Source organism: Vitreimonas flagellata (assembly GCF_004634425.1).
In the GTDB taxonomy this organism is placed as follows: domain Bacteria; phylum Pseudomonadota; class Alphaproteobacteria; order Caulobacterales; family Aquidulcibacteraceae; genus Vitreimonas; species Vitreimonas flagellata.
In genome coordinates this window covers 108,298-220,413 of record NZ_SBJL01000003.1, presented here as the reverse complement: position 1 = coordinate 220,413, position 112,116 = coordinate 108,298, and the positions used below count along the sequence as shown (strand labels likewise).

Annotated in this window: 110 protein-coding genes, 1 tRNA gene and 1 pseudogene (2 of these 112 cut by a window edge); 38 read left to right on the top strand and 74 right to left on the bottom strand. The window is 62.4% G+C overall.

Translation table 11 applies throughout. The features are described 5' to 3' along the window. Positions 1-1,001, bottom strand: the 5' portion of a protein-coding gene (locus EPJ54_RS13890) for a mechanosensitive ion channel family protein (RefSeq protein ID WP_135212340.1). Its footprint begins 13 nt before the window's first position; only the first 1,001 of its 1,014 coding nucleotides appear in the window; its start codon is at positions 999-1,001; its stop codon lies off the left edge, out of view. A 113-nt stretch (positions 1,002-1,114) separates the two neighbouring features. On the opposite strand from EPJ54_RS13890, the gene EPJ54_RS13885 reads away from it, so the two are divergent. Then, on the top strand, positions 1,115-2,005 hold the full coding sequence (locus tag EPJ54_RS13885; protein WP_135212339.1) for a LysR family transcriptional regulator: 891 nt from the start codon (positions 1,115-1,117) through the stop codon (positions 2,003-2,005). A gap of 111 nt (positions 2,006-2,116) precedes the next feature. On the opposite strand, the gene ypfJ is transcribed toward EPJ54_RS13885, so the two are convergent. Both ypfJ and EPJ54_RS13875 read right to left on the bottom strand, forming a co-directional pair. Beyond that, positions 2,117-3,028, bottom strand: a complete 912-nt coding sequence (gene ypfJ, locus EPJ54_RS13880) for a KPN_02809 family neutral zinc metallopeptidase (protein WP_135212338.1) — start codon at positions 3,026-3,028, stop codon at positions 2,117-2,119. 55 nt (positions 3,029-3,083) lie between these two features. Then, positions 3,084-4,154, bottom strand: coding sequence for a PA0069 family radical SAM protein (locus EPJ54_RS13875; RefSeq protein WP_135212337.1), 1,071 nt, complete (start codon positions 4,152-4,154; stop codon positions 3,084-3,086). A gap of 112 nt (positions 4,155-4,266) precedes the next feature. Here EPJ54_RS13875 and EPJ54_RS13870 point away from each other — a divergent pair, with 112 nt between their 5' ends. The 3 genes from EPJ54_RS13870 (at position 4,267) to EPJ54_RS13860 (ending at position 6,042) form a co-directional block, all read left to right on the top strand. Further along, a complete protein-coding gene (locus tag EPJ54_RS13870) occupies positions 4,267-5,226 on the top strand; it encodes an IS1595 family transposase (protein WP_135212336.1) in 960 nt (319 codons plus the stop codon). Between the two features lie 364 nt (positions 5,227-5,590). Beyond that, the gene (locus EPJ54_RS13865) at positions 5,591-5,833 is read left to right on the top strand and encodes a hypothetical protein (protein WP_135212335.1); all 243 of its coding nucleotides are present in this window, start codon (positions 5,591-5,593) and stop codon (positions 5,831-5,833) included. Between the two features lie 23 nt (positions 5,834-5,856). Beyond that, positions 5,857-6,042, top strand: coding sequence for a hypothetical protein (locus EPJ54_RS13860; RefSeq protein WP_135212334.1), 186 nt, complete (start codon positions 5,857-5,859; stop codon positions 6,040-6,042). Positions 6,043-6,208: 166 nt separating this feature from the next. On the opposite strand, the gene EPJ54_RS13855 is transcribed toward EPJ54_RS13860, so the two are convergent. From EPJ54_RS13855 to EPJ54_RS13830, 6 genes are all read right to left on the bottom strand, one after another. Continuing rightward, positions 6,209-6,811, bottom strand: a complete 603-nt coding sequence (locus EPJ54_RS13855) for a hypothetical protein (RefSeq protein ID WP_135212333.1) — start codon at positions 6,809-6,811, stop codon at positions 6,209-6,211. Positions 6,812-6,947: 136 nt separating this feature from the next. Next, positions 6,948-7,154 (bottom strand): hypothetical protein, encoded by a 207-nt coding sequence (locus tag EPJ54_RS13850; RefSeq protein ID WP_135212332.1) that lies wholly within the window; start codon positions 7,152-7,154, stop codon positions 6,948-6,950. A 955-nt stretch (positions 7,155-8,109) separates the two neighbouring features. Beyond that, positions 8,110-8,442 (bottom strand): SMR family transporter, encoded by a 333-nt coding sequence (locus EPJ54_RS13845; protein ID WP_135212331.1) that lies wholly within the window; start codon positions 8,440-8,442, stop codon positions 8,110-8,112. Continuing rightward, positions 8,439-9,188: an SDR family oxidoreductase gene (locus tag EPJ54_RS13840; RefSeq protein ID WP_135212330.1), complete on the bottom strand. Its 750-nt coding sequence runs from the start codon at positions 9,186-9,188 to the stop codon at positions 8,439-8,441. The genes EPJ54_RS13845 and EPJ54_RS13840 overlap by 4 nt, the downstream gene beginning before the upstream one ends. Beyond that, a complete protein-coding gene (locus EPJ54_RS13835; protein WP_167755730.1) occupies positions 9,185-9,550 on the bottom strand; it encodes a dihydroneopterin aldolase in 366 nt (121 codons plus the stop codon). Before EPJ54_RS13835 ends, EPJ54_RS13840 begins: the two co-directional genes overlap by 4 nt. Before the next feature lie 13 nt (positions 9,551-9,563). Then, on the bottom strand, positions 9,564-10,400 hold the full coding sequence (locus EPJ54_RS13830) for a DMT family transporter (protein ID WP_135212328.1): 837 nt from the start codon (positions 10,398-10,400) through the stop codon (positions 9,564-9,566). A gap of 85 nt (positions 10,401-10,485) precedes the next feature. Between EPJ54_RS13830 and EPJ54_RS13825 the strand changes: the two genes are divergently transcribed. Continuing rightward, the gene (locus EPJ54_RS13825) at positions 10,486-11,703 is read left to right on the top strand and encodes a saccharopine dehydrogenase family protein (protein ID WP_135212327.1); all 1,218 of its coding nucleotides are present in this window, start codon (positions 10,486-10,488) and stop codon (positions 11,701-11,703) included. Positions 11,704-11,820: 117 nt separating this feature from the next. Here the strand turns inward: EPJ54_RS13825 and EPJ54_RS13820 are convergent, their stop codons facing one another. Continuing rightward, a complete protein-coding gene (locus EPJ54_RS13820; protein WP_135212326.1) occupies positions 11,821-13,026 on the bottom strand; it encodes a pyridoxal phosphate-dependent aminotransferase in 1,206 nt (401 codons plus the stop codon). A 132-nt stretch (positions 13,027-13,158) separates the two neighbouring features. Between EPJ54_RS13820 and EPJ54_RS13815 the strand changes: the two genes are divergently transcribed. Together EPJ54_RS13815 and EPJ54_RS13810 are read left to right on the top strand one after the other, a co-directional pair. Continuing rightward, complete coding sequence (locus EPJ54_RS13815; protein WP_135212325.1) at positions 13,159-13,563, top strand: TFIIB-type zinc ribbon-containing protein; 405 nt, start codon at positions 13,159-13,161, stop codon at positions 13,561-13,563. Between the two features lie 115 nt (positions 13,564-13,678). Beyond that, the gene (locus EPJ54_RS13810) at positions 13,679-15,844 is read left to right on the top strand and encodes a TonB-dependent receptor plug domain-containing protein (protein ID WP_135212324.1); all 2,166 of its coding nucleotides are present in this window, start codon (positions 13,679-13,681) and stop codon (positions 15,842-15,844) included. Between the two features lie 75 nt (positions 15,845-15,919). Here the strand turns inward: EPJ54_RS13810 and rpoC are convergent, their stop codons facing one another. The 5 genes from rpoC to map form a co-directional block, all read right to left on the bottom strand. Beyond that, positions 15,920-20,098, bottom strand: coding sequence for a DNA-directed RNA polymerase subunit beta' (rpoC, locus tag EPJ54_RS13805; RefSeq protein WP_135212323.1), 4,179 nt, complete (start codon positions 20,096-20,098; stop codon positions 15,920-15,922). A gap of 105 nt (positions 20,099-20,203) precedes the next feature. After that, entirely contained in the window at positions 20,204-24,301 is a 4,098-nt protein-coding gene (gene rpoB, locus EPJ54_RS13800; protein WP_135212322.1) for a DNA-directed RNA polymerase subunit beta, read from the bottom strand. 234 nt (positions 24,302-24,535) lie between these two features. Continuing rightward, positions 24,536-24,910 (bottom strand): 50S ribosomal protein L7/L12, encoded by a 375-nt coding sequence (rplL, locus tag EPJ54_RS13795; protein ID WP_135212321.1) that lies wholly within the window; start codon positions 24,908-24,910, stop codon positions 24,536-24,538. A 57-nt stretch (positions 24,911-24,967) separates the two neighbouring features. After that, on the bottom strand, positions 24,968-25,483 hold the full coding sequence (gene rplJ, locus EPJ54_RS13790) for a 50S ribosomal protein L10 (RefSeq protein WP_135212320.1): 516 nt from the start codon (positions 25,481-25,483) through the stop codon (positions 24,968-24,970). Positions 25,484-25,909: 426 nt separating this feature from the next. Next, positions 25,910-26,656 carry a type I methionyl aminopeptidase gene (gene map / locus EPJ54_RS13785; protein WP_135212319.1) on the bottom strand — a complete coding sequence of 249 codons (747 nt, stop codon included), beginning with the start codon at positions 26,654-26,656 and terminating at the stop codon, positions 25,910-25,912. A gap of 45 nt (positions 26,657-26,701) precedes the next feature. Between map and EPJ54_RS13780 the strand changes: the two genes are divergently transcribed. The 3 genes from EPJ54_RS13780 (at position 26,702) to EPJ54_RS13770 (ending at position 29,139) form a co-directional block, all read left to right on the top strand. After that, positions 26,702-27,250 (top strand): glutathione peroxidase, encoded by a 549-nt coding sequence (locus EPJ54_RS13780; protein WP_135212318.1) that lies wholly within the window; start codon positions 26,702-26,704, stop codon positions 27,248-27,250. Between the two features lie 111 nt (positions 27,251-27,361). Continuing rightward, complete coding sequence (locus tag EPJ54_RS13775; RefSeq protein ID WP_135212317.1) at positions 27,362-28,606, top strand: toll/interleukin-1 receptor domain-containing protein; 1,245 nt, start codon at positions 27,362-27,364, stop codon at positions 28,604-28,606. A 107-nt stretch (positions 28,607-28,713) separates the two neighbouring features. Continuing rightward, complete coding sequence (locus EPJ54_RS13770) at positions 28,714-29,139, top strand: YciI family protein (RefSeq protein ID WP_135212316.1); 426 nt, start codon at positions 28,714-28,716, stop codon at positions 29,137-29,139. Between the two features lie 38 nt (positions 29,140-29,177). On the opposite strand, the gene EPJ54_RS13765 is transcribed toward EPJ54_RS13770, so the two are convergent. The 6 genes from EPJ54_RS13765 to EPJ54_RS13740 form a co-directional block, all read right to left on the bottom strand. Beyond that, entirely contained in the window at positions 29,178-29,399 is a 222-nt protein-coding gene (locus EPJ54_RS13765) for a hypothetical protein (protein ID WP_135212315.1), read from the bottom strand. A gap of 126 nt (positions 29,400-29,525) precedes the next feature. After that, positions 29,526-30,233, bottom strand: a complete 708-nt coding sequence (gene rplA, locus EPJ54_RS13760; RefSeq protein WP_135212314.1) for a 50S ribosomal protein L1 — start codon at positions 30,231-30,233, stop codon at positions 29,526-29,528. Between the two features lie 4 nt (positions 30,234-30,237). Beyond that, positions 30,238-30,684 (bottom strand): 50S ribosomal protein L11, encoded by a 447-nt coding sequence (gene rplK / locus EPJ54_RS13755; protein ID WP_135212313.1) that lies wholly within the window; start codon positions 30,682-30,684, stop codon positions 30,238-30,240. 132 nt (positions 30,685-30,816) lie between these two features. After that, entirely contained in the window at positions 30,817-31,008 is a 192-nt protein-coding gene (locus EPJ54_RS13750; protein WP_135212312.1) for a hypothetical protein, read from the bottom strand. Positions 31,009-31,016: 8 nt separating this feature from the next. Next, the gene (locus EPJ54_RS13745) at positions 31,017-32,675 is read right to left on the bottom strand and encodes a phosphatidylglycerol lysyltransferase domain-containing protein (protein WP_135212311.1); all 1,659 of its coding nucleotides are present in this window, start codon (positions 32,673-32,675) and stop codon (positions 31,017-31,019) included. 23 nt (positions 32,676-32,698) lie between these two features. Next, positions 32,699-34,912, bottom strand: a complete 2,214-nt coding sequence (locus EPJ54_RS13740; RefSeq protein ID WP_167755729.1) for a TonB-dependent receptor — start codon at positions 34,910-34,912, stop codon at positions 32,699-32,701. A 129-nt stretch (positions 34,913-35,041) separates the two neighbouring features. Here EPJ54_RS13740 and EPJ54_RS13735 point away from each other — a divergent pair, with 129 nt between their 5' ends. Continuing rightward, positions 35,042-35,395, top strand: a complete 354-nt coding sequence (locus EPJ54_RS13735; RefSeq protein WP_135212309.1) for an energy transducer TonB — start codon at positions 35,042-35,044, stop codon at positions 35,393-35,395. On the opposite strand, the gene nusG is transcribed toward EPJ54_RS13735, so the two are convergent. The 3 genes from nusG to EPJ54_RS13720 form a co-directional block, all read right to left on the bottom strand. Further along, entirely contained in the window at positions 35,392-35,979 is a 588-nt protein-coding gene (nusG, locus tag EPJ54_RS13730) for a transcription termination/antitermination protein NusG (RefSeq protein ID WP_167755728.1), read from the bottom strand. The two genes, EPJ54_RS13735 and nusG, sit on opposite strands and share 4 nt — an antisense overlap. After that, positions 35,979-36,212 carry a preprotein translocase subunit SecE gene (gene secE / locus EPJ54_RS13725; protein WP_239590934.1) on the bottom strand — a complete coding sequence of 78 codons (234 nt, stop codon included), beginning with the start codon at positions 36,210-36,212 and terminating at the stop codon, positions 35,979-35,981. Before secE ends, nusG begins: the two co-directional genes overlap by 1 nt. A 71-nt stretch (positions 36,213-36,283) precedes the next feature. After that, positions 36,284-36,359, bottom strand: a tRNA-Trp gene (locus EPJ54_RS13720). Positions 36,360-36,708: 349 nt separating this feature from the next. Here EPJ54_RS13720 and EPJ54_RS13715 point away from each other — a divergent pair. Further along, positions 36,709-38,787 (top strand): ATP-binding protein, encoded by a 2,079-nt coding sequence (locus EPJ54_RS13715; RefSeq protein ID WP_167755727.1) that lies wholly within the window; start codon positions 36,709-36,711, stop codon positions 38,785-38,787. A 103-nt stretch (positions 38,788-38,890) separates the two neighbouring features. Continuing rightward, positions 38,891-40,174, top strand: coding sequence for an NADH:flavin oxidoreductase/NADH oxidase family protein (locus EPJ54_RS13710; protein WP_135212306.1), 1,284 nt, complete (start codon positions 38,891-38,893; stop codon positions 40,172-40,174). An 18-nt stretch (positions 40,175-40,192) separates the two neighbouring features. On the opposite strand, the gene EPJ54_RS19880 is transcribed toward EPJ54_RS13710, so the two are convergent. Continuing rightward, positions 40,193-40,582, bottom strand: a complete 390-nt coding sequence (locus tag EPJ54_RS19880; RefSeq protein ID WP_167755726.1) for a VOC family protein — start codon at positions 40,580-40,582, stop codon at positions 40,193-40,195. A 383-nt stretch (positions 40,583-40,965) separates the two neighbouring features. On the opposite strand from EPJ54_RS19880, the gene EPJ54_RS13700 reads away from it, so the two are divergent. The 7 genes from EPJ54_RS13700 to EPJ54_RS13670 all read left to right on the top strand — a co-directional run bounded on the left by EPJ54_RS13700 (position 40,966) and on the right by EPJ54_RS13670 (position 45,718). Then, the gene (locus EPJ54_RS13700) at positions 40,966-41,706 is read left to right on the top strand and encodes a hypothetical protein (protein WP_135212304.1); all 741 of its coding nucleotides are present in this window, start codon (positions 40,966-40,968) and stop codon (positions 41,704-41,706) included. Between the two features lie 292 nt (positions 41,707-41,998). Then, entirely contained in the window at positions 41,999-42,760 is a 762-nt protein-coding gene (locus EPJ54_RS13695) for a porin (protein WP_135212303.1), read from the top strand. 272 nt (positions 42,761-43,032) lie between these two features. Continuing rightward, positions 43,033-43,773 (top strand): porin, encoded by a 741-nt coding sequence (locus EPJ54_RS13690; protein ID WP_135212302.1) that lies wholly within the window; start codon positions 43,033-43,035, stop codon positions 43,771-43,773. 136 nt (positions 43,774-43,909) lie between these two features. Beyond that, positions 43,910-44,251, top strand: coding sequence for an ArsR/SmtB family transcription factor (locus EPJ54_RS13685; protein WP_135212301.1), 342 nt, complete (start codon positions 43,910-43,912; stop codon positions 44,249-44,251). Next, on the top strand, positions 44,248-44,712 hold the full coding sequence (locus tag EPJ54_RS13680) for an SRPBCC family protein (protein WP_135212300.1): 465 nt from the start codon (positions 44,248-44,250) through the stop codon (positions 44,710-44,712). The genes EPJ54_RS13685 and EPJ54_RS13680 overlap by 4 nt, the downstream gene beginning before the upstream one ends. Before the next feature lie 2 nt (positions 44,713-44,714). Then, positions 44,715-45,083, top strand: coding sequence for a YciI family protein (locus EPJ54_RS13675; protein WP_135212299.1), 369 nt, complete (start codon positions 44,715-44,717; stop codon positions 45,081-45,083). Next, positions 45,080-45,718, top strand: coding sequence for a glutathione S-transferase family protein (locus tag EPJ54_RS13670; RefSeq protein ID WP_135212298.1), 639 nt, complete (start codon positions 45,080-45,082; stop codon positions 45,716-45,718). The genes EPJ54_RS13675 and EPJ54_RS13670 overlap by 4 nt, the downstream gene beginning before the upstream one ends. Positions 45,719-45,755: 37 nt before the next feature. On the opposite strand, the gene EPJ54_RS13665 is transcribed toward EPJ54_RS13670, so the two are convergent. From EPJ54_RS13665 to EPJ54_RS13635, 7 genes are all read right to left on the bottom strand, one after another. After that, a complete protein-coding gene (locus tag EPJ54_RS13665) occupies positions 45,756-47,990 on the bottom strand; it encodes a DVUA0089 family protein (RefSeq protein ID WP_135212297.1) in 2,235 nt (744 codons plus the stop codon). A 136-nt stretch (positions 47,991-48,126) separates the two neighbouring features. Next, positions 48,127-50,208 (bottom strand): elongation factor G, encoded by a 2,082-nt coding sequence (gene fusA / locus EPJ54_RS13660; RefSeq protein ID WP_135212296.1) that lies wholly within the window; start codon positions 50,206-50,208, stop codon positions 48,127-48,129. An 80-nt stretch (positions 50,209-50,288) separates the two neighbouring features. Next, complete coding sequence (rpsG, locus tag EPJ54_RS13655; RefSeq protein ID WP_135212295.1) at positions 50,289-50,759, bottom strand: 30S ribosomal protein S7; 471 nt, start codon at positions 50,757-50,759, stop codon at positions 50,289-50,291. 12 nt (positions 50,760-50,771) lie between these two features. After that, positions 50,772-51,143: a 30S ribosomal protein S12 gene (rpsL, locus tag EPJ54_RS13650; RefSeq protein ID WP_135212294.1), complete on the bottom strand. Its 372-nt coding sequence runs from the start codon at positions 51,141-51,143 to the stop codon at positions 50,772-50,774. Positions 51,144-51,407: 264 nt separating this feature from the next. Continuing rightward, positions 51,408-52,205: a hypothetical protein gene (locus EPJ54_RS13645; RefSeq protein WP_135212293.1), complete on the bottom strand. Its 798-nt coding sequence runs from the start codon at positions 52,203-52,205 to the stop codon at positions 51,408-51,410. Positions 52,206-52,298: 93 nt separating this feature from the next. Next, the gene (locus EPJ54_RS13640; RefSeq protein WP_239590933.1) at positions 52,299-55,313 is read right to left on the bottom strand and encodes a TonB-dependent receptor domain-containing protein; all 3,015 of its coding nucleotides are present in this window, start codon (positions 55,311-55,313) and stop codon (positions 52,299-52,301) included. Positions 55,314-55,493: 180 nt separating this feature from the next. Next, positions 55,494-57,488, bottom strand: coding sequence for an alpha/beta hydrolase family protein (locus tag EPJ54_RS13635; RefSeq protein ID WP_135212292.1), 1,995 nt, complete (start codon positions 57,486-57,488; stop codon positions 55,494-55,496). Between the two features lie 98 nt (positions 57,489-57,586). Between EPJ54_RS13635 and EPJ54_RS13630 the strand changes: the two genes are divergently transcribed. Beyond that, positions 57,587-58,975 (top strand): 2OG-Fe(II) oxygenase family protein, encoded by a 1,389-nt coding sequence (locus EPJ54_RS13630; RefSeq protein WP_135212291.1) that lies wholly within the window; start codon positions 57,587-57,589, stop codon positions 58,973-58,975. A 240-nt stretch (positions 58,976-59,215) separates the two neighbouring features. Here EPJ54_RS13630 and EPJ54_RS13625 read toward each other — a convergent pair whose 3' ends face one another. Continuing rightward, positions 59,216-62,218 carry a TonB-dependent receptor domain-containing protein gene (locus tag EPJ54_RS13625; RefSeq protein WP_135212290.1) on the bottom strand — a complete coding sequence of 1,001 codons (3,003 nt, stop codon included), beginning with the start codon at positions 62,216-62,218 and terminating at the stop codon, positions 59,216-59,218. 356 nt (positions 62,219-62,574) lie between these two features. Here EPJ54_RS13625 and EPJ54_RS13620 point away from each other — a divergent pair, with 356 nt between their 5' ends. Next, on the top strand, positions 62,575-63,105 hold the full coding sequence (locus EPJ54_RS13620; RefSeq protein ID WP_135212289.1) for a hypothetical protein: 531 nt from the start codon (positions 62,575-62,577) through the stop codon (positions 63,103-63,105). Here the strand turns inward: EPJ54_RS13620 and EPJ54_RS13615 are convergent. Genes EPJ54_RS13615 through EPJ54_RS13605 form a run of 3 tightly spaced genes read right to left on the bottom strand, consistent with a single transcriptional unit; the run spans position 63,102 to position 65,796 of the window. Then, positions 63,102-64,001 (bottom strand): DUF6999 family protein, encoded by a 900-nt coding sequence (locus EPJ54_RS13615; RefSeq protein WP_135212691.1) that lies wholly within the window; start codon positions 63,999-64,001, stop codon positions 63,102-63,104. The genes EPJ54_RS13620 and EPJ54_RS13615 overlap by 4 nt on opposite strands. Further along, positions 64,001-64,666, bottom strand: coding sequence for an iron-containing redox enzyme family protein (locus EPJ54_RS13610; protein ID WP_239590931.1), 666 nt, complete (start codon positions 64,664-64,666; stop codon positions 64,001-64,003). The genes EPJ54_RS13615 and EPJ54_RS13610 overlap by 1 nt, the downstream gene beginning before the upstream one ends. Beyond that, entirely contained in the window at positions 64,666-65,796 is a 1,131-nt protein-coding gene (locus EPJ54_RS13605) for a 3-oxoacyl-[acyl-carrier-protein] synthase III C-terminal domain-containing protein (protein WP_135212287.1), read from the bottom strand. The genes EPJ54_RS13610 and EPJ54_RS13605 overlap by 1 nt, the downstream gene beginning before the upstream one ends. A gap of 84 nt (positions 65,797-65,880) precedes the next feature. Between EPJ54_RS13605 and uvrB the strand changes: the two genes are divergently transcribed. Beyond that, positions 65,881-68,205, top strand: coding sequence for an excinuclease ABC subunit UvrB (gene uvrB / locus EPJ54_RS13600; protein WP_135212286.1), 2,325 nt, complete (start codon positions 65,881-65,883; stop codon positions 68,203-68,205). Between the two features lie 88 nt (positions 68,206-68,293). Here the strand turns inward: uvrB and EPJ54_RS13595 are convergent. From EPJ54_RS13595 to EPJ54_RS13570, 5 genes and pseudogenes are all read right to left on the bottom strand, one after another. Next, positions 68,294-68,596: pseudogene (locus tag EPJ54_RS13595) on the bottom strand (endonuclease domain-containing protein). 176 nt (positions 68,597-68,772) lie between these two features. Then, complete coding sequence (locus tag EPJ54_RS13585; protein WP_135212283.1) at positions 68,773-69,378, bottom strand: OmpW/AlkL family protein; 606 nt, start codon at positions 69,376-69,378, stop codon at positions 68,773-68,775. Positions 69,379-69,502: 124 nt separating this feature from the next. Further along, a complete protein-coding gene (locus EPJ54_RS13580; RefSeq protein WP_239590930.1) occupies positions 69,503-69,958 on the bottom strand; it encodes an SRPBCC family protein in 456 nt (151 codons plus the stop codon). Positions 69,959-70,018: 60 nt separating this feature from the next. Then, positions 70,019-71,260, bottom strand: a complete 1,242-nt coding sequence (locus EPJ54_RS13575) for an RNA polymerase sigma factor (protein WP_135212281.1) — start codon at positions 71,258-71,260, stop codon at positions 70,019-70,021. Continuing rightward, entirely contained in the window at positions 71,261-71,620 is a 360-nt protein-coding gene (locus EPJ54_RS13570) for a YciI family protein (protein ID WP_135212280.1), read from the bottom strand. It lies immediately after the preceding gene. Between the two features lie 201 nt (positions 71,621-71,821). Between EPJ54_RS13570 and EPJ54_RS13565 the strand changes: the two genes are divergently transcribed. Next, entirely contained in the window at positions 71,822-73,279 is a 1,458-nt protein-coding gene (locus EPJ54_RS13565; RefSeq protein ID WP_135212279.1) for a tetratricopeptide repeat protein, read from the top strand. A 9-nt stretch (positions 73,280-73,288) separates the two neighbouring features. Further along, on the top strand, positions 73,289-74,047 hold the full coding sequence (locus tag EPJ54_RS13560; protein WP_135212278.1) for a pseudouridine synthase: 759 nt from the start codon (positions 73,289-73,291) through the stop codon (positions 74,045-74,047). 158 nt (positions 74,048-74,205) lie between these two features. Here EPJ54_RS13560 and EPJ54_RS13555 read toward each other — a convergent pair whose 3' ends face one another. Continuing rightward, complete coding sequence (locus EPJ54_RS13555; RefSeq protein ID WP_135212277.1) at positions 74,206-75,057, bottom strand: lipoprotein N-acyltransferase Lnb domain-containing protein; 852 nt, start codon at positions 75,055-75,057, stop codon at positions 74,206-74,208. Between the two features lie 149 nt (positions 75,058-75,206). Between EPJ54_RS13555 and EPJ54_RS13550 the strand changes: the two genes are divergently transcribed. Beyond that, positions 75,207-75,866 (top strand): peroxiredoxin, encoded by a 660-nt coding sequence (locus tag EPJ54_RS13550; RefSeq protein WP_135212276.1) that lies wholly within the window; start codon positions 75,207-75,209, stop codon positions 75,864-75,866. A gap of 34 nt (positions 75,867-75,900) precedes the next feature. On the opposite strand, the gene EPJ54_RS13545 is transcribed toward EPJ54_RS13550, so the two are convergent. Next, positions 75,901-76,173 carry a GNAT family N-acetyltransferase gene (locus EPJ54_RS13545; RefSeq protein ID WP_135212275.1) on the bottom strand — a complete coding sequence of 91 codons (273 nt, stop codon included), beginning with the start codon at positions 76,171-76,173 and terminating at the stop codon, positions 75,901-75,903. A gap of 2 nt (positions 76,174-76,175) precedes the next feature. Further along, positions 76,176-76,559: a VOC family protein gene (locus tag EPJ54_RS13540; protein ID WP_135212274.1), complete on the bottom strand. Its 384-nt coding sequence runs from the start codon at positions 76,557-76,559 to the stop codon at positions 76,176-76,178. Positions 76,560-76,586: 27 nt separating this feature from the next. On the opposite strand from EPJ54_RS13540, the gene EPJ54_RS13535 reads away from it, so the two are divergent. The 3 genes from EPJ54_RS13535 (at position 76,587) to EPJ54_RS20440 (ending at position 79,218) form a co-directional block, all read left to right on the top strand. Beyond that, positions 76,587-77,414, top strand: coding sequence for a 23S rRNA (adenine(2030)-N(6))-methyltransferase RlmJ (locus tag EPJ54_RS13535; protein ID WP_135212273.1), 828 nt, complete (start codon positions 76,587-76,589; stop codon positions 77,412-77,414). 281 nt (positions 77,415-77,695) lie between these two features. Further along, the gene (locus tag EPJ54_RS13530) at positions 77,696-78,313 is read left to right on the top strand and encodes a VUT family protein (RefSeq protein WP_239590929.1); all 618 of its coding nucleotides are present in this window, start codon (positions 77,696-77,698) and stop codon (positions 78,311-78,313) included. 212 nt (positions 78,314-78,525) lie between these two features. Then, the gene (locus EPJ54_RS20440) at positions 78,526-79,218 is read left to right on the top strand and encodes a cold-shock protein (protein WP_167755725.1); all 693 of its coding nucleotides are present in this window, start codon (positions 78,526-78,528) and stop codon (positions 79,216-79,218) included. A gap of 102 nt (positions 79,219-79,320) precedes the next feature. On the opposite strand, the gene EPJ54_RS13515 is transcribed toward EPJ54_RS20440, so the two are convergent. The 4 genes from EPJ54_RS13515 to EPJ54_RS13500 all read right to left on the bottom strand — a co-directional run bounded on the left by EPJ54_RS13515 (position 79,321) and on the right by EPJ54_RS13500 (position 81,665). Beyond that, positions 79,321-80,355, bottom strand: coding sequence for an SRPBCC family protein (locus EPJ54_RS13515; protein ID WP_135212272.1), 1,035 nt, complete (start codon positions 80,353-80,355; stop codon positions 79,321-79,323). A gap of 229 nt (positions 80,356-80,584) precedes the next feature. Further along, entirely contained in the window at positions 80,585-80,932 is a 348-nt protein-coding gene (locus EPJ54_RS13510) for a chorismate mutase (RefSeq protein WP_135212271.1), read from the bottom strand. 56 nt (positions 80,933-80,988) lie between these two features. Next, entirely contained in the window at positions 80,989-81,276 is a 288-nt protein-coding gene (locus EPJ54_RS13505) for a hypothetical protein (protein WP_135212270.1), read from the bottom strand. Positions 81,277-81,314: 38 nt separating this feature from the next. Beyond that, positions 81,315-81,665, bottom strand: coding sequence for a hypothetical protein (locus EPJ54_RS13500; protein ID WP_167755724.1), 351 nt, complete (start codon positions 81,663-81,665; stop codon positions 81,315-81,317). A 228-nt stretch (positions 81,666-81,893) separates the two neighbouring features. Here EPJ54_RS13500 and uvrC point away from each other — a divergent pair, with 228 nt between their 5' ends. After that, on the top strand, positions 81,894-84,014 hold the full coding sequence (uvrC, locus tag EPJ54_RS13495) for an excinuclease ABC subunit UvrC (protein WP_135212268.1): 2,121 nt from the start codon (positions 81,894-81,896) through the stop codon (positions 84,012-84,014). Between the two features lie 108 nt (positions 84,015-84,122). After that, positions 84,123-84,716 (top strand): CDP-diacylglycerol--glycerol-3-phosphate 3-phosphatidyltransferase, encoded by a 594-nt coding sequence (pgsA, locus tag EPJ54_RS13490; RefSeq protein WP_135212267.1) that lies wholly within the window; start codon positions 84,123-84,125, stop codon positions 84,714-84,716. Here the strand turns inward: pgsA and EPJ54_RS20240 are convergent. Further along, positions 84,713-84,847, bottom strand: a complete 135-nt coding sequence (locus EPJ54_RS20240) for a hypothetical protein (RefSeq protein WP_275574757.1) — start codon at positions 84,845-84,847, stop codon at positions 84,713-84,715. The two genes, pgsA and EPJ54_RS20240, sit on opposite strands and share 4 nt — an antisense overlap. A gap of 75 nt (positions 84,848-84,922) precedes the next feature. On the opposite strand from EPJ54_RS20240, the gene EPJ54_RS13485 reads away from it, so the two are divergent. The 3 genes from EPJ54_RS13485 to EPJ54_RS13475 are packed head-to-tail and all read left to right on the top strand — an operon-like array spanning position 84,923 to position 86,217. Beyond that, a complete protein-coding gene (locus tag EPJ54_RS13485) occupies positions 84,923-85,249 on the top strand; it encodes an ArsR/SmtB family transcription factor (RefSeq protein WP_135212266.1) in 327 nt (108 codons plus the stop codon). 9 nt (positions 85,250-85,258) lie between these two features. Continuing rightward, entirely contained in the window at positions 85,259-85,783 is a 525-nt protein-coding gene (locus tag EPJ54_RS13480; protein ID WP_135212265.1) for an SRPBCC family protein, read from the top strand. Then, the gene (locus EPJ54_RS13475) at positions 85,780-86,217 is read left to right on the top strand and encodes an SRPBCC family protein (protein ID WP_135212264.1); all 438 of its coding nucleotides are present in this window, start codon (positions 85,780-85,782) and stop codon (positions 86,215-86,217) included. Before EPJ54_RS13480 ends, EPJ54_RS13475 begins: the two co-directional genes overlap by 4 nt. On the opposite strand, the gene EPJ54_RS13470 is transcribed toward EPJ54_RS13475, so the two are convergent. The 13 genes from EPJ54_RS13470 to EPJ54_RS13410 form a co-directional block, all read right to left on the bottom strand. Further along, positions 86,214-86,588 carry a VOC family protein gene (locus tag EPJ54_RS13470; RefSeq protein ID WP_135212263.1) on the bottom strand — a complete coding sequence of 125 codons (375 nt, stop codon included), beginning with the start codon at positions 86,586-86,588 and terminating at the stop codon, positions 86,214-86,216. The genes EPJ54_RS13475 and EPJ54_RS13470 overlap by 4 nt on opposite strands. Before the next feature lie 82 nt (positions 86,589-86,670). After that, positions 86,671-88,593: an ATP-dependent zinc metalloprotease FtsH gene (ftsH, locus tag EPJ54_RS13465; protein ID WP_135212262.1), complete on the bottom strand. Its 1,923-nt coding sequence runs from the start codon at positions 88,591-88,593 to the stop codon at positions 86,671-86,673. Positions 88,594-88,745: 152 nt separating this feature from the next. Then, complete coding sequence (gene tilS / locus EPJ54_RS13460; protein ID WP_135212261.1) at positions 88,746-89,978, bottom strand: tRNA lysidine(34) synthetase TilS; 1,233 nt, start codon at positions 89,976-89,978, stop codon at positions 88,746-88,748. Between the two features lie 15 nt (positions 89,979-89,993). Continuing rightward, the gene (locus EPJ54_RS13455; RefSeq protein WP_135212260.1) at positions 89,994-90,860 is read right to left on the bottom strand and encodes a tetratricopeptide repeat protein; all 867 of its coding nucleotides are present in this window, start codon (positions 90,858-90,860) and stop codon (positions 89,994-89,996) included. Between the two features lie 43 nt (positions 90,861-90,903). Further along, positions 90,904-91,401 carry a peptidoglycan-associated lipoprotein Pal gene (pal, locus tag EPJ54_RS13450; RefSeq protein ID WP_135212259.1) on the bottom strand — a complete coding sequence of 166 codons (498 nt, stop codon included), beginning with the start codon at positions 91,399-91,401 and terminating at the stop codon, positions 90,904-90,906. Between the two features lie 106 nt (positions 91,402-91,507). After that, positions 91,508-92,821, bottom strand: coding sequence for a Tol-Pal system beta propeller repeat protein TolB (gene tolB / locus EPJ54_RS13445; protein ID WP_135212258.1), 1,314 nt, complete (start codon positions 92,819-92,821; stop codon positions 91,508-91,510). An 11-nt stretch (positions 92,822-92,832) separates the two neighbouring features. After that, positions 92,833-93,564 (bottom strand): cell envelope integrity TolA family protein, encoded by a 732-nt coding sequence (locus EPJ54_RS13440; RefSeq protein ID WP_135212257.1) that lies wholly within the window; start codon positions 93,562-93,564, stop codon positions 92,833-92,835. A 4-nt stretch (positions 93,565-93,568) separates the two neighbouring features. Continuing rightward, a complete protein-coding gene (locus EPJ54_RS13435) occupies positions 93,569-94,039 on the bottom strand; it encodes an ExbD/TolR family protein (protein WP_135212256.1) in 471 nt (156 codons plus the stop codon). Next, positions 94,039-94,728 (bottom strand): protein TolQ, encoded by a 690-nt coding sequence (gene tolQ / locus EPJ54_RS13430; RefSeq protein ID WP_135212255.1) that lies wholly within the window; start codon positions 94,726-94,728, stop codon positions 94,039-94,041. The genes EPJ54_RS13435 and tolQ overlap by 1 nt, the downstream gene beginning before the upstream one ends. A gap of 94 nt (positions 94,729-94,822) precedes the next feature. Continuing rightward, positions 94,823-95,269 (bottom strand): YbgC/FadM family acyl-CoA thioesterase, encoded by a 447-nt coding sequence (locus tag EPJ54_RS13425; protein ID WP_135212254.1) that lies wholly within the window; start codon positions 95,267-95,269, stop codon positions 94,823-94,825. Positions 95,270-95,315: 46 nt separating this feature from the next. Beyond that, positions 95,316-96,542, bottom strand: coding sequence for a dipeptidase (locus tag EPJ54_RS13420; protein WP_135212253.1), 1,227 nt, complete (start codon positions 96,540-96,542; stop codon positions 95,316-95,318). A 64-nt stretch (positions 96,543-96,606) separates the two neighbouring features. Continuing rightward, positions 96,607-97,125: a CARDB domain-containing protein gene (locus EPJ54_RS13415; RefSeq protein ID WP_167755723.1), complete on the bottom strand. Its 519-nt coding sequence runs from the start codon at positions 97,123-97,125 to the stop codon at positions 96,607-96,609. A gap of 263 nt (positions 97,126-97,388) precedes the next feature. Then, entirely contained in the window at positions 97,389-98,438 is a 1,050-nt protein-coding gene (locus EPJ54_RS13410) for an HpcH/HpaI aldolase/citrate lyase family protein (protein ID WP_135212251.1), read from the bottom strand. 165 nt (positions 98,439-98,603) lie between these two features. On the opposite strand from EPJ54_RS13410, the gene EPJ54_RS13405 reads away from it, so the two are divergent. After that, complete coding sequence (locus EPJ54_RS13405; RefSeq protein ID WP_135212250.1) at positions 98,604-99,581, top strand: acetyl-CoA carboxylase carboxyltransferase subunit alpha; 978 nt, start codon at positions 98,604-98,606, stop codon at positions 99,579-99,581. Between the two features lie 34 nt (positions 99,582-99,615). Here EPJ54_RS13405 and EPJ54_RS13400 read toward each other — a convergent pair whose 3' ends face one another. Then, complete coding sequence (locus EPJ54_RS13400) at positions 99,616-100,143, bottom strand: potassium channel family protein (protein ID WP_135212249.1); 528 nt, start codon at positions 100,141-100,143, stop codon at positions 99,616-99,618. A 73-nt stretch (positions 100,144-100,216) separates the two neighbouring features. Here EPJ54_RS13400 and EPJ54_RS13395 point away from each other — a divergent pair, with 73 nt between their 5' ends. Together EPJ54_RS13395 and EPJ54_RS13390 are read left to right on the top strand one after the other, a co-directional pair. Next, on the top strand, positions 100,217-100,789 hold the full coding sequence (locus tag EPJ54_RS13395) for a DUF1134 domain-containing protein (protein WP_135212248.1): 573 nt from the start codon (positions 100,217-100,219) through the stop codon (positions 100,787-100,789). Positions 100,790-100,868: 79 nt separating this feature from the next. Continuing rightward, on the top strand, positions 100,869-102,884 hold the full coding sequence (locus tag EPJ54_RS13390) for a beta-propeller domain-containing protein (RefSeq protein WP_135212247.1): 2,016 nt from the start codon (positions 100,869-100,871) through the stop codon (positions 102,882-102,884). Here EPJ54_RS13390 and EPJ54_RS13385 read toward each other — a convergent pair. The 7 genes from EPJ54_RS13385 to rpmI all read right to left on the bottom strand — a co-directional run bounded on the left by EPJ54_RS13385 (position 102,878) and on the right by rpmI (position 108,901). Then, positions 102,878-103,708 (bottom strand): ion transporter, encoded by an 831-nt coding sequence (locus tag EPJ54_RS13385; protein WP_135212246.1) that lies wholly within the window; start codon positions 103,706-103,708, stop codon positions 102,878-102,880. The genes EPJ54_RS13390 and EPJ54_RS13385 overlap by 7 nt on opposite strands. A 55-nt stretch (positions 103,709-103,763) precedes the next feature. Continuing rightward, positions 103,764-104,087, bottom strand: coding sequence for a quaternary ammonium compound efflux SMR transporter SugE (gene sugE, locus EPJ54_RS13380; protein ID WP_135212245.1), 324 nt, complete (start codon positions 104,085-104,087; stop codon positions 103,764-103,766). Between the two features lie 106 nt (positions 104,088-104,193). Then, positions 104,194-106,587 (bottom strand): phenylalanine--tRNA ligase subunit beta, encoded by a 2,394-nt coding sequence (gene pheT, locus EPJ54_RS13375; RefSeq protein WP_135212244.1) that lies wholly within the window; start codon positions 106,585-106,587, stop codon positions 104,194-104,196. Then, positions 106,584-107,066, bottom strand: a complete 483-nt coding sequence (locus EPJ54_RS13370) for a DUF4760 domain-containing protein (RefSeq protein WP_135212243.1) — start codon at positions 107,064-107,066, stop codon at positions 106,584-106,586. Before EPJ54_RS13370 ends, pheT begins: the two co-directional genes overlap by 4 nt. Beyond that, positions 107,066-108,151 carry a phenylalanine--tRNA ligase subunit alpha gene (gene pheS / locus EPJ54_RS13365; protein WP_135212242.1) on the bottom strand — a complete coding sequence of 362 codons (1,086 nt, stop codon included), beginning with the start codon at positions 108,149-108,151 and terminating at the stop codon, positions 107,066-107,068. The genes EPJ54_RS13370 and pheS overlap by 1 nt, the downstream gene beginning before the upstream one ends. A 156-nt stretch (positions 108,152-108,307) precedes the next feature. After that, the gene (rplT, locus tag EPJ54_RS13360; protein WP_135212241.1) at positions 108,308-108,664 is read right to left on the bottom strand and encodes a 50S ribosomal protein L20; all 357 of its coding nucleotides are present in this window, start codon (positions 108,662-108,664) and stop codon (positions 108,308-108,310) included. Positions 108,665-108,697: 33 nt separating this feature from the next. Next, positions 108,698-108,901, bottom strand: coding sequence for a 50S ribosomal protein L35 (gene rpmI / locus EPJ54_RS13355; protein WP_135212240.1), 204 nt, complete (start codon positions 108,899-108,901; stop codon positions 108,698-108,700). Positions 108,902-109,110: 209 nt separating this feature from the next. Between rpmI and EPJ54_RS13350 the strand changes: the two genes are divergently transcribed. Further along, the gene (locus EPJ54_RS13350; RefSeq protein WP_135212239.1) at positions 109,111-109,533 is read left to right on the top strand and encodes a hypothetical protein; all 423 of its coding nucleotides are present in this window, start codon (positions 109,111-109,113) and stop codon (positions 109,531-109,533) included. Here EPJ54_RS13350 and EPJ54_RS13345 read toward each other — a convergent pair. The 4 genes from EPJ54_RS13345 to EPJ54_RS13330 all read right to left on the bottom strand — a co-directional run. After that, a complete protein-coding gene (locus tag EPJ54_RS13345; protein WP_135212238.1) occupies positions 109,530-109,961 on the bottom strand; it encodes a hypothetical protein in 432 nt (143 codons plus the stop codon). The two genes, EPJ54_RS13350 and EPJ54_RS13345, sit on opposite strands and share 4 nt — an antisense overlap. Positions 109,962-109,984: 23 nt before the next feature. Beyond that, positions 109,985-110,680, bottom strand: coding sequence for an HAD family acid phosphatase (locus EPJ54_RS13340; RefSeq protein ID WP_239590928.1), 696 nt, complete (start codon positions 110,678-110,680; stop codon positions 109,985-109,987). A gap of 123 nt (positions 110,681-110,803) precedes the next feature. Further along, positions 110,804-111,382, bottom strand: coding sequence for a translation initiation factor IF-3 (gene infC / locus EPJ54_RS13335; protein ID WP_135212237.1), 579 nt, complete (start codon positions 111,380-111,382; stop codon positions 110,804-110,806). Positions 111,383-111,446: 64 nt separating this feature from the next. Next, a protein-coding gene (locus tag EPJ54_RS13330; RefSeq protein WP_135212236.1) for a glycosyltransferase family 9 protein crosses the window boundary here: on the bottom strand, positions 111,447-112,116 show its 3' portion. 344 nt of this gene lie beyond the right edge of the window; the window shows 670 of its 1,014 coding nt (coding positions 345-1,014); its start codon lies beyond the right edge, outside the window; it ends in the stop codon at positions 111,447-111,449.

Sequence of the window (112,116 nt, the reverse complement as noted above, 5' to 3'; positions counted from 1 at the left end):
CGCTCTTCCGCGATTTCCGGCTCTGGCTCGGGCTCCGGCCGGAGCGCGTCTTCGGCCGCGTCATTCACACTCGGCGCAGGCGTGGCGGGTACAGGATGCGGCTTAGATTGCAAGTTCAGCGCCGCCAGCGCGTCGTCGCCCTCTTCGCCAAAGAACGTGCGCAGGCGAATGTCGCGCTGCGGATACGGGATCTCGACGCCTGCGGCGCGCAGCGCATCATCGATCGCCCAAGTGTACGCCGCGTTCATCGCTTTCGGCCGCTTCACCGCTTCCAGCGTCGGCCAGACGATCAGTTCGAATTTCAACGCGCTATCGCCGTAACCAACAAGCCATACTTGCGTGCGGCGCTCATCCGTATCGGGCAAGGTGAACGGCACGTCGCGCGCAGCCGCGATCACGCATTCGCGCACTTTTTCTTTATCGGCGCCGATCGCGACTTGGAACGGCACATGGATGCGGCGCGTCTCGCCGCGCCGCGTCCAATTGATCATCGTGTTTTCGATCAGCTTGGAATTCGGGATCAGCAAATAGACGTTGTCGTTGTTGCGCACACGCGTGGCGCGCGGGCCGATCTCTTGCACCACGCCGCGCGTGCCGTCGTGCATCTCAACATAATCGCCAATCTGGATCGCGCGATCGAACACGAGCGTGAGGCCCGAGACGAATTCCTTGATGATGCCCTGAAGCCCCAGTCCGATGCCGACACCCAAGCCGCCCGCGAACACAGCGACCGAGGAAAGATCGATGCCAAGCGAAGAAAGCCCCGCCACCAAGCCGAACACGACCAAGCCGTAGGTCAGCACCTTCTCGGCGATGTAGAGCGCAGCCGCGCCCTGCCCGAGCCGCTGGCGGCCGCGGATGCGCTTCAGCGCCGTGCCGATGATCCAGGAAGCGGCCATGAACAGCACGACCAGCATCAGCGCGCCGAACACGCCGCCCACGGTCACCACCGAGGAGCCCAGCCGGAAAAGCTGAATGTGGGAAATGTCCTGGATCAGCATCCAACAATCCTCACGCGTGCGCCCCCTTCTATCGACCGCGCCGGTGAGCTATGCAATATTGCAAAGAAAGAGGCCGCCGAACGGGCGCCATAGGGCGGGGAAATACGGCCTTGATGGACTGGGATAAGCTCAAAACCTTCCACTTCGCGGCCGAAACCGGCTCGCTGACGGCCGCGGCCGAGAAATTGGGCGTCAGCCAATCCTCGGTCAGCCGCCAGATCGCGGCACTCGAAAACGAGATGGGCGTCCCCCTGTTCCAGCGCCACGCGCGCGGCCTCCTACTGACCGGCCCCGGCATGGCATTGCGCGAGTTCACTCGCGAAATGGCGGGTGCGGCCGTGATCGCGGAAAGCACGCTGAAGGACGCGCGCGAGAAGGTGATCGGCGATCTGAAAATCACCGCGCCCGTCGCGTTCGGCTCGACCTGGCTTGCGCCGCGCCTCGTGCATTTCGCCGACAAATACCCCGAGACGCGCGTGCAATGCCTGCTCGACGATCGCGAGTTCGATCTGTTGAAGCTCGAAGCCGAATGCGCGATCCGTCTGTGGGCGGCGACGCACGCTGATCTGATCCAGCGCAAACTCTTCGAAGTGCGCGTCAGCCTTTATGCGTCGAACGAATATCTGAAGCGTCACGGCACGCCGAAAGATGTCGTGGAACTCGATAACCACCGCATCATCGCCTACCAGGCCAACATCCCGACGCCGATGCGCGAATTGGATTGGGCGCAGCGCGCCGGCCGCGAAGACGCAAAGCCACGCCCGCCGCTCTTAGAGATCAACAACGTCTATGGCATGTTGCGCGCCGTCGAGAGCGGCTTCGGCATCGCCTCCGTGCCGGATTACATGGCGCGCGAAAATCCGAACCTCGTGAAAGTTCTGCCCGATCTGCCGGGCCCGAGTTTCGAAGTTTATTTCATCTATCCAAGCGATCTAAAGCGCTCCAAGCGCATCGCCGCCTTTCGCCAATTCCTGATCGATCAGTCTGAGGACTGGGAGCCTTAAGCGCTACCCATTCCCGGATGGGCGAAGCGAAATCCGGGACCCATAAACACAAGCGCCTGAGCGTATGGGCCCCGGACTGCGCACAAGTGCGCATCCGGGGATTGGTGTGAGTTAGAGCTGCCCGTAATTGCCCACCGCGAACGTATCGCACTGGCGCGCGTCGCCGCTATCGAAGCCGCGGCGGAACCAGCGCATGCGCTGCGCCGATGAGCCGTGCGTGAATTGGCGCTCATCCGAATGGCCGAGCGCGTCGTCACCGATCGCGTGCGCGGCGTTCAACGCTTCGCGCAAATCCGCGTCATCGATCGCAAGCGAGGCTTGCGCCGTATGCCCCCAAACACCAGCGAAGCAATCGGCCTGCAGCTCAACGCGCACCGAGGTTTGGTTCTGGTTTTCGCCCTGCACTTGGCGTTGCGTCGCGCCGATCACATTCTGCACGTGGTGCCCAACTTCGTGCGCGATCACATAGGCTTGCGCGAAATCGCCCGGCGCGCGCAGGCGATCCTGCATCACCTGATAGAAGGTCGGGTCGATGTAGAGGAAGCTGTCAGCCGGGCAATAGAACGGACCGACGTCGGAGGTCGCATTGCCGCACGCCGTCGCCACCGCGCCCGAAAACACAACCAGCGTCGGATCACGATATTGCCCAGGGTTCACGCCGTAATTCGGCAAACGCCCCTGCTGGAATTGCGCGCGCCAGACATCTTCTGTGGAACCCAAAATTGCGCGCGAGAAATCGCAAGCCTCTGCGTGCGCCTCGCACGTCGAGCCCTCGCCCGCCACGCTCTGCGTTTGCCCTGGCACGCCGCCAAGCAATGCGCCGAAAATCATCTGCTTGATCGCGGGGGGCGCGAAGAAATACACGCCGGCGAGCACGACGCCCGCGATCAGACTGCCGCGAATGCCGATGCGGCGCAGGATCGAGAACAACGCCGCCGCCGGCAAACCGCCGCCGCCACCGCCGCCGGAACCGCGACCACGATCCTGGAAATTGTCCGAACGGCGCTGATTGTCGGTGCGCATGGATTGTGGTCCTCCTACCTCGCCTGACGGTCTTAGCCGCAGACGCCCGGCAACGCTACTGAACCGCGAAAAGGTCCCCCTGGTCGCCATAATCCGGCGGGCGGCGGAATTGCGTGCAATCGAGCGCCAAGCGCGGCTTATCGAGGCCCAAGCGTCGGCAGGCCTTGGCGAAACGATCGGCGATCAGCTGCGCGTACGGCCCCTCGCCCTTCTGGCGCTTGCTCCATTCGGGATCGTAATCGCGCCCGCCGCGCATCTGGCGCACGATCGTCATCACGCGCGTCTGCCGGTCAGGAAAATGCTGCGCCAGCCATTCGCGGAAGAGATCCTTGATCTCCAGCGGCAGCCGCAACACGACATAACCTGCCGCACTCGCGCCCGCCTTCGCGCATTCTTCGAGAATGGCTTCGATCTCGCGATCATTGATCGCCGGCACGACAGGCGCGACCATCACCGTCGTCGGCACGCCCGCATCCGTGAGCGCGCGGATCGCTTCGATGCGCCGATGCGGTGCGGCCGCGCGCGGCTCCATCACGCGCGAAATGCGCCGATCCAAGCTCGTCACCGAGATCGCGGCTTTCGCCAGGCCCCGTTCCGCCAAGCGCGCGAGAATATCGATGTCGCGGATCACGAGCTGCGATTTGGTGATCAGCGCGACGGGATGGCGCCAGCGCTCCATCACCTCCAGCAGCGCGCGCGTGACGCCATAGCCGCGCTCGATCGGCTGATAAATGTCGGTGACGCCGCCCAGCATGATCGTGCGCGGGCGATAGCTGGGCTTCGCGAATTCGCGCTCCAGCAATTCCGCCGCGTTGGCTTTCACAAACAGCTTGGTCTCGAAATCGAGCCCCGGCGACAGGCCGACATAGGCGTGGTTCGGCCGCGCGTAGCAATAGATGCAGCCATGCTCGCAGCCGCGATACGGGTTGATCGATTGGTCGAAGGAAATGTCGGGGCTTTGATTGGTCGAGATGATGGTCTTGGCCAGTTCGCGCGTGACGATCGTTTCCAGCTTCTGGATCGGCTCATTGGCCCAGCCGTCATCGAACTCTTCGCGGGCAAAGCGCTCGTATCGGCCGCTCGCATTCGTGCGCGCGCCGCGTCCATGCAATGGGTCGCGAGTCATGATCTAGGACTATAGTCACACAACAGAACATAACAAGAACTTTTTGCACAATGAAGAAGGGCGCGGCGATATTATACTTGACGTACCCAGCTTTACCGGCTATCTCTAGGGCATGGGTAGCGTTCTAGATGCCAAGCACTTCCGCGACGAAGCAGCGGCCTACAAGTGGGTTGAAGCCCGCGTGTGGCCGAACGGTCGTGTCTGCCCGCACTGCGGCTCTGTCGATGACAGCGGTCCGCTCAAGGGCAAGAGCACCCGCCTAGGCGTCTATAAGTGCTACGCGAAGGAATGCCGTAAGCCCTTCACCGTGAAGGTCGGCACGATCTTCGAGAGCAGCCACATCAAGCTGCACATTTGGCTTCAAGCCATGTTCCTGCTGGCGTCTTCCAAGAAAGGCATCAGCTCCAACCAGCTCGCGCGCACGCTCGGCGTGACGCTCAAGAGCGCTTGGTTTCTTTCCCATCGCATTCGTGAAGCGATGAAGGATACCAAGGGCGGAATGTTCGGTTCTGGCTTTGGCGGCGTAGAGGCTGACGAAACGCTGCAAGGTGTCGATCCTCGCAAAGAACCGCGCGAAGACGGCACTCTTAGCGTTCAAAACTACAATCGCGTTTTGACGCTGATCGATCGCGACACTGGCGCCGCGCGCTCTTTCGTCATGACTGAGTTCACGACCGATGAAGTGCAGCGCATTCTCAACGAGAACGTCGCGAAAGAAGCCTATTTGCTGACCGATGAGGCGCCGCAATACAAGGCGCCCGGCCAACATCAAACCTTCCACGGCTCCACGACGCACAGCAAAGGCGAGTACGTCTCTAAGGACGCGCCGTGGGTCCACACGAACACCGTGGAAGGCTACTACAGCGTTTTCAAACGCGGCATGAAGGGCGTGTACCAGCACTGCGGTCGCGACCACTTGCATCGCTACACGGCTGAATTTGATTTCCGGTACTCGAACCGTGCCAAGCTAGGCGTGGATGACGTGGCCCGCTTCACCAAGATCGTAGAAGGCGTGACGGGGAAGCGGCTCACGTACCGAACAACTGGTCGGCAAAGCGAAGCGACCGCCTAGGCCAAAGCGGCGCAGGCGCTCCCGCTGGAAGCCCAAGCGAAAGCGCCATCCCAGCAAGACATTTCGCTTGCGAATTTTCCACGAGACTCAGCGGTCATCGCGCGAACCTATTAATACGGCGATAACCATACCCGCGCATATAGTCGCGCATCCACAAAAGCTGTGGTGCCGGACCGGCCCTTGGTTTGGGCAGTCCGGCTGGAGACAGTCCCGGCGCAAGAGTTAGGTTGTACGTCGCCGGAGCCGTACAACCGAAAACCACAGGTCTCACCCTGCCAAAATGGACGGCGCGAGCCGAACATCTCTTGTGGTTCATTTCGTATTACATTGTAATTCGTAATTGAGTGGTTAACGATAGCCAGCCGTGGCTGGACGCAAACCAAAAGACAAAAGCGGGAAGCCGCGACAGGGGCACACGATACGCCTGTCCGAGCGTGACGAGTTTTTCATCGCCGCTCTGATCGAACAGTACTACGGCGACAACCACACTGAGATATTGCGAGCCGGGCTCAAGCTGCTGGTGGCTAAAGCGCAAAGGGATGGGAAACTCCCGGAGCCGCACAAGCGACGGCCCGAGCAAATACCCCCTGCCGCTGACGACGACTGACTCAAATCGCGCTAAGCTGGGCCATGGCTCAAAAGCACAAGACCTTGATCTCAGATGACGGCACCGGCCGCTTAAGCCTCATTCTCGTTCTTGAAAACGGAAGTGACGTTTATCTCGCCCTGGCCGCCGGCACCTCTAAGGAGGATGCGAGCGGCATAGCGAAAGCGATTTCCGGCAAGGTAGTGGGCGCCGAAATCAAAGCGAGATGATTTGATGCCCAAGAAGAAAGACCCACCCGAAGATCCAAAGTCCCAACACGAACGCTTCAAAGAAGCGGCGCGCGAGATTGGCGCCGACGAAAGCGGAAAAGCGTTTGAGCGGGTTTTTGAGAAAGCCGTAAGGCCTGCGGACGCGAAGAAGCCTCGATGATAATCGTCACGCCTTCCAGGGCGACGACGGTTCGGCTTTAAATTTGGCGTCCAACGGGGCGATCAAGTCCCACAGCTTCTCTGAATTTGCGATGTAGTCATCGTCGGTAGCCAAACCGACCCAATAAGGCGGCACTCCGCGTCGCTCCGCAACATCGATTATAGAAGTGGATTTCGCTTTGATTTCAGCGGCGTCTCGCCTGCGATTTTCCAGAGGATAGATCACCTCTAGAGCCATGATCTCAGCAATGCGCTCGGATTGAGTTTCCCCCGAAACCTGATCGATCGTAAAGCCGCGAAAGCCGACCAAGTCATGTATCGTCTTCAAGCCATCGGGCGAAAACTCCGAAGGGTCGTCGAGGAGTGCGTGGCAAAGCTCCTTCACCACCGTGAAGCGCTTCCAAAGCGGCGACAGGCTGGCGCGAACTCGAACGATGATGTGATCCGCGTAGCGCTCGTAGTTTCCGCGCAGACGCTCCGCATCGAAATCGACCTCCTGCTTCACAACCTTAAGGCCGGTGACCAGTTCGATGATCCGCTGAAGATTCTCTATCGAAACGCGATTTAGCGCGTCGTCGCCCTCGGTGTGCGTCCAATAAAGGTGCTCCACGCGCCGAGCCATCGAGAAGCAACGCACGTATTTGACTACAAAGTCGGTCATGCAAAATCAGAAAATGATAAGGGCCTCGGAGGTGTCTCCGAGGCCCTTATACCTGATTTGTAACATTGTCACAGGTTAGTGAGACTTAGGACTTCCAGGCGAGATCGCCAAAATCCAACGGCTTCACTTTGCCGGCTTCAACAGCCGCATAGAGGCTATTCACTTCCGCGCATACTTCTTCTGCCGTCGTTTCAGATAGGCTCTGGAAGAAGAACTTCACGTCCAGCAAGCCGTCTTCATCACGCTTACGCGCGAAAATGGCGGCGAGTTTTTGGCACTCAGTATCGGTCATTTCACTCGCCTCCTTTCTTTGGGGCGCTAGAATCAAAATCCAATATCAACGCTGATCGCTGGCAAAAGTTGCCTAGTTCCCCGCGCCGACAAGTCATCATACCACTTAGATTCGCACCAATCTACAACTAAAGCTTGACAAATTGATGATTCATGGGTGGCAAACAGACATGGTTAGAAACCTCTGAATCACAAGAGGAGCAACCATGCTCCGGTTCAACAGGGTGATGGGGTACCCCGTCAAGCTGGGGTACCCCAGAAATCTGGCTCGGGTACCTTCGTGGATGCAATAATGTGTAATCGGGGCAGTATCGCCCGGTTGGGGCGAGCCCCCGCCAACTCAAGCGATCGCGGACAAAATTCCTACCCCTCTAGGACTATTTTCCAAAACGGCAACCTGACACCGCAGGCCGATTTGTCGGGCTTGGCCCTCTCCGTTTCCGATGTGTCTCTGAGAGCGGCCATGGGGTTAGCTCAAGTCAGGGTACGTCAAGTATAATATCGCCAAGGGCGCCGGTTCGACCGACGCCCTTCAAATATCCAGCATTCTCATAATCTCGCCTTTGATCTTGCGCCCTTCAGGGCCTGGGATTTGGGGCGGAGAGCTTAGACGGCCGTGATTTGCGCAGCTTGCCAAACCGTGGCGTAGGCGGCCGGCGCGAACACTGCGAGGGCGGCGACGAGGGCGTAAAACTTGGTCATTTCTAGCTCCAACTCTGTGAACCGGAGCACCGCGCTCCGATGAGTTGAAGGTAGTAGAGCCTTAGCCATAACGATGTGACCGCGGGCACAGGGCGATCGCGTCGATAGCTGGCGGATTAAGGCAGCAAGCCATGCCTTGGTACGATCATGCGATACTAGGTTGTGTTGCTGTTTCTGGCAGTGGCTATCTGGGAGCGCCTTGGCGAATTGAGCGCTTACTCAAAGGGCGCGCTGGGCCGTCTTGAACGCTCCCGCTAATGCGCGGCCGTTTTCGAGAACAAATTCATCACCACAACGCCGGCGACGATGAGCGCCATGCCGATCATTGCGGCGGCGTCGAGCTTTTGGCCTTGCAGCAGCCACGCAGCGAGCGCGATCAGCACCACGCCGACGCCTGACCAAATCGCGTACGCCACGCCGGTCGGGATCGTCTTCAAGGTCAACGAGAGCAAATAGAACGCGATCCCGTAGCCGATCACGACGATGACAGACGGCCAGAATTTCGTGAACGCGTCCGACGCCTTCAGCGCCGTCGTGCCAATCACTTCCGCGATGATCGCGCCGGCCAGATAGAGATACGCGTTCACATAAAGCCCATGTCGCGCTCATACGTGCGAAAGCGCCGCCCGCTATCGACGTAGATGGTCTGCCCCGTCACCGCGTCGTTCTCGATCAAGAAGCGCGCGGCGTGGGCGATGTTCTCCGGCGTCGGCCCGCTCTGCAGCGGCGTGTCGTCGTGCAAACGCTGGTAATCCGCTTTCGCCTGCCCCGGCGCCGGCAACACATAGCCCGGCGCGATCGCATTCACGCGCACATTCGGCGCAAGCGCGCGCGCCAACAGCTCCGTCGCGCCCGCGAGCGCGTATTTCGAGAGCGTGTAGGAGAAATGATCCGGGTATGGGCTCGCCAATTTGAAATCGAGGAAGTTCACGACCACGCCGCGTTGGCCATCCGGCAGCGCTTCCGCGAACTCACGCGCCAACAGCGAGGGCGTGAACGTGTTGAGCGCAATATGGCGCTGCAACAATTCCTCACTCAAAGTGTCGATCGTATCGTGCTCGAACATCGCCGCCGTGTTCACGAGCGCGGTCAGCGGCCCTCCGGCCGTTTCCACCGCGCGCGAGATCAGCGCATGGCGCTCGGCCGCATCATCGAGATCAGCGCCGACGATGGCCGCCGCGCCGCCACTCTGGCGCGCCTCGGCCGCGACGGCCTCGGCCTCCCCGGCCGAGTGGCGATAATGGATCACCACGCCCCAGCCATGCGCCGCCAGCTCCAGCGCCACCGCGCGGCCAAGCCTTTGGCCCGCGCCCGTTACGAGGGCCCAGTTCATGCTTGCTCTCGCCTAATCGTCACCGACACCAGGCCGTCGCCCGACAGCACAGACGGCTTCTTCACCGTCACCTCAACCCAGCGCGCGCGCTCCGAGAGCGAGAGGCAATGCCCGGCGACGCGATCGGCCAAGGTCTCGATCAGATGCGCCGGCTCGCCCAGGTCGTCGCGAATGAAATAGATGATGCGGTCGTAATCGACGGTCGCACCGATGCGATCTTCGTTCGGATAATCCGGCGGGTCGGCCAAAGCCATGACGACGGAAATGCGCACCTCTTGCGGGGCCGCGCGCTCGGGATCGGGGACGCCGACGCGAACCAGCGCCTTGGCGTCGTCGATGCGGATGATGTGTAGGTCTGCCACGGCGGCAATCTAGTCAGCCGAAGGCGATCAGGCCAGCGCCCGCGGCCACGATTATCGCGCCGGCCCAGCGCCGCAGGCCCAAGCGCTCGCGCAGGATGAAAAACGCGATCAAAGCGCCGAACACGACGGAGGTTTCGCGCAGCGCCGTCACCTGCGCGATGGGCGCGAAGGTCTGCGCCCAGAGCACGAGGCCGTAGCCCAGGAACGAGATGATTCCGATGGCGATGCCGCGCCAGGGCGCCACGGCCGCGTCGCGCAACATCTGCCGCACGCCGCGCTTCCAGAACGCGAACGCGATCATCGGCACGCCCATAACGCCGGATGTCCACGCCACATAGACCAAAGCATCGCCGCCGACGCGCGCGCCAAGCGCGTCGACCAGTGAATACGCCGAAATGCAAAGCCCGATCAGCAACGCCCAGAGCGTCGCTTTCAGCGGCGCGTTTGGGCTCACGCCCACCGCGAGCACGCCAAGCGAAACCAGCGCGATGCCGACCATCTTCAGCGGCGCTGGCGCTTCGTGCGCCGTGATCGCCGCGCCCACCGCCACCAGTAACGGCGCCGAGCCCCGCGAGAGCGTGTAGATGTGGCTCAAATCGCCCATGTCGTAGCCGCGAAACAGCGCCACCCAATAGATTAGATGGATCAGCACTGACGCAATCAGATAAGGCCAAGCCTCGGCCTTCGGCGCACCCCAGACAAGCGCAACCACGCCCCACATGATGATGCCGCCGATCGCGATCAGAAACGCATCCGCAACGCGATCGCCACGTCCGCCTTTCAGGGCGGCGTTCCAGCTTGCATGAATGAGGGCCGAGCTAAACGCTGCGGCAATGGCGAGCGGCGGCATCTTAGAGGCACACTAGACCACGCCTCGCACACGGGTGCACGCACGCTTGTCGCATGCTAGTCATGCGCAAAAGGGAGGGCGCACGATGAGCGCACAGGAATTCGACGTCGTCGTTTACGGCGCGACAGGCTTCACCGGGCGCTTAGTCGCCGAGCATTTGCTGAAGACTTACGGTGCGGAAGGCCAAGTGCGCTGGGCGATGGCCGGGCGCGACCCTGCCAAGCTCCGCGCCGTCGCCGCCGAGATCGGCGCGCCGGCCAGCGTGCCGCTGATCGAAGCCAACGCGCGCGATGCCGCGTCGCTCGAAGCTTTGGCGAAACGTGCGCGCACCATCATCACCACGGTCGGCCCCTATCAGCTTTATGGCGAACCGCTGCTCGCGGCCTGCGCCAAGGTTGGCACGGATTACGTCGATCTCTGCGGCGAGCCGAACTGGATGCAGGCGATGATCGCCAAATACGACGCGACCGCCAAGCAAAGCGGCGCGCGCATCGTGTTCTCCTGCGGCTTCGACTCGATCCCGTTCGATTGCGGCGTTTGGTTCTTGCAGCAGCAAGCGCGCGCACGCTTCGACGCGCCAGTGCAAAGCGTGCGCGGTCGCGTGCGTAAAATGAAGGGCACGTTCTCCGGCGGCACACTGGCGTCGATGCTGGCGACCTTGGACGCGAGCAAGCGCGATCCAAGCATTGGCGCTGCGATGCTCGATCCATTCGCGCTCTCGCCGGCGCGCGGGGTCGATCAGCCGAAGGGCGATGCCGTGATCGAAGATGCCGACATCGGCTCGTGGGCCGCGCCCTTCGTGATGGCGGCGATCAACACCAAAAACGTGCACCGCACCAACGCGCTCGCCGGCTATCCGTACGGCCGCGATTTCACCTACGACGAAATGATGATGACCGGCGGCGGCGCTGACGGTGAGAAACGCGCGCGTGGCATGCTCAAGCAATCGCGCACGCAAAACGCGCTATTGAACTTCGCACCGACACGCGCGCTGCTGCGCCAGTTCGCGCTGCCGAAGCCCGGCCAAGGGCCCAACAAGGAACAGCGCGAAACCGGCATGTTCGACGTGCTCTATGTCGGCAATCTGAGCGACGGCCGCTCGCTGCGCGTTGGCGTCAGCGGCGACAAGGATCCGGGCTACGGCTCGACGTCAAAGATGATCTCCGAAGCTGCACTCTGCCTGAACGACACGCCGCGCAGCACCACGCCCGGCGGAATCTGGACGCCCGCCGCCGCCATGGGTGACGCGTTGATCGCGCGACTGCAGGAGCGCGCGGGGTTGAGGTTCAAGTTGGAGAACTAGTTATCGACTCTCCTCCCCGCGTGCGGGGAGGAGTTGGAGGTGGGGAGAGCGCCGCTCTGTCCGGAAGGTCTGAGCTGTCCCCACCCCTGCCCCTCCCCGCGATGCGGGGAGGGATGATTAGCTCAAGCTCGCGCAGAACCTTTGAATCCGCGCGCACGCGTCTTCCAGCTCCGTGTTCGACGTCGCGTACGAAATCCGGAAGTTCGGCGCCAAGCCGAATGCCGTGCCGTGCACGACGGCGACGGCTTCCGCTTCCAACAGCTCCATCGCAAACGTCACGTCGCTGTCGATCACTTTGCCGCCTGGCGTCTTCTTGCCGATCAGGTCCGCGCATGAGGGATAGACGTAGAACGCGCCTTCCGGCGTCGGGCACTTCAAGCCCTGCGCCTGGTTCAGCATCGATACGACGAGATCACGCCGCTCTTGGAAGAGCGCCTTGTTCTTCGGAATGAAGTCCTGCGTACCGTTGAGCGCTTCCACAGCGGCCCATTGCGAGATCGAGGATGGGTTCGACGTCGTTTGCGTCATCACCGACGCCATGCCCTTGATCAGCCATTCGGGGCCCGCAGCGTAGCCGATGCGCCAGCCCGTCATCGAATAAGCCTTCGACACGCCGTTCATCGTCAGCGTGCGGTCATACAAACGCGGCTCGACTTGCGCGATCGTCGTGAATTCGAAATCGCCATAGACGAGGTGCTCGTACATATCGTCGGTGAGGATGAGCACGTTCGGGAAGTCGATCAGCACGGCTGCGATCGCCGCGAGCTCGGCGCGCGTGTAGGCCGCGCCCGAGGGGTTCGACGGCGAATTGAGCAGCACCCATTTCGTGTGCGGCGTCAGCGCCTTGGCCAAATCCTTCGGATCGACCTTGAAGCCGTTCTCCATCCGCGTTTCGACGAACACTGGCGTGCCGCCGCATATCAGCGCCATGTCAGGATAGCTCACCCAATATGGCGCCGGTATCACCACCTCATCGCCGGGATTGAGCGTGGCCAGGAAGGCGTTGAAAATGACCGGCTTACCGCCCGGCGACACGTTCACTTGGCTGCGCTTGTATTCCAAGCCGTTCTCACGCTTGAATTTGGCGCAGATCGCGTCCTTAAGCTCCGGGATGCCGTCGACGTCGGTGTACTTGGTCTTGCCATCTTGGATGGCGCGGATCGCCGCTTCCTTGATGTTTTGCGGCGTATCGAAATCGGGCTCGCCGGCGGAGAGGGCGATGCAATTCCGGCCAGCCGCTTTCAGCTCGCGCGCCTTGGCGCTCATTGCGATAGTGGCGGACGGCTTTACGCGCTTCAGCGCATCGGAAACTGAATGTGACATCACCCTGCCCGTTAGATTCGGAACCGGCGGCACCCTAGGGCAATCGCCCCTGCGACGCAGCGTCCCCGCGCCTTCCCTGGCCGCGCCGGATCGCCGCTCCTATATCGCGTTTCATAAGAAAGGGAGAACCGAATGCCGCTGTTGATGTGCCCGAATTGCAACGCCTCGATGAACGAGGTGAAGCGCGACGACGTGGCTTTCGATATGTGCCCGACCTGCCGAGGCGTGTGGCTCGACCGGGGCGAACTGGAAAAGATCATCGCCGGCGCTCGCGACGATCGCGCCGCGTTCGAACAAGACCGCCAGCAATTCTACCAAGACCCGGACGCGTACCGCCGCTCCCACCCGCAACCGCCGCCGCAACCGCAACCTCAACAGGCCCCGCGCCAGCAACAAGGCTATGGCTACGGCGAACGCGGCGAGTATGGCGAGCGCGGTGAGTATGGTGAGCGGGGCGAGTACGGCGAACGCGGCCATTACGACCAACACGGCCGCCGCAAACGCCGCGGCTTCGATCTGTTCGATATTTTCGACTGATCGACATTTCGGCCGGACCAGCTGCAATCGCCTGCCCCAGGTTCGGCGCCAGTGGATGATCCATTGAGGTTTCCGCGTCAGTCTCCGCTGACGCTGGAACGCGGGGGAATCATCTGTGAAGCGCACTTTCGTGGCGGCGGCGTCCGCCGCCTTGGTATCGGCCGCAAGCGTCGCGCATGCGCAACAATCGCCGCCTTCGCCGACCGCGCCAGCTGCTGAAGCGCCGGCCGAAGAAGAAGACTTTGGCGACGATATCGTCGTTGTCGCCGAGCCAGGCGACCAGGTTCGTATCGATCGGCGCACCTACACGCTGCGCGACGATCCCGCCGCGCAGAGCACCAACATGTTCGACGTGCTCGGCCGCGTGCCCTCGGTGAGCGTGGCGCCCTCAGGCGCGGTGACCCTGCTGGGCGCTGACAACGTCACTATCCAGATCAACGGCCAGCCGGTGCCGGGCACAAACTTGGAGCAGGTGCTGCGCGGCATCACCGGCGCTGAAGTCCAGCGTATCGAAGTGATCACCAATCCAGGCGCCCAGCATTCGGCCGCGGCCTCCGGCGGCATCATCAACATCATCACGCGCCAGCGCCTGGATGGCGGGCTCACCGGCAATGTGCAAGCCGGCTACGATACGATGGGCAGCTACCATCTGGGCGTATCGCCAAATTGGTCGCGCGGGCCGTGGTCGCTGAGCGGCGGTTTCGGCGGTTGGGGCGGCGCGCAATCGCAGGACTTCACCCGCGAGCGGCGGATCTTGAGCTCGGGCGACACCACACTTGAAGAAGGCGATCAGGACATTGAGTTCGGCGGCTTCTATGTCGGCCGCGCGACTGTCGGCTATCGCCCTACGGAGAAACAGCGCTTCACGTTGGCGCTCGATCTCGTGCGCGGCGGCAACGACATTACGCGCGACACGGAAACGACCGAGAGCGGCGCACCCGCGTCGGCGCAGACCAATCTCAACATGGTCGAGTTCTACAATCAGGGTCTGACCTTCGAATTCCAGCAAGACGGCGCGCTGCCGCGCGAATTGCTGAAAGCGAACATCAATGTCGGCAGCAATGGCGTCCAGTTCGAGCAAGAATTCGCCTATACGCCGCTGGTTGGCACAGCGCGTGAATCGCGCTCGCTCAACGAGCAAGATACCGACAGCGCCAATGCGCGGCTCGAATACGAGCGCCCCTTCGGCGAGGAGCGCTTCCTCAGCGCAGGTCTCAATTTCGATATTTCCGAAACCGACATCGAAACCGCGCGCACGACCTTGGTGGGCCCCGCTATCCCAGCGGACTTCTCAGCGCTGCTCGAAGGCCGCCAACAAACGCTTGCGGGCTACGGCACGTTTCAATTCGAGGCGGCGGGCTGGACATGGCAACCCGGCGTGCGCTTGGAGAATTATCGTCGCGAGGTCATGTCCGGCGGGCTTGAAAGCGACGATGCGGACCTGCGCACATTCCCCAGCATCCATGTGCGCCGCGGCCTGAGCGAGAATGTCAATCTCGATCTCAGCTACACCAGCCGCATCCAGCGACCAGGCTTCCAACAGCTCGATCCGGCTCTGCGCTTCGTCGACGTCAACCGCGCCACACGGGGCAACCCGGACCTGGAGCCGTCGCTCACCGACGCCTACGAGGCCAACCTCACCTATCAGAACAATGGGCGTAGCCTCAGCCTCACCTTCTATGATCGCATCAGCGACGACATCTTCTCGCCTTTCACCGAAACGCTGCTCGACGGCACCATTCTGACCACCACAGTCAACGCAGGCACGAGCGAGCAACGCGGCCTGCAAGCGATCGTGCGCGGCCCGATCAGCGAACACTGGCGCTATTCGGCGAATGTGAACCTCATGGAGCGCGAGTTCGATTTCTTAAGCGGCGGCGTTACCGAGCGGCGCAACGAATTCGAATATGATGGCGCCGTTTCGCTCGATTATCGCGACCCCGACCAGAACGCGATCGACGCTGATCAAGTGCAGTTCGAGCTGCGCTTCCAGGGCCCACGCCACACGCTGCAGAGCGATCTCGATGAGTTCGTCGTCGCCAACGTCACCTGGCGGCGCAAGCTCGCGGATCGCATCTACGGCACGCTGTCGGCGCAGGATCTCTTCGGCACGCAAACCAATTTCAACGAGATCACCACCGACACGTATTTCGAACGTACCGAAATCGACAGTGCGGGCACGCGCGTGCGCTTCGCCATCACCTATCAATTCGGCGACGGCCCACAGCGTCCGCCGCCGGATCAGCAACAACCCGGCGGCCCGCCGATCGGAACGCCATAGGTCACAAGCGAAACGGCCCCGGATCGCTCCGGGGCCGTTCTTCTTATCTTTGGGCGTTTCCTCTGCTGAAGCGGCTTATTCAGCTGCTTCAGTTTGACGACCCAAGCGCGCGTCTTCCGCGGCTTCGATCGCGAGTTGCGCATCGCGTTCGGCTGCGAGCTTTTGATAGCGGCGCAGCTGACCACCCGTACCAGCCGGGATGAGACGGCCGACGATGACGTTTTCCTTCAAGCCTTCGAGCGTGTCCGACTTGCCGTAAGCCGCAGCTTCGGTGAGCACGCGCGTGGTTTCTTGGAACGACGCCGCCGAGATGAAGGAACGCGTTTGCAAGCTGGCCTTGGTGATGCCGAGCAGCATGGGCTGGGCCGTCGCCGGCTTCAGACCAAGTTCCAGGACGCGCTTGTTCTCGTCTTCGAGATCGAGTGCTTCCACCGCTTCCCCTTTCAGGAATTCGGTGTCGCCGGCGTCCATCACTTCGACCTTCTGCAGCATCTGGCGAACGATCACCTCGATATGCTTGTCGTTAATCGGCACGCCCTGCAGGCGGTACACTTTCTGAATTTCCTCAACGAGGTAATTCGCCAGCGCTTCGACACCGAGAATGGAGAGGATGTCCTGCGGCGCGGGATTGCCGTCGAGCAGGTAATCGCCCTTCTTCACGAAGTCGCCTTCTTGCACCGGAATGTGCTTGCCCTTCGGGATCATGTACTCGATCGGCTCGAGGCTTTCGTCTTCCGGGACCACGCGCAGACGGCGCTTGTTCTTGTAGTCCTTGCCGAACTCAACACGTCCGTCGCCTTCGGCGATGATCGCGTGATCCTTCGGACGACGGGCTTCGAACAATTCCGCGACGCGCGGCAGACCGCCGGTGATGTCGCGGGTCTTGGCGCCGCCTGTCGGCATACGCGCGAGGTCTTGGCCAGGCGTGACGTCGTCGCCGTCGGCGATCGAAAGAATTGCGCCGACCGGCAGCGTGTAACGCGCGTCCGTGCCGTTCGCGAGCTTCGCGGGCTTACCTTTGGCGTCGTAGATGGCGATGCTCGGGCGCAGGTCCGAGCCCTTCGCCGTCGCGCGCCAATCGATGATCACCTTCGACGAAATGCCGGTGGCTTCGTCGAACTCTTCGCGCACCGACACGCCTTCGACGATATCTTCGAACTTCGCCTTACCAGCGACTTCCGTAAGGATCGGCGTGGCGTAGGGGTCCCATTCCGAGATGCGATCACCGCGCTTGATCTTCGAGTTCTCGTCAACGCGCAGACGCGCGCCGAACGAGAGCTTGAAGCTCTGACGCTCCTTGCCTTCTTCGTCGACGACGATGGCTTGCATGTTGCGGCTCATGACGATGAGTTCGCCATTGGCGTTCTTCACCGTGTTGCGGTTCACGAAGCGGATCGAACCGTCGTGCGCCGATTCCATCACCGATTGCTCGGCCACCTGGGCCGCGCCGCCGATGTGGAACGTACGCATCGTGAGCTGCGTGCCAGGCTCGCCGATCGATTGCGCCGCGATGACGCCGACCGCTTCGCCGATGTTCACTTGCGTGTTACGCGCGAGGTCGCGGCCATAGCAAGCGCCGCAGACGCCCGTACGGGTTTCGCAGGTGAGCACAGAGCGCACCTTCACCGCTTGCACGCCGGCCTTCTCGATCAGCACGACGAGGTCTTCGTCGAGGAAGGCGCCAGCCGGCGCCACGATCTTGCCGGTGCCCGGCTCGACCACGTCCACCGCAGCCGTGCGGCCGAGGATACGCGTGCCGAGCGAGACGACGATGTCGGCGCCGTCGATGACCGGGGTCATCTGGATGCCATCCTGCGTGCCGCAATCTTCTTCGGTGATAATGCAATCTTGCGCCACGTCGACGAGACGACGCGTCAGGTAGCCCGAGTTCGCGGTCTTCAACGCGGTGTCCGCGAGGCCCTTACGGGCGCCGTGGGTCGAGTTGAAGTATTCGAGAACCGAGAGGCCTTCCTTGAAGTTTGAGATGATCGGCGTCTCGATGATTTCTCCCGACGGCTTGGCCATCAGGCCGCGCATGCCGGCGAGCTGCTTCATCTGGTTCTTCGAACCACGTGCGCCCGAGTGCGCCATCATGAAGACGGAGTTCAATTCGCCCAGACGGCCATCCTTGAGTTTGGCCGGCTTGGACGCTTCGTCCATCATCGCGTCAGCGACTTTGTCGGTGCACTTCGACCAGGCGTCGACAACCTTGTTGTACTTCTCGCCCTTGGTGATCAGGCCATCGGCGTATTGCTTCTCGTATTCCGACACGCGCTTGCGCGTGTCTTCGACGAGACTTTCCTTCGCCTTCGGCACCACCATGTCGGCCATGCCGAACGAAATGCCGGCCTTCGCCGCTTCCTTGAAGCCGAGTTGCATGATGCGGTCGGCGAAGATCACCGTCGCCTTCTGACCGCAGAAACGGTAAACCTGATCGATCAGGTTGCCGACTTCCTTCTTGGTCATCGTCTGGTCGAGCAGCTTGTGGCTGATCTTCGGGTGACGCGGCAGCACTTCGGCGAGCTTCATGCGGCCCGGCGTCGTGTCGATCGTCATGCGGACCGGCTTGCCATCGGCGTCCACCGTCTCAAAGCGCGCTTTGATCTTGGTGTGCAGCGTGACGACACCCGCTTCGAGCGCGGCTTCGATTTCGGCGATGTTAGCGAACAGCTTGCCTTCGCCCGGCTCGCCTTCCTTCATCAGCGACAAGTAGTAGAGGCCAAGCACGATATCCTGCGACGGCACGATGATCGCCTTGCCGTTCGCCGGCGAGAGGATGTTGTTCGTCGACATCATCAGCACGCGCGCTTCGAGCTGCGCTTCGAGCGACAGCGGAACGTGCACGGCCATTTGGTCGCCGTCGAAGTCAGCGTTGAACGCGGCGCAAACCAGCGGGTGCAGCTGGATCGCCTTGCCTTCGATGAGCTTCGGCTCGAACGCTTGGATGCCCAAGCGGTGGAGCGTCGGCGCGCGGTTGAGCAGGATCGGGTGCTCGCGAATGACTTCTTCGAGCACGTCCCAAACTTCCGGGCGTTCCTTTTCCACCATCCGGCGTGATTGCTTCACGGTGCCGGAGAGGCCCTTCACATCCAAGCGCGCGTAGATGAACGGCTTGAACAATTCGAGCGCCATCTTCTTCGGCAGGCCGCACTGGTGCAGCTTCAGATCCGGACCGACGACGATCACCGAACGGCCAGAATAATCGACGCGCTTGCCAAGCAAGTTCTGACGGAAGCGGCCTTGCTTGCCCTTCAGCATGTCGGCGAGCGACTTCAGCGGACGCTTGTTGGCGCCCGTGATCACGCGGCCGCGGCGGCCGTTGTCGAACAAAGCGTCGACAGCTTCCTGCAGCATCCGCTTTTCGTTGCGGATGATGATGTCCGGCGCGCGGAGCTCCATCAGACGCTTCAAGCGGTTGTTGCGGTTGATGACGCGGCGATAGAGATCGTTCAGATCCGACGTCGCAAAGCGACCGCCATCGAGCGGCACGAGCGGACGCAGTTCCGGCGGGATCACCGGCACGATCGTCAGGATCATCCATTCCGGTTTATTGCCCGAACGGAGGAACGCTTCTACCAACTTCAGGCGCTTGGCCAGCTTCTTCGGCTTCAGTTCCGACGTGGACTCAGCGATTTCCTTGCGGAGTTGCTCAGCTTCTTTTTCGAGGTTGAGCTGGATCAGCAATTCACGGATCGCTTCAGCGCCGATCGAGGCGGTGAAGCTGTCTTCGCCGAACTCGTCCTGCGCACGGAGATACTCTTCTTCCGTCAGAAGCTGCTTGGCCTCGAGCGAGGTCAGGCCCGGCTCGAGCACGATGTACTGTTCAAAGTACAGCACCTTCTCGATGTCCTTCAACGCCATGTCGAGCATCAGCGAGATGCGGCTCGGAAGCGACTTCAGGAACCAGATGTGCGCAACGGGCGCCGCCAGTTCGATGTGGCCCATGCGCTCGCGGCGCACGCGCTGAAGCGTAACTTGGACACCGCACTTTTCGCAGATGATGTCCTTGTACTTCATGCGCTTGTACTTGCCGCACAAGCACTCGTAATCCTTGATCGGGCCAAAGATACGCGCGCAGAACAGGCCGTCGCGTTCCGGCTTGAACGTACGGTAGTTGATCGTCTCGGGCTTCTTGATCTCGCCGAAGCTCCACGACTTGATCTGTTCGGGGCTCGCGATCGAAATCTTGATCTGATCGAAAACAGGCGCCGGCGGCTGATTGCCGAACGTGTTGTTGATCAGGTCTTGGTTCATTGCATTCATCGTTTTGACCTTCCGTCGCGCCGGTGTGCGGCCGGCGCCCCGTGGGTTCGTTCTCGAATTATCCGGCGCGCCTCACCCGAGACGCGCCGGCCATTCCTATTCGGCAGCCTTCACGCGCGTGCCGTCGACCAGTTCGACGTTGAGGCCGAGCGAGCGCATTTCCTTCACGAGCACGTTGAACGACTCGGGGATGCCCGCATCGAACGTGTCGTGACCGCGTGTGATGGCCTCATAGACCTTCGTACGGCCGGCAACGTCGTCCGACTTCACCGTCAGCATTTCCTGGAGCGTGTACGCCGCGCCGTAAGCTTCGAGCGCCCACACTTCCATTTCGCCGAAGCGCTGACCGCCGAACTGCGCCTTGCCGCCCAGCGGTTGCTGCGTGACGAGCGAGTACGGGCCGATGGAGCGCGCGTGGATCTTATCGTCCACCAAGTGGTGCAGCTTCAGCATGTAGATGTAGCCGACCGTGACTTGCCGCTTGAACGGCTCGCCCGTCAGACCATCGTACAATTGAACCTGGCCCGTCTCGGCATAGCCGGCCATGCGCAGGTGCTCACGGATATCGCTATCCTTGGCGCCGTCGAACACCGGCGTCGCGATCGGCACACCCTTGGAGATGTTGCGCGCGAGTTCAGTGATGTCGCTGGTTTCCTTCGGCAGCTCGACGCCGTCACCGTAAACGTCCTTCAACTTCTTCTCGAGCGGCTTACGATCGCCGTCGCGCTCATAGAGCTCAAGCGCTTCACGAACCTGCTTGCCGAGGCCCGCGCACGCCCAACCCAAGTGCGTTTCCAGAATCTGACCGACGTTCATGCGCGATGGCACGCCCAGCGGGTTCAACACGATGTCGACATGGGTGCCGTCTTCAAGGAACGGCATGTCTTCCACCGGCGTGATCTTGGAGATGACGCCCTTGTTGCCGTGACGGCCGGCCATCTTGTCGCCCGGTTGCAGCTTGCGCTTCACCGCGACGAACACTTTGACGACCTTCATCACGCCCGGCGGCAATTCATCGCCGCGCTGCAGCTTATCGACTTTGTCGTGGAAGCGCGCTTCGAGGCGCTTCTTGGCGTCGTCATACTGCTTCTTCAGCGCTTCGATTTCGGTCATCGCGTTTTCGTCGTCGATGCCGAACTGCCACCATTGGCCTTTACTGAACGGCTCGAGCGAGTCTTCGCTGATCGCGTCGCCCTTCTTGAAGCCCTTCGGGCCCGTCGTCGCCGACTTGCCGATCAGGATTTCGCGCAGGCGACCGAAGATGTTGCGCTCGAGGATCGAGAGTTCGTCGTCACGGTCCTTAGCCAGGCGTTCAATCTCTTCGCGCTCGATTTGCAGCGCGCGTTGATCCTTGTCGACGCCGTGACGGTTGAACACGCGGACTTCGACGACCGTGCCGTTGACGCCCGGCGGCAGACGCAGGGACGTGTCGCGCACGTCGCTGGCCTTTTCACCGAAGATGGCGCGCAGCAGCTTTTCTTCCGGCGTCATCGGGCTTTCGCCCTTCGGCGTCACCTTGCCGACCAGAATGTCGCCCGGCTCCAATTCGGCGCCGATCGCCACGATGCCGGCTTCGTCGAGGTTGCGGAGGGCTTCCTCTCCGACGTTCGGGATGTCGCGGGTGATTTCTTCCGGACCAAGCTTCGTGTCGCGGGCGGCGACTTCGAATTCTTCGATATGGATTGAGGTGAACACGTCGTCTTTGACGATGCGCTCGGAGATCAGGATCGAGTCTTCAAAGTTATAGCCGTTCCACGGCATGAACGCGACGAGCACGTTGCGGCCAAGCGCGAGTTCGCCCAGCTCCGTCGACGGACCATCAGCGATGATGTCGTCGGCAGTCACGAGATCGCCGACCTTCACGATTGGGCGCTGCGTGATGCAGGTGTTCTGGTTCGAGCGTTGGAACTTGAGCAGACGATAGATATCGACGCCGGGCTTGGCCGGGTCCTTCTCTTCTGTGGCGCGCACAACGATACGCTGTGAATCGACTTGCTCGACGATGCCGGTGCGGCGCGCGGTGATGGCCGCACCCGAGTCACGCGCCACCGTGCCTTCCATGCCGGTGCCCACGATCGGGGCGTCGGCGCGGAGCAACGGCACGGCTTGGCGTTGCATGTTCGAGCCCATGAGCGCGCGGTTGGCGTCGTCGTTCTCAAGGAACGGGATGAGCGCCGCGGCGACCGAAACAACCTGCTTCGGCGACACGTCCATAAGGTCGATTTCTTCGCGCACGATCTGTTGTGCTTCGCCGTTCTCGCGCGCTTGTACGAGGTCTTCGGCGAGATTGCCCTTCGCATCGAGCTCTGAATTGGCCTGCGCGATCTTGTGCTTGGCCTCTTCCATCGCCGACAGATAGACGATCTCTTGGCTCGGCTTGCCGTTGTGAACCTTGCGGTACGGGCTTTCGATGAAGCCGTACTTGTTCACGCGGGCGTGCGTCGCCAGCGAGTTGATCAGACCGATGTTCGGGCCTTCCGGCGTTTCGATCGGGCAGATGCGGCCGTAGTGCGTCAAGTGCACGTCGCGGACTTCGAAGCCCGCGCGCTCACGCGTCAGACCACCCGGGCCCAGCGCCGAGAGACGACGCTTGTGCGTGATCTCGGAGAGCGGGTTGGTTTGGTCCATGAATTGCGAGAGCTGCGACGAACCGAAGAACTCGCGCACGGCGGCGGCCGCCGGCTTCGCGTTGATCAGATCGTGCGGCATCACGGTTTCGATGTCGACAGACGACATACGTTCCTTGATCGCGCGCTCCATGCGCAAGAGGCCGATGCGATACTGATTTTCCATCAGTTCGCCGACCGAACGCACACGGCGGTTGCCGAGGTTGTCGATGTCGTCGACTTCGCCGCGGCCGTCGCGCAGGTCGGTCAGCGTCTTCAGCACTTCGAGGATGTCTTCCAGGCGCAGGATGCGGATCGAGTCATCCGTGTCCAAGCCCAGGCGCATGTTCATCTTCACGCGGCCCACGGCCGAGAGGTCGTAGCGCTCTTGATCCGAGAACAGGCCGTTGAAAAGCACTTCAGCGGTGTCGATCGTCGGCGGTTCGCCCGGACGCATGACACGATAGATGTCGAACAGCGCTTGTTCGCGGTTCTCGTTCTTGTCGAGCTTCAGCGTGTTGCGGATGTACGGGCCAACGGTCGCCGGATCGATATCCAGGATCGGCAGCTCGTCGATGCCCGCTTCGATCAACGTGGCGAGCACGGTCTCAGACAGCGCGTCGCCGGCTTCGACGTAGATCTCACCCGTTTCCGGATTGACGATGTCTTCGGCGATGTAGCGATCGAACAGATCTTCCGACGGGACTTGGATGTCCACGACGCCGTCTTCGACCAGCTTGTTGGCGATGCGCGCCGAGATCTTCTTGCCGGCTTCGGCCACGACCTTGCCGGTCTTCGCATCGACGAGATCATAGGTCGGCTTCACGCCGCGCCAGCGCTCGGCGCGATACTTCGTCGTCCAGCCCGCGCGCGTGCGCTTATAGACGGACGATTGGTAGAACGTGCTGAGGATTTGCTCGCTCGACATGCCGAGCGCGTAGAGCAGCGTCGTCGCCGGCAGCTTACGCTTCCGGTCGATGCGGACGTACATGATGTCCTTGGCGTCGAACTCGAAATCGAGCCACGAGCCGCGGTACGGGATCACGCGGGCGGCAAACAGCAACTTGCCCGAGGCGTGCGTCTTGCCCTTGTCGTGATCGAAGAACACGCCCGGCGAACGGTGCATCTGAGACACGATCACGCGCTCGGTGCCGTTCACGACGAACGTACCTTTGTCGGTCATGAGCGGGATGTCGCCCAGATAGACGTCTTGTTCTTTGATGTCCTTCACGGACTTCGCGCCGGTCTCTTCGTCCGTTTCGAAGACGATGAGGCGCAGCTTCACCTTCAGCGGCGCGGCGAACGTCATGTCGCGCTGCTGGCATTCTTCGACGTCGAACTTCGGCTCTTCGAATTCGTACGAGACGTATTCGAGCACGGCCCGATCCGAGAAATCGCGGATCGGGAACACCGACTTGAAAACAGCCTGCAGACCTTCATCGATACGTTCGTAGGAACGCTCGTCCTTCTGCAGGAATTGATCGTAGGAGCTCTTTTGCACCTCGATCAGGTTCGGCATCTTCCCGGCTTCCGGGATCTTGCCAAACGACTTGCGAATTTTTTTCTTACCGGTGTACGACAGAGCCATCTGCTCTCCCCATGTGCCCCGCGCTCGGAAGCGGACCCCGGCCAATAGGCCCGCCAAGCGCGGCGCATGAGCCGCCTTCCGCCCTGGTCCCAAGGGAAAATCCCAAGAGCCCGACCCGTTTTCGGAGAACCGCGGGCGGGCGGCTCGTCCGGCGCGTCCAGCAGAGCCGGACACGCAAAGGCGGAAGCCGAAGCCGTTTTGGACGGCTCCTGCTTCCGCTTCAGTGTTTGCGAGTTACTTCAAATCGACCTTCGCGCCGGCCTTTTCAAGTTGGGCCTTGAACTTTTCGGCATCAGCCTTGTTCACGCCTTCCTTCACCGGCTTCGGTGCGCCTTCGACGAGGTCCTTGGCTTCCTTCAGGCCGAGACCCGTGATCGCGCGGACTTCCTTGATGACTTCGATCTTCTTGTCGCCGGCGCTGGTGAGCTGGACCGTGAATTCGGTCTTCTCTTCAGCAGCGGCGGCCGGAGCGCCACCGCCGGCTGCGGCGACAGCGACCGGAGCAGCGGCCGAAACCCCCCACTTCTCTTCGAGAAGCTTGGAGAGTTCAGCGGCTTCGAGAACGGTGAGCGCGGAGAGATCTTCGACGATTTTGTTGAGGTCTGCCATGATTTAGTTCCTGACGTTTTCTGTCTGATTTCAATTCGATAAGCGGAATAGACGGTGTTATGCGGCGTCTTTGGTCGCGTACGCGTTGAGCACGCGCGCCAGCTGGCCGCCGGGCGCTGCGAGCACGCCAGCGATCTTCGTCGCAGGCGCCTGTACGAGGCCAATGATCTTCCCACGCAGCTCGTCGAGAGAAGGCAGCGTGGCCAGAGCCTGCACGCCTGCTTTGTCGAGCAATTGGTCGCCGAAAAGGCCGCCGAGAACGACGAACTTTTCCTTTTCCTTCGCGTACGCGACAGCGACCTTGGCGGCCGTGATCGGGTCAGCGGAGTATGCGATTGCCGTGGGGCCGGTGAACAGCTCCGCCGCCGACGCCTTGGGCGTGTCGGCGATGGCGAGTTTCACCAGGCGGTTTTTCACCACTTTGAGCGCGGCGCCTTCGGAACGAAGGCGCGTGCGCAGCACCGTCAATTCCGCAACAGTCAGACCCGTGTAATGGCCAACGACCACCACACCGGCCCCGGCGAACACGCCTTTCAGCGACTCCACCGTTTCGGCCTTCTGAGCACGATCCATTGCGGTCTCCTCAGTTAGGGCCACCGGCCAATCCGGCGCCCCTAGAAGCGCACGTGGACCAGCCGGCCGGCGGAAAAACCTCCGAGCGGCGCGCGGTCCACGCGCAGCCTGTCCCAGAGGCCGGGCCAACAGAGCGGGCTTGACAGCTCACCCTGAAAAACGTCAGCTCTGTCTATTGCGGGCTCCAGAAAGCCTAAGCTTTCAACGATTTAAGCCACGCACACAGCGCCCTATTGGGCACACCATGTTCGTGGCGCCTGCAGTCTCGGACAGGTACCGGCGAGTTAATTCCCGCCGGATCGGGGCATATGCACGCTTTATTCAGAGCTCGCAAGTGCGCAGGCACAGTTTTCTGCGCTTGGCAAGAAGCTCGCTCATTACGCGACCTAAAGGACACGCTTAGCGCGAGCGGCCTCGGCTACCTGATCAAGCCGCTGTCAGCACCACCGCCCCGCGCTTGGTGGCGACGAGCGTGTGTTCGAACTGCACGGTCGGCCGGCCGGTGTCGGCGCGGAGCGTCCATTCGTCGTCACCGTCGATCGCCCATTCGGAGCCGAGCGAGAGGAAGGGTTCGATGGTGAAAACCATGCCTTCGTGGATACGACGGCGCTCACTTGGATCGTCCCACGTCGCAATCGAGGTTGGCTCTTCATGCAGGCCGCGGCCGACGCCGTGGCTCGCGAGATTACGGATGAGCGTGTAGCCGTTCTTGTCGGCGAAGTGCTGCACGGCGCGGCCGATGTCGCCGAGCTTGGCGCCGGCGCGCACGCTGTTCACGCCGGCCCACATCGCGCGCTTGCCGTCGCGCGTCAGGCGCTCGATGCGCGGCGTCACGGGCGGCATGATAAAGCTTGAGCCGGTGTCGGCGAAATAGCCGTTCAACTCGGCCGACACGTCAATGTTGACGAGATCGCCCGCCTTCAACACACGCTCGCCCGGAATACCATGCGCGATGTCGGGGAACACGGAGATGCAGGTCGCGCCGGGAAAATTGTAGGTGAGCGCCGGCGCGGGCTGCGCGCCCTCCGCTTCCAGCAGCTTAGCGCCGATCTCATCCAGCTCACGCGTGGTCATGCCTGGCTCGAGCGCCTTGCCCATGCTCTGAAGCGTACGCGCGACGATGCCGCCGATCTTTTTCAGCGCTTCAAGGTCGTTGTCGTTATCGATCGTCATAGCTAGCTAGATAGCGCATCTAGCCCAGAAATTCGAGGAGCCTCCATGAGCACGATCCAAGACATCCCATTGAAGCGCATCGACGGCAGCGCCGACACGCTCGCCGCCCACAAGGGCAAAGTGCTGCTCGTGGTGAATGTCGCCTCCAAGTGCGGGCTGACGCCGCAATATGAAGGCTTGGAAAAGCTGTTTGAAGCCAAGCGCGCGCAAGGCCTCGAAGTGCTGGGCTTCCCGGCCAACAATTTCCGCGAACAAGAACCAGGCACGGACGCCGAGATCGCCGATTTCTGCTCGACCACCTACAATGTGCAATTCCCGATCTATTCGAAGATTTCCGTCGTCGGCGCCGATCAGCATCCGCTTTACGCAGCACTCACGAAAGCGCAGCCGGCCGCGATCGGCGAAGGCCCGCACCGCGCACGTCTCGAAGGCTTCAAGATCGCGACCAACCCGGCGCCGGACGTGCTCTGGAATTTCGAAAAGTTCGTGATCGGCCGTAACGGCGACGTCGTCGCCCGCTTCGCGCCGGACGTGACGGCGGATGATCCGCGCCTGGTCAGCGTGCTTGAAGCTGAGTTGGCGAAAAGCGCTTAAGCTTTTGTAGGCAGACGCACACTAAGCGCTCCGGTGAAAGTCGGAGCGCTTTTTTGTTGGCGGCTAGACAAGTGGCGGTAACTGGCTTCTTCTCCCTGCAGGGGGAGACGCATGGAAGGATATTTCGCCAGCATCGCGGGCCTAATCGCGATCGCCGGCGCCGCATTTTCGTACGGCTTTTGGCGCGTCTTCGCGCTTGGCTTCTTGGGCGCGGTGCTGATCGCGTTCGGCGCGCATCACGTTGATCAGTTCGGATATCCTGACGCCTCCTTCCCCTGGCTCGCTCTGATCACAGGCGCCGCTCTGATCGCTGCGGGCGCCTTTCTTCGCAAGCGCACCATCGGGTCGGTTGCGTTCGCGCTCGGTGCGTTCGCGATTTTCTGGGGCGCGACGATCGACGGAGATTTCGTCCGACAAGAATGGAGTTCGCTGCCCGCAATCATTCCGCTCGTTGTGGCGGCGTTTCTCGCGCGCGCACGCGCGGCGCCGCTGCTGGCGCTCTTGGGGTTGTTTTGGATTTCCGTGTTCGGAAGCTCGGCCACCTCAGCGTTCTACGAGCATCTCCCGTCGCTTTACTGGCAATTGGACGGCGTTTTCGATCTCGCCTTGCTCGGCGTTTGGGCCGCGTTGTTGCTCGCGCTCGTTCTCTTCGCGCCGCGCATGGCCGTATTTCGACTGCTCATCTACGGCTTCATCGCGCTGGGCGTCACAGGCGTCGCCTTCGAGCTGGGATATGTGCTTGAGGAGCGCCTTGGCTTCACGCCTGCGCTCCTCCAGTGGCTCAATGGTCCTGAGATCGTCGCAGCGCTCTGGATCGCGCTTTCGCTCATGCTCGCGCGGCACAAATTGTTTGAAGCCGCGGTGACGTCGGATGCCGGTGCGCCGGACATCTTCATCTCCTACAAGCGCGAAGAACGGCCACGCGTAGAGGCGATCGCCGAAGCGCTGCGTGCGCTCAAATTCAAAGTCTGGTTCGACGCGCGCCTCACCTCCGGTAAAGCCTTCGACGATGAGATCAACCAGCAAGTGCGCGCGGCGAAGGCGGTGCTGGTGTGCTGGTCGCCCGGCGCGATCGCGTCTGAATGGGTGCGCGCGGAAGCGACCATCGGCCGCCAGCGCGGCGTCCTGTGCGCGTGTGTACTGGAGCCCTGCGAACTCACGCCGCCATTCAATCTCGTGCACGCGGAAAATTTGAGTTCGGGACCGCTGACTGCGGCGAATCCAGCCTGGATCAAGCTCGTCGAACAATTGGGCGCGCTCGTCGGCCGTCCCGGCCTAGGCGAATTCGTCAGCGCCGACGCCGCCGGCGCCAAAGCCTGGCGCGCCGCCCACCCGAACGATCCGCTCGCGCGCTAGCGAAGAGCCGAGAAAAAACTTTGCGCGCCGATTGTAGAGCGCCCAGGCATCCGTTCGTCGTTCCGACAAGCCGGCCGGTGGGCAGGCCCTGGATGAGGAGACAGGCGATGCGCGTGATGGTGTTTTCGAAAGCGAATGAGGCGCAGCCGATGGAGCCGACGCCGGAGATGGTGGAAGCGTTCGCGGCGATGGATGGTTTCATCGAGGCGCTCGTGCAGGCCGGCGTGTTCGTGGCCGCGGCCGGTTTGAAGCCGACGGCGCAGTCCAAGCGCGTGTTGTTCGACGGGCGCGGCGGCGCAGCTGCGATCGACGGGCCGTTCACCGAGACCAAGGAGGTCGTGGTTGGCTTCTCGATCTGGGAGGTCAAGGACATGGACGAAGCTTTGGCTTGGGCCAAACGCATCCCCGCCGCGATGGCCGGGGAAGTGGAGATACGGCCGTTTATGGAGGCGGCGGATTTGGAAGGATTTGTGTCGCCGGAAGAGATGAAGGCGCCGCGCGATGGCGAGCGCGGGAAGCTTGGGGTGGCTTGAAAGAGCGTCTATTCGCCGATTGCAGACGTGGCGTTCAATCAGTGTGCGTCTAGGAAGCGCTCACCCGCATCCGTCCAGCGTCCGTGCCGCGTGTCGTCGGAAACCAGACCGTACTCGGCCAATAGCGTCATCGCCTGTTCGCCCGCGCTCATACACACATGATCCAAGCCGCCGTCTTCGACGCTCAAGTATTGTTTGACCATCCAGGCCAATGCGCCGAGGAGCTGCTCCTCTCGCTCGCTAGCGGGCGTTATGGGCATGAGTGCTGCTCCCAACAAATCGCGACGATGACACGTTGGCTTCCGCTCGCGGCCAAGAGCGGAAACCCAAAAACAAAAACGCCCCGGCTTTCACCGGGGCGTTTCCGTTTCAGCTTTCGCTCGAACTTAGTTCGCGGCCGCAGCCACAGCGGCGGCCGGGTCGACGCGGACGCCGGGACCCATTGTCGTCGAGAGCGCAACCTTCTTCACGAACGTGCCCTTCGCGCCGGTCGGCTTGGCCTTCGCAACAGCATCCACGAACGCTTTCACGTTCTGCAGGATTTGCTCTTCCGAGAAGCTCGCCTTGCCGACGCCGGCGTGGACGATGCCCGCCTTCTCGACGCGGAATTCCACCGCGCCGCCCTTAGCGTCAGCAACGGCCTTCTTCACGTCCATGGTGACGGTGCCGACCTTCGGGTTCGGCATCAGGCCGCGCGGGCCTAGCACCTTACCGAGACGGCCAACGAGGGCCATCATGTCCGGCGTGGCGATCAAGCGATCGAAATCGATCTTGCCGCCATTGACGGTCTCGAACAGGTCGTCCGCACCGACGATGTCGGCGCCGGCGGCCTTGGCCTCTTCAGCCTTCGGACCCTTGGCGAACACAGCAACGCGCGCAGTGCGGCCCGTGCCGTTCGGCAACGAGCAAACGCCGCGGACTTGCTGGTCCGGGTATTTCGGATCGACGCCGAGGTTCATCGAAATTTCGACGGTCTCGTCGAACTTCGCGCTCGCGCGTTCTTTGATGAGCTTCACGGCTTCGGAAAGCGTGTGCAGCTTGCGGCTATCGATATTGGCGTGGCTCTTGGCCATGCGCTTTGTGGTCTTGGCCATCTGCTTACTCCACCACCTGCACGCCCATTGAGCGCGCAGTGCCTGCGATCATCTTCGCGGCTTGATCGAGATCGGCGGCGTTCAGATCTTTCTGCTTTGCCTTGGCGATATCTTTGCACTGGGCCATCGTGATCTTGCCGACCACGTCGACGCCCGGCTTCTTCGAACCCGAACCCGGCTTCTTGCCCGGCTTCAGACCAGCGGCCTTCTTGATCAGGAACGACGCCGGCGGCGTCTTGATCTCAAAGGTGAAGCTCTTGTCTTGGTAGTACGTGATGACGACCGGGCACGGATCGCCCTTGTTCATGTCCTGCGTACGGGCGTTAAAGCCCTTGCAGAATTCCATGATGTTCAGACCGCGCTGACCGAGCGCGGGGCCGATCGGGGGCGAAGGGTTCGCTGCCCCGGCCGGCACTTGGAGCTTAATCTGCCCCAGTACCTTCTTAGCCATGATTTGCCTCGCTTTTCGCGGGACGATCCTTTCGAACCGGCCCGCCTGAGGGATGCGTGGTCCGGGCGGCTAAACCCCTCCCACGCGGGAAGCGCGCGGCTATAGCGGAACGATCGGGAATTGTCGAGGCGGCTAGCCGGACCCGAACAGCGCGCGCGTCAGGTTAATCACGGCCGCCATGACGGTAATCCAGACCTCGGCCAGCAGCCGCCCCATGCCCAGGGCAAACAGCACCAGCAGCAGGAGCAGGCCGCCCACGCAGGCCGCGGCGACCACGAACAGCGTTTGGCGCTGGCGTTCAGGCCGTTCTGGCGCGCTGGGCATGACCTCCCCTAGGTTGGCGGCGATGGCGGGCGCCCACCATTGGTCAGCAACGCCACCTCCGCCAGCACAATCGGCAACGTCCACGACCCAGGCGCAGCGATATAGCGCGGCTCCCAACGCGGGCCGAACTTGTCCTTGAACATGCGCAGGCCTTGGAAGCCGTAAAACTGCTCGCCGTATTGATGCACGAGCCGGCCAATGCGGGCGAACAGCGAGGCGTATTGATCGGTCGCCAAGCCGGCGAGCGGCGCCATACCAAGATCGAACGTGCGAAGCCCCCGTGCTTGGCTCCAGAGCAATATCTCGGTGAAGAGAAAATCCATGAGCCCGTGGGCGCCGCGTTCGGGATCGAAGCGCATCAGATCAAGCGCGCCGCGCTGGCCGTCCGCCGTCAGCCAGAGATTGGCGAAGGCGATGATCTCGCCGTGCTGACGCGCGATCGCGATAGGATTGCGCCGCAGATAGTCCGGATCGAACGCGCCGAGCGAAAACGCCTTCTCCTTGCCGCCATGCGCTGCGAGCCACGCGTCGGAGACTTTGCGCAACTCGTCCCACAAGGCAGGTGCGTGCGGAGGTTCGAACACTTCGAACACCGCGCCTTCGCGTTCGACAAAACGGCGGCGCGCCGATCGGAGCTTCTGCTTGGCCGTACCCACCATGGTGAACGTCGTCAGATCGACAACGGCGTTTTCGCCCACTTTCTCGACACGAAAGCCTGCATCCAGAAGGTCAGGCAACAATTGCGGCGGCGCGGAATAGACGACAGGTCGCAGCGAGAGCCGCTCCGCTTGCGTGCGCAAAGCGCCAAGCGCTCCACGCCAGCTCGCCCGCTTGCCGACGGGCGGGCCCATCGCGATCAAGCTCGTGCCACCGCGCGCGACCATCATGAAAGCGCCGTCGACGAAAACGAAACTCTTGTCCCCGCTGAAAGCGAGTTGGGCATCAGGAAGCGCGTCTTCCGCCTTGGCGATGAGCGCTTCGGCGCGTGCGAAATCCTCTCCGGCCGGCGGCGGCGGCGCTTGACGCGGGCGCTCCAACAGAAAGTGCCAAGCCACCAATCCGAGCGCCGCGATCGCGCTCAGCGCCAATGCGCGGCCAGGGCGGCCAAGATGCTCATCCGTTAGCAGCGACCACCACGGCGCGTCGGCAAATTCGGGCCGCCCGCCTGCCCACAATAGAGCGCCCACCAACGCCACGCCAAACGCCGCCGCGATCGCCAGCGCCACACGCGAGTCCGGCGTGAGTTCGCCCAAACGCGAGTGCCGGAAGAATGCCTTGCGCGTTAACGCCAAGGCGAGCGCAGCACTGCCAGCGCAACTCGCCGCCACCACATGCCCATGCCGAAACGCTGCGTAGAGACAGATCGCCGTGAGCAGCGCCAGCGTAAACGCCCACGCGGTGTCCACGCGCTTACGCAAGCCCGTCGCCAAACCCATCAGGGCGAGACCCGCGAGGCTCGCGCTTATTTCGGGGAGTTCGCTGACGAAGCGCTCGACGCCATCGATGCCACGAATGCGCGGCAACGCCGGCGTCGCCACCGCAACGATCGTGAACAGGCCTGCGAGGAACGCGATCGCCGCAAACACGTGCGGCGCAATTTCGAAGATGCGCGCGCGCCACGCCTCCCAGCGCGCATTAGTCTCATTCGTCGCGGACGAGTCAGCCATGCGCCTCTTTTAACGCGGCCGCCTCAATAGCGCACGCGCAGCTCAAACCCCAGGACGCGGCCTTTGTTGAGCGGCGAAAAGGTCGGCGGCGGCGAACCACCGCCGATGATGGTGTCGTTGCCCCAGGTGGCTTCGTCCAACAAATTCTCACCATAAGCCGCCAGCGACCAGCGGCCATCGGCCGGGCCATAGGCAATGCTCGCCTCGACCATATCGGCCTCGGCCAAGCGGCCAACATTGTTGTCGCTGTAGAACGCCGCGTCGCGGTGATTGTACGCCAGCCGCGCGCTCACCTCGCCGCCCGCGAGCGGCGTCACATAATCGACGCTCACGCCATAGGACCACGGCGCCACGCGCGGAATTTCCAGGGCGAGATCACGCTCATCGATGATGAGGTCGCCGGTGAAATCGGTGAACAGGCGATCATATTCGCCGTGTGTGTAACCGGCGTACGCAGCGAGCGTGAGCCCGTCCGTCAGCGCATAGCGCGCCTCTAGCTCTGCGCCCTCGATCACAGCATCACCCGCATTCAGCGTAGTTTGCTGCACGACCGAAATGCCCGGCACGTTGGTTTCGCGCTGCATATTGTCGATCGTGTTGTGGAAGAGTGCGAGGTTCACGCGGCCACGGCCTTCCGCAAAATCCTGCTTCCAGCCAAGCTCAATCGCCTCCACTTCTTCCGCGTCATAGGTGCGTGGCGGTTGCGCGACCGTCGCCGTGCCCAGCGACGCCACACGGAAGTTCACACCGCCCGAACGGAACGCGCGCGACCACGACGCATAAATGTTCGTCGTGTCATTCGGCCGCCATTGCAGCGCCACGCGCGGCGAGGCGTCATTCCATGAGAGTGAGTACGGCGCATCCGAGAAATTGAGCGTGCGATCATCGATGCTGCCGCCAACAACGCCTTCGCCCGGCACAACCAGCGGCCCATCGAGATTGTCCGTCGCGGCGCGCACGCGCGAGATGCGTGCATCTTTTTCTTCGTGCGTGTAGCGCAACCCGGTGCTTAGCGTCAGCGTATCGCTCAAACGCCAATCAACATTCGCAAAAGCCGCAGCCGTCGAAAACTCGCCTTGCCCACCGCCAACCCGGCAGAGTGCGGCGTCGAAAGGTCCACAACCTGAGCCCGGCACGGCGGCGGGCGAAAGGTTGCGCTCATCGATATAGAGTACGTCCTGCTCGAAATAATAGAGCCCAGCCGTTACGTCCGCGATTCCAAACGTGCCGGCGTAGCGCAGCTCTTCACTCCATTGCTCCTGCGTGTTCAGCACGCGCGTATGGAACGTGAAGTTCGGCGTAGAATCGATATCAGCGCTCCACGGCACTTCGACCGAGCGCCAACCAACAATGTTCGTCACCACGCCATCGCCGAACGCGACATTCCAATTGGTCTCAAGCGTCGCTTGCTCCCAATCGGTCGCCGCATAGCCGCTATTGTTGATCGCGAAATCGAACGAGCCACGATCGAACAAAGCATGGTTCTGACCCGCCGGGCCGTCGCCATCGACAAAGCCCTGCTCCGCGCGCAGCAAAAATTCCAGATCGCGCGTCGGCGTGAAGCGCAGCGTGCCGCGATAGATGCTGGTTTCATTCTCTCCGAATTGGGACCCGTCGAAATCGTTCTCGAACCAGCCTTCATCGTTCGCATGATAAAGCGCCAAACGGCCCGAGAGCACGCCTTCAGCCAGCGGCCCGGAGATCACGCCTTCGGTGATGACGTTAAGCCCCGTTTCCACCGCAACGCGGCCGCGCATTTCAAACACGTCCGTGGGCGCGGCTGAGCGCACGAGCACCGCACCGCCCGTCACGTTGCGACCATAGAGCGTGCCTTGCGGGCCGCGCAGCACTTCGATCGCTTGCAGATCGAAACCCTCTGTGATCGAGCCCGCGTTCACGCCTTGATACACGCCATCGACAAACACGCCGACAGCTGGATCAGTTGCGAGAATGGAGGAATTCACGCCAACGCCGCGGACGGTGAAATTGGCAATGCCGCGCGCCGTCGCAATATCTTCGAGCTGCACGTTCGGCATCGCATAGCTCAAGCTCTGCAAATCTTCGACGTGACGGCGCGCGATGTCGTCAGCGCCAAACACGTTGAGCGCGAGCGGCAAATCTTGCGCGAGCGTATCGCCGCGTTTGTCGGCCATCACGACGATCTCGTCGCTCTCTTGCGCGAACGCCGGCGAAACGCTCGCTACAAACGCGCACGCCACCAAAACGTTGAGCCGCATGCTTTGCTCCCGCCACATCAATTGCACGCGCGCCTCCTGACCTGCAGCGCCGCACAGCGCAAAACATTTCCCGTCAGCGCCGAATTGAGCCGCTTTCTCGACGCGAGACTTGCGCTAAAAGGTGCACAAATGGTGCGATTTGCTTTTCTTGCTGTGATGGCGGCTCTATCGCTGACTCCTCCGTCAGCGAATGCGCAAAGCTTGGCGTCGTGGGCCGAGCAGCAGCCCACACTGGCGCAGGTGTATGCAACGTATCCGACGCGCGCGCTCAGCGAAGGCGTTGAAGGGCACGTGCATTTGCTCTGCACCGTGCGCGACGATCGCACGCTCGATTGCGCCATTCACAACGAAACGCCGCTTGAGTACGGCTTCGGCGCCGCCGCGTTGCGCCTGTCGGCGCTCTACATTGCAAGCGCGGACGATCCGCGCGTCGCCGTCGGCAATCGCGTGACGCTTCCGATCGCTTACAGAATGGCTGACTAGCGCAGCTTCTCGACCTGGCCGTATTCCAGATCGACCGGCGTTTCGCGACCGAAGATCATAACGGCGACCTTCAAGCGGCCCCGCTCTTCATCGACCTCCGAGACCAAGCCTTCGAAGCTTTGGAACGGACCATCCGACACGCGCACGCGCTCGCCGGTTTCGAAATTCACCACTGGACGCGGCTTGGCCACGCCCTGCTCGGCGACGCGGCCGAGAATGCGCTCGACTTCCTTGTCGCTCACAGGCTGCGGCTTGTTTTGCGTGCCGAGGAAGCCCGTGACTTTCGGCGTGTTTTTCACGAGGTGATAGGCCTCGTCGGTCATTTCCATCTTCACGAGCACATAGCCCGGGAAGTGGCGATGCTGGCGCACTTTCTTAGACCCGCGCACGACTTCGGTGACTTCCTCGGTCGGCACCTGGATGTCTTCGAATTGCGCCTCAAGGCCTTGTCGGCCAGCTTGATCTCGGATCGCTTCAGCGACCTTACCTTCGAAATTCGAGTAGGCGTGAACGATGTACCAGCGGGCGCGGCCTGAAGAGGCGCGCGGTGCAGCTTGGGTTTCTTGAACTTCAACCATGGACATCAACCGAGATTCAAAAACCACGCAATGAGATTGCGGAGGATCAAGTCGACAAGAAAGAAAAACACCGCCGCCACCGACGTCATGATCAGCACCATGATGACGGACACCGTAACTTCCTGGCGCGTGGCCCAGGTGACCTTGCGTGCTTCCGCGCGCACTTCGCCAAAGAACTTGAACGGACCGCCGCCTTTGCGCCGCGGTTCACCATCTTGATCGGCCGTTTCCATCGACATGCGTTTTCTTCGTGTTCCTGTTGTCGTCGGCATTCACATCGTACCGGCTCGCCCCGACGACAAGCAGGCAATGGCAGGAGTTGAGGGACTCGAACCCACGACCCTCGGTTTTGGAGACCGATGCTCTACCAGCTGAGCTAAACTCCTACACGCCTGTTTCTACAGGGTTTTTCCGCAAAATGCCGACGTGAACCAGGGTTTACGCAGGGACAAAAGTGCGCGCCGAGATTTCCGAATAGCCGCATTTTGTGGAAGGCGACCTTCTAGTCCGGGCCAAACGCCGATGCAAGGCCAGCGTGGGCGCCTCAACCACAGCACCCGCGCAGCGCCGATGACGCCTCCAATACCACAAAGCGGCCCAGTATCCGCGTCCGCTCGGCCAGATGACCTAGCCCCATTGGCATTCGCTGCCTTTGCCTGCGCTTTCCGTTGGCGCACGAGGTCCGAGTCTGATCTTGGTGGGAACTACGCCTCCTCTCCGGAGATCATCAGAGCCGTGCCAACGACAGCGAGCGCAGAACCGCGCCACCTTACGGCGCTGGAGCAGAGCGCGCGGCTGAACGCGCGCATCGGCTGGATACGCCTTCCTATCGTCTTTGCCTTTGGCGGCATGATCGTCGGCCTCGCTGACAGCGGGCTGGGCCTCGGCTGGCTGGCGCTGATGCTGCTGATCGAGCGCGGCACGACCTGGATCAGATCGCGCATCGCCGCCGGCGACCAGCGTCTGCGCAAGCCCTATTTCATCGCGATCGGCGCGATCTCGGCCATGTGGGTCGCCGGCTCACTTCTGCTCTGGAACGCGGACACCGAAGTCGCGCGCATGGCGGCGGTTGTTTGCTTGCTGGTTACAGCGCTCGCTGGCATCGTCGGCGGGCAGAAGGATGCTCGCGTCTCCGCTTTGTTGTTGGGGCCGCCGCTCAGCGCATTCTTTCTGCTGCTATCTCTGCACCTCAGCGCACACGCGCCGCCCCTCGCCGCTTTTCTCGGCATGGTCGCCACCATGGGCGCCTGTATCTCCGTGGTGACCTGCGCGATCGCGCTGCGCGCATCAGACCGAAACCTGATGCACAAGAACGAAGAACTAGAGCGCGTCACGCGCGCACTCGCGGAAAGCAATGCGTTCCTGGAGGAAACCACCGCCGTCGCCAAGGTGGGCGGCTGGCGCTTCGAACCGACAACGCAAATCTTACAATGGAGCCCCGAGACGCGGCGCATCATGGAATTGGGCGAAGGCGTGCAGCCCGATTTACAACTCGGACTTTCGCTCTACGCGCCCGAAGCACAGCCCGTCATTGTCAAGGCTCTGCGGGACTCATTGATCTCCGACGCGCCCTGGGTGCGTGAATTGCCGCTCGCATTGCCGAGCGGAAAACAGAAATGGGTCCGCGTCACCGGCAAGGCCGTGACCGAGAACGACGTCAAAGTGATCATTGGCGCCTTTCAAGACATCACCGAGCGCGTGCGTCTTGAAGAAGAGCTTCTGCAAGCACAGAAGCTCGAAGCCATCGGCCGCCTCACTGGCGGCGTCGCGCACGATTTCAACAATGTGCTGACAGCGATCCTGAGCTCCGCCGAATTGCTCGAAAACGCGCCCGAGCAACGCACGGCGCACCTCGGCGCGGCCATCGCGAAAGCCGCGACGCGCGCCGGCGACCTCACCACGAAGCTCCTCGCCTATTCGCGCCGGCAAGTGCTCAATCCAAGCGCACTCGATCTCAACGTCGCCGTCGAAGAAGCGATCGCGCTGCTCACGCCCATGCTAAGCGACAAAATAGAGATCAAGAGCGCACTGCACCCCGAGCCGCTTTGGGCGATGCTCGATCCAGCACAACTCTCGAACGCGATCCTCAATCTCGCCATCAACGCCGCCGACGCGATGCCCGAAGGCGGCGTATTGCATCTGGCAACGACGCAAGATGCGGACGGCCGCGCGCGTCTTGAATTCACCGACACAGGCATCGGCATGAGCCCCGAGATCGCCGCAAAGATTTTCGACCCGTTCTTCACCACCAAGAGCGCCGGCCTCGGCACGGGCCTCGGCCTTTCCATGGTGCATGGGTTCGTCAATCAATCCGGCGGCGCGATCGAGGTCGAAAGCTCGCCCGGCCAAGGCGCGCGCTTCACGTTGACCTTCCCGCCGTCAGACGCCGCACCTGTTCCGCGCGTTCTTGCGCATGAGCGCGCGCAGCTCGACACGCATACACGTATCCTCCTGGTGGACGACGATGACCTCGTCCGCGCCGCGATCACGCACATGCTGAGAGAGCACGGCTTCGACGTGACCGCCGTGGCGACGCCGAACGCCGCTTTGGAAGCGATCAGCGCCGCACAATTCGATCGCGCTATCATTGATGTCGCGCTCGGTCCCAACGAATCCGGCGCCGACCTCGCACGCGATCTCGCCGTCCACGCGCCCGACATGAAGATTCTGCTGATCTCTGGCTACACGCAGGAAAAACTCGACGCCGATACGCGCACGATCTCATTCCTGCAAAAGCCGTTCACGCACCAAGCGCTGCTTGACAGCCTCGCCGCGCTGCAAGCGCCAAGATTGGCGCGGATGACAAGCGTCTAAGCGCCTCACCGAATTTCGATGCGACGCGCCGTCAGCGTTGCGGCGCACGCAGGCGCGTGCTTCTTCTTGGCTCCTCAACACCGGTTACGCTGTGGAGCCCATCTTGATCGATCTTCCCTTCACGCTGCCGTGCGGCGCAATTCTGAGGAACCGGCTTGCGAAAGCAGCGATGACTGAAGGCCTCGCCGACCCACAAGGCCGGCCCACGCCAGAGCTTGATCGTTTGTACGAGATTTGGGCGCGCGGCGGTGCGGGCCTGCTTCTCTCCGGCAACATCCAGATCGACGCGGACCATCTGGAGCGCCCCGGCAACGTAATCATTGATCGCGAGCCGGACGCGACCATGCGCGAACGCCTCTCTAGTTGGGCGCGCGCGGCCACGAGCAATGGCGCTCATTTCTGGGCGCAGATCAGCCACGCCGGGCGCCAAACCATGACAAGCGTCAACCCGCACCCGAAAGCGCCGTCGGCGGTGAAGCTTGGCCTGCCAGGCGGGCAATTCGGCGAACCTGTCGCCATGAGCGAAGCCGACATCGCGAACGTGATCGCCGGCTTCGTGCGCGCGGCGCGCGTGTGCAAAGAAACAGGCTTCACCGGCGTGCAAGTGCACGCCGCGCACGGTTATCTCATCTCGCAATTCCTGAGCCCCCGCTCCAATCAACGCACGGACCAATGGGGCGGCGCACTCCAAAACCGCGCACGCTTGCTGCTTGAGGTCGTCAACAAAGTACGCGCAAGTGTGGGCGCTGAATTTCCCGTTTCGGTGAAGCTCAACAGCGCCGATTTTCAGCGCGGCGGCTTCGCTTTCGAGGACAGCTTACAAGTCGCGAAATGGCTGGAGCAAGCGGGCGTCGATCTCATCGAGATTTCCGGCGGCACCTACGAGCAACCCAAATTGCTCGGCATCGAAGGATTGGAGCCGCCCGAAGCGCAACGCAACGTCGCGGCCAGCACGATCGCGCGCGAAGCCTATTTCGTGGACTTCGCCAAGGCGATGAAAGCCGCGGTATCGACGCCGCTCATGGTGACGGGCGGCCTTCGCACGCGTGCGGCGATGGTGGAGACATTGGGGTCAGGCGCCGCTGACGTCATCGGCCTCGGCCGCCCACTCTGTGTCGCGACCGATGGCCCGAACGCGCTTCTAAACGGGGCAGCCGAGTTGCCGCGCGCGGAAAACGAATTGGCGTTGTTGCCCTCGCGGCTACGCTTTCTCACGCGCATAAAATCGATCCGCGCCATTGACGGCTTCGCCACGCAATATTGGTTTTATGCGCAGATCTACGCGCTGGGCCGCACCGGCGCCACAGCGCCCGAGCGCAGCGTGTTCGCCGCACTCAACGAAGTGGAAGCCACGCACAAGAATTGGCTTCGCGCCCGTCGCGGATGAGCGCAAAGCCAATTTCAATTAGCCGGCGTCGTAGAGAACTTCCCAGATGTGGCCGTCCGGATCGGTGAAATAGCCCGAATACGAGCCTTCGTCGTCTTCGGCCGGCGTCACTGCGCCCGCGCCAGCAGCCTTTGCCTTCGCGAGCAGCGCATCGACGTCGCCGCGGCTATCGGTGAAATAGCTGAGGATGGTTTCCGACGAACCTTTGCTCGCCGCGCCGTGGCCGACGCTTTCGACATACACGCCGAACTCGCTACGTTGCAGCAGCACGAGATAGACGCCGTCGAGATCGAACGCTGCGCTATCTTCATCGGATTCTTCCGGCGTGAGGCCGAGCGCTTTGTAGAAGCCCACTGACTTTTGCAAATCATCGACCGGAACCGTGACGCAAGAAATCGCTGCAGGCATACTACCCTCCACAAATCGACGCCAAACGCGTCCCGGGCAAAGGGAGTGAATCGATTTGCCGTGGCCGACAAGGCGCATTCGCGCCTGTTTGCGCGCTCTCCACCGCTCTGCGCGAGCGACGTTTGGCGATGCATTTCGATTGTGAAATTCACGACACGGCCAGCGCGCCAACGCAGCATCGAGACACGCTGCGACGCGCTCGGCCGCCAATTCCCCAAATGCGCGAATTTCGCTTTGTTTATCGCAGCTTAAGCTGTGTCGCTGGTGCATCGCCCATGGTTAATCGTCGATAAATGTGAGGTACGGAATTGCTCCCGCCACGGCGCGCGCCCATGTGACGGCCACTCACCAGAACGGGTGATCTCAGACAGGGGTAAAACCTAATGCGTAATTGGATTATCGGTGCGGCCGCCGTGCTGGCGCTCGCCGTGCCGGGCGTCGCCGCGGCCCAGACGGGCTACGTTGGCGCCGTCGTCAGCAACACCGAATTCGACGCCGGCGACGATTTCGACGCTTACGGCGTTGAGGGTGCTGTTGCGTTCGCTGGCTCGGGCTCGATCGTGTTCGAAGTCGACGCCGCGCTCAGCGACAGCGACGACACCGACACGGGCTACGGCCTCGTTGGCCACGTTTACAGCCGCAACGACAGCCGCCTGATCGGTGGTTTCGTCGGCGTCGCTGGCTCGGACGACTCCGAAACCTGGACGGTCGGCGTCGAAGCCGCGAAGTACTACACGAACTGGACCCTCGCTGGCGCCGTCGCTTACGGCAACAACGACGATTTCGGCTCTGACGGCTGGGGCGCGAACGCCGAGGCCCGTTACTTCATCAACGACAACTTCCGCCTGAACGGCAACATTGGCTGGGCCACGATCGATTATGACGGCTTCGGCGAAGACGACGCGTTCAGCTACGGCCTCGGCGGCGAATACCAATTCGCCTCGCTCCCGGTCAGCGTCGCTGCTGGCTGGAGCCACGTCGAGTTCGACGAAGTGGACACCGAAGCCGACACGCTGTCGCTCGCGGTTCGCTACAATTGGGGCGGCACGCTGCGCGATCGCGATCGCAATGGCGCAAGCCAAGCCAACGTGCTCGGCAGCCTCGGCAGCGCTTTCGGCCTCTAAGCTGACGCAGCCAAACGACCTCTAGTAAAACTGCTCAACGCCCCGGCTTCGCCGGGGCGTTTTTTCTTGGCGCGGTATTGTTTTGCTCGCCTGTGGATTGTCGCCAGAAGCGCCGCCACAGCGCCGCTTTTCCGCCTCCATCATTATGTTTTCATTCATAAATCTGTTGCGCCGGAAGCACAGTGCGGAACAAGTCGCTGAATCCACTGCAGCGTGTATCTAGGTCGCGGTCGCAGATCATCCCACCTAGCGGTCAGCCGATAAACGGCGACCTCTAAGGGGAACCCTCATAATGAAAAAGTATCTGCTCGGCGCCGCCGCGCTTCTCGCCATCGCAGCACCCAGCGTCGCTGCTGCGCAAAATGGCTATGTCGATCTGAGCTACCAATCGGCCGAAGCCGATGTCGGCGGTCTCGAAGCTGACGGCGAAGGCTGGACGCTTGGCGGCGCGACCTCATGGGGCGGCGACGGCACGTTTGGCGTGCAGCTCGACGCGCTCGTGGGCGAAGCCGAAGATTCTTCAAGCTACAATGTTGGCGGCCACCTCTTCACCCGCAACGGCAATTACCTGTTCGGCGGCTTCGCCAATTACGGCAACACCGACGTTGACGGCGGCGACGAAGTCGACGCCTGGACCGTCGGTCTCGAAGGCCAATATTACCTCTCGCGCACCACGCTCGACGCCGCGCTGTCGTACGGCGAAGGCGACGACATCGACGCCGAGTTCACCGGCCTCGATCTCGGCGCGACGCACTTCCTCACCGACAATTTCTCCTTCAGCGGCGGCGTCGGCTTCGGCTCGATCGAAGGCGCTGGCGATGAGGCGGACGTCATCAGCTATGGCCTGGGCGCCGAGTACCAATTCGCCTCGGCCCCGATCAGCCTCTTCGGCGGCTGGCAGCATGCCGAAATCGACGACGCTGACGCTGAAGCGGATTCGCTCAGCGTTGGCGTGCGCTATAATTTCGGCGGCCAGACGCTGCTGGAGCGCAATCGTTCGGGCGCCAGCCTGTCGCGTGGCGGCGGTCTCGGCCGTTTCGCTGGTCTGCTCTAAGCACTAAATAGCGTTAACTGAATATTTACGCCTCGGTCGTTTCGCGACCGAGGCGTTTTCTTTTTGAATTGCAGGTAAACGTCGATGGGTATTGAGGAATTTCGACCATTTCCGACACAAATACCTTTGATTAACCATAACAATATGTGACAACGGCGCCACGTACTACCGAGTACCTGGCCAATACCTCACGATCTTGCTTTCGAAACCGGCGCCCCTCGCCTAATTTGCGCGCAGCCGCACAGACGGCGCACCTTTTAGGGGAATCTTACATGAAGAAATTTCTGGTCGGGGCCGCCGCCGCCGCCGCCATTCTCGCGCCTGCGATGGCGTCTGCTGAAACCAATGCGGTTGTCGGCATCCAGTACGGCAACACCGAATTCGACAGCTTCGACTTCGACGCTTACGGCTTCAACGGCGCCCTGAGCCACGATTTCAGCAGCACGTTCCTGCAATTCGATGCCGAGTATAATCGCGTTGACGCTGGCGGCTGCTGCAACAGCAGCGGTTATGGCGCCATGCATTACGGCGTGCGCAACGACAGCTATGCCTTCGCCGGCGTGGTCTCGCTGAACGACTTCTTCGGCTTTTCAGGCCTAGGCTATGGCGTCGAGGGCGCCATGTATTTCGACAATTTCGTCGTCAATGGCGCGCTCGGCCAGATCGACTTCTCAGATTTCGATCTGCAGACGACCACGATCGCGGCAGATGCGTCTTACTTCGTCACGCCAAACTTCGCCGTGAATGGCCTTATCAGCCATTCGGAAGGCGAAGACGGCATCGACGCTGACTGGACCACGTACGGCGTCGGTGGCGAATGGCGTTTCTCAGGCCCGACGAGCGTCACGTTCGGTTATCGCACCACCGAAATCGAAGACGAAGATTCCGACGCTTGGACGATCGGCCTGAACTTCGATCTCGGCACGGGCTCGCTGCAGGAGCGTGCGACTTCCGGCCCTGGCATGTCGGGCGGGCGTGCCCTCGCCGGCGGTCTGGCGGCGATCGTTCCGTAAGCGCTCAGCGCATCCTTTTCAAACGACTGCGCCCCAACCGTGAGGTTGGGGCGCTTTCTTTTGCGCAGTCCTCACCGCTTGACGCGACTGTCTCCGCCCTTTATTTAACCGTTACGTTAATTGCCTAATCGGTTAAATGCAACCATCTGATCCCCTCTCCGAGACACTGTTCGCCCTCGCCGACCCCACTCGCCGCGCCATCCTCGCGCGGCTGGCCGAGGGCGAAGCGACCGTCAACGAGATCGCCGCGCCTTTCGACATCAGCCTCCCCGCCATCTCGCGGCATCTCAAAGTGCTTGAGCACGCCGGCCTCATCTCTCGCGGTCGCGACGCGCAATGGCGCCCGTGCCGCTTGGAAACGAAGGCGCTGCAGAACGTTGATGCTTGGCTTGAATCTTACCGGCGCTTCTGGACCGGCAGCTTCGACAAAATGGATGCCTACATCGCCAAACTCAAAAACCAGGACACGCCGAAATGAGCGCCACCCTTGCCGACGACGAATTGCTCATCACGCGCACGTTCGATGCATCACCTGCTTTGATGTTCTCGCTCTGGAGCGACATCAATCACTTCCGCAAATGGATGGGGCCCGAAGGCTTCAATTGCGAAGAGATGGAGATGGATTTCCGCGTCGGCGGAAAATATCGCGGCATGATCCGTTCCAAGGAGCACGGGGATAATTGGTTTCACGGCGAATACGTCGAGATCGATCGCCCGCATCGGCTCGTCTTCACCTGGCGCTGGGAGCAAGGCCCCGCGTCCGACACCAACACCACGATCACCATCACCTTCCGCGAAGAAGCGGACGGTCGCACCACGCAGATCTTCCATCAGACGCCATTCACCAGCGTCGAACGCCGCGACTCTCACGTCGGCGGCTGGACATCACTCTTCAACAAGCTCGCGGCCTACGCGGCGCAACATCAAGGGAAGGACTAATCATGCCAAAATTCATGGCGCTTTATGTCGGCAGTCCAGACGCGTTCGCGCGCTCCGGCTGGGACAAACTCGATGATAAATCGCGCAAAGAACGCGAGATCGCAGGCATGCAGGCCTGGGGCGCGTGGCAAGAGAAGAACAAGAGCGTGTTGGCCGATGAAGGCGGCCCGCTCGGCAAAACCAAGCGCGTCGATGTAAAAGGCGTGAGCGACATTTCAAACGCCGTCGCCGGCTATGTCATCGTGGAAACCGCTTCGCACGATGCCGCCGCGAAGCTCTTCGAAAATCACCCGCACTTCTCGGTCTTCCCCGGCGACGCCGTCGAAATCATGCCGTGCAATCCGATCCCAACAATGGACGACCTGAAATGATCACGATCTCCGCTTTCCAATGGGCGCCGGATTTCGCGCAAGGCCAAGTGCGCGATCTGCGTGTGCGCTGGGCGCTCGAAGAAGCCGGCCTGCCGTATCAGTCACGACTGCTCGCGATGGGCGATCAAGACAAACCCGAATACCGCGCGCTGCAACCGTTCGGCCAAGTGCCGATCTTCGAAGAGAACGGCTTCGTGCTTTTCGAGTCCGGCGCCATCGTGCTCCACATCGGTGAACGCAGCGAAACGCTACTGCCGAAGGATGCGGCGGCGCGCGCACGCGCGACGCAATGGCTGATCGCCGCGCTCAATTCGATAGAGCCGTTCATTCAGCAGGTCGCGTCCATTGATCTTTTCTACAAGGATCAAGAATGGGCCATCCTCCGCCGCCCGAGCGCGGTTGAATTCGCATCTTGGCGCTTAAAATGCCTCGCCAACAATCTGGGCGATAAGCGCTATCTTGATGGCGAGCGCTTCACCGCCGGCGACCTGATGATGGCCACGGTGCTCCGCATCATGCCGGAACTCACCAACGCAGAGCCGCGCCTCAAAGCCTACGTCGAACGCTGTACCGCCCGCCCCGCCTTCAAGCGCGCACTCGACGCACAGCTCAGCGATTTCAATAAAGCAGCTTGAAAATTGAAAGGGCCGCTCAATCGAGCGGCCCTTTTGCTTAGTTCGATGGCGGCGCGAAATGCGCTGCGCTGAAGCGAGAGCGCGGCGGGGCCATTGTGCCGGTCGCGGCGGACACGTTAATGCTGTAGCTCGCGCCGCTGCACGCGCCGGGCGTCGCCGGGACAGCGCGATTGAACGCCATCAACGCCGCGTATTCGTATACCGAAGCATCAAACACGCCGCCGCGCCCAAGCGGCACGACCTCGATCTCGCCATTACGACGGCCCAGGCCGACCAATTCGATATTGGCATCGCCGCGCAGCGTGAAATTGCGCGGGCCATCGAGGCGCACCGCAATGTAGTGCGCGCCTAATTGCTCAACGCGCCCGCGCGGCGACCACGAACCGAGGCGGCTGATCGTGCCATTCAGCGCAACCGAACGATCGAACAATGGCGCGAGATCATAATCGCGCGCGAAATTCTGCACGCGCCAACGCTGGATCGCGTCCGGGGTCGTCGTGCCCACCTCGGCCAACGTCCGCGACATCGTCTCCATGCCATCGTACGTCACGGCATTTTCCCAAAGCCGCACCACGATGCGATCGCCATGCGCGTCGGCAAGCGATTGCAGCAGCGTCCATTGGCTATAATTGTGGCCGCGCTCGTTTGTCGTCCAGCACCGCTGCGGCGCTTCGTAATCGGTCTCGACATAGCCGGACGCATCCTGATCCGTGCCGACCGTCGCCACTTCGACCCACGACGCCGTCGATTCATAGAGCCATTGTAGACCCTCCTCTGAATCGTAGCCGTATTGGATCATGTGGTTGAGTTCGTGCGTCGCGGTCGCGCGCATCAAGCTCAAGGGCGACGCCTTCTTGCCCATGCCTTGGAAATCATTGTCGATCACGAACACACCGCGCGCCGCCGCCGTCTCGCGCGCGTTCGGGGTGTTGGGATTGTCAAACACCACCTGCACGGGCTTGGTGTAGCCCATATTGCCCAGCGCATCGGCGATGTAAGCGCGATAGCGGCCGTCGCTATCGCGAACCGGCGCTGCGAAGCCCAAGCGCAATTGCGCGTCGAACACTTCCTGCAACACCAGGGCCGTCGCCTGCGCATACTCCGCCGTTGAAGCGTCGCGGCCTTCCGTCGTGTAGATCACCTGGAAATCCTGCGTCTCGATCACTTGCTCGGGGCCGCTCATCGCCACTTGGTTTTCGAACTGCGCCTGCAGCTCGTCCACAACCGAGGCATCGACCGACGATAGCGTGAGACGAAAGCGCCCGCGGCTGTCGCCCTGGCGATAGCGCGACACCACAGCCGTGTACGCGCCCGCGACTTGCGCGGTGAACGCCACCGCCGAGTTCAGCGAACCATCGCCGCGATCGTCATTGAGCGCGACGGGATAGCCATCCGGCCCATTCACGCGCAGCACCGGATCAAGATTGCCGTTGGTTGTGTCCAGAACGCCAAGCACGGTCTGCCCGGCCGCGAGTTGCACCTGATATTCGAACGAGGTCTGCGCATTGGTGATTTCGCCTTCGTGCGCAGCGATCTGCGGACCGTCGATCGCGGCGAAATTGAATGGCGCCTGCGCGTTCGCGTCGGTCGCCATCGAGAGCACGAAATTGCCGACCGCGTTGCCCGAGTACGAACTCGCCACCAATTCGTAGCGGCCCGTCGCGCCCACACGATACGCCAAGCGCGAATTGAGGGAGCCGTCGCCGGAATCGTCGTTCGACGCCACAGCGGTCCCGCTTGCGTCATTCAGCGTCAACGTCGTGTCGAACCCTTCGGTCAACGCGAACGTGGACGCCACAAATATGTCTCCATCGCGCAGCTCGATCGGATAGCGCGCTTCGGTGCGGCGGCGATCGAGCGAGACCGTTTCTTCGCGCAACACCTGCGCCGCGTCGGACAAGCCAAAGTCCACGCCATAGGACACGTTCAACGTAAACGGCCCGGTCGCGCCATTGTAGCCGGTCACGACAGCCGTGTAGGCGCCGCCCGTCGTCGGCGCGTGCACGATGCGCGACGAGAGCACGCCGGGTTGCTGGTCATCGTTCTCGGCAACGCGCCGGCCATCCGGCCCATTCAGCGTCAGCACTGTGTCGAGGTTCGTGCTCGAAGAGGTCGTCAGCGTCACGATCTGGCCGGCTTCGAGCTGAATGTTGAAGCTGGCGCGTGCGCCCCGTGCGCTGAGATTGCCCTCGAATGTACGTTCAGCCGAAGATTGGCCGACCGCACTCGATGTCATGAGCACAATGGCGACAAAAGCGATCAACGCGCGCATAGATTCCCCGCTACTTGCCGGCCGAACCGGCGCTCCCTCGCCACTATGGTTGGCACACTTCGCGCGCGGCCGGAACAGCCCAAAGCAAAAGGGCCACTCTTGCGAGCGGCCCTTGGTGCGTCCCCTGCCAATGGGCTTAGGCGCGGAGCTTTGCCAGCACTTCCGTCGCAACGGCCTTCGGCACTTCTTCGTAGTGCGAGAATTCCATCACGTAGGACGCGCGGCCCTGTGAGAACGAACGCAGCGTGTTCACGTAGCCGAACATGTTGGCCAGCGGCACTTGTGCGTTGATGATCGTGGCGTTGCCGCGCATGTCCTGGCCTTGGATCATGCCGCGACGCGAGTTCAGATCGCCGATCACCGAGCCGACATATTCTTCCGGGCTCGTGACTTCGACCTTCATGACCGGCTCGAGCAGACGCGCATCGCCCTTTTCCTTGAGTTCGCGGAACGCAGCTTGCGCCGCGATCTGGAACGTCAGGACGTTGGAGTCGACGTCGTGATACTTGCCGTCCACCAGGCGCGCGGTGACGTCGATGACCGGGAAGCCGGCGAGCAAGCCGTTTTCCTTGGCCATCATCAGGCCCTTTTCGACGCCCGGCACGTATTCCTTCGGCACGTTGCCGCCGATGATCTTGTTCTCGAACTTGAAGCCCGAGCCTGGTTCGCCCGGCTCGAACTCGATCTTCACTTCGGCGAACTGGCCCGAACCGCCGGTTTGCTTCTTGTGCGTGTAGAGAATGGTCGCGGCTTTGCCGAGCTTCTCGCGATACGCAACCTGCGGCGCGCCGACATTGGCTTCGACTTTGTACGTACGACGCAGAATGTCGATCTTGATGTCCAGGTGGAGTTCGCCCATCCCCTTGAGGATGGTCTGACCCGATTCCTGATCGGTCGACACGCGGAAGGACGGATCTTCCGCGGCGAGCTTCTGCAACGCAACGCCCAGCTTTTCCTGGTCGGCTTTCGACTTCGGCTCAACGGCCACTTCGATAACCGGCTCCGGGAATTCCATACGCTCAAGGATGACCGGCTTGTTCGGATCGCACAGCGTGTCGCCGGTGCGGACTTCCTTCAAACCGCCAAGTGCGACGATGTCGCCGGCGAAGGCTTCCTTGATGTCTTCGCGGTTGTTGGCGTGCATCAGCAGCATACGGCCGGCGCGCTCTTTCTTGTCGCGCGTCGAGTTCAGCAGCGCGTCGCCCGCGTTCAACACACCCGAATAGATGCGGCAGAACGTGATCGTGCCGACGAACGGGTCGTCCATGATCTTAAACGCCAGCAGCGAAAGCGGTTCGCTGTCGCTCGACGGACGCGTGAGTTCTTTTTCCGGATCGTCCATGTCGACGCCCTTGATGGCGGGACGGTCGAGCGGGTTCGGGAGATAATCGACAACGGCGTCGAGCAGCGGCTGCACGCCCTTGTTCTTGAACGCCGAGCCCAGGAACATCGGATACCAAGCGGCCTTCAACACGGCCAAGCGGATGAGACGCTTCAGCGTCGCCGTGTCCGGCTCTTGGCCGTCAAGGTACGCGGCCATCACGTCGTCGTCCATTTCGACGGCGGCTTCGACCAGCGCCGCGCGATACTCGGCGGCCTTCTCCTTCATGTCGTCCGGAATCTCGACGATGTCGAACTTCGCGCCGAGGCTTTCATCCTGCCAAATGATGGCTTTCATCTCGACGAGATCGACGAGGCCCTTGAAGCCCGACTCGATGCCGATCGGCAGCTGCATCGGCACCGGGCGCGCGCCCAAGCGCTTCTTGATGTCTTCTACGCACATGTAGAAGTCAGCGCCGGTCTTATCCATTTTGTTCGCGAAGATGATCCGCGGAACCTTGTACTTGTCGCCTTGGCGCCAAACGGTTTCGGTCTGCGGCTCAACACCTTGGTTGCCGTCGAGCACGACGACAGCGCCGTCGAGCACGCGCAAGCTGCGCTCAACTTCGATGGTGAAATCGACGTGGCCGGGCGTGTCGATGATGTTGAGGCGCTTGCCGTTCCAGAACGTCGTCGTTGCAGCCGACGTAATGGTGATGCCGCGCTCTTGCTCCTGCTCCATCCAGTCCATCGTGGCCGCGCCATCGTGGACTTCGCCAATCTTGTGGCTCTTGCCGGAGTAGAAGAGAATCCGCTCGGTCGTCGTCGTCTTGCCCGCATCGATGTGGGCCATGATGCCGAAGTTGCGATAATCTTCGATTTTATACTGGCGTGGCATGACAATTCTGTCCGTGTTTAGACCGCCGTCCCAGGGGAACGGCGGTCTCTAAAGCCGGCGCGTGCCGGCGATTAAGCTGATTACCAGCGATAGTGCGAGAAGGCGCGGTTCGCTTCCGCCATGCGGTGCGTGTCTTCGCGCTTCTTCACGGCGTTGCCGCGATTGTTGGCGGCGTCTTGGATTTCGCCGGCCAGACGTTCTTGCATCGTATTTTCGTTGCGGGCGCGCGCAGCGCCAACCAGCCAACGGATCGCCAGCGCTTGACGGCGCTCCGGGCGAACTTCAACCGGCACCTGATACGTGGCGCCGCCGACGCGACGCGAACGCACCTCGATCGCCGGCGCGACGTTGGCCAACGCATCGTGGAACGCTTCGATCGACGGGCGCTTCAGCTTCTTTTCGACGGTTTCGAACGCGCCATAGACGATCTGCTCGGCGGCTGACTTCTTACCTTCGTACATGATGTAGTTCATGAACTTGGTCAGAACGATATCGCCATAAACGGGATCTGGCAGAACTTGACGCGGCTCGGCGCGGTGACGGCGGGACATCTGATCTCTTCCTTACTTCGGTCGTTTCGCGCCATAGAGCGAGCGGCGCTTGCGGCGGTCTTTGACGCCTTGGGTATCGAGCACACCACGCAGGATGTGATAGCGAACGCCCGGCAAGTCCTTCACGCGGCCGCCGCGGATGAGCACCACGGAGTGCTCCTGCAGATTGTGGCCTTCGCCCGGAATGTAGCACACGGCTTCGATGCCGGTGGTGAGACGGACCTTGGCGACCTTACGAAGCGCCGAGTTCGGTTTCTTCGGGGTCGTGGTGTAAACGCGCGTGCAGACGCCGCGACGCTGCGGACTGGCCTTAAGAGCCGGCGACTTATTGCGCTCGGGCTTCGGGGACCGCGGCTTGCGGATCAGCTGATTAATCGTCGGCATTCGCCTCTTCCGTTCCGTACTTTCAAACTCGAACAGCGCGCCAAGCGGGCCCTTTTCCGGGAACCGCCAGGTGGCGCGCCTTAGATAAAGCCAATCGGCGGGGCGGTTCGTACGCTTGGGACCGCAGCCGTTCCGAATGAGGGGCGACACATACTGGCGGGCCCCATGGGCGTCAAGGTGGCTGACCCGCCCTTTCAGCCCGAAACGCCCGCTTTTGGACCGGCTATGGCAGCGCGATCCCGCGCGCCGCCCCGATCGCCCAGATCAGGCATAGCCCAGGATCTGGCGCAGGCCCGGCGCGTGGTAATCCACCAGCCGCTTCTGCATGTCGGGCAGCACCTCCGGCACTTCGATGTCATGGCGCAGATGCTCGCGGGCGGTGCCGCTGTGTTTGCGGTCAGAGCCGATCAGCACCCGCTCCTTCCAATCCTCCGGCCATTCCGTGATGCCCGCCTTGGTGCAAATCAGATCGCGGAAGAACGCCTCGGCCGCGGGCGTTTCGATGGCCTTCAGGTGCTTGATGATGTCTTCATAGCGCATCACATGCGCGCCGGCGCCGAGCCAAGCGACGCCGTTGAAATTGAAGATGTCGGCTAGCGACGGCGCTTTATCGAGCGCGCCGAAAATCATGAGGTTCATCACCTCGCGGACGCCCGCCGCGCCATTCTTGATGTGGTTCAAATTGCCGTTGAATTGTTCGGACAGAAAAAACCGCGTGCGCGCCAGCACCCAATCATAGGGATCACGCACCAACACGATGTGGTTCACATCGCGCAGCAACACGGCGGCGACATCCGAGAAAAACAGATGGCCCCAGCTCAGCTGCGGCTTGGCCGGATCGAGCGCGCCGCGATGCATGAGCAGGATCGCGTGCTGCAGGAAGTCGCGATCGTATTGCTGCTCAGGCAGCACAAACATGCGTACAATGTTGCGGATCAGGTGCGTACCGCACTTGGGCACGCTGTTCAGCAAAACAGGCTTCGCCAGCGGCGCCTTCGCAAAACGCGCGCCCTCTTCGTTCAGATTGTCCCGATCGAGACTAATTCTAACTGTCTGCACCATCGTCGTTCGTCGCTTCCGTTCGCCGACACCCAAACATGAAAATGGCGGTGCAGCCAAGCTGCACCGCCATCAGTTTCAGGTCGTTAACCGCTTTTAGAAATCGCGCGAGACGCGCAAGAACAAGCGGCGACCGACATAGTCATACTGCGAAGCCAGCAGCGATGGGCCCAAATTGCTTTGGCCCGCGGCGCCGATGGTCGTCACTTGGGGCGGCTCTTGGTTGGTCAGGTTGGCCAAGCCAAGCACGATGCCCCAGCGATCGAAGTCACGGCTGATCGACGCCGAGTGATACGTGATGAACTCCTGGTCGATGTCGTAACGGATCGTGCCCGCGCCGTTCGTATCCGGGATGGTGTCGATATCCGACGCGTGCCCGATGAATTGGGTGCGCCAGAAGAACGTCCAATCGCCGTGCTCGAATTGCGCATCGAGATTGCCGACGAAGTCAGGATCGCCGTTGCGGCCGTTATTGTCCTGACCCGTACCATCAAACAGCTCGAGCGTGTCTTCGAACTGCCAAGTGGCTTGCGCCGCCAGCGTCAGATCGCCGAACGAGAACTCGTGACCATATTGCGCCGTCAAATCGAGGCCGCGGTTGACCTGCGAGTTGATGTTCAGGAACGAGTTATTGATGTTCTCGATCAGGTACTGGTTCGCGCCGCCGCCGCCAACACGATTGAACAAGCCGCAGAGCGGATCTGTCGGGAAGCTCAGCGAATTGTAGCAGCCGAACACGATGGCAGCCGGACCAAGCGCTGCGATTTCGTTTTCGACCTCGATCTCGAAGTAATCGACCGCAACGCTGAGGTTGGCGAAGTTCGGCGTCCACACGAGACCCAGAACCTGCGCCTCGGATGTTTCCGCCTGCAACAGGCCCGCGCCGCCACTCCGGAACGACGTCGCCGACGAGCCAGCACCCGTCCAGTTACCCGGAACGCCGTCAGCGTTGCAGTTATCAGCGATACGTTGGCTGATCACGCCGTCGATCAGGTTTTGCGCCCAGTTGATGCACGGATCGACCGCGCGTTGGCCCACGAAGGAGCTTTCGCCGTTCAGATACAGTTCGAACAACGCCGGAGCGCGGAACGATGTACCTTGCGTGAAGCGCACAAGGAATTCCGAGTTCGGACGCCAGGTGACGCCGAACTTGTAGGTGGATTCCTCGCCGAACGATTCAACGTCCGTGTAGCGGCCCGAGAGTGAGACCTCGAGATCGCCGGCTTCAGTCCCGCGCAGCAGCGGGATGGCCAATTCGCCGAACACTTCAGTCGTCGTGTCGTCGCCTTGGGTGATGCCCGAAGCCGAAGAGCCCCACGCGTTGCCAGCGAGTGTGATCTCGCCGGGCGTGTCGGTCAGTTCGTCTTGACGCATCACTGCGCCGAGCACTGCCGCCACGTTGCCGGCCGGCATCGTGAACAAGTCTGTTCCGATCGACGCTTCGACGTAGGTCTGCGTGTATTCGGTCGTGCCGGTTTCAACGCCGTAGAGGAATGCTTCTTCCTCAGCGGAGAAACCACCGCCGTACATCAGGTTCGCCGACATCCAGTCGACGTCCACGCAAGGACGGTTCGAGATCGGCGTATTGTAGCCGACGCACGATGCGGTCGGACGCGGGATCGAGTTCGCGTTGAACAGGCCCGTCGTGCCGAAATCGCTACGACCATCGGCCGAGTACACAGCGTCCGCGAGGATGCGATCATTGGTGTATTCGGCGTCGGAGAGGCTGTGCTGGAAGTAGATGTCCCAGTTCACATTGCTCAACCAGCCGTCGAAATCACCGCGAACGCCCGCAACCGCGCGCATGTAGTCGACGCGTTGCGACGCGTCAGCGTGATCCGTGGTCGGCGTCGGGCTGAGCACCGTGATGCCCGTCCAGCCCGGGTTCAACGAGTCACCCAAATCGTAGCTGTAGAGGTAAGTCCAGACTTGGCGGAAGCCATTCACCGCCGTTTCGCGACGGTTCATCAGCACTTCAGCGTACGCTTCGATGCGCGGCGTGATGTCGAAACCAGCGTTCGTGAAGAACGTGGCGCGTTCGATTTCCGGCACGACCGACGAGTTCTGCTCGAACGGTGAGTTCGAGTTGTTCAGACCAAGGCTGGCGCGGTTGTAGTCAACCTGGAACCAATTCGCCGGAGCGCCTGGCTCTGCAGGGCCGCCAGGGGTCGGGAAGATCGAACCCGGGTTCACCACACCAATCTGACCGGTCGGGTCGTATTGGATGAAGTTGGCGCCGACGCCGCGCTGCAGATTGCCCGAGCCCGAATAGTCATAGAGCCAAACAAGGCCGGTGCGGACGTTGTTGCGGCACGCGCGCTCGCCCGTACGCAAGTCGATCACGTCGTTACGCAGGCCCGTGGCCACGTCCCAGGTGCGGTCCACGGCGCAATTGGTGTAGTCGCGCTGACCAGCAAGCGTTTCTTCTTGCAGGTAATAATCGACCGAGACGTTGAAATAGCCGCGATCGAACGTGGTGCCCCAGGTGATGTCGCCGGCGATTTCCGAGCCGCCGTCTTCTTCCGGCAGGGAGTAGCGCAGCGTGGCCGCGCCGCCATCGAGATCGTCGCGGGTGATGATGTTCACAACGCCGGCGACGGCGTCCGAACCGTAGATCGAGGATGCGCCGTCCTTCAGGATTTCGACACGGTCGATCATCGAGAGCGGGAGAACGTTCAAGTCGAACGCCGAAACGGCGCCACGCGTACCGGCAGGGCCAGCGCGGCGGCCATTCAGCAGAACGAGCGTGCGGTTGGCGCCAAGGCCGCGCAGCGAGATCGTTTGCGCGCCAGGGCCGCCGTCGGTGACGAAGGCGCTCGAAATGGTGGCGTCGATCTGCGGCGAACCGGCCGCGAGCGACGAGCTCTGCACCATGTCGCCCGTGTCAGTGACGCCTGCCAGCGACGCTGCATCGGTGGTGATGACTTGGATTGGCGAAGCCGAGTTGAATTCGCTGCGAATGCGCGAACCCGTAACAACAATGGCTTCTTCTTCTTCGGCTTCTTCCTCAGTCGTTTGGTTCTGAGCGAACGCCTGACCCGTGGTCATGACGCCAGCAAGCATCGCCAAAGCAACAGAGTTCTTGAAGAAACTCTTCTTGGATTTCGACATAAATGAACCCCTGCACCCTCAACAGTACGCGAGGCGGCCACGCTAGAGGGGCCAAAGGCGCGGCGTCAACAACTGTGACCAAAGTTTGAACGTCACCCGTCGATTAAGTGACAAAACCCCCACACCGGAGACCGATGTGGGGGCGCCTTTGTCTGCCGATTAGGCGTTCTTGGCGAAACTTCAGTAGGAAATACCGCAAGTTCCGCGAATGAAGTCCTCCACGAGTTGGAACTCGCGACGGCGCATCTCCGGATTTACCGCACCGTGCGGCATTTCTGGAATCACCACGAACTCGTGCGGCTTGTTGTTAGAGCGCAAGGCCGCAGCAAAGCGCTCCGAGTGCCAGATGTCGGCCGCCGTGTCGTAGTCGCCGTGATAAAGCAGAATTGGAATGCTCGCGCGTGAGGCGTTTTCGAGCGGGTCCATACCCCGCACCGTTGTGCCCTGCAGCTGACGCTGCACGCGGTTGCTGCTCCACAATGTGCCCAGACGCTGCAAGCTCGCAACGCCCGCGCCCGAAATTGCACAGCGATAGGGCGGATTCGGACGCACGGTCGCTGCGATGGCCGCAAAGCCGCCATACGAGAAGCCGTAGATCATCGCGCGGTTCGGGTCGGCGATGCCCTGCTCCACGAGCCAGGCAAGACCGTCGTCCTTGTCGTCCTGCATCTTCTGGCCCCACTCGCCGTCGCCGGCGCGCCAGAGCGCGTTGCCGAAACCCGTCGAGCCGCGGAATTGCGGTTGCAGCACCGCAAAGCCGCGCGATGCGAAATATTGCGTGACAGGAATATCGCCGCCGCCCCAATCCGCTTCGTTCCGGCCCCACGGACCCCCGTGCGGTTGGATGATCGTCGGCAACGGCGCATCAACGCCCGGACGATAGCCCAGCGGCAGCGTCAAGAACGCCGGAATGCGCAGGCCATCGCGCGCGTTGTAATAAACCAGCTGCGTTTCCGCGAGACCGTTACTCGGCACACCCGGCACTGAATCGCCAAGCGATGTGAGGTTCGTCTCATCCGTCAGCAGATAATAAGCCGGCGCATGACGCGAGCTCGACGTCGCAATAATGCGATAGCGACCGTTGCGCGGCCCGATGCGGACGATGCGGCCAGGCAGGCGGCGCTCAATGCTCTCCGCCAAAGCGCGATAGGTCGGATCCGTATAGAACGAACGCTCCGCATCGCCATTATAACGGAAACCAACAATGCTGGCCGGCACGAGGCCCGGGCGATCCATGATCACACCGGACGCTTCGTATTGCGGATGCTGGAACATGTCCTCGACAAACGCGCGCTGCGAAATGCTGTAGCCGCGAACGTAAGCGAGGTCGCGGTTCTGGTCGTCGAGGAAGACCACGATGTCTTCGTTTTGTGGATCAAAACCAAGCGCCGTGAGGCCGCGACGCGCGCGCGCCGTGTAGGTCAGCGCGTCGTGACGTTGCCACGTACCGTTGGCGTCAGCGATTTCGAAACCGATCGTCCAATCGCCGTCGACGAAATCGATCGTCTGCTTCAAACGCACGCGGCCGGCGGAATCCACGATCGGCAGAATGCCTTCGCGCGAGCTGATGCGTTGCACCACTTCGCCGCGACCCGTGCGAACATCGACACGATAAATCGCGTCTTCATCCATCGTCGAGCGCAGCATCAGAACGTGATTGGGCTCGCGCGGCAGCGTATCGATCAATTGCACCGACAAGAATTTGTCGGCGAAACGCTCCATCTCGGTGCGGCGTCCGCCCTGCGCGAGCGGCTCAATCCATTGTGAGCCATCAAGGTTCACGAAACGCGCCATGGCTGTGTAGAATCGGCCTTCGCTGCCCGACCCCACGCGCACCGGCTGTTGCATCAGCACCAGCAGGCGATCGTTCGAGACCCATTGGATTGACGAGAAGTCCACATTCTGGCGCGCAGCGGCGCCGCCAATGCCAAAGCGACGCGGATTTTCGTTGAGCGCGCCAGTGCGCCAAATCGCGATCTGCGTGGTCTCGCCATCGAGGCTGGACAACGCCGCCATGTGCTCACCGTCAGGCGAGAGCTGGACTTGCGACAGGAACGGCTCGCGCGTCAGCGTCTCCAGCGGCAGCGGCGTGCGCGTTTGCGCGAACGCAACCGGCGCCATCGCGCACATGAATAGGGTCATCACGAAGAGGCGTAGGTTTCTTACGCTAACCATTGGCTGCTCGACTTTTGCTGCAGATGTCTTACCCGTTTAGCCCGTGCCACGGCCTGCTATCAACTCAAACAATACGAACGCCTGCGTCCGGCGGATGAATGACTGAAGTCGTCCCCCTCGTTGCGGAACTGCGCCGGCGACGAATTCCCTCAGTCGTCGCTCAGGATATCTTGCGCCGCGAGCAAGCAGTCGCCGACCGCCCCACCAGCGCCGTCGCGGAGCACAATTTTGCGGCAGGTCTTGGCGACGCTGGTTTCTGGAAGGCGGCGGAACAGCATGTCCGCGCCGCGTTCGCCAAAGGTGGCGACGCCCCCGAAACCTGGCTCGTCTTCGCCCGCGCGCTGGTCGAGAACGGCCAGTGGGGTGAAGCGGAAAAGGCGTTCCGCGAAACCTTGCGGCGGCGCCCGCTCTATTACGACGCGCTGCGCGAGCTCGCGCAATTGCGCTGGATGTCGGGCGATGATTTGCGTGGAAGTTTGGCGGACATTGACGCCGCCCTTGGCGCAGCGCCTGCGGACATCGTGCTGCAGCTGATGCGGGCGCAAATTCAAGACAATGCCGGCGAGAAAGCACAAGCGCGCGAAAGCCTACTGATGCTCGCCAAGCACAATCCCGGCGATCCTCGCATCTTGACCGCGCTCGCCCAGATCACGCTCGAACTGGGCGAGCCTGACGCCTCGTTGAGATTGAGCGAAACCGCCTACCGCCTCGCGCCAGACTCAGCCGTCAGCGCCGTGGCCTTCGCGAGCGCCTGCTTTGCGGTGGGGGCGTCAGAGCGCGCCCTGCCCGCCATCGAAAGACTGCGCCAATCCGCGCCGGGCAACCAACACGCGATCGCATTGGAAGCGACCGCGTGGCGCCTCCTGGGCGATCCGCGTTATCGCGCGCTCTACGATTTCGACGCCTTCGTCGCCGCCTTCAAGCTTGGCGTGCCAGCCGGCTGGGACACGCTCGACGCTTACCTGCGCGATTTAAGCGCGGCGCTTGAAGCGTTGCATCGCGCCAAGGCGCATCCATTTAATCAATCGATCAAGCGCGGCACGCAGGCGACATCAATCCTCGACAGCGACGCGCCAGCGCTTCGCGCATTGCCGATCGCCCTCGACACGCCAATCCAAGCCTACATGCAACGCCTTGGCGCAGGCCCCGATCCCTTGCGCGCTCGCAACACCGGGCGCCATGCGATCAAAGGCATCTGGTCGATCCGCATGAAGAGCGGCGGCGTGCATATCAACCACGTGCATTCCGAAGGCTGGCTCTCCTCGGCCTGCTACCTTTCGCTCCCCGTCGATGCGCCGGGCAAAGAAGGCTGGATCAAGTTTGGCGAGCCTGGCGCGCCAACACGTCCCCCCTGCCCAGCCGAGCATTTCATCCAGCCGCACGTCGGGAGCATCGCGCTATTTCCGTCCTACATGTGGCACGGCACCATTCCGTTCAGCGGCGACGGCGTGCGCATGACGTTCGCGCTGGACATCGTTCCCGATTAGTCGCGCTCGCGTCCGGGGTGCAGACGCCCTCGCCGGCATAATTCCGCGCGCTTCAAGAATCGAAGCGCGCAGCTTCAACGCGGAATCTGCATGCTTCCGACGATGTGCCTGTAAGGGCTCCGGCGCTCAAAACCCACGCGCAAAAGAAAAGGGACAGACCCGAAGGTCTGTCCCTGAACTTGTCTTCCACTGTTCGAGCAGGGCTGAGACGAGAAACCCGTCTCAGCCCGCCCTTGCACATTAGAAGCGCGCGCGAAGGCCGACGAAGAAGCGGCGACCAACGACGTCGTACGTCGCCGGGTCCGTGTTCGCCTGCACACCCGTCGTATAAACCGGCGGCTCTTCGTTCGTGACGTTGTTCACACCTGCGCGGAGCGTCAGGTAGTCGGTCACGTCCCAATTGCCGAGCAGGTCGTAGTACGTGGTTTGCGGGATCTGCTGAGACGCAACGTTGAAGTTTTGCATCTCATCGATCCACTGCATACGACCGGCGACCGAGAACGGGCCAACGGCGTAGGACAGCGTACCCGTCCACTTCCACTCCGGCGCAGCCGAAGCGACCGTGTTCGCGATCGTGCCCGTGGTGTCGATCCACTGACCGCCCGGAAGCGGTTGGTTGGTGGATTCTTCCAGCCAGCTGCCGATCCAGTTGAGACCCAGATCGCCCGGGCCCACTTCATGCGACCAATCAAGCGAGATATCGACGCCGCTGGTGCGGAGACCGCCGAGATTCTGGTTGCTGGCTGCGTAGTCGGTCATTTGGCCGGTGCCAGCGTCACGCGTGAACAGCTGGCAGAAGAAGTTGTTCGAGTCGTAAGTCGGGTTCGAGGTGCCGTTCCTGTTGAAGCATTGGTCAAGCGCCGTGCCGACGCCAACCGTGCCGATGATGCCTTCAATCTCGATGTTCCAATAGTCGACCGAGACCGAGAGGTTCTCGAGCAGACCATCGAAGCGCGGGGTGAAGACGAAACCGGCGTTCCACGTGTCAGCCGTTTCTTCCAACAGGTCCGGGTTGCCGCCGCTGACGGCAGGAATCTGGTTGTTGGTGAAGGTGTACGAGTTGATCGCAGCCAATGGGACGCCGAGGGCGACGCAGAGGTTTTCGATGTCGGTGTTGCTCGCGGCCGCTTGGTCGCCCACGCCGGCAGGCGCTGTGACCGAACGATATGCGCTGCGGGAGTCGCACGGGTCGCCGCTGAACGCCGGCACGCCGGCGGCAAGCGGGTTGCCGATGGACGGGAAGCCGAGCGTCGGGATGGCGAACAACTCACCGACCGACGGTGCGCGAACGGCGCGTTGGATGCCGCCACGGAAGCGGAGACCATCGAACATTGTCCAGTCCACGTCGCCCTTGTAGCTCTCGACTTGGCCGACCGTGCTGTAATCCGACACGCGATAGCCGAGCGTGAAGTTGACTTCTTCGGCGAGCGGCACGTCGCGGATAACCGGGATGAGGATTTCGCCGAACAGTTCAAACACGTCCGTGCCGCCCGCGAGCGGGTTGGCCGGGTTGAAGCCGGCGACATCGTTGCCGGTCAAGCACGGGTTGGTCGCCGCGCCGCAACCGGTGGGCTGGAACGAAATCGCCGCGGACAGCGAGCCGTCCGGGATGAATTCGAAGGAGTCTTCGCGATAGCCAGCGCCGAGAGCGACTTGGATTTCACCAGCCGGCAGCTCGAAGAGCGAGCCTTGGATGGTGGCTTCCACGTTGCGCTGTTCATAGACCGAGACGTTCTTCGACGTGCGGCCGATGTAGTTGACGCACGATTGCGACAGAGCCTGGTCGCCGAACGGGTTGAAGCCGCCGGTGCAGAGCGAAGCGCCGCCATCGGCCGCGCTCAACAGACGTTGAACCGCACCGCGCGAGACGTTGCCCGTTTGAATCGTGTCACGGTCCATACGGCCGTACGACGCGTAGACGTCGAACGTCCACTCTTCCGTCAGATCACCACGCAGGCCGAACGTCGTTTGCGAAACGTTGTAGCGTTCTTCCGCGTTGCGACCGCCGAGCGCCGTGAAGCGCTTGTCGAGACGGAACGTGCCGCCCGGGGTCGGGCGGCTCGCCAACAGGGTGGCGAGTTCAGCCGGAATAAACGGGTTGGTGGTTGGCACGCGGAAGCCGGTGCCGGCTGCCGCAGGCGTCGCCGCCAACTCGTTCGCGGAAGTGTATTGCGTGTAGAGGAATTCGCCGAACGCCGTGAGGTTCGGGTTGATGTCGTACTCGACAGACGAGAACGCGTTCCAACGCTCAAGCGGCAGAACCATGTAGTTCAGGAAGCCGGTCGTGTACGCGAAGTCGGCGCTGGCGATCGGGCTGCCCGGATAGACGGCCGCATTGTTGCCGTCGAAGCCGATGCCGCCCGGGCTGTTGAAGCCAACGCGGTTCGAATAGGAGAACAGCGTGCCGTCTTGGTTGAAGCCGAAGGTTTCCAGGTTGTTGGTCGCCAGGAGCGAGGTGCCAACCGTAGCGTCAACCGTAGCTTCGAGCGGCGCGTTGGTCGCTTCGAACACCGTGTTGCCGAGCGGGCTGGCGCCCGACGGGCCGGAGAACGCAGCAAAGTCACGGGCGGCGTTGTAAATGACTTCGCGTTGGTCCCAGCTGGCCATGAACATCGCGCGGCCGCGGCCGCCGTCGAATTCACCGCCGAGAGCCGCCGAAATCGAGTTCTGCTCGCCGTCGCTCTCTTCCGAGATGCCGTACTGAGCGCTGATTTCGAAGCCTTCGAATTCACGGAGTTGGAAGTTCACGACGCCCCCGACGGCGTCCGAACCGTAAGCAGCCGAGGCGCCGCCGGTCACAACTTCGATGTTGCCGACGAGCTGAGCTGGCAGAACGTTCACGTCGACGGTCGTGGTCGAGTTCGACGGAACGACGCGGCGGCCGTTCAACAGCACCAGCGTACGGTTGGCGCCGAGGCCACGCAGCTGGATGTTCGCCTGACCGCCGTTCGACGGGTTGTTGGCGCTTTGGTTGATGCCCGGCGCGAATTGCGGGAGCTGGTTAATCAGCGTGTCGACCGTTTGCGCGCCCGAAATTTCCAGCGCTTCTTGGCCAACCGTCACAATCGGGCTGTTCGCCACATAGTCCTGACGGGCAATGCGCGAGCCGGTGACGACGATCGCTTCTTCTTCTTCATCTTGCGCAACCGCCGGCGTGGCCGTCAGAGCGGCAGCAGCGGCGGCAAGAACCGACGCGCCAGCAAACAGCGACCGCCGATTACCGGACTGTGTCTTTTTTGACATCCTAAGAACCCCCAAGAAGTGCCGCCTCCCGGCGCCACGACCTATTTCAAAAGACCGAGAGACAATCGCTCGGCGGCTCACGGAAGCTTGCCGTCCCCCCAGGGACTGCCCGAACGATCATTCGGGCTCACCTCCGCCATGCTGGCCGGAACGCTAACGACACATTTTGGCCCAGGTCAAATAGCGTTCGGCCAAATTTCCGCCTTGGATCGGTTGCTGGTCGCTCAGTGTGGCCTTTTGGTCTCAAAGCGAGCACGGCGCCCAGGCAAACGGCGCCAAGCGGGAGCCAGACTGTGCAAGGCCCAAACAGAGCCTTAGAGTATAACGAAATCAGCGGTATCCGGTGGGAGTTGGGCATGACGCGTCTGGGGATAATTGCGGCGACTTTTCTCCTGATCAGCGCGCCGATGGCTGTCGCACAGACGTCACGCCCGGAGGCGCCGGAAATCCTGACCGATGCGTTCCGCTGCGCCGAAATCGAGGACGATACGCAGCGTCTCGCCTGCTACGATTCTGCGGTCGGTCGATTGCGGACGGCGCAAACCCAAGGCCAGATCGTCACCATCGATCGCGAACAGGCCGAATCGCTCGATCGCGAATCCTTCGGCTTCAGCCTGCCCAATCTCAGCCGTCTTCTACCGGGCTCCAACGGCGAGCGTGGCGGCATCGAGGAAATCCAGGCGCAAGTCGTGGATGTGAGCGGCGCCTCGCGTGAGCGCCGCCGCTTTGTCCTGTCCAATGGTCAGTCCTGGGACCAGGTCGAGGCCGAGCGCGCCGCCAATGTCCGCGTCGGCGACACCGTGACCATCCGCCAAGCCGCTCTGGGAACCTTTATGCTCACCTCGTCACGCGGCGGCGCCGGCCACCGCGTGCGGCGCGCGAGCTAAACCCGCGCGCGCGGGTCCATCGGCAGCCCGGCGGCCTGGCGGCGCTTCATCAGGCGCAGCCAGCCGTGCAGCGCCTCACAATCCAACCCATGCAGCATCAGCCGGAACCCGGCCTGCATGGTCGAGAGCGGCACCAGCGGGTGGCCGTTCTTGATGAAAGACAGGTGATAATCCGTGCCCAGGATCTTGCCGATATAGATCGCCACCACTTCATCGAGCTGCAGCGAGTTTGAGGCGCGGATGAAATCCGAGCGCGGCAGCATGAGCGCATAGAGCGGCGTGTAAACCTCCACCGCCGTCTGCACGTCGACGAAATTGAGCCAGCCCTTCTTGGTGCGCGGAATCTTGAACGGCTCGTCCGAGATCATCGAAAAGTCCGGCCGGTCGACCGGCATAAGATCGCGGCCTTGCTTACGCAGGCTCGCGTTCAGTTGGATCACGAAATTGAAGACGTTGAGATCGTGCTGCAGGAAGACGTTGTCTTCCAAATCCTTCAGCGTGCGCGGCCGCAGCGGCACGGTGTTGATCTCAACATCGCCAGCATTCGCCTTAATGAAGGCCAACAGCTCCGTACCGATATTGAAATGGCGCACGATCAGCAAATTCGCGTCGGGCGTCGCGAATGTCTTTAGGCCCCAATGGATCGTCTTGTGCAGCAGGCCGTTCAGATTGGGATAGCGCGGCGAAAGCCCGCGTAGAATCTTCACCAGCAGGAAGAACACGAACACGAACGGCCGGATGATGTTGAACATCCAGCGCCGCGACCACGATGCAGCGCCGCGCAACAACGCCGCCTTCGCCTCCGGATCGATCGGCATGCTCTGATCCAGATGCAGCGCCAGCCACGGATCAGGATCGTCCGGATCGTAGGTGCTGAGATCGAGCGTTGCGCCCATCACGGCAGAATTTCCTCGATCTGCAGCGCATAAAGCCGCGCCGTCACTTGCGCCGTCTTCACGATGCGCGCGGCCACCGCGTCGTCCGGCAACACCATCGCCAGCATGTCTTTGAATTCCTCGATGTGCGCGGCGTCGTTCTCGCCATGATAAAGCAGGAAGCGCACCGCTTCATCGGGCAGCGCAAGCGTATCTTTCACGCGCCGGCCCCATTCCTGCGCCTTGATCGAGCCCAAGCCTTCGATGATCCACATCGCGCCCAGCAAACCAAACGGGTTCGGCTTGCTCGCCTCATGAAACATCCAGGCCGACAGCGCTTCGGAGCCGACATTCTTCTCCGCGCTACGAATGATCGTCGCGTCGCCGCCGCTGGCGATGAAATCCGCTTCCAGCAAACGAAAATCGCGATGCTCCGTCACAGCATGGCGCATCAAAGCCGAGCGCAATTCCAAGTGCGCTTCATCGATATTCGACGCCGCGCGTGACATCCAGAGCGCGCCATCCTTCACCTGCTGACGCAATTGAATGAGAAACGCCTGGTAATCCGCCAATTCGAACCGCCCGCGCGTGAGCTTGCGGATCAAATGCGTTTGCTCGAGGCGGCCTTCAAATTCGGTGAACACGATGGTGAGCTTGCGCAGCACATCGGACGCAGCATCAGACATCACACCGCCTCCAGCATCATAAAGCCGACCAGCGCACGCCCGCTCTCCGGCACTACGCACAAAATCTTCTGCCCCGGCTGCACGCGCCTGCTCCGCACCAAGCGATCCAGCATCACCCAGATCGAGGCCGAGCCGACATTGCCAACCTCACGCAACACCGAGAACCATTTCTCTTCCGGCACCATGCCCGCAGTGTTTTCCAACAGCGACACGATCTCAGCGCGCAGCGATTTCGCCGAATAATGCACTAGGCAATGATCGACCTCCGCCGGCACGATCCGCCCCTCGTCCACCTTCTGCAGATAAGCGCCGACCCAAGCGCGGATCACCTTCTTCAGAAGTTCGAAATCCTGCAGCAGCGCCATCGCGCCCGCTTCATGCGCCGCGCGCGGACCCACATGCGCCCATGCGCTCGCCATGTCCGCGCGTGTCTCGACCGGCGCGCCGGCCCACATGCACGGATCGAAACGATCGGCGAGCGAGACGATGTCGATGAAATTGATCTTGAGCGCGCCCGGCCGCGGCTTCGGCTCCACCACGATCGCGCCGGCGCCATCGGAAAGCGTGAAGCGCAGAAAATCCGCCTCCGCGCGCAGACGCCCCTTCGCATCCACGAGCGCCGTGCCTTCATAGAAGCTCGGCCGAAACCAGCGCGACGAAAACTCACCCGCGCACGCCGCCGCCACATCGTGCTCACCCGCACGCACCGCAAGCCAAGCCGATTTCGCCGCCATTAGCGACGAGCCGCACACGCTCTGAAAACTCGCCACCTCAAGCGCGCCCGCGCCCAATTCCGCGTGCACGGCCGACGCATGGCCCGGCACCAGATAATCGCCTTGCGTCGCCGCACTCGCCAGCATGGAAAGATCGCGCCGCTCAAGCCCCGCCGCATCCAGCGCCGTGCGCACCGCCTCTGCACTCATCTGGGCCAATGTGTGCGTCACGCTGCCATCCGGGCGCATCGCGTAATGGCGGCTCTCGACGCCATTCCAGCGCAACGCCTTCTTGCCGAAGAGGGAATCCCGGCCCGCAATGCGGCCCAGATGATCCTCCATCGCGTCGTTCCCAACCGGCTCGCCCGGCAGAAACACGCCCGTGCCAACGATGTATCCGTCCCGCAAATCGCTCATGCGCTCTCTTACATGGCAGCATACAATCTGTCCGCGCAATCCGTGGCTGGAATTTGGCCTTCGGGGCGCCCATTATTCCAAGTCATGCCCTCTTCTCGCCCCACACCTCCTGGAGTCGCCGAAGCGCCGGCCGTTTTCGACAAGACCGCCGCGATGTGGATGCCGCATCGGCCGGAGCGCGCGTGGGAGAAGCTGGAGGGCGGCAAGCGCTTCAAACTGGTCAGCGATTACGAACCCGCCGGGGATCAGCCGACCGCGATCGCTGAACTTGTCGAAGGGCTGCAACGCAACGACCAGGACCAAGTCCTGCTCGGCGTCACCGGCTCGGGCAAAACCTTCACCATGGCGAAGGTGATCGAGACGGTGCAGCGCCCAGCACTCATCCTTGCGCCGAACAAGACCCTCGCCGCCCAGCTCTATGGCGAGTTCAAACAATTCTTCCCCGAGAACGCAGTCGAGTATTTCGTCTCGTACTACGATTATTACCAACCCGAAGCGTACGTGCCGCGCACCGACACCTACATCGAGAAAGAATCCAACATCAACGAACAGATCGACCGCATGCGCCACGCGGCCACGCGCGCGATCCTCGAACGCGACGACGTCATCATCGTCGCCTCCGTCAGCTGCATTTATGGCATAGGCTCGGTCGAGACCTATACGAGCATGACGTTCACGGTGAAAGCCGGCGACATGATCGACAGCCAGGAGCTGATCCGCAATCTCGTCGCCACGCATTACAAGCGCAACGAAGCGGGCTTTGCGCGCGGCATGTTCCGCGTCCGCGGCGACACCGTCGAACTCTGGCCTGCGCACTTGGACGATCGCTGCTGGCGCTTCTCGTTCTTCGGCGACGAACTCGAAGCCATCGACGAATTCGATCCGCTCACCGGCCGCAAAACCGGCGCGCTGCCGGCCGTCAAAGTTTACGCCAATTCGCACTACGTCACGCCGAAAATGACGCTGCAACAGGCCGTCGAGCAGATCAAAGTCGAACTCGACGGCCGCCTCGCGCAATTCAAAGCCGAAGGCAAATTGCTCGAAGCGCAGCGCCTCGAACAGCGCGTGAATTTCGACATGGAGATGATGCTGGCCACCGGCTCCTGCGCCGGCATCGAGAATTACAGCCGCTATCTCACCGGCCGCAAACCCGGCGAGCCGCCGCCGACCATGTTCGAATACATCCCCAACAACGCGCTCGTCTTCACCGACGAAAGCCACGTCACCATTCCGCAAATCGGCGGCATGTATCGCGGCGACTTCAATCGCAAGAAGACGCTCTCCGATTACGGCTTCCGCCTGCCCTCGTGCATGGACAATCGTCCGCTCAAGTTCGAGGAATGGGACGCGATGCGTCCGCAAAGCATCCACGTCTCGGCCACGCCAGGCGGCTGGGAGCTCGAACGCACCGGCGGCGTCTTCGCCGAACAAGTCATCCGCCCCACGGGCCTGATCGATCCGCCCGTCGAAGTGCGCCCGGTGCAAGCGCATGGGCACAGCCAAGTCGACGACGTCATCGCCGAGGTGAAAGAAGCGGCGAAGAAGGATCTCCGCTCCCTCGTCACCGTGCTCACCAAGCGCATGGCCGAAGATTTGACCGAATACATGCACGAGCAAGGCGTGCGCGTGCGCTACATGCACTCCGACATCGACACTGTCGAGCGCATCGAAATCATCCGCGATCTTCGCTTGGGGGCCTTCGACGTGCTGGTCGGCATCAATTTGCTGCGCGAAGGCCTCGACATTCCCGAATGCGGACTCGTCGCCATTCTCGACGCCGACAAGGAAGGCTTCCTGCGCAGCGAGACCTCACTCGTGCAAACCATCGGCCGCGCCGCCCGCAATGTCGACGGCAAGGTCATCCTCTACGCCGACAAGATCACCGGCTCGATGGAGCGCGCGATGGCTGAAACCACGCGCCGCCGCGAGAAGCAGGCCGCCTACAATCTCGAACACGGCATCACGCCGCAAAGCATCAAGTCCCACATCAAGGACATCCTCGACAGCGTCTATGAAAAGGATTCCCTGACCATCGATCCGCGCGATCCGATGAGCTTCAAACGCGGCGCGGGCCTCAAAGAACGCGGCGGCAAAGGTCTCCGCGAAGACAGCGCCCCCTTCATCGGCCACAACATCAAGTCCTACATCGCCGATCTCGAAAAGCAGATGAAAGACGCGGCCGCCGATCTAGAATTCGAAACCGCTGCACGCCTGCGCGACGAAATCAAAAAACTCCAAACCACCGAACTCCTCATCGCCGACGATCCCCTAGCAAGGCAAAGCGCCATCAGCGCCGCCGCGAACGACGCCGTGCGCGAAAACCGCGACGGCGATCGCGCAACGGCGACGGGCGCCACGGTGCGAAAGGCAAAAGCGCCCTATCGCGGACGGCGGCGGAAGGGGCCTTAATGACAACGACGCTCGTACCGCAACAGACATGAGTTCAAATACAACCTTCCCGATGCTCAGACTTTGACCAAGGTTTGCCGCGCATTCGCTAACTCATCGGGCGGCTGAAGCGCGCGATAGAGAAAATCGTAGAACCCGTCGCCCCGGCATACACATCGACATTCGCGATCCGCGCCACGCCCCAGCGTTCGAGACCAGCTGTGCGTTTGGCATCAAACGCCGCCTGCTCCGCATCGCCATGCGACGGTCCATCGACTTCCATCACCAGATGCAAACTCACGCACGCGATATCCACCACCTAAGGCCCGATCGCATGCTGCCGCCGAAACTTCGCCTCGCGAAAACGCCCCCCGCGCAACACGCGCCACAGATGCCCCGCCTTCTCCGACACAAGCTAAACGCCGCAACATCGCCAAACGCACACACCCTGCCAAAGCGGGGCGCCGACGCATGCCCAAAAGGCTACGCGCGACGAAGCCGAAACTTCGTCGCGCGTCCCCAGATCACTTCTGAAGAGATGCAGGTCCGTGCGTGAAGGGAGAGGACTCGCCCGCACCCCGTGAAGGTTCAGAAGCGATAGCCGATCGAGGTCGAGACCACCCACGGGTCGATATCGACTTCATCCGTCGCATTGACCGCGCCCGAGATCGTCACGTCCGTGTTGATCCAGATGCGGCGCACGTCGAAATTCACGAACCAATGCTCATCGACGCGATAATCGGCGCCGATCTGCAAAGCCGGACCAAACGAGTCATCATACTCGACGTCCAAACCCGACGGCGGATTGCTGTCGTAGAAGGTGGTGAAATTGACGCCGGCGCCGACATAGGGCTCGAACGCGCCGAAATCGGTCCAACGATATTTGAGCGTCACGGTCGGCGGGAAGTGCGAAACTTCGCCGAGATCAATCGTGCCATTCAACGCCGTCACATCATGCGTCGCAACGCAACAGAGCAATTCAGCCGAGACGTGATCGTTGAAGAAATATTCGATCTGCGCCGACGGCACCCATTCGTCGGAGATGTCGACCGGAATTGGGTCGCCGCTCTCATCCGGCAGAACGCCGGAGACGCCGACCTTGATCTGGAAATTGTCAAGAATGCCCGCATTGGCGGGCGTCGCCAGCGCTAAGGCCGCGAAGGCCGCTGCTGCGGCCGCCCCAAACTTCATCATGGATTACCCCTGTGCTTTCACAGCGGAGCCATGATGACGGAGGCGTCACGATCGCGATTTGATTATGATCAACAGTGACGCCCCCAATGTACGGACAGAAGGTCGCGGCTTTCTTGCGCAGAGATTAAAGCGTCTTCGCCAGCTCTTCCATTTGCCGCGCCGTTTGCGTCCAGCCTTCCTTGAAGCCCATCTGCTCGTGCTGCTTCATCGTCTCTTCGGTCCAGTGCCGCGCAACAGCGCGGTATTTGGTTTTGCCGTTGCCGAGATCTTCGAACGTGATTTCCGCAATCATGAAAGGCCCCGCCGGTTTGAAATCGGGCGTCACCGCATCGGTCGAGACGATCTTCTTGTTCGGCACGATCTCCAGATAGAGCCCCGCGTTCGGATATTCCTCGCCCTCGGGTGAGGCCATCACAAACGAACTGCGGCCGCCGGGACGAAAATCATTGTCGACGCTTTTGATTGTCCATGGGCGCGGTGCGAACCATTGCTTTAGCAAATTCGGCTCCGCATAGCAGCGAAACAATTTCTCCGCTGGCGCATCGAGTTCGAGTTCAATCGCGAGTTCGTAGTTTGTCATGTTCGTCTCCATTTGACTGAACCTAGGACGAGCGAGCCCGCAGCGAACCGACAGAGCGGTTCATTTTATCTGCGCGAGCGAATCCAGATGCTGACGAATATGCGCCGCTTCCGCCGGCGTGTTCGCCAGCGCAATCGCTTGATTGAAGGCTTCTCGCGCTTCCTTCGTGCGGCCCAACTCCTTCAGCATCGCGCCGCGCATGCCGTGAAAGTAAAAATACTTATCCAACCGCTCCGCCAGCGGCGCTATCATAGCCAGCGCTGCTTCGGGCCCACGTAATTTCGACACCGCCACCGCACGATTGAGCGTCACCACAGGAGAGGGAGAATGTTGTTCTAACGCCGCGTAGAGCCCATCGATCTCCGCCCAATCCGTTTCAGCGGGCGTATCGGCGACGGCATGAAGCCCAGCAATCGCCGCTTGAATTTGATAAGGCCCAGGCTTGCGCGATCGCATCGCCTTATCGATCAGCGCCAAGCCTTCCTGGATCGGCGCACGCTTCCACAGCGTGCGATCCTGATCGTCCAACAAAATCGGATTGCCCTCAGCATCAAACCGCGCCGCCAAACGCGAATGCTGCAACAGCATCAAAGCAAGTAAGCCCATCAGTTCAGGCTCCGATGGATACATACGCAAAAGCAAACGTCCCAACCGGATCGCTTCATCGCACAACGAGGCCCGGTCGCTCGCGGGATCAGCAGCGGAATAGCCCTCGTTGAACACGAGATAGACCATCGCCATCACCGAAGCCAAACGCTCCGCGCGTTCCGCAGCGCCCGGCGCCTCGAACGGCACGCCAGCGCCGGCGACTTTCGCCTTGGCGCGTGTGATCCGCTGCTCCATCGCGCTTTCGCCGACGAGAAACGCACGCGCGATCTGTTGCACGCTGAGCCCAGACACGATGCGCAACGCCAATGCAACTTGCTGCGTCGCCGGCAAATCCGGGTGGCAGCAGATAAACAGCAAGCGCAAAACGTCGTCGCGATAATCGGCTTCATCCAACCGCTGAACGACCGCCTCTTCGACGTCGCTCAGATCGGAAAGCGTCCCCTCATCGGGAAGCGCCGTCTGCTTCGCCCGCCGCCGCGTCACATCGATCGCCGCGTTGCGGCCCACCATAATGAGCCAAGCGGCCGCATCGCGTGGCGGGCCGTTGGTCGGCCAATTCTTCAGCGCGCGCAGGCAAGCGTCCTGAAACGCTTCCTCGGCCAGATCGAGATCGCGGAAATAACGCAGCAGCGCCGCGACCGCCTGGGGCCGCGCCGACACAAGCGCAGCATCGATCCAGGCGAGATCACCCACTTAGCGGGCGCCTTCGTTGTAGATCATGATCGGCCGCAGCTCGTAGGCGCCCCCTGGATTGGCCGCCGTCAGTTCGCGCGCGAACTCAAGACCCTCTTCCAAGCTGTCGACGTCGATGATGTAGAAGCCGAGCAATTGCTCCTTGGTCTCCGCGTAGGGGCCGTCGAGCACTTCGTTGTCCTTCTTGCGCAACGTGGTCGCAGCGCTCGTCGGCAACAGCCGGATCGACGGCTTCAGCTTGCCGGCCTTCTCCCATTTTTCGTGCACGATATTGAGGCGCGCCATCACGGCCTCGTCCTCTTCCTTGGTCCAGGAAAAGACGGCGGCTTCGTCATTGTAGCAAAGGAGCGCGTATTTCATCGGATAGGGCCTCATACCTGCAAAGACGAACGATGTGGCCGGACGCCGACACCCTCGCCAGCAATTTCCCAGCCTCCCGTGCGGGAAATGCGACCGGCGACAATCCGCAACGCGGGCAATAGCTTAAGACGCTGCAATGTTCCAATCCGACGCTTGACGGCGCTGCCCTCGTTTCGGTTGAGATGGTCGCGCGAGGGACAGATGGCGGAGCTTTGGATTGCTGCGGCGCCGGGTGAGGAAGCGCGAGCGCGCGGCCTCGCCGAAGTGCTCTGCGCTCTCGGCTTCAAGGCCGACGCCGCACCCCCGGCCGAAGCCGAAATCCCCGCCAAGGTGGAAGCGGCCAAGTGCGTTTTGACGCTCTGGTCCGCGGAGCCAGCGCCGACTTGGCTGACCGCCGCAGTGACGATGGCGCTCGACCGCAAGAAGCTGGTCAACGCGGAACTGAAGAAGGACGCGACACCCGCCCTCTTCCGCGCAGCGCCGCGCATTGATCTCGCGCGCGGCGATCGCACCATTTTCAAAGAGCGGTTCGGCGCGCTGATCGTCGAACTCGACAAGCTCTCGCCGACCAAAGCCGATCCGGCCGCCATGCCGGCAGCGCTGGCGGCGGCGCGCGCGGCGTTGCTGCGCACTACGCCAGAGAAGAAGAGCGGCGGCCTCGCAACGCTCGGTATCGCGCTCGCTGTTCTGTTCGTCGTCGGCTTCGGCGCCGGGCGTTTGATCAACGCGTTCCGCAACGGCGATTTCGCCTTCCTCACCGCAATGGCCGACGCCGCACCAACATCAGCGCCCGCGCCACGTGCGCAGATCGCTGCGGCGAACGCACCGCCGGCGGAAGGGGCGCGCTTTGCCGTTTCGCGCCTGCAAGCCGAAGCATGGCGCGATACGGCGGCGCGGATTGATGCGGCGAGTGCGCGCGAGATCAAATCTGGCGCCGAGCGCGGCGAGCCGATTGCGCAAGCGCTCGCTTGCCTGGGCCACCTCGCCGGCGCCGAAGGCTTCCTGCCGAGCCCGACGGCGGCGCGAGAATTCTGCGACGCGTCCGCTGCGCAAAACCAACCGGCTGGACTCTATTATTCCTGGGTGCTGCGTCGCGCAGCGCCGCATGCGGGCATCAGCGAAGCGGCGGCGCGTGAACGTCTTGCTGAAGCCTCCCGCTTGGGTTGGACCAACGCGCAAATCGATTATGCGCAAGTGCTCGCCGGCAGTTCTTCGATCGACGCGCAAGCCGAAGCCGGCCGGCTCTTTCTCGCCGCCGCCGAACGCGGCGATGCGCGCGGCCAATTCTTCTACGCGCGTTGGCTGCGCGACAGCCCCGCTGGCCCGCGCGATCCGACAGCGGCTTTGCCTTTCCTCGAACAAGCCGTCACCCAGGGCCAAACCGACGCGCAGCACATGCTCGCCACGCTCTATCGCGACGGCATCGGCGTGCAGCGCAACGAAGGCCGCGCCAAGGCGCTTTATGAGATGGCGGCGCGCGCGAACCATGCGCCGTCCATGTTCAATCTGGCCGACATGCTGCGCAGCGGTTTGCCTGAGGAGCGTGCGCGCGCGATCGTGCTTTACCAGGGCCTGGCCTGCATGCGCGACGAATTGCGTATCCAGCCCTTGGCCGTGCAGCGCCTGCGTGCGTTGCAAGCGAGTGCAACCTGCCGCTAACAAGGCTGGGTGACTTGGTCGAAAACCTATGCCGGTGCGGAGCCGCAGCGCGTCAATAAATGGCTCGCGAGCGAGGGCGTCTGCTCGCGTCGCGAAGCTGAGGAGTTGATCGCGAAGGGTCAAGTGCGCATCGATGGCCAACGCGTCGACGATCCGGGCCGTAAGATTCTGCCGGGGCAAAAGATCGAAGTTGGCGCAGCGCACGCCGCAGCGAAGATCAGCGCGGTGATCAACAAGCCGACCGGCTTCGTATCGTCGCAGCCCGAACGGGATCAGGCGCCCGCGGCGCGTCTGCTGACACAGGCAAACTTGATCGGCGCGGCGCCAGTGATGCCGACGAAAACGACAAGCCTGCCCCCGCTCGGCCGGCTCGACCAAGATTCACGCGGTCTTTTGCTGCTCAGCGAAGACGGCGTACTGACGAAAGCCGTGATCGGGCCGGACTCGAAGCTCGACAAAGAATATCTCGTTCGCGTCGCCGGACCGATCAATGATCGCAAGCTTGCATTGCTGCGGCATGGCCTGTCGCTCGATGGCCGCATATTGAAGCCGGCGAAGATCGAACAGGTCGAGCCGCAACGCTTGCGTTTCACCTTGACCGAAGGCCGCAACCGGCAAATCCGGCGCATGTGCGAATTGGTCGATCTCGACGTCACCGACCTTTACCGCATTCGTATCGGCCCGCTCAAAATCGGCGACTTACCCGAAGGCAAATGGCGCGCGCTGACAGAGACCGAACGCGCGGCCATAATCCGCGACAGCAAATGAATTGATCCGCCTCAAAGCGGCGCGTGCGCGCGAATCTATCCTCTCCGCGTCTGGGAGAGACGAGTATGCTGCATTGGTTCGTTTGGTTCGTGGTTGGCGCGATGGCGACGTTTCTCGCCGTGCTCGGTCTCGTTACCGCCATCACGCACGAGAAATGATCACATCCCATTGCGGCGGCGGAGCTCCGCCAGCAGCGCCGCATCGAACATTTCTGGCGGCGCTTGGTTCAACGCCTGGATGAATTCGGTCATATCCGAACGTCGATGCGCTTGTTCGAAACTCGCGCCCGGCAGAATGCCGCGCTCGTAGAGATATTCGTCCGAGCGTCCTGTGAGAATGAACGCCGGCGCCCAATCGAAACCGGCGGCTTTCGCGAGTTCGTTCGTGCAGTTCGAGAAGATCGTATTGTAATAACGCGGCGTACGTTCGAGCGCGTCTGTGCGCTCGATCAAACGCGTAAGCAGAACAAGCTTCTGTTCGTCGCTGATCGCAACCGGATACACGAACACTTCATGATCGAGCATCACGGCGCGTCGCGTCAGGAAGTCGCGGGCGGTGCCCCACACATAGGCCAGCTCAAACGCGTTGAAGATGCCGACCAGCGCATCATAATCCTCGTTGACTTCGCGGCGCGCTTCGATGGTGAGGCCGACGATGCGGTCGTCGCTGAATTCGAATAGCAACAACGTGTGCGCCGCGAGCGTCGAGCCCGGCTGCGGCTCCAAGACGAACCAAACATTGCGCAAGTCCGCCACGTCGAACGACGCATCGAAATAGCGTTCCTCGGCGACCTCCGCGCCCAAATAACGCCAATCGCTTACAGGAGAGACAGAGAACGCGCCTTGGTTCAGCTCGATGCTCACATCACGGCCAAGATACGGATACCAATTGCGGTCGGCGCGCGCCGGGCCGCTGATCGCGGCGGCCGAGCCCAACACCAGAATGGCGACGATCGAGACCAAAGCCGGGCGCAACGGATGCGCGCCAAACCATGCAAACAAAGCCTTCAAAACGCCCTCCGCCGCACTCGCTTTAGTTTATGCCGCAGCTTTCGTTAAGCGCGGCTATATTGTTCGCGCCCGCGAGAAGCCCATCTTCTGTGGCGGGGCCGCAGCTCAAGTGCTATCTCGCGGCCAAGCAAACATTTAGGAGACCCAACATGGCGCTGCGTATCGGCGACAAAGCCCCGGATTTCGAAGCGGAAACCACTAAGGGCCGGATCAAATTCCACGAATGGCTGGGCGACAGCTACGGCATTCTCTTCTCGCACCCGAAAGATTTCACACCGGTCTGCACGACAGAGCTCGGCTATCTGGCCAAGCTCGCGCCGGAGTTTGAAAAGCGTAACGTGAAGATCATCGGCCTCTCCGTTGATCCGGTCGAGAACCACGAGCGTTGGCGCGGCGACATCAAAGAAGTCACCGGCGGCGACGTGCAATACCCGATGATTGGCGACAGCGATCTCAACGTCGCGAAGCTCTATGACATGCTGCCGGCGGATACGGGCGGCACCTCCGAAGGCCGCACTGCGGCGACGAACGCGACGGTGCGCACGGTGTTCATCATCGGCCCGGACAAGCTGATCAAGGCGATGCTGATCTATCCGATGTCGTCGGGCCGCAATTTCGATGAAGTGCTGCGTCTCGTTGAATCGATCCAACTCACGGCCAACCACAAAGTGGCGACGCCGGTGAATTGGAAGAACGGCGAAGACGTCATCATCGTGCCGGCCGTATCGGACGACGAAGCCAAGACGCGCTTTCCGAATGGCTGGACGACGGTGAAGCCGTATCTGCGCGTCGTGCCGCAACCGAAGTAAATTCGAGGGCCGGCTTCACGCCGGCCCTCTTCACTTATCCCAGCACGTCGCCCGCGCTCTTATTCCGCGCAAAGTATGCGCGCGCATACGAGCAGAACGGTGTGATCTTGCGGCCGTTGGCGCGGGCGTCTTCGACGATGCCGTCCATCAGCTTCGCCGCGTAGCCACGCCCCTGCGCTTCGGGCGCGGTTTCGACGTGGAGAATTTGGCGGGTCCCTTGCGCGTCGCGGTAATCCGCGAACGAATTGCCCTCGGGCGCGTCGAGTTCGTAGCGGTGGTGGTCGGCATTGTCGCGAACTTGGCTCATGCTCATGACATAGGTTTCGGTTGCCACAACTCAATCTTGCGGCCTTCCAAATCCATGATGTGCGCGAACTTGCCGTTGGCCTCGTTCGGGAACAGCTTCACCGGCTCGACGCCTTCGGCCTTGGCGCGCGCGAGCACCGCGTCGAGGTCATCGACCATCAGATTGAACATGAATTCCTTGTCCGAGGGCGCGAAATAATCGTTGTCGTGCTTGAACGAACTAAACACGGTGGCAGCACCTGGATGCGCGGCGGCGGTTTGCGGCAGGAAGAGCGCCCCGCCCCAATCCGAGAATTCCATGCCGAGCACGCGGCCGTACCATTCGCGCACCGCATCACCGTCACGCGATTTGAAGAACACGCCGCCGACACCCAACACCTTTGCCATTGCCTCGCCTCCGGCTAAGTCGATGCGGTGAATTATCGCCATGCCTTCCACGTCGGCAACCACGCTGACGTCCTTAAGCACGCCGCCCTGCTCTTCTGCCTCGATGCGCTGAAGCGCAAGCCGACGCCGTTTGCGGTGTTGGACACGCACGCTGGACGCGGCCTCTACGATCTCGCGGCGGAAGAAGCCGAGCGCAGCCCGGAATGGCGCGATGGCGTCGGTCGGCTCTGGGATTGGCCCGATCCGCCGCCGCTGATCGCGCGCTATCTCGATGCGATCCGCAGCTTCAACGCGGACGGCGCGCTGCGCATCTATCCAGGCTCGCCGGCGCTCATCACCACCGCGCTGCGGCCGGACGATGCATTGGCGGCGTGCGAACTCCATCCCGAGGAATACGCGGCGCTGCGCCGCTCCCTGCCGCGCGTAGCGAACGTGCGGCTGCATGCGCGCGATGGTTATGAAGCGCTGGGCGCGCTGCTGCCGCCGACGCAGAAGCGCGGCCTGGTTGTAATTGATCCGCCCTATGAGCAGCCGGATGAGCTCGCCACCTCGGCGCAAACGATTACACGCGCGCTGAAACGCTTCGGTCACGGCTCGTATCTCTGGTGGCGGCCGATGAAGAGCGAAAGCGCGCTCAATGCAGCCGACGCGGAAATCCATACGCACGGCGCCCGTGAAACGCTCCGCGCCGATCTTTGGACCTCGGCCGTGACGCCCGAGGGCAAGCTCGTCGGCTCCAGCATCTTCTTGATCAACCCGCCCTACGGTTTGGAAGAAGCCCTGCGCGAAGCTCTGCCCTTCCTGGCCGATGCGCTGACCAAGGGCAAAAGCGGTTGGCGCCTCGTCACAAGTTAAAGGGCGCGGATCGCTCCGCGCCCTTTCCCCCTTGCCACGAGTGTCTCTACTTAGTTCAGGAGACGATCATCGCAGCTTGGTTGAGGGTGGCCATGGCAACCGGGACGAACACGGCGGCGGCGGCGATCAGGCTGTAGAACTTCGTCATCGGCGTGCTCCCAAAATTTGCTTTTCCGCGATCGCGTCTTGCGATGAGTGGAAGCTAACCGCGATCGCGCCGGGGCTCTGTGCCTTTGGTCACGCTGGACGAAGCAGGCCGGCTTCGGGCAGGCTCCGCCTCCATGAACGCCACCGAAATCTTGGAATACCTGCAACAGCCGCACATCGCCGTGCCGATCGTTCTGGCGACGATGGCGGGCTTGTTCTTGGCCGGGCGGCGGTGGACGGCGCTTTATGTCGGCCTGATGCCGCTGATCAATTGGTCGTTCGCGGCGGTGCCAACCTTCCCCATTCCGGAATATCTCGGCGGCGGCGCCTTTCAGCCGCTCGCGATCGTGACGGGCCTCGTTCTGGTCGTCCGCGATTTCACCCAGCGCGAGATCAAGCATTGGGTCTGGGGCGCGATGATCGTGGGCCTCGCGCTCTCGACGCTCACCTCCTGGATCACCATCGTGGTGGCGAGCGGTGCGGCGTTTCTCATCAGCGAAAGCGTCGATTGGGCGGTTTACACCTTCTCCAAGCGCCCGCTTTCCCAGCGGATCATGATCTCCAGCCTGGCCTCGGCGCCGCTCGATCAGGTGGTCTTTATCTGGCTCGCTTCGTTCGTCGTGCCCGACATTTTCGCCTGGGGCACGGTGCTGACCGGCATCGCCTCAAAGCTCTTGGGCGCCTGGGTGGTGTCTCAGATTGTTGCAGCGCAAGAGCGCAAAACCGCAGCAAACGAGATGAATCCGGCGTAAACCCGCACTTTGCCGCTTGCTTAGGTTCGGGCCCTCCAGCATAAGCTGAGTACGTGAAAAGCCGGAAGAGCCCGGCGAAGGTGCGAAGTTCCGCAGCGTGCGGCAAGTTTTCTTTCCCCCAACAAAGCTGAAATTCGCGGTACCGTGCGGACGCCCTTGCGTGCGCGCGACCGTTGGCGTGCGCCACGGTCTCTAATCAGGAAAAAGTGGAAATGAGTTTCGACGACGATTTTGGCGACGACAACGACAACGATCGCAAGAAAGACAAGCGCGGCGGCCGCGGTCGTGAACGTGACGCGACGCCGGAATTTGGTGGTGAAAGCGGCGGCGGCGGCGGTGGTTACGGCGGCGGCGGTGGCGGCGGCTATCGCGGCGGCGGTGACCGTGGCGGCGGTGGTGGCGGCTACGGCGGCGGCGGGTATCGCGGCGGCGGTGGCGGCTTCGGCGGCGGTGGTGGTGATCGCGGCGGCGGCGGCGGATATCGCGGCGGCGGTGGCGGCGGCTACGGCGGCGGCGGTGATCGTGGCGGCGGTGGCGGCTATCGCGGCGGCGGCGGCGGTGGTTACGGCGGCGGCGGCGGTGGCGGCGGCTATCGTGGCGGTGGCGGCGGCGGCGGTTTCCGCAGCGGCCCGCGTGAAGGCGGCGGCGGCTTCGGCGGCGGCGATCGCCCCCCGCGTCAGCCCCTGGGTGATCCGCAGGATGGCGTCGTGAAATTCTTCAATGGCGCGCGCGGCTTCGGCTTCATCACGCCGGACGGCGGCGGCGCGGACGTGTTCGTCCACGTGAGTGCTGTCGAACGCGCTGGCCTGACGGAGCTCGTCGAAGGCCAGAAGGTCAACTTCCAGACCCTGCCTGACACGAAGGGCAAAGGTCCAAAGGCCGTGAACCTGAAGATCAACGACTGATCTTTGCGTTGAGCGCAAAATTAAAGGCCCGCCGGAAACGGCGGGCCTTTTTCATTTCTCGTCCGACATTGGCGGCGCTCGTCTGAAGACCCCGCACTCGGATCATTGCAGCGGCATGAAGATCTCGATGCGCGTCTGGCCGCCTTCGGGCGTGGCTTGTTGATGCACAACTTCCCACGGCAAGCCGTTTTCGCGCAGCGGCACGCGATGCGCTTGGAGATACGCGTTCATCTGCAGATAGGCGGTGCGGACTTGCGTGCGCGAGCCTTCGACCAACACATGCATCGCCTCGCCTGACGGCGTTTGGCCAAGCTGCACGCCCACCACGGTGAGCGGCGTCGGGCCCGAGAACGGATAGCCCACGCGGAAGCTCATGCGCCCGCTATTGGCGTCAAAATCCGTGACAACCCGCACCAAAGGCCCAGCTTGCGTCAGATTGTATTCGGTCATGAAGCGGCGAACTTGATCGAGGCCGATGGCTTCGGCGCGATCGATTTCGGCTTGATCCGAGGTCGAGGTCTCCACCGTCGAATAGACGAACGATTGCGGCTCAACCGTATCGAACATCGGATTGAGGCCTTCGAAATCGACGTTCGGCAATTGCTCGGCCAGCGTCTTCAAACGCGCCAAGCCGTTGTCGAGCTCAGTCTGCACCATGCCCCGCATGACGAGGTTCATGTAGCGGCACGGCACGTTGATCCAGGTATCGGCGCATTGCGCCGTCACGCGCCATTGCACGTGCGTGCCGGTTTCGACGCGGCGCAATTCTTGGCGTGAGTTGAGCGTCGCGCGTTCACCGATCTCGATGATGGCTTCGACCTCTTCGTTCTCCGAGGAATTGACGATCGACATGCGCCCGGCGCCGACTTCGCGCACATTGCTCGACCAGCGCATAGACTGGCCCGAGCCCGGTTCGCCGGAGAAGCTGTAGTCGGCGTCCGGATCGCGCGCGTAGAAGGGCGACCATTCTTTCGCGATGCGCAGATCATTGATCATCGCGAACACCGCGGCGCGCGGGCGCTCGACCGTGGTTTCACGCACGACTTCGAGATTGTTGGGCAACAGGAAGCGGCCGACGCCGTAGAGCGCCCCCGTGATCAAAGCGATCACCAAAACAAACCAGAGAAACCACCTCATGCGCCGCCTTCCCCTTCGCGGAAGCGAAACGCCTTATCATTGGTGGAACCGGCCCGCCACGCGCGACCTTGCACGCTTGCAAACGCGCGCTCAGTATCGCGCCAAGCGCGAACCTTTACCAAGTTTTTGAGCGCCATCAGCCAACCCGGATAGCGCCCCCCCAGAGCCGGAGGGTTACCACGATGCAACGCGATGGGTGAACCCACCACAGCATGTGCACAACGCGAACTCAGCCGCGTGTGGCGTCCCAGACATCAAATTCGTAGGCGATGCAGCGTTCCATCATCTCGCGCCACACCGGCTCGGCGATGGCCCAGGAGAGCCCGTATTTCTCGGCTTCGGCCTTCACATTGGCCAGAACCTGATTGATCCGCGCCTCGTCACGCACCACCGAACGGCTCGGCTTGATGCGGGCGGCGGCGTCCATATAGCCCTGACGGCGCGCAATCAGCGCCACCAGCATGCGGTCGATCTCGTCCACGCCAGCGCGGACATCGAGCATGGTTTTGCAATCGAGCGGGTCGAGCGCTGCGAAATCGCCCTCGGCCTTCAGTTTGTCGTGTCGGACATCATCCATAATTTGTCTCTTGGGCCGATCAGCAATGGTCGTCCAGGGGGCGCGGGGCCGCAGGGTTAGGAGCGCCGGAACTTGCCTTTTGAGGGGTCAAAGACATCGCCGACGACCCGCAATTCAGCCTTGCCGATGCCGCGAAACACGACCGGAATGCGGATCGAAGAGCCAGTCTTTACGTCAGGCGGCGGGCCGTCTGCGTAACTAATGTGAATGTCCGAGCGCAGGTCGCGCGCCCAAAACCGCGCCAGCGCCAAAGTACGCCGACGCGCCTCCGCAACATCCTGCTGCGACGCGCCAGCCAAACGCATGGCCGCATCTGGGGCCAGCACCACAATCACTTTGATCATATCGAAATCTTCCGAGCCCCCGCCCCGTTGATTGAACATCAGCGTGCTGTCGGGCTTCCCCCAGACATGACGCGGGCGGCGACGGCGCATGTCTCGGCGGCGCAGGCGTAAAGCCAAAGCCGCACGAAATGGCGCCCGGATTGGGTGGGCGTGATCTGAACGAACGGCGTGTCGTCACGCGCGGTGTGTCGCGTGATCCACGCGCCGTCCGCGCCATACGCTTCCATATCGAGATCGGCGCAGGCATCGTCGCACGCGCCGTAGATGCGATAATTCACGCCCTGGTTCAGATAGATCGACCAGAGATGCGGCTGGTCGAGCCGCATCGGCGTTTCCAAATCTGGAATGGTTTGGTCGCGCGCATAGCCCGCGGCGGCATGGACAGCCATGCCATGTTCGAGATACCCCCGCACCCGCATGTCCTGGGCTAGCGCATTCGGCGCTCCCCATGCGGCCACGGCGAGCCCGGCGCTAAGCGCCCGTTCCCACCTAAGCATTGCGCCTCCCCTGGACCGGTTCTCGTTCTGGGCGAGATTTCCACAAGGCGTACCCCCGTAGGGCGATATGATCAACGACCATCAATCCCCATTTGTGATGGTCTAGATTGCAGACTTGGAATGAGCGGCGCCGACAAACCCACCCTGCCCGAACTTGAGGGCCTGCCCGGCGAGGACGCGCCGCCCCCCGAGCTGAAAGGCATCGAGGCGATCCGCGATGCGTGGAAGCGCATGCCGGCCAAGCCCGGCGTCTATCGCATGCTCGGCGCTGACGGCGAGGTGCTTTACGTCGGCAAAGCCAAGAGCCTGAAGAACCGCGTCTCGATGTACGCGCAGGGCCGCGGCCACACCAACGCGATCTATCGCATGATCCATCAGACGGCGTCGATGGAAATCATCGTCACCGCGACTGAAACCGAAGCGCTGCTGCTCGAAACCAATATGATCAAGCGGCTGAAGCCGCGCTACAACGTGCTGATGCGGGATGACAAAAGCTTCCCGTACATCGCCATCCGCACCGATCACGATTTCGCGGCGCTGCAAAAGCATCGCGGCGCCAAGAGCTTCAAAGGCAAATTCTACGGCCCGTTCGCCAGCGCCGGCGCCGTCAACCGCACGCTCAACACGTTGCAGAAAGCCTTCCTGCTGCGCTCATGTTCGGACTCTACCTTCACCGGCCGCACGCGGCCCTGCATGTTGTTTCAGATCAAGCGGTGCTCAGCGCCGTGCGTCGGGCTCGTGAACGAACAAGAATACGCCGCGCTGGTGAAGGACAGCGTCGATTTCCTCGAAGGCCGCTCGGTCGAACTCCAGGATCGCCTGGCGGTCGAGATGCGCGAGTCCGCCGACAAGCTTGAGTTCGAACACGCCGCGCGCCTGCGCAATCGCATTCGCGCGCTGGCCAGCGTGCGGGCTTCGCAAGGCATCAACCCGTCCACGTTCGATGAAGCCGATGTGTTCGCGCTGCACAATGAAGGCGGCCAATCCTGCATTCAGGTGTTCTTCTTCCGCGCCGGCCAAAACTGGGGCAATCGCGCGTACTTCCCGCGCCACAATGTCGAAGAAGCGCCGGCGGAAATTCTCTCCGCCTTCCTTGCGCAATTCTACGACGACCGCGAACCGCCAAAGCTCGTGCTCACCAATATCGAACCCACCGATCGCGAATTGCTGGAAGAAGCGCTCTGCATCCGCGCCGAGTGCAAGGTCGAAATCCGCAAGCCGGAGCGCGGCGAGAAGCGCGAGATCGTGGAAGCCGCTTTGCTCAACGCGCGCGAAGCGCTGGGCCGACGTATGGCCGAAACCGGCAGCGTCGCGAAATTGCTGGACGGCGTGCAAGAAGTGTTCGCCTTAGCGCAGCGCCCTGAACGCATCGAGGTGTACGACAACTCGCACATCCAAGGCACGAACGCGCTGGGCGCCATGATTGTCGCGGGGCCCGAAGGCTTCATCAAGAACCAGTACCGCAAGTTCAACATGAAGACCGCCGAGTTCAACGGCGACGATTTCGCGATGATGAAAGCCATGATCCGACGGAGGTTCGCGCGGATGCTGGCGGAGCGCGAAGACGACGAAACGCCTCCCCCGCAAGCGGGGGAGGTGGCGAGCGTCCGCGAGCCGGAGGAGGAAAGTCCGCATGAAGACAGCGCCGCTTCGCCGCCTCAGTGGCTTCGCGACAACTCCCCCGTAAACGGGGGAGCATCGGAAGGCGGCGGCAAAATCGCAGATGGCGGCGTTGATTTCTCCAAGGAGCGCGATTTCGAAGCCAGCGACACCAAGTTTGCCGCCTGGCCGGATCTCGTGCTGATCGACGGCGGCGAAGGCCAGCTCAACGCCGCACTCGAAGCGCTCGAAGAGCTCGGCCTCAAAAACAAAATCCGCATCGCGGGCATCGCCAAGGGTGTTGACCGCGATGCAGGCCGCGAGCGCTTCTTCATTCCGGGGCGCGCGCCCTTCCGGCTCGACGAGAAAAGCCCCGTCCTCTACTATCTGCAGCGGTTGCGTGACGAAGCGCACCGCTTCGCCATCGGCGCCCATCGCGGCAAACGCAGCGCCGGCATCGCGAAGAATCCGCTCGACGAAATCGGCGGCATCGGCCCTGCGCGCAAACGCGCGCTGCTCGATCGCTTCGGTTCAGCGCGCGGCGTGTCGCGGGCGGGCTTGGCGGAATTGGAAGGCGTCGAAGGCGTCAACAAAGAACTGGCGAAGCGCATCTATGACTTCTTCCACGACAACAAACGCTAGTGCGGACGGCCGGCTTCCAGCCGGCACACGCTGCTTGCACATGTACAAGCGCCGCCTTGCTGAAACACAATTGCCGGCTGGAAGCCGGCGGTCCGAAGGTTGAACGACGTGAAAAACCTTCCAACCATGCTCACTGCGTTCCGCATCGTCGCAGCGCCCCTGCTCGCGGGCGCGGTGCTCTACGCATCGACGCTGCTTTACGATGCTCCCCATCGCGCGGGTTTCATCTACGCGCTGATCTTCGTCTTCTTTGTGATCGCCGCCCTCACCGATTGGCTCGACGGCTATCTCGCGCGCAAGCTCGACGCGGTGACGCCGCTGGGCGCCGCCCTCGATCACGCCGCCGACAAAGTGCTGATCACGTGCATGCTGGTCGCGCTCGCCTTCGCGGCGCTGCCGATTGGCTTGGTCGCCGCTGCGGTGCTGATCCTTGGCCGCGACGTCGCCGTGGCCGGCTTGCGCGAAGGCATCTCCGCGCAAGGCAAATCGCTGCCCGTCAGCCAGCTCGGCAAATGGAAAGCCGCCGCCGAGATGGCGGGCGTCGGCGCGTTCCTGGCGTTTCAGACCGCTGCGCTTTTGCAGGCGGACGCCGGCATCGTTGATGGTCTGGATTGGGCCGCGCGCGTGCTGATCTGGGCGGCGGCGGCGTTGGCGCTATTGAGCGGCGCGCAATATCTGGGCGCGCTCTTGAAGCGCAATTAGTCGACGCGACCGAACTCGATCACGTTCAGCACGATGATGGCCGCGATGAAGGCCAGGATCGCGATCATGGCGGGGTTGGTGAACATCAAAAAGAAGTCGAGCATCGGCTTCGCCCACAAAATCAGAGTCACGCCCGCATAACTGATCCGCCCTGGCAGGGCCAGAGCAGGGTTGACGCACGCAATTATTCAACCTATTGGTTGAATATGTCCGCAGCCGCAGCCCTCGACGACACGATGTTGGCCCTAGCCGACCCGACCCGGCGCGCGATCCTCAGCCGGTTGGCCGCCGGCGAAGCCCGCGTCACCGATCTCGCCGCGCCGTTCGCGATGTCGCTTAACGCCGTCTCCAAGCACATCCGCATCCTGGAGCGCGCCACTTTGGTGCGCCGGCGCCGATCCGGTCGCGAGCACGTTCTTTCGCTGAACCCCGCCCCGCTCGACGAAGCCGCCGCCTGGATCGCGCAGCAACGCGCCTTCTGGAACACCAGGCTCGACGCGCTCGAGCGCGCGCTGGCCGAACACAAGGATTAGGAGCTCATCATGGAATTCGGTCGCGCCACGGCGCCTGACACCTTCGTCCTCGAACGCACGCTCAAAGCGCCGATCGCGCGCGTGTGGTCATATTTCGTCGACGGCGACAAACGCAGCCGCTGGTTCACAGGCGGCGATACGCTGAGCGCTAACGGCCAAGCCTTCAGCATCCTCTTCGCACACCGCAACATCACCAGCGAAAAGCCGCCCGAACGCTGGGCGCAGATGGAGAGCGGCGAATTTCCGATGACCGGCCGCGTGCTCGCGTTCGATCCCCCGCGCTTGCTCGCGATCACATGGGGCGATGGCGAGCAGCATGTTTCAGAGGTGCGCTTCGAGTTCACCGCGAAGGGTGAGGAAACGCACCTGAAGCTCACCCACACGAAGATCGACACGGAAGCGTCGCTGCGCGATTTCGCCGGCGGCTGGACGGCGCATCTGGAAACGCTGGCGAGCGTGCTCGCGGGCAAGCCGGCCAATCATTTCTGGGCTGACGTCGTCGCCGCGCACGAAGCGTATGAGACGCGCCTATGAGCGAGGCGCCAAGCATCCGCGTCGAACGCACAATCCAAGCAACGGCAGAGCGCGTGTTCGACGCCTGGCTCGATCCAGTTTGGATCGGCCGCTTCATGTTCGGCCCACATCTGCGCGACGAGCAGATCGTCAGCCTCAGCAATCAGGCGTATGTGGGCGGCGGGTTCAATTACCGCGTCACGCGCCAAGGCGTAGAGATCAATCACACCGGCACGTATCGCGAAATCGATCGCCCGCGTCGGCTGGTCTTCACCTGGGGCGTCGATGCCGAGCAAGGCGATCTCAGCGTCGTGACGATCGAGCTCACGCCGCAAGGCGAAAGCTGCGCGCTGGTGCTGACGCATCGCCTGCACCCCGATTGGGCGGAGTACGCGGAGCGCACGCAACAAGGTTGGACGAAGATCATCGGCGATCTGGTGAGTGCGTTAGCCTAGGCCGGTTGCACCAAGCTCAGCAGATTCAAATCCGGATCGTGAAACCACGCGACCTTCGCGCCATCCGGGGCGGACCAAATCCCCTTCGCGTCCTGCACAAAGAACGGATAGCGCGCGAACACGACGCCCTTCGCGGTGAGCCCATCGACGGTCGCTTCGATGTTGTCGACGGTGAAGCCCAGCACAGCGTAGGCCGGCGGCGTCACCGCGGGCACGCGCGAGATGCGGATGCTGCCGTTCTTGCCCTCGAACACAAGCGCGAAGCCGTCATCATTGACGAATTTGAGCCCGAGCACGTCACCGTAAAACGCCTTCGCGGCGTCGGGCTTCAGCGTACCGATCAACGGCGTGAATGATGCTGCAGCAAGCATGGGCGCCTCCTCTGAGGCGCAACCCTAGCCCCAAAACAAAACCGCCGGCCAGTGGCCGGCGGTTCGTGTCTTATGCGCCCTTTTATGCGCCCTGCGGAGCGGCGCCGCCCCAACCGCCGCGGGCTGGCGCTTCGTCCTCATCCGTCACCGGCAGCGCCGAGGTCGGCGGCAGCGGCGCTTGCGGGGAATCATCCGGGCGGTCGAGCTTTTCGCCGCGCAGGATAATCGCGATCTCTTCGCCGGACAGCGTTTCATACTCGAGCAACGCTTCCGAGAGGCGGCGATGGTCTTCGGCGCGTTCGGTCAGAATCTGCTTGGCCTTCTCGTAGCCTTCGTTGACGAAGCGACGCACTTCATCCTCGATCAGCTTCGCCGTCGTGCCCGAAATGTTGTTGGTGCGCGCGACGGAATGGCCGAGGAAGATTTCTTCCTGATTGTCGCCGTAGGCAACGAGGCCGAGCTGATCCGAATAGCCCCAGCGCGTGACCATGTTGCGCGCCAGCGACGTGGCGGCCTGGATGTCCGACGAGGCGCCTGACGTCACTTTGTCTTTGCCGAAGTGCAATTCTTCAGCGACGCGACCGCCCATCATCACGGCGAGGCGTGACGTCATCTGCGTGTAATTCATGGAATAGCGATCACCTTCCGGCAGCTGCATCACCATGCCGAGCGCGCGACCGCGCGGCACGATGGTGGCTTTGTGCACCGGATCGCTCTCTGGCACGTTGAGCGCCACGATCGCGTGGCCGGCTTCGTGCCAGGCCGTGAGCTGCTTTTCCTTTTCGCTCATCGCCATCGAGCGCCGCTCAGCGCCCATCATGACTTTGTCTTTCGCGTCTTCGAATTCGCGATTGGTGACGACACGCTTGCCGCGGCGGGCCGCAAGCAGCGCCGCTTCGTTGACGAGGTTGGCGAGATCGGCGCCGGAGAAGCCCGGCGTGCCGCGCGCGATCGTCTTCAGATCGACGCCCTGCGCCACCGGCACGTTACGCGTGTGCACGCGCAGGATCTTTTCGCGACCCGAGACATCGGGGTTCGGCACCACGACCTGACGGTCAAAGCGGCCCGGACGCAGCAGCGCCGGATCGAGTACGTCTGGACGGTTGGTCGCCGCGATCAGGATGATGCCTTCATTGGCTTCAAAGCCGTCCATCTCGACGAGCAATTGGTTGAGCGTCTGTTCGCGCTCATCGTTGCCGCCGCCGAGACCGGCGCCGCGATGACGACCGACCGCGTCGATTTCGTCGATGAAGATGATGCACGGCGCGTTCTTCTTGGCTTGCTCGAACATGTCGCGCACGCGGCTGGCGCCGACGCCGACGAACATTTCGACAAAGTCAGAACCCGAGATCGTGAAGAACGGCACGTTGGCTTCCCCCGCGATCGCGCGTGCGAGCAGCGTCTTACCGGTGCCGGGCGGACCAACGAGCAGCGCGCCTTTTGGAATCTTGCCGCCGAGGCGTTGGAACTTGCCTGGGTCTTTCAGGAACTCGACGATCTCGCCAAGCTCTTCCTTGGCTTCATCGATGCCGGCGACGTCTTCAAACGTGATGCGGCCTTTGGCTTCCGTCAGCAGCTTGGCTTTCGACCGGCCAAAGCCCATCGCGCCGCGACCGCCGCCTTGCATCTGGCGCATGAAGAAGAACCAGGCGCCGATGAGCAGCAGCATCGGCAGCACGCCGAGCAGAATATCGCCCAAGCCTGGGCCACGCTGAGGACGTTCCGTCTTCACTTCAACATTCGCTGCGTCGAGGCGATCGACAACCGGCGCCATCGTGCCATTCGGCAGATAGGTGATGTAGGTCTTGTCGCCCGACGCGTTCGCCAGCAGCGCGTCGCCCTGGGTCGTGACCGAACGGATCTCGCCCGCCTCAACCTTGTTCAAGAGCTGCGAATAGGAGAGTTCCTCCGCGTTGCGGCTGGCGTTGGGCCCCTGCATCACGGTGAACAAAACAACGAGAACGAGAGCGACGACGCCCCAGATCAGCAATGAACGGATCGGCATTGAGCAACCTTCTGGCCGCCGCCGAGCGTTCGTGCCCGGCGCGGAAACTCTTCCTTCAGCAAGATAGGGACCGCGCCCGCCGCTGAACACCCCCAACTAGCACGATCCCGGTCAAGGGCCGGTGAACGCGAACGTGGAAATTTGCCCTAATTTCACAAGGGTTTCGGCGGATTAACCGTAGCGCCCAGCGCATGCGACACACGATCCCGCGCAAGGGAACGCCAGTCGAGCAGACCGTTGGCGGCTTGCAGCGTCAAACGGCGCCCGCCCTTTTCGACGGCGACGAAGGCGGCGTTACGTTCTGGAACGGCGCGCCAACCGGGTTCGCGCGCGGTAATCGCAATGCGGCCGTCCCAAACCTTAGTCACGTTTACCGGTAGCTCGACGGAATGTAGCGGCGCTGCGCCGTCAGCGCGGCCAAGCACGGCGCCTGGGTCGCGGCTCAGAACGAGTCGCGCGCCAGCATTGCGGAAGCCGACACCACCATGTGTGCCGCCTTCGTAGTCCGGCGCGACCACGCGCGGCTCAAGCTCCGCCATCGTCGCCAGCGACGCCTCGCGCGCGCCACCGCTTGCCGCCGCCGTGAGAACGGCCAGCGCGCGTTGACGCACAAGATCTGGCGCACGCCACGCATCACGCGTGATCGAGATGTTGGGCTCGAAGGTGGCCGCGCGCTCGATCAGCGCGAGCGCCGCGCGATCGAGCGCGTCAGCCTGGGTACGCAAGCGCGCCGCGAGTGCGACGAGCCGCATTGGATCAAAACCCGCGGCCTCCAAGTTTGCGAGCCGCGCGCGGATACGCACGCGTTCAAATCTCGGATTGGCGTTGGCGGGATCTTCGATCCATTCGGCGCCCTGCTCGCGCAGATAAGCACGCAGCTGCTCGCGTCGGGCGCCTAGCAACGGCCGCGCGACATAGAGACCGCGTCCTTCCGGCCAGATCGGCGCGGCGGCAAAGGGCGCGATGCCGGCAAGGCCGCGCCAGCTTGAACCGACGCCGGCGCGCATGAACACCGTCTCTGCTTGATCGTCTGAACTGTGAGCGGTGGCGATTACGTGGGCGCCGATCTGGCGGGCATGTTCACAGAGCGCCGCGTACCGTGCTTTGCGCGTCGCTTGCTGGGCGCGGTTTGCGCCTTCTGGCCAAGCGAGCGTGAGAAGTGCGCCCTGCACGCGCACAGCCTCAGCGAAACCGAGGGCGCGGCGTGCGTCGGCGTCGGAGCCTTCGCGCAAGGCATGATCCACCACACCTGCGCGCACCGCATCAGCACCAAATTCCGCAACAAGCATACCCAACAGCGCAACGGAATCGCCGCCGCCAGAGAGCGCGACAAGCACCGGGCCGCCGGTGGCGCGCATGCGCTCGATCGTTAGGCGATCGAGCATGATGGCTTCAGTGAATTAAGCGCCGCACTGCGCGGCGCGGGCTTCGCGGGTGGCGAGGTCGCGGATGTTGCGCGGCGCGTTGGGATAGCGCGTGGCGAGCGAGGTGAACGCGCCACAGCCTTCGGCGCGGCGATCACCGCCGATGAGCGCCATGCCGAGACGCACTTGCGCTTCGGCCGCCCGCGGACCGTTCGGCGCTGCGCGCATGTATGCAAGGAAGTTTGTGGCCGCATCGTTGTAATTGTTGCGCGCCAGCTGCGTGTAGGCGAGCCAGAAACGTGCATCGACGGCGGTGTTCGCACGCGGATGGGCTTGCAGGAAATCTGCAAACGCCGTCTCCGCTTCGGCGAGTTGGCCCGCGACAAGCAACTCGCGCGCGCGACTGTATTGCGCGGCCGGATCGGCTGGCGCTGCGGCAGCTGCGGGCGGTGGGTTACTGCCCGAAGGCGCAGTCGCGGCCGGTATAGCGCCGAGCGTCCCGACAGCGGCGCGCTGCGCCTCGTTCAGGCCGGAATTGGAAGCTTGGCCGCCGCCGCCATTCGGCGCGGGGGTCGCAGCACCCGGCGCGGGCGCGGCCCCCTCTGCGGGCGGCGTCGAGAGAGATTGGTTCACGCCAGCGAGTTCGCCCACCATGCCGCGCAGGCGCGTGATCTCGCGATCGCGTTGGATGATTTCGTATTGCAGGCGCTCGTTTTCAGCCGTGGCTTCGCGGAGCTGGCCTTCCAGCTCCTCGATGCGATCCTGGCGCGCATCCGCCTGGCCGAAAGCCGGCGGCGGCAACGTGGTTTGCGCCATTGCGGGCGCTGCAAAAGAAAGCCCGGCCGCGGCGATGAAAGCCGCGAGCCGGGTGTGTTTCAAAATGGAGGCCGAACGATGCGTCATGGGCGAAGTTCCTAGCCGACTCGCTCGGGCCAAATTTTGACGTTTACGAGACAGCGCCAGAAACGATCTGCGTGTGACCGTTGCGGTTCACGCTCCAGGCTTCCTCGTTGGTGCGCGGGTCGAGCGGACGCTCCTTGCCGTACGAGACGGTTTCGGTGCGGTTCGCGGCGACGCCGAGCGAGACGAGATAGTCGCGCACAGCGGCGGCGCGGCGGGCGCCGAGCGCCAAATTGTATTCACGCGTGCCGCGTTCGTCGGCATTGCCGGCGACGAGGATGCGAACGTTCGGATATTGGCGGAGCCAAGCAGCCTGGCGCTCGAGCACCGAGCGGGCTTCAGCCGAGAGATCGAAGCGGTCATAGCCGAAGAACACGCGATCACCGACCGACACGCGGAAGTCTTCAACCGAACCCGGGACCGGGCCTTGCGGCGTTTCAACCTGCGGCGTCGGGGTCGGCGTCGGGGTCGGGGTCGGCTCCGGGCGGCTGGCGCATGCAGCGAGCGACGCGACAGCGGCGGTGGCGATCAAAAACTTACGCATATGGTTAGTCCCCTTTCAGCGTGGCGTTCAGCGAACGCTCGCGCCCCGGCTCGGAGCGATAATGTTGCACAAGACGAATTGTTCCTAGCGCAGAAACGTGACGTGATCACGGCAAAAGTGGCGACCAAGCCGGGTCAGATGCGTCCGTTTGCGTTGGAATCTCACGCAAATTGCGCCCGGTAAGGTCAACGGACCACAAGCGTGGGCCCGTGCCGCGTCCTTCGCGGAAGAACATGATCACACGCCCATTAGGCGACCACGTCGGCGCTTCGTCGAGATAGCTTTCGGTTAAGATGCGTTCACCAGAACCATCGGGGCGCATAACGCCGATTGCAAAACGCCCACCACCTTGACGCGTAAACGCTATGAGATCGCCGCGTGGCGACCACACCGGCGTTGAGTAACGGCCTTCACCGAAGCTGATGCGGCGCTGGCCCGAACCATCGGCATTCATCACGTAAAGCTGTGGTGAGCCACCGCGATCCGAATTGAACACGATCTGCGATCCATCCGGCGAATAGCTCGGTGATGTATCGATCGCGGCGTGGTTGGTGAGGCGGGTGCGTGCGCGCGAGCGCATGTCCATCGAGAAAATCTCGGAATTGCCGTTCATATCGAGCGTGAACACGATACGCGAGCCATCCGGCGCAAAGCGCGGCGAGAACGTCATGCCCGGAAAATCACCGAGCACCTCACGGCGATTGGTTTCGAGATTGTAGAGGAACACGCGCGGCGCGCCCGTCTCGAAACTCATGTACGTGATCATTTGCGTCGAGGGCGAGAAGCGCGGCGTCAGCACCATTGCATCCGAGCCCGTCAGGAAGAACGGATTGGCGCCGTCCTGATCCATGATCATCAGCCGCTTCACACGGCGCGTGCGCGGGCCGCTTTCGGACACGAACACGATGCGCGTGTCGAAATAGCCGCGCTCACCGGTGAGCTGCTCGTAGATTTGATCCGAGATGCGGTGCGCAATGCGGCGCCAATTGTCCGGTGTGGTTGCGTATTGGAAACCGGTCAGCGACGTTTCGCCAAACGTATCCCACAGGCGAAACTCGATGCGGATGCGGCCGTCCGGCAGCGGCGTGACTTGGCCGACGACCAGAGCTTGTGCGTCGATGATGCGCCAATCGGCAAAGCGCGGCGGCACTTCCATGGCGCTGATACGCTCGATAAAGGCGCTCGACGGGATTGGACGGAAAAGCGCGGAGCGTTCGAGATTGGCGCGGATCACGCCCGCAACATCGCGGCCGACCTGCTGGGCCGCCGGCGTGCCGCCCATGAAATCGTTCACCGCAATAGGCATCGGATTGAGGTGGCCTTCGTTGATGTCCACGCGGAGCTGCCCGCTTGCGGGGGCCGCGAAGGCAAAGAGAAGCGCTACGGCGAACGCGGCGAAAAAGGCTCGGATCAAGCGCATTTTGGTCTCTCTCACAAACTCGGACGGAAGGTATAAACCTGCCGGCGCCAGACGTCATAACGCTCACCAACAACTGGATCGTCAGCGAACGGGAAAGGATCACAGGTACGGACGGCTCGCAGCGCCGCTTCAACAGCCGTGCGCATGGCGGGGTCGAACGTCGAATTGCGCGGGTTGGTAACGCGCGGCTGGCCGTTCAGTGTTCCGTTGCGGTTGAGATCGAATTCAACCGTCACCACCAAGCGATCGGGATCGGGCAAATCGGCCGGCATGCGCCAGCAGCGGCGCAGATGCGCGCGCGCCAGAGCGCGGGCGCGATCCTCAAGCGCCACATATTCCGCCGTGCCTGGCCCCGCGCCTTGGCGCGTGTTTTCCGCGATTTCGCCGTTGTTTGGACGCGGGCGCGCACGATCCTTGCTGCGGTCGATCAGGCCTGGATCGTTGAGCAATTCTTCGAAGGCGTCCCGATTCCGATCGCGTGGGCGCGGCGCGGGTTCAGGCGCCGAAGCGGGCGTTGTCTCCGCCTCTTCAGGGATCGTCTCGTCTTGTGCTGCGGTTTCTTCTTCCTGCGCGTCCGCTTCTTGCAGCGCGCGCACGTTGGACTCCACCGCGACGTCCACGATCTCAACCGGGACCACAGCGCCCGCCATCGGCAGCAGCGCGGGGCGCGCCTCCCAAGCCAGCATCGTCATCCAGACGGCGCCGATATGGCCGATGATCGAGACGAAGACGCCGGGGCGCATGTGCCTAGTCGCCCCCGCCAGACGCGCGTCGTTGGCCGCCCTCTTGGGTGTCCGTCACCAATTGCAGCTTGGTGAAGCCGCCAGAGCTCACGCTCGCCAGCACTTGCGCCATCGTATCCCACGACGTGCGTGCATCGCCGCGAATGTAGATCGCGCGATCATAGCCGTTGTCGGAAATGGCGCGCAGGTTCGGCACCAATTCTTCGATCGTGACTTGGGTTTCCTGAAGGAAGATGACGCCGTCATCGCGAATGGTGATCGAGAGCGGCTCGGTCTCGGCTGGCGATTGCTTGGCCTCCGTGCGCGGCAGTTCGATGGGAATGCTCACAGTCAGCAGCGGCGCCGTCACCATGAACACGATGAGCAGCACGAGCATCACGTCTACGAACGGCGTGACGTTGATTTCGCTGAGCCGGCCGCGGCGACGTCGTGCGCGACGCCCGCCTCCCGACGAGGGCGCTAAACCCATGCCCATTAGCGTTCGCCCAGACGGCGCGATAGACGCGCGGCGACTTCATCGCTGAACGTCTCAAGACGATCCGCGAAGCGATCGAGATCGCCCGAGAACTTGTTGTAGAAAATAACCGCAGGGATAGCGGCGACAAGACCGAGGCCGGTCGCGAACAAAGCTTCGGCAATGCCGGGCGCCACGACGGCGAGATTGGTTTGTTGTTGCTCGGCGATGTCGGTGAAGGCGTTCATGATGCCCCAAACCGTGCCGAAGAGGCCGATGAACGGCGATGCGGCGCCCACCGTGGCGAGCACGCCCAAATTGCGCGAAGCGCGGCCGAGTTCGCGCGAGACTTGCGCTTGCATCAGGCGATCAGCGCGCGCGAGCAGAAGATTGGCGGCGTCACCCGTCGGCATTCCGGTGCGACGCGCTTCGCGGAATTCGCGAGAGGCCGCCGCAAACACCCGCGCCAGCGCATCGCGCGGCTTGTCGCCGCCGCGATCGTCGATCTCATCGACGGTGCGACCCGAAAAGAAATCGCGTTCGAATTTGCGTGCGGCCTGCTCCAGGTCGCCAAATTGCATCCATTTGTCGACGGCCACTGCCCACGACCAGATCGAGGCGATAGCCAAGATCAGCATCACCGCCTTCACGACCGGGTCGGCCTGAAGGAACAACGAAAAGACGGTGATCTGTTCTGCGCCGGATTCCATGCTCGCTCCCGCTTCCGCGACTAAGGATTCAGCCGCGCCCCCGCTGGCTTAACCTGTGCGTTAAGGCCAGGGGAGTTTGTCAAAAGCTGGACGCTCACGGCTCTAGAAATGGTTTAAGCCGGTCCAAAAGCACCGGTGGCGGCCTCTTGGGCTTACCTGTGAGGCTTATGCAACAGACTTGGACCTCGGCGCGAACCAGGATTTCCCCCGCCCGCTCAATCTCCTGACTGATGAAAATGCGCGGGCCTTTGATTGTTTCGAACATGGAGCGGACGATCAGCGCGTCATCGATCCAGGCCGGCTTCAGAAATTCGAGGTTAACTTTGTTAACCGCAAAGCCCAGCGGCTCGGCCTCCGCCAGCAACAGCGAATGGCGCACACCGGCGAGGCGCAGAAAATCGCTGCGCCCGCGCTCGCAATAGCGGACGTAATTGGCGTGATAGACGAGGCCGGTGAAATCCGTGTCCTCGTAATAGATCCGCACCGGCAAAATATGGACCCGGCCCTCGAACCGGCCGGCGCTGGGGGCGTCTTGGCTCATGCGGTAGCGCTACACGATTGAGAGCAAGAGAGCCAAGGCTTGCGCCTCAATCCCGCGCGGCGACGCGTTCGGCTTGGCGAAGCGCTCGCAAGAGATTGCCGCCGGCGAGGCCCGCCAGCTCCGCATCGCTCCAGCCCCGGCGCGCGAGCTCGACAAACAGCGCGGGATAATCTTCCACGCCGTCCAGACCTTCGGGCAGGAACGGCACGCCGTCATAATCCGAACCAATGCCGACATGCGCGCGGCCGGCGACGCGGCCAATGTGCTCAATGTGATCGGCGACAGCTGAGAGCGGCGTTGTCGGACGCGGATTTGCCGCCGCCCACGCGACCAGCCCTTGGCTCACCGCAGCAGCGCTGCCAGGATTGAGCGCCTTCAGCCGCGCTTCTTCAGCGGCGCGGTTCGCACTCCAGCTGCGCACGTTGTTGTCGACGAAGCCCGGATAGAAATTGACCATCACCACGCCGCCATTGGCGCGCACCAGCTCCAGCACGTCATCCGGCACGTTGCGCGGATGTGGCGTGATCGCAAACGCCGAGGAGTGCGAGAAAATCACCGGCGCCGTGCTGACACGCAGCGCATCGCGCATCGCATCGGCCGACACGTGGCTCAGATCCACCAGCATGCCGACGCGGTTCATCTCGCGCACGACATCCTCACCGAACGGCGTCAGCCCGCCGTGCTGCGGCTCGGCCGTGGCGCTATCGACCCAATCGGTGTTCTGGCCGTGCGTCAGAGTCATATAGAGCACGCCCGCTTGGCGGAATTCGCGCACCATCGCCAAATTGTTGTTGATCGCCTCGCCGCCCTCCATGCCGAACATCGAAGCGATGCGGCCGGCGCGGTGGATACGCACGATGTCGTCGGCGCTATCGGCGAATTCGAACGCGCGCGGGTAACGCGCGATGATGCGGCGGGTGAGATCAATCTGCTCGAACACAGCTTCGGTCGCCGCAGTGCCTTTGAGGGCCGCCGGCACATAGACCGACCAGAATTGCCCGCCCACGCGGCCTTCGCGCAGGCGCGCGATATCGGTATGCAGCGGCGGCGTGAGCTGGCGCGTATCGCTATTGAGATCGACGGCATCGAGATTGTTGTTGTGGCTATCGCGGATTTCCCACGGCAGATCGTTGTGTCCATCGATCAGCGGCGTGCGGCGCAATATCCGGTCAATGCGCGCACGCTCCTGCGCATTCGGCGGCGTCTGCGCCAGCGCGAGACTTGGCGCAGCGATCAAAGCGGCGGCGAACAAAACACTCGGAAGCTTGCGCATGAAATTTCCCACCTATCCCGATATCGGGATAGGTGGTGCTTCATTTGCCGGGCGTTTTCAATGCTTATGGCGCGTTCCAGACGTGAGAGCCGGTATTGTTGGCCTCATGGCTCTCGTTATTCGTAGCGCCGGCGTCGGCCACGAAATCGAACTGATAGGCGCCGGCCGGCCAGACGATGTTGTCCCAGAAACTCAGCGTGTGATTGTAGACGCGCCCCGGCTGGATCGCGGGCACTTGGACCACGAGGCGGTTGGGATAGGCGGGATTGGCGTAGCCCGCGAGCAAGCGCTCGGGCACGTCCACGCAGCCGCCCTCCTGCCCCGGCACATGGCAATTCACAGTGATGATTGAGGGCGCGGACGCCGTCGTGCCGATGTTCCGCACCGCGACCACGCCATGCTCAATGCGTGACGGGATCGGATGCAAATCGATCGTACGCGCGACCAAGCGATCGTTCGCGACAGGCCCGACTTGCGCCGGCTGCGCGCGCGTCACTTGCTGCGCGTACGCCGCATCATTGTAGCCAAAGCCAAAAGTAAGAAACGTCGCCGCGGCAACGCCGGCGAACAATGTATGCATCATGGAGCTTCCTCCCACGGAAACACCCCACCCACCGCGCAATGAGGCTAGCTGCATGCAACTGAACGCACGGTGACGCGCGTCACGCTGCACGCGTTCAGAACACCGATTTCACTTAGAACCCCGCCCAAGACGGCGATGCGATCACCGCCACCGCGAAATACGAAACGGTGACGAAGATCAGCAGGATGAGGTGGCGCGTTTTCATGACGAGGAGAACGTAAGCGCTCTCCTCGCCGGCCCCAGTGACCCCCGTTACACCAATCTTAGAGCCCGTAAGCCGCCTTCAGCTCCGGCTCTTTCTCAGCGATTTGCTTGGCGAGATCGACGATCACTTTCGCCTGCTTCCAGGTCGCGTCGTCGAGCATTTTTCCGTCGACCAGCGCCACGCCCGTCCCATCAGGCATCGCGTCGATCATGCGCTTGGCGAGTTTCACTTCATCCGGGTCCGGCGAGAAAACGCGCTTGGCGATGGCGATCTGCGACGGGTGCAAGCTCCAAGCGCCAACACAGCCCATCAGATACGCATTGCGGAATTGCTGCTCGCACGCGGCTTCATCCGCGAAATCGCCGAACGGGCCGTACATCGGTTTCAGCCCATGCATCACGCACGCATCGACCATGCGTGCGAATGTGTAGTGCCACAAATCCTGCTGCGCAGACGCGCGTTGCGCTTCGCCTTCGACCGGATCGCTAATCACTTTGTAGCCCGGATGGCCGCCGCCGACGCGCGTCGTCTTCATCTTGCGCGACGCCGCCAAATCCGCCGGCCCCAAACAAATGCCGTGCATGCGGGGCGACGCGCCCGCAATCGCTTCGACATTCGCCACGCCCTGCGCCGTCTCCAAAATCGCGTGCAACATGATCGGGCGCTTCACGTCGTGCTTGGCTTCAAGCAGCGCGAGCAGCTGATCCATGTAATGAATGTCCCACGGGCCCTCGACCTTCGGGACCATGATGACGTCGAGCTGATTGCCGACGTTCGCAACGAGTTCGGTCACATCATCCAAATGCCACGGCGAATTGAGCGCATTGATGCGGCTCCAATAGCCGACGCCCGCTTTGGCGAAATCAAAGCTCTTGCCCATCTCGATCGCCCCGGCGCGCGCGGCGTCCTTCGCATCAGCCGGGATCGCGTCTTCCAGATTGGCCAGGATCACATCGACCTGCTTGGCCATGTCCGGCACACGCGCGCGCAGCTTCTCATTATGGGCCGGCACGAAATGGATCATCCGCTCGACCCGGACAGGCAGCTCGCGCATGGGCTCCGGCGCGCCGCTCGCCAGCGGCGCGAAAAACTGACGGGGTGGCTTCATGGGGCGTCTCGATCCTGTTCTGTTCGCGCCTGCAACATGATCCGGACCGGGCAAGAGTGCAATCCAGCCCGCCAAGCTGGCGCTTTACCTTGAAGCTCAACCGGCCGCCGCTATTGTCCGCCCCTTCCGGCGGGGCCTGAGCCGCCCTGCGCCCGAGGACGAGCCTTGCGCACCTATCTGGATTTCGAAAAGCCGGTCGCCGAGATCGAAGCGAAGATCGAAGAACTCGCCGCCCTGGCGGAAGCCTCGGGCGCGGACGCGATCAGCCAAGGCGTCGAACTTTCGCGCCTGAAGACCAAAGCCGAGAGCCAACTCGCCGCGATCTATGCGAAGCTCGACCCCTGGCAAAAAACGCAAGTGGCGCGTCACCAGGATCGTCCGCGCTTCCGCGATTACGTCGCCGCCCTCGTCACCGATTTCATCGAACTCTCCGGCGACCGCACCTATGGTGAAGACGCCGCCATCCTCGGCGGCACCGGCAAATTCATGGGCCGGCCTGTACTGGTGCTCGGCCACGAGAAAGGGCGCACCACGCAGGATCGCCTGAAGCACAATTTCGGCATGGCGCGCCCCGAGGGCTATCGTAAAGCCGTGCGCTTGATGGACCTCGCCGACAAATTCGGACTTCCAGTTGTTAGCTTCGTCGACACCGCTGGCGCTTATCCGGGCATCGGCGCTGAAGAGCGCGGCCAAGCTGAAGCCATCGCGCGCAGCACCGAACGCTGCCTCACGCTCGGCGTGCCGATGGTGGCCGTGATCGCCGGCGAAGGCGGTTCGGGCGGCGCCATCGCCATCGCCGCCGCCAACAAAGTGCTGATGCTCGAACACTCGATCTATTCGGTGATCAGTCCCGAGGGTGCGGCTTCGATCCTCTGGAAAGACAGCGCCCGCGCCAAAGACGCCGCGACCGCGATGAAGATCACGGCGCAAGATCTGCTCGAACTCAAAGTCATCGATCAAATCGTCAAAGAACCGCTCGGCGGCGCACATCGCGAAGCGGGTGCGGCCATCGCCACCGTCGGCGCGGCGATCGCCGAAGCGCTCGATGATCTCGGCAAACTCGACGCCGCAGGCCTCCGCGCCCAACGCCGCGACCGCTTCCTCGCGATCGGCCGCTTCGAAGCCGAGGCCGGCGCGGCCTAAGAATTGGCAGCGGCGGGGCAGCTCGCACGCGCGCTCAGCCTTTGGGCTCCAACCATTCGTGCTCCAGCAACCGCAATCGGTTGGTGACGTTCATCAGGAACGCCGTGGACCAGGCGATCAGCACCAAGCCATTCACCGCCTCGATCGCGCCCAACACGCGCCAATTGACGCCAAGCGTCAAATCGCCAAAGCCCAACGTCGAAAAGCTCACCGTCGAAAAATAGAGCGCCTGCTCGAATGTTCTAAACTCTCCAAGCCCGCGATACAGCACCGCATAAGTCCAAACCTGCACGGTGTGCAGTGCGAAAATGCCGAACACGACCAAGAGGATCATGCTGGCCTGCCGCCACGCGCCCTCGTGCGTACGCAAGCGCACATGGGCGCCACTCATCAAACGCGTCAGCCCCAGCAACCCGAAAAAGTGCGTCAGCGTTGTGACCGTCACCATAAGAGTGGCCGCGCCCAGATTGAGCACGAGTTGGGAAAGGGGAACTTCCATACCGCCCGAGCCTTGGACCGTCCGCCGTGCCCCGCATTGATTGACCTCAACAGCGGCGTTCATCGCCCGCTCATCCGGGATCTGCTGCAATCGCCCGCTAGATCGCTATATTGCTCCCGTATTCGGAGACGATTTCATGACGGATGATCTTTCGCGCCGCGCCCTTGCTCTCGGTCTTGGCGCAAGCCTGCTTGCGCCCGCCGCCGCGTTTGCGCAGGACGACCACACTTATTCCGAGCCGGAAATCGTGGACGCCGCCGAGCGTTTTTTCGGCGCTGGAGCTGAAGGTGTCGCCGCGGTTGTCTCCCATGTGTTCGCCGAGAACGGGCGCCCCAACGGCTACATTCAAGGCGAAGAAGGCTCCGGCGCGATCGGCATCGGTCTCCGTTATGGCGATGGGCGCCTGCGCTTGAAGGGCCGTAGCGGCGTCACGCGCGTCTATTGGCAAGGCCCATCGATTGGCTTCGACACTGGCGGCAACGCGGCCAAAGTGTTCACCCTCGTCTATGGCATGCGCGATCCCGATCAGATCTTTCAGCGCTTCCCGGGCGTTGATGGCTCCGCCTATTTCGTTGGCGGCGTTGGCGTGAACTATCAGCGCCGCGATGGCGTCACGTTGGCGCCAATGCGCGCCGGCGTCGGCTTCCGCCTTGGCGCCAACATTGGCTACCTCGCCTATTCGCGTCGCCGCCGCTTGAATCCATTCTAAGCGCGCACGCGCAGCATCACGGCTTTGTGGGTAGCCAGATGAGCGCGCGCTGATAGCCTTCCTGTTGGGAGGGTGAAGCATGCGTCAGTGGCTCTGCACTGGACTGGCCTTGCTTGTGGGCGCCTGCGCAACGCCGGCGCCCATTGCGCGCAACGCGACCGAGCCGCCGACTTGGGGCGCGCTTGCGCCGTTCAGCGGTGAAACGGAGTTTCGCGCCTACGTGCGCGACCTTGAGGCCGCGGATCGCGCGCGCAACCGCGCCACAAACGGCGGCAAGCTCATAGCCGATCCAGATTGTCCGCCCGACCAGGTTTGTCCCGAAGAGGAATCCGTCGTCGTCACGGCCTCGCGCATCTCGGCGCCGGCGCCCGTTTCGGTGAACACCGCCATCACCAATGTGCAAACCGCAGGCGTCGACGAAGGCGACATCGTCAAGATGATCGGGCCGTACCTGATCGTGCTGCAGGACGGCCGGCTGTTTTCGATCAACACCGGCGCGTCGTCCGCCGATCTCGCGCTCACCGATCGCATCAACATCTATCGCAAGGGCAGTATGGATGCCTGGTACGATGAAATCCTCGTGCACGAGAACCGCATCGTCGCCACGTCCTACAATTACGATCACGACGCGACGGAGTTCAGTATCTTCTCGCTGAGCCCCGAAGGCCGCTTCACCCGCGAAGGCGCCTATTTCGTTTCATCCGGCGATTATTACGACAGCGAGAATTACGCGACGCGTTTGGTCAACGGCAATCTCGTCATCTATTCGCCCGTCGCGCTCGACGACCTCGATCTTGATGCCGACGACATCGAATGGCCGCGCGTGCGCCGCCTCGTCCGCACATTGGACGAAGAGGAACAGCTCTCGATCGGTCGCCCGCTCGTGACGCCGCGCAACATCTATCGCCCGATCCAAGCGACCTTCGATCCCACCTTCCACACCATCGCTGTGTGCCCGCTCGGCAGCACACGCGCCGGCGACGAATTGGAATGTCGCACCACCGCCATCGCTGGCCCCCGCCCGCGCGAGTTCTACGTCTCGAACGACCACCTCTATCTGTGGACTTGGCCGAGGAACGAAGGCTACGGCAATTCCGCCGCGCAGGAGGCCGAGTGCGCTGCGCGGCCGAAGAACAGTTTTCAGAGTGCGACGCCGTCCGCGATCTTTCAAGTCGACTTGGCGACGGGGCGTCCGCGCGCCCTCTTCGTGCGGGGCGGGCCGAACGATCAGCTCGGTATGGAGGCGACGGCGACCGAATTCCGCGCGCTCGCGCTATGGGTCGATCCACGTTGCAACGCATTGGATAACACGACTCCGGTGCGCTATTTCTCCACCCCGCTCGCGGATTTCAGCACGACGCCACAATCCGCGCCGGAGAACGCTTTCACGCGACTGCCCAGCGTCATGGGGAGTGCGATGGAGAACCGCTTCACCGCAGGCCACCTCGTCTATGGCGGCCGCACGCGCTGGTCGTCGTACATGGACGAGGACGAAGTCGAGGAGGTCGTCGCGCGCGTCGTCGTCGTGCCGTCGAGCAATCCTGGCGCCGCCCAAGCGCTCGACGCACCGCACAATGTGATCCGCGTCGAAAGCATCGGCGAAGACGCGATCATCACCGGCTATCACTCGCGCGATGCACTCAGCATGTCGGTGATCGATCTCTCCGGCGCGCCGCGCGTCGCCGATACGACCCGGCTCGCCGGGCGCTTTGAAACCGAAGGCCGCTCGCACGCCTTCAATTACACACTCGCCGCCGACGGCTCCGGCACGCTCGCCATCCCGACCGGCGAAGCGCAATGGCGCAGCGGTCGTTGGGTCTGGGATAGTGAATCTTCGGACGTGAGCTTCATCGCGCTCTCCGCCGATCACCGTCTCGCGCCGCTCGGCGAGCTTTCAACGAAGGATGCGTCCGAGCACCCGAGTTATGAGTGCGAAGTCTCGTGCATCGATTGGTATGGCAATTCGCGGCCAATCTTCATTGGCCCGCGCATCTTCGCGCTTTCGGGTACGGAGATCATCGAGGGCCGCGTCCGCGATGGCCGCATCGATGAGATGGCGCGGGTGAACCTCACTGCGCCGCCGCCACGTCACTGATCGATAGACTCGCCACGCCGCGCGCGTTGCTCAGCCTCGTGCCGCTCGCGAAACTCCTCCGCGAACGCTGACGCGAGAATACCTGTGGGCATGGCGACGATGCCAACGCCGGCGAGCGCCACGAGGCCAGCAGCGATCCGGCCCCAGGTCGATTCCGGATAGACATCGCCGTAGCCCACCGTCGTCAGCGTCACGACGGCCCACCACATCGCGCGCGCGATCGAGCCGAAGGCTTGGGGCTTAGTATCGCCTTCGATCAGGTAAAGCATCATCGCGGCGATGTAGAGCTGTGCGGCCGCCACCGCGAGTGCGGCCATCAAGGGCGCCCAGGCGCGGCGCACGGCAGCGCCGACGATCGCAAACGCCGGCACGTAACGCGCAAGCTTGAACAAGCGGAAAAGCCGCAGCGCCCGCAGCGCCGGGAAGAGTTGATTGGAATGATCCGGAAAGAACACCATCGCGATCAGTTCGGGCAAGAACGCCAGAACGTCGGCTATGGTCACCGGCTGCATCAAGAAGCGGATGCGCCCCGAAACGCCAGCGTGCGCGGAATTCTCACCTTCAGACCAAAAGCGCAACGTAAACTCGATGGCGAAAATCCACACGACAGCGACGTTCACCGCCTGCACCCAGGGCAGCATCGAACGATCGAGGCCAGAATCGGCGCGCAACAGCTCCGTCTCAAGCGCCAGCGACAACAAGCTGAAGATCACCAGCACGATGATCGTACCGGAAAAGAAATTGATGCCGCCCGGTTGGTCTGGCTCAAGCCAATCGTGCGCGTAGGCTTTCGCGGTCGTGTGTTTGCGTTTGATTAGAGGCATGCGCCTTCCCCTCACGCGCACTTTTAAACAAGCACGAGAGGCGGGCCAAGCGGGCTCAGCTCGGGGATGAAAGTTTCAAGCCGACGATCCCGGCTACGATCAGGCCGATACAGGCAAGGCGCGCGACATTGGCGCTTTCGTTGAAGAGCATAATGCCGAGGAGCGCCGCACCCACGGCGCCGATGCCGGTCCAGATCGCGTAAGCCGTGCCGATCGGCAAATCGCGCGCCGCCATCGCGAGCAGCCACATGGAGGCAGCCATCGCCGCGATCGTAATCGCACTTGGAACAGGCTTGGTGAAACCGTCGGCGTATTTGAGGCCAATGGCCCAAACGATTTCCAACAGACCCGCGCCGGCCAACATCAACCAGGCTTGCATAGCGACTCCTCCGCGCGCTCGCGCGCATGTTGGGGCCGTCCCCGTTGGGTGAAAAGCGCACGGGTCGTCCCGCGCGCCCCATCATGTGGGACAAGCACTGCGGGGTTCAACCCCGCAGCGTGCCGCCTGTCGCCTTCATCACGGCGCTCACGACCTTGGCGCTGACCGCTTCGATGTCGGCATCCGTCAACGTCTTCTCGCGCGGCTGTAGCGTGACTTCGATGGCGAGGCTCTTCTTGCCCGGCTGCATGCGTTCGCCGCGATAGACATCGAACAGCGACACATCCGAGATCAAAGCCTTATCGGCGCCAATGGCAGCGCGCACCACGTCCGCAGCGGCGACGGCATCGTCAACAATGAACGCGAAATCGCGCGAGAGCGGTTGCAGATCGAGCTTCTCCAGCGGCGGCTTGGAGCGGCCGCCCTTCGCACGCGGCTGCGGCAACGCGTCGACGAAAATCTCGAACGCCAAAGCCGGCGCTTCGACGCCAATCGCCTTCAGCGCGCGCGGATGGATTTCGCCGAAGATCGCTACCGGCTTATTGCCTAAACGCAGCGCGCCAGCACGGCCCGGGCGCCAGTGCGACGGCACGTCGTTCGAGGTTTGCAGTGAGGCGACCGGCGCGCCGATGGCTTCGAGCACGATCATGAGATCGCGCTTCACATCGAAAATGTCCGGCTGCGGCGCGGCGCGCCAATGGCGCGGCGGGCGCGCGAGCCATGCGGCTGCGATGGTGCGGATTTGACCGGTCTCGGTCGTGTCGCGATAGGCCGGGCCCGCTTCGAACAGGCGCGCATCATCGAAGCCGCGATCAGCGTTGCGCTGCGCTGCGGTGAGCAGGTTCGGCAAAGATGAGGGCCGCATGCAATCGAGATCGCTGGCGATCGGGTTCGACACCAGCATCTCTTCCGAACCACCGCCAAACGCTTGCGCATGCGCGCGCGGCGTGAAGCTCCAGGTGATGGCTTCGTTGTAGCCGAGCGACGCCGCGGCTCTGCGACCAATGCGCGTGCGGCTTTCGCCAACGCTCGCGGGCGGCGCGCGGAAGCCCGCAGCGCGCGGCGGCGCAAGCGCCGGCATCTTGTCGAAACCCTCAATGCGCGCCACCTCTTCCACGAGATCGGCCGAACCCTCAACGTCGCGACGCCAGGTCGGCGGCTGCACGATCAATTTCTTCGAGCTTTGGCCCTCGGCGCTCGTCTCGAAGCCAAGATCCTTCAAGATCGCACGCACGCGCGTGGGCTTCACATCGATGCCAGCAAGCGCATGCACACGATCAGGATCGAACGTGATTGTCTTCGGCGGTGCGGGCTCCTCGCCGGCGACCACCACTTCGCTCGCTTCGCCGCCGCAGAGATCGAGGATCATCCGCGTCGCGAGTTCGAGTCCGGTGACGACGAATCCTGAATCTACGCCGCGCGCGAAACGGTATTGCGCGTCAGAGACGATGCCGGTTGCGCGGCCCGTGGCGTGCGTGCGGGTGGCGTCGAAATAGGCGCTTTCGAGGAAGACGTCCGTCGTCGCCTCGGAGCAGCCGCTCTCCTCGCCGCCCATGATGCCGCCGAGGCCGAGCACCTTCTCGTCGTCGGCGATCACACACATGGCGGGCGTCACGTCATAGACGTTGCCGTCGAGCGCTTTGAAGCTTTCGCCTTCGCGCCCGAGGCGCGCGTGGATTGCGCCCTTCAGCTTCGATGCGTCATAGACGTGCAGCGGCCGTGAGCGATCGAGCGAAATGAAGTTGGTGATGTCGACGAGAATGTTGCGCGGACGCAGGCCAACAGCGCGCAAGCGCGTTTGCAGCCATGCCGGCGACGGCCCGTTCTTCACGCCACGAATGTAACGGCCCGAGAACATCGGACACGCTTCGGTGTTCTCTATCATCACTTTCACCGGCGACGGGAAGCGGCCCGGCACAGGCAGAACCGGCTTCGTTGTCACCTTGCCCAAGCCAGCCGCCGCAAGATCGCGGGCGATGCCGTGCACGCCCAACCAATCGGGACGGTTCGGCGTGACTTCGATATCGATCACCGGGTCGTTCAGGTGCAGCGCGTCCGCGAGTGGCGTGCCGACCTTCAGCTCCGGATCGAGTTCGAGGATGCCGTCGGCATCCGTATCCAGCTCAAGCTCCGCGCCTGAGCACAGCATGCCGTTCGACACCACGCCGCGCACCGGCTTCGGCTCCAGCGTGATGCCGGAGCCTGGAATGTACGTGCCGATCGGCGCGAATGCGGTGACGAGACCTGCGCGCGCATTCGGCGCGCCACAGACGATCTCCAGCGTGCCAAGCTTGGTTTCGACTTGGCAGACTTGCAGCTTGTCAGCGTTCGGGTGCTTTGCGGCGCTGATGATGCGGGCGACCGTGAAAGGCGCGAGCTTCGCACCGGCGTCCTCGACACCTTCGACCTCAAGCCCAGTCATCGTCATGCGCTCGACGATGTCGTCGAGCGAGGCGTCGGTGGCCAAATGCTCTTTGAGCCAAGAAAGAGTGAATCTCATCGCCGCGATCCTTCGCGCTTCGTGCGCTTCAGGCGCGCGAACAAAAGATTGATATCCGAAAGCGTCGCGCCCCATTCGGGGTCGGCGAGCGCGTCTTGTCTTTCGCAGAGCAGCTCGCTCCACCAGCGCGCATATTGGCCAAAGAAGCGACGCAGCAACCGCTCGTCGAGCGCGCCAATCTGCTGCAGCTGGGCGACCTTCTCCCAGAAGTGCACGATCGAGGCGATCGCTTCGCGGCGCTCGCCTTCGGCGGCCGCATACGCGGCCGGCATCGGCGCGTGCGCCAGCGCTTCATGCGCCACGATCCGCACATGGTTGAAGAGAGGTGAGTGAAACTCGTTGTAAAGCTCAAGCGTCAGCCGCAAGCGACGCTCGCGGCTGCCTTGCGTCCACCGCGCAAAGCCGCCGAACAGCGCGCCCATCAGCGCACCGGCGAACGCCAGCGCAAGCTGGCTCATCAATTGCGGATCAAGGGCCATCAGCCCAATCCTTGCGCCAAGCCCGGCAGCAGATACGGGCTAAAGCCGTAATGCTTCAGCCAGCGCGTATCTCCGTCAAAGAACGCGCGCAGATCGTTCATGCCGTATTTGAGCATGGCCAAGCGATCGATGCCCATGCCGAAGGCGTAGCCTTGGTATTTCTCGGGATCGATGCCGCAATTGGCGAGCACGTTCGGGTGCACCATGCCGGAGCCTAGAATTTCAAGCCAATCATCGCCGGCGCCGATCTTGATCTGACCGCCCGAGCGATCGCAGCCAACATCCACTTCCGCGCTCGGTTCAGTGAACGGGAAATGGTGCGGGCGGAAGCGCAGCTTCACATCGTCAACTTCGAAATAGGCTTTGATCGCGGCGATCAGCACACTCTTCAGATCAGCCATCGTCGAAGTCTCGTCGATGACGAGGCCTTCGATCTGGTGGAACATCGGCGTGTGCGTGGCGTCGCTATCTTTGCGGAAAGTGCGGCCCATGCAGATCATGCGGATCGGCGGCTTCTGCTTCAGCATCGTGCGCACCTGAACGGGCGAGGTATGCGTGCGCAGCACTTTGCGATCGCCGCGCTCGTCGCGTGCGTCCATGAAGAAGGTGTCGTGCGTTTCGCGCGCTGGATGCTTCGGAGGGAAGTTGAGCGCGGTGAAATTGTTGAAGTCAGTTTCGATGTCCGGACCTTCTTCAACCGAGAAGCCCATCTCGCCGAAGATTTGCGCCAGCTCTTCCATCACCTGGCTAACGGGATGGATCGTGCCGAGCCGCGGCTTCACCGGCGGCAGTGTGACGTCGACCGCTTCGGCCTTCAGTTGCGCATCGAGTGCGGCTTCAGCGAGCGTCGCCTTCTTCACGACGATCGCTTCGGTGACGCGATCCTTCAGGCCATTGAGCTTCGGACCAAATTCCTTGCGCGCCTCAGGGCTCATGGAGCCGAGGTTCTTCATCAGCGCGGAAATGCTGCCCTGCTTGCCAAGCGCCTCAACGCGCAGCGCTTCAAGCGCCGCCTCATCATTGGCGGCGCCCACGCGCGCAAGCAGATCGCGTTCAAGCGTTTCGAGATCGGTAGTCGCGGTCATATCGAACGTCCTGGCTCCCCGAACGGAGAGCGTCACGCGAAGCGTGACTGAGAGGGGCGGGCGCAAATCGCGCCGGACTTTCCCCCTCCCCCTCGCTTCGCTCGGGACCTCCCCCGCACGCGGGGGAGGAAGGCGAAGCGCTGACTTTCGACGTCCTTAAGCCAGCGCGCTCTTGGCCTGAGTGATCAGGCCTTTGAAAGCTTCGGGCTGGTTCATCGCGATATCAGCCATGACCTTGCGGTCGAGCTCGATGCCCGCTTTCGCCAGCCCGCTGATAAATCGAGAATACGTGAGGCCTTCTTCGCGGACAGCCGCGTTGATGCGCACGATCCAAAGGGCGCGGAAGCTGCGCTTCTTGGCCTTGCGGTCGCGATACGCATAGAGACCGGCCTTCTCGACTGCGGCGTTCGCGGTGCGGAAGGTGTTCGAGCGACGGCCATAATAGCCCTTCGCCTTCTTCAGAACTTTCTTGTGGCGGGCATGAGCGGTAACGCCGCCCTTAACGCGTGCCATGACTGTACTCCGTCAAAATAAGGGTGGCGGCGCTCAGTCGAGGCCGTAAGGAATCCACAGCTTCACGCGATCCGCATCTGGCTTGGCCAGCAGGGACGTGCCGCGGTTCTGACGAATGTACTTGGCTTTGTGGCTGATCAGACGGTGGCGCTTGCCGGCGGCGCCGGCCTTCACTTTGCCCGAGGCCGTGAGCTTGAAGCGCTTTTTCACGCCGCTCTTGGTCTTCAGTTTCGGCATTTCATCCTCGTTTGGATAGAAGCGCGGGCCGAAACCCACGCCAAAAGGGGTCGCCACGGCATGCCGTACAGGCCGGGCCACCCAAGAAGGCGGGGCTGATAGCATGGGGCCCCGATACGGGCAATGGGGCCGCAGCGCGCTTAGGCGCCCGATTTTTAGCTCCCCCGCCCCGCCCGACCGGGCTAGGTTAACCCAGCTGGGAGTAGCGGATGCAGACGCCGAAGAACCTCGACGAAGCCAAGGCCATCTTCCGGGCCGAGCGGACGAAGGTCACGAACTCGATCAGCGCCATTGCCGGCTCGCGTTGGCTGATGGCCATTTTGGCGACCATCGCGCTCGCGTTCGGCACACACCTGATCTACGCGCCCTCCCGCCTGCCGCCCGTTGGCGGTGTGAGCGTCGCGGCGGTTGGCCTACCGCCGAATGTGGATTTCGGCTTTGCCGGCGAGCAAGCGAAGGCCGCCCAGGAGGCTGCGCTGCGCGAAGGCGCGGCAGAGCGCGCTCAGTCTTTCATCGCAGCCAATGCCGAGCGGGCGCCGCTGATCAATGCGATTGGCTTTGGCGTGGCGCTGGTGCTGCTGCTCGTCAACATGACGATCATGACCAGGCGCCGCCGCTTCACGCGCGGCTAGGCGCGCTTAAAGCCGAAGCGATAAGCCGGCATCGCGCCTTCGGGCCAATCGGTCCACGGGCCGGGCGACACCGCGACCAACTCGAATGCGCCGCGCGGCGTTTGCACCGCCTCTTCGCCCAAGATGATTTCGCGTTCGCCAACGCCTTCGACGACGAGGTTCAAACGCAAACGGCCAGCCCACACGCAGCGTGCGTTTTGCGGGCAACGGCTATCTTCCAGCACCGCGAACGGGCGTACGACCAAGCCATCACCGAGATTGGCGCTCTCGTTGATGCGCGCGACGACGACACCGGCTTCGGCCAGCGCCGCATCGCGCTGGGCCAAATCCTCGCGGATATGTTGCGGCAGGTTCGCCGCCGGCGGCTCAGCGGCAGGCGCCGACGCGCAGCCCACAAGCAACAAGGCTGAAATCAGAAACGCGCGCATGCCAACTCCTTCGGCTCGGAACCCTAATGGATCCGATAATATGGGTTGGGCACCAAGAATGTGCGTTCAGCGTGGCCGCCGTCGAGATCGCTTTGCTGATCACCAATATTTGCGATGATCGTATAGCCCATGCTTTCGATGCGCGCGCGTTGCGGGCCTTTGTATTCGGCGGCGGGTGTGTGCGGGCCGGTTGCGGGGCGCAGCACGAGTTCGGTCCATTCGGTGTAGCCGACGCGGCGGAGATTCGCCTCGGTGCCGGCGCGACGCTCTTCGCGACGACCTGTGATGAAGAAGACGGCGACGCCCGTTTCACGCGCGGCTTGGTACGTCGCCAGCATCGGGGCGATCGCATCGCCAAGCCCAGCGTCTTCATAAGCGTGTGCGCCGCACGGGCCGCGCGGCAGGCGATCGCATGGGCCATCGGTGAAATAGCCGTAGTCGTTGGCGCGCGTGCGCGACCAGTTTGAGATCGTGGTTTCATCGATGTCGAACACGATCGCGGGGCGCTGCACTTGCGGAGCGCGCTGCACGATCCAAGCGCGCGCCTCCTCCGCCACCACTGCGACGTCGCGCTCGTAGGCGCCGCTATCGTGGTATTCCTCGAGCTGCTCCTTCAGCTCGGTGAGGTTCATGAGCTGTGCGCTTTGCGGCGCGGCTGGCGCTGTCGCGCAGGCGGCCAGCAATAAAAGCGCGGCGAGGAAAGAGCGTTTGATCATCATGGCGCGCTATTCAGGCCTGTCGCGGCGCGCTGTCAACAAAGTGTCATCGAAACGTCATCGACCAAACAAAACGCGCCGGCCTATCGGACCGGCGCGTTCGGTTTTGGGAGTTGAGCGCTCGCGTTACGCGCGCGGCGCCATCACCATGACGACCTGGCGGCCTTCGAAGCGCGGCTCGTGCTCGACCTTGGCGATGCCGTCGAGTTCGTTGCGCATGCGATCAAGCAGATCCATACCGAGATTGGTGTGCTGCATCTCGCGGCCACGGAAGCGTAGGGTGACCTTCACCTTGTCGCCTTCTTCGAAGAAGCGATGAATGGCCTTCATCTTCACTTCGTAATCGTGGTCGTCGATGTTCGGGCGAACCTTGATTTCCTTCAGTTCGACCCGCTTGGCCTTCTTACGCGTCTCGGCCTTCTTCTTTTGCTCCTCGAAGCGGAACTTGCCGTAATCAAGGATTTTGCAGACGGGCGGATTCGAGTTCGGCGCAACCTCGACCAGATCGAGGCCGGCTTCACGGGCGGCGTCGAGCGCCGCGCCAATGGGCATCTCGCCCTGCTTCTCACCGTCTGCATCGATGAGGAGGACACGCGGGGTTCCGCGAATATCCTCGTTGACGCGCGGGCCATCTTTGGATGGCGGGGGCGCGGCGTATGGACGTCTGGCTATCGGGCCTTCTCCTGTAGCTGTTGATAAAAGCATGCTTGCCCGCGCCCGTGAGAGCGCAGACTCGACCTCATTAATATCGCTTGTGCGGGGCTATCTATCAAGCCGTCTGGGCTTCGCGAAACACGCCGCAATTGCGCAATTGGCGCTCAACTTGGTCCACCGGGAGGTCGGCAATGACCGCAGCGGTGAATTCCACCACCCCGCCCTTGCCCTTCGGGGCGGCCAAATCGGGACGGTGCAGCGAGGACAGGAACACGAGGCTCGGCGTGCCAGCGGCGGCGGCCACGTGCATCAGCTCGACATCATCCCCCACCGCGAACGAGGCGCGCTCCGCCAAGCCGATGCATTGGAAGAGGTCCGGACGAGTGACGAGGTTCTTGGCGCTCGCGACCTCCTTGGCGATCGCCGCGCCCACATTCCGCTCATCGGCGCCGCCCAGCACGACCGGGGTCACGCCGTTGCGGGAGATGCGCTTGGCGAGGTCGATGTATTTCTCTTCCGGCCAGCAGCGGCCTGGATCAGCTTTCGAGCCGCGCGGCAAAAGCAATACGTAGCGACCGTGGATGCCAAAATAATCGGGGCGCAGACGGGGCGCGTCGCGCAGCGTTTGGCGCAGCCACGAAAGATCCGGCTCAAGCGGCCCGCTCACCGGAATGCCGGCGGCGTTGAGCTGGCCCGCGAGGCGCAGCATCGGATGCAGATCGTTGCGGTTCGGGTCGAGATAGGCGTGGCTGGCGCCCGCGATCGGCCCCGACCATTTCGGCGGC

Bases quoted from the DNA above. Each gene is read 5' to 3' on its own strand.
- pheT (WP_135212244.1), bottom strand. From the start codon at position 106,587: ATGAGATTCACTCTTTCTTGGCTCAAAGAGCATTTGGCCACCGACGCC.
- EPJ54_RS13550 (WP_135212276.1), top strand. From the start codon at position 75,207: ATGGCGCTGCGTATCGGCGACAAAGCCCCGGATTTCGAAGCGGAAACC.
- EPJ54_RS13840 (WP_135212330.1), bottom strand. From the start codon at position 9,188: ATGAACTGGGCCCTCGTAACGGGCGCGGGCCAAAGGCTTGGCCGCGCG.
- EPJ54_RS13340 (WP_239590928.1), bottom strand. From the start codon at position 110,680: ATGATGATCAAACGCTCTTTCCTCGCCGCGCTTTTATTGCTGGCCGCC.
- EPJ54_RS13665 (WP_135212297.1), bottom strand. From the start codon at position 47,990: ATGCGCGCGTTGATCGCTTTTGTCGCCATTGTGCTCATGACATCGAGT.
- rpsG (WP_135212295.1), bottom strand. From the start codon at position 50,759: ATGTCCCGCCGTCACCGCGCCGAGCCGCGTCAAGTTCTGCCAGATCCC.
- EPJ54_RS13645 (WP_135212293.1), bottom strand. From the start codon at position 52,205: ATGGTGCAGACAGTTAGAATTAGTCTCGATCGGGACAATCTGAACGAA.
- EPJ54_RS13440 (WP_135212257.1), bottom strand. From the start codon at position 93,564: ATGCGCCCCGGCGTCTTCGTCTCGATCATCGGCCATATCGGCGCCGTC.
- EPJ54_RS13585 (WP_135212283.1), bottom strand. From the start codon at position 69,378: ATGATGAAGTTTGGGGCGGCCGCAGCAGCGGCCTTCGCGGCCTTAGCG.
- EPJ54_RS13870 (WP_135212336.1), top strand. From the start codon at position 4,267: ATGGGTAGCGTTCTAGATGCCAAGCACTTCCGCGACGAAGCAGCGGCC.
- pheS (WP_135212242.1), bottom strand. From the start codon at position 108,151: ATGACCGCGACTACCGATCTCGAAACGCTTGAACGCGATCTGCTTGCG.
- EPJ54_RS13545 (WP_135212275.1), bottom strand. From the start codon at position 76,173: ATGAGCCAAGTTCGCGACAATGCCGACCACCACCGCTACGAACTCGAC.
- EPJ54_RS13505 (WP_135212270.1), bottom strand. From the start codon at position 81,276: ATGATCAAAGTGATTGTGGTGCTGGCCCCAGATGCGGCCATGCGTTTG.
- rpoC (WP_135212323.1), bottom strand. From the start codon at position 20,098: ATGAACCAAGACCTGATCAACAACACGTTCGGCAATCAGCCGCCGGCG.
- EPJ54_RS13820 (WP_135212326.1), bottom strand. From the start codon at position 13,026: ATGTCACATTCAGTTTCCGATGCGCTGAAGCGCGTAAAGCCGTCCGCC.
- sugE (WP_135212245.1), bottom strand. From the start codon at position 104,087: ATGCAAGCCTGGTTGATGTTGGCCGGCGCGGGTCTGTTGGAAATCGTT.
- pal (WP_135212259.1), bottom strand. From the start codon at position 91,401: ATGCGTAAGTTTTTGATCGCCACCGCCGCTGTCGCGTCGCTCGCTGCA.
- EPJ54_RS19880 (WP_167755726.1), bottom strand. From the start codon at position 40,582: ATGCCTGCAGCGATTTCTTGCGTCACGGTTCCGGTCGATGATTTGCAA.
- EPJ54_RS13565 (WP_135212279.1), top strand. From the start codon at position 71,822: ATGGCGGAGCTTTGGATTGCTGCGGCGCCGGGTGAGGAAGCGCGAGCG.
- EPJ54_RS13580 (WP_239590930.1), bottom strand. From the start codon at position 69,958: ATGACAAACTACGAACTCGCGATTGAACTCGAACTCGATGCGCCAGCG.
- EPJ54_RS13740 (WP_167755729.1), bottom strand. From the start codon at position 34,912: ATGCGGCTCAACGTTTTGGTGGCGTGCGCGTTTGTAGCGAGCGTTTCG.
- tolB (WP_135212258.1), bottom strand. From the start codon at position 92,821: ATGCGCTTGATCCGAGCCTTTTTCGCCGCGTTCGCCGTAGCGCTTCTC.
- EPJ54_RS13345 (WP_135212238.1), bottom strand. From the start codon at position 109,961: ATGCGCGCGTTTCTGATTTCAGCCTTGTTGCTTGTGGGCTGCGCGTCG.
- EPJ54_RS13875 (WP_135212337.1), bottom strand. From the start codon at position 4,154: ATGACTCGCGACCCATTGCATGGACGCGGCGCGCGCACGAATGCGAGC.
- EPJ54_RS13415 (WP_167755723.1), bottom strand. From the start codon at position 97,125: ATGATGCATACATTGTTCGCCGGCGTTGCCGCGGCGACGTTTCTTACT.
- EPJ54_RS13750 (WP_135212312.1), bottom strand. From the start codon at position 31,008: ATGCCCAGCGCGCCAGAACGGCCTGAACGCCAGCGCCAAACGCTGTTC.
- EPJ54_RS13620 (WP_135212289.1), top strand. From the start codon at position 62,575: ATGACGCGTCTGGGGATAATTGCGGCGACTTTTCTCCTGATCAGCGCG.
- EPJ54_RS13540 (WP_135212274.1), bottom strand. From the start codon at position 76,559: ATGGCAAAGGTGTTGGGTGTCGGCGGCGTGTTCTTCAAATCGCGTGAC.
- rpoB (WP_135212322.1), bottom strand. From the start codon at position 24,301: ATGGCTCTGTCGTACACCGGTAAGAAAAAAATTCGCAAGTCGTTTGGC.
- uvrC (WP_135212268.1), top strand. From the start codon at position 81,894: ATGAGCGGCGCCGACAAACCCACCCTGCCCGAACTTGAGGGCCTGCCC.
- map (WP_135212319.1), bottom strand. From the start codon at position 26,656: ATGACGATCGATAACGACAACGACCTTGAAGCGCTGAAAAAGATCGGC.
- rplL (WP_135212321.1), bottom strand. From the start codon at position 24,910: ATGGCAGACCTCAACAAAATCGTCGAAGATCTCTCCGCGCTCACCGTT.
- EPJ54_RS13610 (WP_239590931.1), bottom strand. From the start codon at position 64,666: ATGTCTGATGCTGCGTCCGATGTGCTGCGCAAGCTCACCATCGTGTTC.
- EPJ54_RS13625 (WP_135212290.1), bottom strand. From the start codon at position 62,218: ATGTCAAAAAAGACACAGTCCGGTAATCGGCGGTCGCTGTTTGCTGGC.
- EPJ54_RS13480 (WP_135212265.1), top strand. From the start codon at position 85,259: ATGGAATTCGGTCGCGCCACGGCGCCTGACACCTTCGTCCTCGAACGC.
- EPJ54_RS13830 (WP_135212328.1), bottom strand. From the start codon at position 10,400: ATGCCGCCGCTCGCCATTGCCGCAGCGTTTAGCTCGGCCCTCATTCAT.
- ypfJ (WP_135212338.1), bottom strand. From the start codon at position 3,028: ATGCGCACCGACAATCAGCGCCGTTCGGACAATTTCCAGGATCGTGGT.
- EPJ54_RS13390 (WP_135212247.1), top strand. From the start codon at position 100,869: ATGCGTCAGTGGCTCTGCACTGGACTGGCCTTGCTTGTGGGCGCCTGC.
- tilS (WP_135212261.1), bottom strand. From the start codon at position 89,978: ATGCTCGATCGCCTAACGATCGAGCGCATGCGCGCCACCGGCGGCCCG.
- EPJ54_RS13640 (WP_239590933.1), bottom strand. From the start codon at position 55,313: ATGTCGAAATCCAAGAAGAGTTTCTTCAAGAACTCTGTTGCTTTGGCG.
- EPJ54_RS13350 (WP_135212239.1), top strand. From the start codon at position 109,111: ATGCAGACGCCGAAGAACCTCGACGAAGCCAAGGCCATCTTCCGGGCC.
- EPJ54_RS13395 (WP_135212248.1), top strand. From the start codon at position 100,217: ATGACGGATGATCTTTCGCGCCGCGCCCTTGCTCTCGGTCTTGGCGCA.
- rplT (WP_135212241.1), bottom strand. From the start codon at position 108,664: ATGGCACGCGTTAAGGGCGGCGTTACCGCTCATGCCCGCCACAAGAAA.
- EPJ54_RS13700 (WP_135212304.1), top strand. From the start codon at position 40,966: ATGCGTAATTGGATTATCGGTGCGGCCGCCGTGCTGGCGCTCGCCGTG.
- EPJ54_RS13605 (WP_135212287.1), bottom strand. From the start codon at position 65,796: ATGAGCGATTTGCGGGACGGATACATCGTTGGCACGGGCGTGTTTCTG.
- EPJ54_RS13385 (WP_135212246.1), bottom strand. From the start codon at position 103,708: ATGCCTCTAATCAAACGCAAACACACGACCGCGAAAGCCTACGCGCAC.
- EPJ54_RS13630 (WP_135212291.1), top strand. From the start codon at position 57,587: ATGACTGAAGTCGTCCCCCTCGTTGCGGAACTGCGCCGGCGACGAATT.
- EPJ54_RS13635 (WP_135212292.1), bottom strand. From the start codon at position 57,488: ATGGTTAGCGTAAGAAACCTACGCCTCTTCGTGATGACCCTATTCATG.
- EPJ54_RS20440 (WP_167755725.1), top strand. From the start codon at position 78,526: ATGAGTTTCGACGACGATTTTGGCGACGACAACGACAACGATCGCAAG.
- secE (WP_239590934.1), bottom strand. From the start codon at position 36,212: ATGTCGATGGAAACGGCCGATCAAGATGGTGAACCGCGGCGCAAAGGC.
- EPJ54_RS13475 (WP_135212264.1), top strand. From the start codon at position 85,780: ATGAGCGAGGCGCCAAGCATCCGCGTCGAACGCACAATCCAAGCAACG.
- uvrB (WP_135212286.1), top strand. From the start codon at position 65,881: ATGCCCTCTTCTCGCCCCACACCTCCTGGAGTCGCCGAAGCGCCGGCC.
- EPJ54_RS13690 (WP_135212302.1), top strand. From the start codon at position 43,033: ATGAAGAAATTTCTGGTCGGGGCCGCCGCCGCCGCCGCCATTCTCGCG.
- EPJ54_RS13770 (WP_135212316.1), top strand. From the start codon at position 28,714: ATGCGCGTGATGGTGTTTTCGAAAGCGAATGAGGCGCAGCCGATGGAG.
- EPJ54_RS13745 (WP_135212311.1), bottom strand. From the start codon at position 32,675: ATGGCTGACTCGTCCGCGACGAATGAGACTAATGCGCGCTGGGAGGCG.
- rplK (WP_135212313.1), bottom strand. From the start codon at position 30,684: ATGGCTAAGAAGGTACTGGGGCAGATTAAGCTCCAAGTGCCGGCCGGG.
- rplA (WP_135212314.1), bottom strand. From the start codon at position 30,233: ATGGCCAAGACCACAAAGCGCATGGCCAAGAGCCACGCCAATATCGAT.
- EPJ54_RS13510 (WP_135212271.1), bottom strand. From the start codon at position 80,932: ATGGATGATGTCCGACACGACAAACTGAAGGCCGAGGGCGATTTCGCA.
- EPJ54_RS13815 (WP_135212325.1), top strand. From the start codon at position 13,159: ATGCCGCTGTTGATGTGCCCGAATTGCAACGCCTCGATGAACGAGGTG.
- nusG (WP_167755728.1), bottom strand. From the start codon at position 35,979: ATGTCCATGGTTGAAGTTCAAGAAACCCAAGCTGCACCGCGCGCCTCT.
- EPJ54_RS13675 (WP_135212299.1), top strand. From the start codon at position 44,715: ATGCCAAAATTCATGGCGCTTTATGTCGGCAGTCCAGACGCGTTCGCG.
- rplJ (WP_135212320.1), bottom strand. From the start codon at position 25,483: ATGGATCGTGCTCAGAAGGCCGAAACGGTGGAGTCGCTGAAAGGCGTG.
- EPJ54_RS13680 (WP_135212300.1), top strand. From the start codon at position 44,248: ATGAGCGCCACCCTTGCCGACGACGAATTGCTCATCACGCGCACGTTC.
- EPJ54_RS13485 (WP_135212266.1), top strand. From the start codon at position 84,923: ATGTCCGCAGCCGCAGCCCTCGACGACACGATGTTGGCCCTAGCCGAC.
- EPJ54_RS13370 (WP_135212243.1), bottom strand. From the start codon at position 107,066: ATGGCCCTTGATCCGCAATTGATGAGCCAGCTTGCGCTGGCGTTCGCC.
- EPJ54_RS13470 (WP_135212263.1), bottom strand. From the start codon at position 86,588: ATGCTTGCTGCAGCATCATTCACGCCGTTGATCGGTACGCTGAAGCCC.
- EPJ54_RS13860 (WP_135212334.1), top strand. From the start codon at position 5,857: ATGGCTCAAAAGCACAAGACCTTGATCTCAGATGACGGCACCGGCCGC.
- infC (WP_135212237.1), bottom strand. From the start codon at position 111,382: ATGCTTTTATCAACAGCTACAGGAGAAGGCCCGATAGCCAGACGTCCA.
- EPJ54_RS13570 (WP_135212280.1), bottom strand. From the start codon at position 71,620: ATGAAATACGCGCTCCTTTGCTACAATGACGAAGCCGCCGTCTTTTCC.
- EPJ54_RS13670 (WP_135212298.1), top strand. From the start codon at position 45,080: ATGATCACGATCTCCGCTTTCCAATGGGCGCCGGATTTCGCGCAAGGC.
- EPJ54_RS13695 (WP_135212303.1), top strand. From the start codon at position 41,999: ATGAAAAAGTATCTGCTCGGCGCCGCCGCGCTTCTCGCCATCGCAGCA.
- rpmI (WP_135212240.1), bottom strand. From the start codon at position 108,901: ATGCCGAAACTGAAGACCAAGAGCGGCGTGAAAAAGCGCTTCAAGCTC.
- EPJ54_RS13425 (WP_135212254.1), bottom strand. From the start codon at position 95,269: ATGAGCCAAGACGCCCCCAGCGCCGGCCGGTTCGAGGGCCGGGTCCAT.
- EPJ54_RS13885 (WP_135212339.1), top strand. From the start codon at position 1,115: ATGGACTGGGATAAGCTCAAAACCTTCCACTTCGCGGCCGAAACCGGC.
- EPJ54_RS13850 (WP_135212332.1), bottom strand. From the start codon at position 7,154: ATGACCGATACTGAGTGCCAAAAACTCGCCGCCATTTTCGCGCGTAAG.
- EPJ54_RS13765 (WP_135212315.1), bottom strand. From the start codon at position 29,399: ATGCCCATAACGCCCGCTAGCGAGCGAGAGGAGCAGCTCCTCGGCGCA.
- fusA (WP_135212296.1), bottom strand. From the start codon at position 50,208: ATGCCACGCCAGTATAAAATCGAAGATTATCGCAACTTCGGCATCATG.
- EPJ54_RS13530 (WP_239590929.1), top strand. From the start codon at position 77,696: ATGAACGCCACCGAAATCTTGGAATACCTGCAACAGCCGCACATCGCC.
- EPJ54_RS13500 (WP_167755724.1), bottom strand. From the start codon at position 81,665: ATGGCTGTCCATGCCGCCGCGGGCTATGCGCGCGACCAAACCATTCCA.
- EPJ54_RS13515 (WP_135212272.1), bottom strand. From the start codon at position 80,355: ATGAGGTGGTTTCTCTGGTTTGTTTTGGTGATCGCTTTGATCACGGGG.
- EPJ54_RS13455 (WP_135212260.1), bottom strand. From the start codon at position 90,860: ATGACGCATCGTTCGGCCTCCATTTTGAAACACACCCGGCTCGCGGCT.
- EPJ54_RS13780 (WP_135212318.1), top strand. From the start codon at position 26,702: ATGAGCACGATCCAAGACATCCCATTGAAGCGCATCGACGGCAGCGCC.
- EPJ54_RS13735 (WP_135212309.1), top strand. From the start codon at position 35,042: ATGGTGCGATTTGCTTTTCTTGCTGTGATGGCGGCTCTATCGCTGACT.
- EPJ54_RS13435 (WP_135212256.1), bottom strand. From the start codon at position 94,039: ATGGGCATGGGTTTAGCGCCCTCGTCGGGAGGCGGGCGTCGCGCACGA.
- EPJ54_RS13775 (WP_135212317.1), top strand. From the start codon at position 27,362: ATGGAAGGATATTTCGCCAGCATCGCGGGCCTAATCGCGATCGCCGGC.
- tolQ (WP_135212255.1), bottom strand. From the start codon at position 94,728: ATGGAATCCGGCGCAGAACAGATCACCGTCTTTTCGTTGTTCCTTCAG.
- ftsH (WP_135212262.1), bottom strand. From the start codon at position 88,593: ATGCCGATCCGTTCATTGCTGATCTGGGGCGTCGTCGCTCTCGTTCTC.
- EPJ54_RS13400 (WP_135212249.1), bottom strand. From the start codon at position 100,143: ATGAACGCCGCTGTTGAGGTCAATCAATGCGGGGCACGGCGGACGGTC.
- EPJ54_RS13685 (WP_135212301.1), top strand. From the start codon at position 43,910: ATGCAACCATCTGATCCCCTCTCCGAGACACTGTTCGCCCTCGCCGAC.
- EPJ54_RS13825 (WP_135212327.1), top strand. From the start codon at position 10,486: ATGAGCGCACAGGAATTCGACGTCGTCGTTTACGGCGCGACAGGCTTC.
- EPJ54_RS13410 (WP_135212251.1), bottom strand. From the start codon at position 98,438: ATGAAGCCACCCCGTCAGTTTTTCGCGCCGCTGGCGAGCGGCGCGCCG.
- EPJ54_RS13420 (WP_135212253.1), bottom strand. From the start codon at position 96,542: ATGCGCAAGCTTCCGAGTGTTTTGTTCGCCGCCGCTTTGATCGCTGCG.
- EPJ54_RS13615 (WP_135212691.1), bottom strand. From the start codon at position 64,001: ATGGGCGCAACGCTCGATCTCAGCACCTACGATCCGGACGATCCTGAT.
- rpsL (WP_135212294.1), bottom strand. From the start codon at position 51,143: ATGCCGACGATTAATCAGCTGATCCGCAAGCCGCGGTCCCCGAAGCCC.